Below are 115,343 nucleotides of genomic sequence, written 5' to 3' on the forward strand. Positions count from 1 at the left end.
AAGGTGGAATTGCTGTATGAAGACGAAGAAGCCAATCCCCAAGTCGCGGTGCAGAAGGCCGAAAAACTGTTCCAGCAATCCAAGGTGGATTTCCTGACCGGCACGGTCAATTCCGGATCGACCCTGGCCGTGGGACAGGTTGCGGAACGCAACGATAAATTGATTGCGACCACCGTGTCGTTTTCGGATGCGATCACCGGCGACAAGTGCTCGCCGAATGTGTTCCGGGTCAATGCCAAGGCGGGCCAGCAATCCGTGGCGCTGGCCGAATGGCTGGCCAAGGACAAGCCGGGCGCGTCGCTGTTCCTGCTGGGGCCGGACTACGAGATGGGACGAAGCACGGTGGCGGCGTTCAAGGATGCCGCGACGCAGCGCGGGATCAAGGCCAATGGCGAGTTGTTCGCGCCGCTGGACAGCAAGGATTACTCGAGCTATTTCGGCCAGATCCGGGCGGCGCGTCCGCAGGTGTTTTACACCTCGACAGCCGGCAATGACACGGTTCGCCTGTTCAGTCAGCTGGCCGAATATGGCATCAACAAGAACATCACCCTGATCGGCGTGTCGGGCGCGATCACGGCGCAGAACATCAAGGCCATTGGCAAGAATGCCGAAGGCTTTGTGACCGGTGTGGGCTACACCCCCAGATCGACAACCCGCAGAACAAACGTTTCGTGGCGGACTTCATCAAGGCCAACAAGATCGCGCCGGACCTGTACGGCGCCGATTCGTATGGCGTCCTGTACTTCTACAAGGCCGCCGTGGAAAAGGCCAAGTCCACCGAAACCGCCAAGGTGCGCACGGCCATGGAAGGCCTGACGTGGAATACCCCGCAGGGCGAAAAGACCATGCGCGCGGCGGACCACCAGGCCATCCAGGACATGTACGCCGTCCGGATCGCCAACGGCGACTTCACCATCATCAGCAAGGTGCAGGGCGACAAGGCCATTGGCCCCAGCACCTGCAAACGCTGGTGAGCCGTCACGCCGCCTTGATCAAGGAGTCCCCATGAGCGCCTGGCTCGAAAGTCTGCAATTCGTCTACGCCCCGCAGGTCGTCAATGGCCTGTCGCTGGGCGTGGCCGTGATCCTGATGGCGCTGGGCCTGACCATCATCTTTGGTTTGCTCGACGTCATCAACATGGCGCACGGCGAGTTCTATGCGCTGGGCGCCTATCTTGGCACGTCCTTGTTGCTGACTGGCCTGAGCTTCTGGCTCGTGCTGGTCCTGGTGCCACTGGTGATGCTGCCCTTGGGCTACGCCACCGAGCGCCTGCTGATCCAGCGGGTCTTTCACCACAAGGACCGGCACATCCTGACGCTGCTGCTGACCTTTGGCATGGCAATCGTGCTCGAAGACGTGTTCAAGCTGATCTATGGCCCGAACTCGCTCAAGCCCGAGTCGCCCATCCAGGGCGCCACCGAATTGCTGGGCATGATGTTTCCGACCTATCGCCTGTTCCTGATGGCGGTTGGCCTGGTGATCCTGGCCGGCGTCTGGTGGGTGGTGTATCGCACGCGTCTGGGCGCGATCGTACGCGCCGCGGCGTACGACCGGCACATGTCGGCATCACTGGGCGTGCCGGTGCTGCGGGTCTATGCCGGCACGTTTGCGTTCGGCGTGGCGCTGGCCGGACTGGCGGGGGTGCTGCTCGCGCCTGTGTATTCGGTCTTCCCGACCATGGGCAAGGACTTCATCCTGATGGCGTTTTCGGTGGTGATCGTGGGCGGGCTCGGCAGCATCAAGGGCGCCATCGTGGCCGGTCTGCTGCTGACGCAGGTGCAGGCCCTGTCCAGCCTGTACATCTCGCCGGTGTGGTCGGATCCACTGGTGTTCGGGATCATGGTGCTGGTGCTGATGTTCCGTCCGCAGGGATTGTTCGGGAGGCTTGGTCATGGTTGAAGAACAGAAGGTTGAGAAACGCAACGTTGACGACCGCAACGTTGCTGGCCGCAACGGTTCCGGCCGGCTTGCCACGGCGGCTGCCCTGGGGGAGCGCCCCGGCGCCGCGCCGGCCTGGCCACCGCCTTCGTCGTGCTCGCCCTGCTGGCCGCGTTGGCGGCCTGGTGGACTGGCGACACGTTCTACCTGCGGCTGGCCACCGAAGCCCTGATCTTTGGCGGACTGGCCATGGCGGTGGACCTGCTGTTGGGCATTGCCGGTCTGCTGTCTCTTGGCCAGGCCCTGTTCTTCGGGTTTGGCGCTTACCTGTCGGGCATCCTGCTGCGGGATGCGGGGCTGTCGTTCTGGAGCGTGATGGCCATCGCCACGGTGGCGGGCGCGGCCGTGGGCGGGGTGTCGGGCGTGATCGCGATCCGCGCCCGCGGCGTGTACTTTGCGTTGATCATGTTCGGGCTGGCGCAGATCGCCGCCAAGGCGGTCTACAACGTGCAGGCCCTGGGGGCGTCCGACGGGCTCATGGGGGTGCCAGTGGTGCGCATTGGCGTGGGGCCATATTCGGTATCGGCGTCCGATCCGCTCAGTTTCTTCCTGGTGGTGCTGGCCGTGATCATGGCGATGTACGCCTTGCTGGCCTACCTGCTCGACACCCCCTTTGGCCGCAACATGCAGGCGCTGCGGGCGAACCCCTTGCGGCTGTCTTTCCTGGGCTTTGACCCCTGGCGCTACAAGCTGGCCGCCTTCGTGCTCGCGGCCACCATTGCGTCGGTTGCCGGTGCGCTGTACCCCATGCTGCGCGGTTTCGCGTCCCCCGAACTGCTGTACTTCCAGACCTCGGGCAACGCCGTCATCACGGTGGTGCTGGGCGGCGTGGGCACACTGATCGGCGCGTTGTATGGCAGCGTGATTCTGTTCGGCCTGAAGTCGGTGGTCGGCACGTATACCGAACATCATTTGATTGTGATCGGTCTGTTGTTCATGGCCGCGGTCATCTTCTTCCCATCCGGGCTGGTGGGCGCGCTAAGGAAAAACCATGACCCTGAGCCCAACGGCGGCGGCGTCCGAACCCTTGCTGGACGTGCGGGGACTGAGCGTGCGATTCGGCGCCTTGAAAGCCGTGGACGACGTCAGCATGCAAGTGGTGCGCGGCAGCATCACGTCCTTGATCGGCCCGAACGGCGCGGGCAAGAGCACGCTGTTCAACCTGATCAGCGGCGCACTGCGGCCGACGGCCGGCACGGTGCGCTTCGACGGCGTCGACGTGACAGGCTGGAGTCCGCACAGGCTGCTGCGCGCCGGCCTGGCGCGGTCGTTCCAGATCACCAATCTGTTCGTGGACCTCACGGTGCGCGAAAACCTGAGGCTGGCCGCACAGGTACTGGAAAACGGATGGCTGGCCTTGCGTCCGCTGGCGTCGTCCCATGTCGCATCGGCACGGGCCGATGAACTGCTGGAAGAATTTGCGTTGCAGCCCAGGGCCAATGACCTGGCCGGGGCGCTGTCGCATGGCGAACAGCGGCGGCTGGAGATCGCCGTGGCGCTGGCATGCCGACCTCGGCTGTTGCTGCTGGACGAGCCCACGCAAGGCATGTCGCACGCCGACACGGCGGATACCGCCGCCCTGATCAAACGGCTGGCCGGCGGCGTGTCCATCGTGCTGGTCGAACACGACGTCGGCCTGGTCATGGACGTGTCCGACCATGTGGTGGTGCTGACGCAAGGCCGGAAGCTTGCCGAGGGTCCGCCGCGCACGGTGCGCGCCGATCCCCGCGTCCAGGCCGCCTATTTCGGCGAAGCCGCCACGACCCCTGCCGCGGAGGCCGTCCATGCTTGAACTGAACGACGTGCACGTGCATTACGGTCTGGGCCACGTCCTGCAGGGGCTCAGCATCCGCGTCGAGCCAGGCGAAGTCGTCGGCCTGTTCGGCCGCAACGGAGTGGGCAAGACCACCACCATCAAGGCGGTGGCCGGATGGCTGCCGCTGACCGGCGGCGACATCCAGTTCCAGGGCCAGCGCCTGTCAGGCCTGTCGGCCGACAAGGTATGTCGGCTGGGCGTGGGCCTCGTTCCCGAGGACAGGCGGATCTTTCCCGGGCTCAGCACTCAGGAAAACCTGGAGATGGGCTTCATGCAGGGTCCCCGGCTCACACGCGCCGAGGAGCAGTCGCGGCTGACGGACATCTACACCCGCTTTCCCCGGCTGGCCGAACGCCGCGCGCAGGCAGGTACCACGCTGTCGGGCGGCGAGCAGCAGATGCTGGCGGTGGCGCGCGTCTTGTTGGGCAAGCCGCGCCTGCTACTGATCGATGAGCCTACCGAAGGCCTGGCGCCGATGGTGGTGGACGAACTGTTTTCGGTCATGCGCCAGGTCAAGGAACAGGGCCAGGCCATCCTGCTGGTCGAGCAGAACGTATCCCGGGCGCTGACGCTGTGCGACCGGTTCTACGCGCTGGAACGGGGCAGGGTGGTTGCCGAGGGCAGCACGTCGAATCCGGCCGACCGGGATGCGCTGATGAAGGCGATTGCCGTCTAGGCGCCGGCGCCCGGGTGTCATCCCAAGGCGTAGACCGTGGCGGCGTGCCTACAACGGGACGCCCCGGGGGCGGTTTTCTCACGCCGGCGCGGTTATGATCCCGTACTGTTCCGGATGCGGCTACGTCTAGCGGCGGCGGTTTCGAGAAGGTGAATGACCCAGCAGCCCCCCAGGAAGTGGCCACCGCCGCGCTCAGCGTGTCCAGCGCACGGTTGAAGCGGCAACATGAACTTGCAGTGGAATTTGCGATAAGGGCGCTCAAGAGCCGCGACGTGGCCTGGGTCATAGACGGCGCCTGCCAGGTCGTTGCACAGGGCTTGAACGCCCGTTTCGTCAAAGTCCTGCGCTACCAGCCCGAATCGGGCACCTTGTTGCTCGAGGCGGGCACGGGCTGGGCGAAGGCCGAAATCGGCACGACCACCCTGTCGGCCGACGACGCCAGCCCGGCAGGCCACGCCTACCGCAGCGTGCGGCCGGTCATTTCCAACCATTTGGGTGCCGAACATCGGTTCCGCACGCCTGACCTGCTGCTTCGCTACGGCATCAAGCGGGCGGTCAACGTGCCCATCCGCGGTGTCCCCGAACCGTACGGGATCCTGGAAGCCGACAGTCCGGACGACGAGGATTTCTCCGAAACCGACCTGGTCTTTCTCGAGGCCGTCGCCAACGTCATTTCGATGACGCGCGAGCGCGTCGCCGCGGAGGTCGACGAGCATCGGCAGGTGCATTTTTCCGAGACCGTGCTGAACGCGAGCATGGATTGCATCAAGGTCATGACGGTCGACGGCCGCCTCGAGTTCATGAATGAACACGGCCTGGCGCAGATGGAAATCGACGCGTTCGAATCGGTCAGGGGGCGCAGCTACGCATCGTTCTGGCCCGACGATGAACTGGAAAAAGTGCACCTGGGCCTTGCGCAGGCGGCCGATGGCGTCGCCAACCGCTTCGAAGGCATGTGCCGGACCGACAAGGGCGCCAGCCGCTGGTGGGACGTGTCCCTGTCACCGATCCGGGGCGTGTCCGGTGAAGTCGAGCGCATCGTTTCCGTCGCCCGGGACATCAGTGAGCGGCATGCCCACGAAGAGCAGCTGAACGCCCTGGTCTCGATGCAGGAAACCAAGCTCTACAGCTCTGAACTGATGATGAAGGAAGTGCACCATCGGGTGCGCAACAGCCTGCAGCTGGTGCAGACGCTGCTGGCGCTGCAGGGGGACCTGAGCGGGGACACCACCGTCTCGGCACACCTGCAGGTCGCCGCGACGCGCGTCATGACGGTCGGCTCGGTGCACCAGCGCCTGTACGAAGAAAGCGGCGTCGAGGCGACTGATGCAGGCGCCTATCTGAGCGGGCTGATCGGCGACCTGCAAGTGCTGTCGTCCGATCGCCGGATCGTCTTTGCATCCCCCGGATCACGGTGCCCGCGCGGCGCCTGGCGCCGTTGGGGCTGGTGACGGCCGAACTCGTCACCAACGCCCTGAAATACGGCAAGGGCGAGGTGCGCGTGTTCCTGGAAGAAAGCGGCGACGGCCTGAAGCTGACGGTCGAAGACGACGGTCCGGGCTTTCCGGACGCCTTTCCGAAGCCGCAGGGCACGGGGTTGGGGATGCGGCTGGTCAACACCTACGCGGGACGCGGCAAAAGTGCGATCACCGTGGACCGGACGGTGCCGTTCAGCCGGATCGTGGTGTTGTTCAAGACGAGCTGAACCGGGGCTGGCGGATGCGTGCGCGACTGCCGCAGCGTCCGCCATTCGCCTGCCGGTCAGGTGCCCGTGAACGCCGGCTTGCGCTTTTGCGCAAACGCGGTGATGCCCTCTAGGTAGTCCGCCGAGTAGCCCAGCTCCCGTTGCAGGTCCCGTTCAAGATCGAATTGCTGGTCCAGCGTCTGGCCGGACGACGCCAGCAAGGCGCGCTTGGCCGCGGCATGGGCACGCGTCGGGCCCGCAGCCAGCCGCGCGGCAGTGGACGACAGGATGTCTTCCAATTGGGAGTCGGGAACGCACTGCCAGATCAGGCCCCAGTCCTCGGCCTTTTTGGCAGACAGCGCCTCGCCCGACAGGGTCCATCCCATGGCCCGGCCCTGGCCGATCAGCCGGGGCAGGAACCAGGTCGCGCCCGCATCGGGCAGCAGTCCGATCTTGTCGAAGGCCTGGATGAAGCGAGCCGATTCCACGGCGATCACGACGTCGCACGCCAGGGCCAGGCTCAGGCCCGCACCCGCCGCCACGCCGTTCACTCCACACACCACGGGGACGGGCAATGCCCGCAGCCGCAAGATCAGCGGCCGATAATTTTGATCCAGACCCATGCCCAGGTCGCGGCGCTGGCCATCGGGCAAAGGCGGGCGTTCCTGCTGGTCCTGCCCGGCGCAGAAACCTCGGCCGGCGCCTGTCAGGAGCACGCCGCGCAAATCCGCTTGCGCTTCCAGGAACGACAGCACCGCAGCCAGATCGGCGAACATTTGCGTGGTCAGGCTGTTGAGGCGATCCGGCCGGTTCAGCGTGATGCGAGCCACGCCGGCGGTGTAAGTGACGAGCAGCGTGTCGACGTCTGGGGGAATCGCGGCCGAGGAGGCGACCGACGGCATGCCCTGGGATGCCGTTTGCGTGGATGCCGTCGTCATGCCGTGCGCTCCTGGGCCGCCATCTGCGCGTAGTGGTAAGCCGTATCGCCCAGCAGCAGGTCCACCGCCGTCAGCCGCTTGAAATAATCGCCTAGCTCCAGTTCGTCCGTCATGCCCATGCCGCCATGCAGTTGCACGGCCAGCTGTCCCACCTGCCGGCCCGCGCGCGCCGCCTCGATCTTGGCGGCGGATATGCGGCGGCGGCGCTCAGCGGCGTCGGGTTCAGTCAGGGCGGCCACCGACACATAGGCCATGGACAGCGCCAGTTCCTTCGCGATCGCCATGTCGGCCAGTTTGTGTTGCAGGGCCTGGAAAGCGGCCAGGGGTTGGTTGAACTGCTTGCGGGTGCGCAGGTAGTCCACGGTCAGGGCCAGCAGGCGCTCCATGGCGCCGGCAGCCTGCGCGCAGAGGGCGGCAATGCCCCATTGCAGGCCGGCTTCGATCGCCGCATCGGCGGCATGGCCCTGGGCGAGCAGGGCGCTGTCGTCCAGCTGCACGCCGGTAAAGGTCAGGCGCGCCGCGCGGGTTGCGTCCATGGTCGGCGTATCGAGCACCGCCACCCCGGGAACGTCGCGCGGCACCATCAGCAATACCGTGGCGCCCGCTTCGTCGGCGGCCGACACGATCCAGGCCGTGGCCGCGCCCCCATGCCAGACGGCCGACTTCTCGCCATCGAGTATCCAGCCCGAGGCGCCGCGCGTCGCATGGGTATTGGCCGGCCGGGCGGCGTAGCGGCGCCCAGGTTCCAGGTAAGCCAGCGTCAGGATGGCGGCGCCGCTGGCGATCGCCGGGAGCCAGCGGGCCTCGGCGTCGTCGTTGCCCGCCCGCGCCAGCACCGTGGCGGCAATGACGGCGCTGGGAATGACCGGCTCGGCCACCAGGCCACGGCCCAGTTCCCCATGCACCGGCAACAGGCTGGCGGGGTCTTCGCCAAAGCCTTCGTGATCCGATGAAATGGTCAGGCCCAGCACGCCCAGTTCCGCCAGCGCCGACCAGGCGGTGGCATCCAGGGCAGCGTTTGTGCGGGCCTGCCGGCGGCGCGACAGCGTCCACAGCTCGCCCACGCGGCGGCGCAGGCTGTCGGCCAGCATGCGTTGTTCTTCGCTCAGTACAAAGTCCATGAGGGATATGTCCGGTTCGTCGACAGGGATCAGCCGCCCAGCAGCATGCGGGCGATGATGTTCTTCTGCACCTCGGTCGTGCCGCCGTAGATGGTCGTCTTGCGCATGTCCACATAGGCCGCGCTGGTGCGGGCGGCGCCATCGGGGCCGGGCACGTCGGCCTCGGTGTCCGCTTCCAGCCATGCCGGGTCGTAGGGCCAGGCGTCAGGGCCTGCCAGTTCCATGCGCAGCTGGGCCAGGTCCTGCTGGATCTCGGATCCCCGGATCTTGAGCATGGACGTTTCCGGGCCGGGCATGCCGTCGTGTTCGGCGGCCACGCGCAGCAACAGCATTTCCAGGGCCAGGACGTCGATCTCCAGGCGCGAGACACGATCGCGCCAGCGCGGGTCCTGCGCCAGGGGCTCGCCGTCGTCGGTGCTGCCTGCCAGCAGCGCCTTGATCGCATCGAGTTCGCGGCGGCAGTGGCCAAGGCCTGCAATGCCGGTGCGCTCGTGGCCCAGCAGATACTTGGCGTAGGTCCAGCCAGCGTTCTCTTCGCCCACCAGATTGCCGACGGGCACCCGCACGTTGTCCAGCCAGACCTCATTCACGTCATGCCCGCCGTCCAGCGTGCGGATCGGACGCACCGTGACACCAGGGGATCGCAGGTCGATCAGCAGCACCGAAATGCCGCGCTGCGGCTTGGCATCGGGATCGGTACGCACCAGGCAGAAAATCCAGTCGGCATAGTGGGCCAGCGTGGTCCAGGTCTTCTGCCCATTGACGACATAGTGATCGCCGTCCCGCACGGCCCTGGTAGTGAGCGACGCAAGGTCCGACCCCGAACCCGGTTCGGAGTAGCCCTGGCACCACCAGTCATCAAGCCGGATGATGCGGGGCAGCAGCCGGGCCTGCTGCTCCGCGCTGCCGAACTTCATCAATACCGGGCCGAGCATGGTCAAGCCGAAAGGCAGCAGGCGCGGCGCGCCGGCCCGGAAGGATTCGACTTCGAAGATCAGGCGCTGCAGCGGATTCCAGCCGGTGCCGCCGTATTCCTTGGGCCAGGTGGGGGCGCCCCAGCCGTGCTCGTCAAGGATGCGATGCCAGCGCAGGTAATCGTCCTTTTCGAGCCGCTGCTGACGCAGCGATTTATCGCGAATGTCGGTTGGCAGGTGGGTCTGTACGAAGGTGCGCACCTCGTCGCGGAAGCGCCTTTCGTCATCGGTCCAGGTCAGGTTCATGGTCGTGTCTCCTCACCGCTAACCATACCTCGCCTTGGACCGCGTGCGCGCTTCATGGCATTGGAACCCCTTGTTCGGGAATGAAGAATGGTCAGCCGTGCAGGCGCGCGGCCACACTGCATCCCAACGTAAGCCACACACAACGATAAGCGACACAAGGAGACAGCATGGCGCCCCCTTTGCCTGACGAGTCCGGCTCGTCGTCCGCCGACGCGGTCGGTGCGGACCTGCACTATCGCCGTGCGCTGGACCAAGGACGGTTCCTGATCCAGCGCTGCGGCGCGTGCGATCGATCGGTGTTCTATCCGCGCATGGTCTGCCCGCATTGCGGCAGCGACCGCCTGGACTGGTTTGCGCCATCGGGCGCGGCCACGGTGTATTCGACGACGGTGGTGCGCGGCCGCCCGCAAGACGGGGGCGATCGCAACGTGGCCTTGCTGGACCTGGCCGAGGGTGTGCGCATGATGTCGCGGGTCGATGGCATTGCGCCAGCCGATGTGAAGATAGGCATGGCGGTGCAGGCCAGGGTGCTGATGTCGGAAGACGGCGGCACGGTGGTGTTCGTGCCGGCGCGAACGCAGGCTTTGGTGGCAGCGTCGTCGGCATCGGCCAGCGCCCAGGCTGGCAACGGAGCGGCGGCATGACGATGCAGGCAACGACATGGAGCCTGGAGGCTCTGCGCGGCGCGGTCGCCGTGGTGGGTGTGGGGCATGCGGGCCTCGGCCAGGCCACCGGTTCTACCGAAATGGAAATCCTGGTGCAGGCGGCGCACCGCGCGGTCCGCGATGCGGGGCTGACGCTGCGGGACATCGATGGCATCTGCACCGCCAGCGTGACCGCGCCGATGTGGGCCATGCCGGTGATCGAACATCTGGGGATCCGGCCCACTTTCATCGACAGCACCATGCTGGGCGGATCGAGCTTCGTTGCCCACCTGCTGCCGGCCATGCACGCCTTGGCCACCGGCCAGTGCAACGCCGTGCTGGTGTGCTATGGCAGCACGCAGCGCACGTCCAGCCTGAACCGCGCCGAAATCGCCCGCGTGCGCAAGTCGTTCGATCCGCAGCCGTATGAGGCGCCGTACGAGCCGCTCAATCCGCTCAGTTCCTACGCCCTGGCGGCCGCGCGCCACATGCATCAGTACGGCACGCGCCGCGAAGACCTGGCCGAAGTCGCCCTGGCCGCCAGCCAGTGGGCGCAACTCAATCCCGAAGCCCAGCAGCGCGCGCCGACCACGCTTGACGAGATTTTGTCGGCACGCATGATCTCTGATCCGCTTACCGTCCGCGACTGCTGCCTGGTGACCGATGGCGCGGGCGCTTTCGTCCTGACGCGGGCTGACCGCGCGCGGGATCTGGCCCGCCCGCCGGTCTACGTGCTGGGCAACGCCACCGCCGTGTGGAACCGGCAGATCTCGTCCATGGAAGACCTGACCGTGACCGCGGCGACACAGTCCGGGGCGGCCGCATTCCGGATGGCCGGCGTGTCGGCCGCTGACGTCGACGTGGCCGAGATGTATGACGCCTTCACGATCAATACGCTGCTGTTCCTGGAAGACCTGGGGTTCTGCAGGAAAGGCGAGGCGGGTGATTTCGTTCGCGGCGCCGCCATTGCGCCGGGCGGGCGCCTGCCGGTCAACACGAACGGCGGCGGCCTGTGCTGCATCCACCCGGGCATGTATGGCGTGTTCATCATGATCGAGGCAGTCCGGCAACTGCGCGGCGAGTGCGGCGCGCGGCAGGTGGACGGCGCCGAGGTGGCGCTGGTGCATGGCAACGGCGGAACGCTGTCCAGCCAGTCCACGGCCATTCTTGGAACGGCGGCGACGCTGTAGCGGCTGGCAGCCCGCCTCGTGAAGGCGTGTCGCGATGCATGCGCTGCGCTTCCCTGCTCATTTTTGACGACGCTCGATTTTGAACAATGCGCACGTCTCATCTCTTTTCGGTTGTTTGCCCATGTCTTCTCCGTTGACCTTTCACTGCGTTCACGACGTGCTGTCGCACCAGGCCCATGAACGCCCCGAGGCGATCGCGCTGTATGAGGAGGGGGCGGTGCGCTGACCTATGGCGGCCTGTGGCAGCGCGCGCGGGCGGCCGCGACGTGGCTTCAACAGCAGGGCGTCAGCGCGGGCGATCGCATCATGGTGGTTGGCGAAAACTGCAGCGACATGGTGGTCGCGTTGTTTGCGTCCAGCATCATCCACGCATGGCCGGTCAGCGTGAACGCGCGGCTCAGTCCGCGTGAACTGGCCGCAATCCGCGCGCATGCCGAGCCGGTGTTGGTGCTGTATACGACGCACGTGTCGACGGCGGCAGCGGACCACGCCGATGCGGATCAGGCCGCGACCGCCGATCCTGCCGTGTGGTCCGCGGGGTGCCGTGTCAGTCTGGCCGCAGTGCAAGCGGCGACGGACGGGCAGGCTGTGGCGGCTGACCCGGCTTGCACGAGCCCGCCCGGCGGGGACGATCACGTGGCCGATGCCCGCATTCCCGCCGACCGCGTCGCCTGCATCATCTACACGTCCGGGACCACCGGCGCCCCCAAGGGCGTCATGGTGCCGCATCAAGGCCTCATCCACTTCGGCCGCATCTCCAGCGCCTCGCGCCGGTTGACGCCCGGCGACATCGGCTACGCGGCGCTGCCGTTCTCCCATATCTTCGGCATTGCCACGGTGCTGATGGCCTCGGTTTATGCCGGCGCGAGTCTGGTCGTCCGCAGCCGCTTCGACGCCGCCGACGTGTTCGAGGCACTGAAACATCCTGGCATTTCCATCCTGCAGGGCGTGCCCACCATGTTCTCGCGCTTGATGGCGGTTGCGCCGGAGGGCAAGGTTACCGCACCCAAGCTGCGCTACCTGTACACGGGCGGCGCGGCGCTGGATCCAACGCTGAAGGCCAAGGTGCAGGATTACTTCGGGCTGCCCATGCATCATGGCTATGGCATCACCGAATACGCCGGGTCGATGTGCATTACGGATATCGACGCGCCGCGTAACGATGCGTCCGCCGGCCATCCGGTGGACGGCGTGACCGTGCATATCGGGCCGCTGAACGAAGCGTCGCGCACCGGCGGCGTGACCGGCGACATCTTCATTCATGGTCCTGGCGTCATGCTGGGCTACTACCGCAATCCCGAGCTGACCGCGGCCACGCTGCACCCCGGCGGGTGGCTCGATACCGGCGACGTCGGCTACATCGATGACAGCGGGGCGCTGTTCATCGCGGGCCGGACCAAGGATCTGATCATCCGGTCGGGCTTCAACGTCTATCCGCTGGAAGTCGAGAGCGTCATCAATGCCTATCCCGGCGTGCGCGCTTCGGCCGTGATCGGCGTCGAGGAAGCCGACCGCAATGAAGAAGTGGTGGCCTTCATCGAAGCGCTGCCGGGTGCGGACGTCGATCTCACCCGCCTGCGCGCTTTCCTGCGCGAGCGGCTGGCGCCTTACAAACGGCCCGCGCGCCTGATCGCCATCGACACATTGCCCACGACGGTCAGCGGCAAGATCCTGAAGCAGCCGCTGCGCGAACGTTTGACCGTGTGACAGCGCCGGCCTTCCTGCGACGGCATGCCGACAACCGACAAGACGACCGACACAACGACCATAACAACCACGGAGACTCCCCCATGACCCCACTGTTCCGGACCCGCTTCGGCCTGGCCGCAGCCGTGCTGCTGGCAGCCCTGCCTGCCGCGCACGCCAACTCCTATCCCGACCGCCCGATCCGGCTCCTGGTGGGTTACGCCCCGGGCGGCCCCGTCGATACCACCGCGCGGGTTTTCGCCAAATACCTGGGCGAACGGCTGGGCCAGACGGTCGTGGTGGAAAATCGCGCCGGGGCCAGTGGGATGATCGCGTCGGACGCCACGGCCAAGACCGCGCCCGACGGCTACGTGCTCGGCTTTGCCGCCAGCCCGACGCTGACGATGTCGCCGCAGGTTCAGCGCAGCAAGCTGTTCGACCCCCGCACCGATTTTTCCTTGCTCGGCCTGGTGGTCGACTACACCAATGTGCTGATGGTCGGGCCGGACGTGCCGGTCCAGAGCGTGCAGGAACTGGTCGGCTACGCCAGGCAGCATCCCGACAAGGTGTCTTTCGGATCGGCAGGGGTGGGCGCGTCCAATCATCTGTCGGCCGAACTGCTCAAGAAAGAAACGCGCGCGCCGATGCTGCACGTGCCCTATCGCGGCAATTCCCCGGCCATGCTGGACCTGGTGGGGGCAAGATCAGTTTCATGTTTGACATCACCAGCACCGCCATTCCCTACATTCAAAGCGGCAAGGCGCGGCCCTTGGCGGTCACGTCACGCACCCGCAATGCGGGCATGCCGGACGTGCCCACCATGATCGAAGCTGGGGTGCCCGACTACGAAGTGACGGGCTGGTATGCGCTGGTCGGGCCCACCAAATTGCCGGCAGCGGTGGAAGACCGGTTGAAGACAGCCCTCAAGGAAGTCGGACAGGACCCGCAGTTCCGCAAGTCGATGATCGACGGCGGCTACACCCTCAACGTCGGTGATTCGGCGGAACTCAAACGGCGCATCGACCGCGAATATGCCTTGTGGGGTGACGTGATCAAGGCGGCCAACATCCAGGCGGAATGAGCATGACGGCGACCCTTTCCGGCGCGGCGGCTTCCGCCACAGAAGATCTTGCCGCGGCGGCGGCGTCGGCCCGCGCCAAGCTAGGTTTGTCCCCCTTTCCCGGCCGCTTGCGCCTGCCGGTGATTGCCGCGCCGATGTTCCTGGTGTCCGGCCCCGACCTGGTGATTGCTCAGTGCACTGCGGGCATTGTCGGCACGTTTCCTTCCTTGAACGCCCGCCCGCAGCCGGTGCTGGAAGACTGGCTGACACGGATCGAAGCCGGGTTGGCCGCCTATCGCAACGCGCATCCGGATGCGGTGGTGGCGCCCTATGGTGTGAACCTGATCGTGCATCCGTCCAACCCGCGATGGGAAGGGGACCTGGACATCCTGGCCCGCCGTCAGGTGCCGCTGGTGATCACGTCATTGCATGCGCCCGATGCGGTCGTCAAGGCGGTGCATGCGTACGGCGGTAAGGTCTTTCATGACGTTACGCAGGTGCGCCATGCGCGCCGCGCGCTGGCGGCCGGCGTCGATGGGTTGATCCTGGTGGCGGCAGGGGCCGGCGGTCACGCGGGACGCTTGAATCCGGTTGCGTTCGTCAACGAAGTGCGGGCCTTCCACGACGGGCCGATCGCGTTGTCGGGGTGTCTGAGCCACGGCAAGGATGTGCTGGCCGCGCAGGTACTGGGCTGCGACTATGCCTACATCGGCACGCCCTTCATTGCGACGAACGAGTCGCTGGCGTCCGATGCGTATCGTGACATGGTGCTGGGCGCGCAGGCGGCCGACGTGGTCAACACGGCGTACTTTTCAGGCGTGCCGGCCAACTATCTGTTGCCGAGCATCGTGGCGGCAGGCATCGATCCGGCGGCGCTGGAAGCGGGCGCGGCCGCGCCCGTCAATCTCGACAAGGACACACGGCCCAAGGCCTGGCGCGACGTGTGGAGCGCGGGACAGGGCGTGGGCGCGGCGCAGGAAGTGCTGGCTGTGGAAGCGCTGGTTGCGCAGTGGCGCCGGGAATATGACGAGGCCAGGGAGCGCGTGCTCGGCACGTAGTGGGACCGTGCAAACGCTCGAGCGCGGGCCGCGCGGCTGCGGTGCCGCCCGCGCAGCCGCCGGCGTTGTCAATCCAGCGTGATGTTGGCTTCCCGGATCACCTTCTGCCACTTGGTGATCTCGGCCTGAATGAAACCCCTGAACGCCTCGGGCGACCCGGGTTTGGGTTCCGCGCCCGCCGCAAGCATGGCCTTGGCGGTGGCGGGATCCGTCAGCACACTGACCAGATCGGCGTTGGCCCGGGCAACGATGGCTGCAGGTGTGCGCGCCGGCGCCACCAGTCCGCTCCACGAGTATGCCTCGTAGCCGGGCAGGCCGGATTCGGCAATGGCCGGTACATCGGGCGCCAGCGCCGATCGTTCGGGGTTGCCCACGCCCAGCGCGCGGATCTTGCCGGCCTTGATGTGGGGCACGGCCGAAGGACCATCGGCAAACATGATCTGCACCTGTCCGCCCAGCAGGTCCTGCATGGCGGGCGCACTGCCGCGATAGGGAATGTGCTGCAGCTTGGCGCCCGTCATGCTGTTGAACAGTTCGCCGGCCAGATGCGTGCCGCCGCCGTTGCCCGACGATCCGTAGGACAGCTTGCCGGGATGGGCTTTCGTGTAGGCGATCAGCTCGGCCACGGTCTTGACCGGCAATGACGGATGCACGACCAGCACGATGGGAAACACCGCCGCCATGCCCACCGGCACGAAGTCCTTGACGAAGTCGTAGCCCGGTGTGTTGGCGGACGTCGGCCGGACGGCGTGATGGATGGACGAAAAAAGAAGGTGTGACCATCGGGTTCGGCCCGCGCCGCCAGTTGCGCGCCTACGATGCCGCCCGCGCCTGCGCGGTTATCCACGATGGCCGGCACGTTCCACTTGATGCCCAGGGGCTGCGCGGTAAAGCGCGCGGTCACATCCACCGGGCCTCCTGGCGGGAAGGGGACGATGAACGTGACGGGGCGGCCGGGCCACGCGTCGCTGGCTGCCCGGGCGGTGCCGGGCAGCATGCCGGCGACCGCGCCCAGGCCCGATCCCACGCCCCATCCCGCTGCCATGCCGCTTCCCACGATCGCGCCTAGCGATGTGCCCAGCCCCGCGACGAAACGGCGCCGTTCCCGATGGACCATGTCATGTCTCCTGATGTCGTTGTTATGAGGGCCATTATTTACGAATCAGGAGCCGGGGCGGATTCACATCTGCCGAAGCCCCTCGTCGCTTGCGGCCAACCCCGCGTCATCCCGCAGCGGGAAGACCCTGGGTCCTGCAGCGGCTTGCGTCAGGGCTTTCAGCTAGATGGGGGATGGGTCGCTCTCGGTCGCCCGCATGATGTGCTGAATGAAATCCTCGGCAAAGCGGGGCAGGTCGCGGCCGCGCTGGCGGCACAGCAGGCGGTCGCGCAGGGCCCATTCGTCGGCGAGCGGCACCACCTTCAGGGCCTGCGGGCGGCTGTAACGCGCGGCGCAGGCGCGCGGCACCACGGCAATGCCGGCGCCGGCCTCGACCATCCGGCAGACGGCCTCGAAGCTGCCCACGTGCACCCTCTGGTTCACCCGTTTGCCCAGCCCCGACGCAATGTCTTCCAGGAAGGTCTGGATCGCGCTGTCCGGATGGATGCCGACGAACTGATACTGATCGAGCAGATCGGCAAATTGCACGCGGGGCTCCGACGCCAGGGGATGCGTGAGCGAGGTCACCACCGCCAGCTCATCGCGAAACAGCGGGTAGACATCCAGCCCGTCGCTGCTGATGGTGCCCGATACGATCCCCAGGTCACCCGCGCCCGCGCGCAGTGCCAGCACGATGTCCACGGACGATTTTTCGGTCAGCTCGATATCCACGTCGGGATGTTCCGGCAGGAAGGTGGACAGCGCGTCGGCCAGGAAGGAATTGGTCGCGGTGGTGTTGGCCAGCAGGCGCAGCCGGCCCTTGACGCCCCGGGTGAAGGGCTGCAGATCGGCATTCAGGCATTCGAGCTGGGTGAAGATGGCGCGCGCATGATGCAGCAGCACTTCGCCCGCGGGCGTCAGCGAAACCCCTGTGGCAAGACGCACCAGCAGACGCGCCTTGAAGCCTTCTTCCATGTTCTTGATCCGGGCGCTGGCGGCGGGCAGCGACAGGAAGGTGCGCTCGGCGGCGCGGGTCAGATTCCGGGTCTCGCCCACGTTCACAAACAGCCGCAGGTCGGTCAGGTCATGTCTCATGTTCCACCACGCAAAAGGGGGCATTCTTATTCTTGAATGCTTGAATGCCGGCCGTTGAATCTACCATGCGTCAAAACGCGGTCAGACAGGAGACGCAGTTCATGGGCGATATCGTTGCGGGAAAGGTGGTGGTGGTGACGGGGGCGGGCGGCGGCATCGGCCGGAGCGTGGCGCTGGCGATGGCGGCATCGGGCGCGCGTGTCATCGTCAACGACATTGGCGTATCGCTGACAGGCGAAGGCGGCGGGGACGGCCCCGCGCAGCAGGTCGTGGCCGAGATCCGCGCGGCCGGCGGCGAGGCTGTCGCCAATATTGACAGCGTGGCGACATCTCAAGGCGCCAACCGGATCGTGCAGACCGCCATCGATCATTACGGGCGGATAGATGCGATCGTCAACAATGCCGGCAACCTGCGGGATCGTGTCTTTCACAAGATGAACGAAGAAGAATGGCGCCAGGTCATCGACGTGCATCTGCATGGCGCGTTCTTCGTCAGCCGCGCCGCTGCGCCGTTCTTTCGCGAGCAGGAGTCCGGCGCCTTCGTGCACATGACGTCCACGTCGGGCCTGATCGGCAACCTGGGCCAGGCCAATTACGCGGCCGCCAAACTCGGCGTCGTGGCGCTGTCGAAATCGATCGCACTGGACATGTCCCGCTACAACGTGCGGTCCAACTGCATCGCGCCGTTCGCATGGAGCCGCATGACCAGCTCGATCCCGTCGGATACGCCCGACGCCCAGGCACGGGTCGAAAAGCTCAAGAAGATGGAGCCCGCCAAGGTCGCCCCGCTGGCGGTCTTCCTGGCCAGCGACGCCGCCAGGGACGTGACGGCGCAGCTGTTCGCGGTGCGTGCCAACGAAATCATGCTGTTCAGCCAGCCGCGTCCGATCCGGTCCGTGCACCTGAGCGATGGCTGGACGCCCGAGTCGATTGCCGATATGGCGATTCCGTCCATGCGCAAACAATTCTTTGCCCTTGAACGATCGCCCGACGTCATCGACTGGGACCCGATCTGAATCCATCATGCCTCTCGATTACGCGACCCTGAAACACTGGGAATTTCCCGACGTGCCGCAGCGCTATACGGCCAAAGACACCATGCTGTACGCCCTGGGCATCGGCCTGGGCGAGGATCCGTCCGACACGCGGCAGCTGCACTATGTGTACGAGGACGGCCTGGCGGCGTTCCCGACCATGAGCGTGGTGCTGGGCTATCCTGGCTTCTGGATGCGCGATCCGCGCGCCGGCATCGACTGGGTTCGGCTGGTGCACGGCGAACAGCGCCTGCGCATCCATGCGCCCTTGCCACCCGAAGGCGAGGTGGTGGGCCGAAGCCGCATCACCCATGTCATTGACAAGGGTGCCGACAAGGGAGCCATTGTGGTTGTCGAACGCAACGTGTTGAGCCATGACGGCGTCTGCCTGGCGACGCTGACGCAGTCCACCTTCTGCCGTGGCGATGGCGGCTTTGGCCAAGGGGATGCCCCGCCGCCGCCGCTTCCCGCAACGCCGGATCGTCCGGCCGATGCCTCGGCCAGCCTGCCGGTCTCGCCCCGGGCCGCGCTGATCTACCGCCTGAGCGCCGATCCCAATCCCTTGCATGTGGACCCGGCGGTGGCGCAGGCCGCGGGCTATCCGCGCCCCATCCTGCATGGGCTGGCATCGTTCGGCATGGCCGCGCATGCGATCGTGCGTGAACGTTGTGACTACGACGCAAGCCGGCTGCGCCAACTGGACGCGCGTTTTTCGTCGCCCGTGTATCCCGGCGAAACGCTGGTGTTCGATCTGTGGGATGACGGGCCGGGTGTCGTGCGCTTCCGTGCGCGCGTGGCGGAACGCGACGTGGTCGCGCTCAGCCATGGCACGGCGGCGTATGAATGCGCGACGCGGGATCGGGCGGCGCATGATGATTCCGCGCGTGACGCAAGCGCGCAGGATCGATCCGCAAGGGATCCGGCCACGCCTGCATCGACGCGCCGGGAGGCCGCATGACCGCCCGCCGTGCGCCGCTCGATGGCATTCGTGTGCTGGACCTAAGCCGCATCCTGGCCGGCCCCTGGTGCACGCAGAATCTGGCTGACCTGGGCGCCGATGTGATCAAGGTCGAACGGCCAGGCGCAGGGGATGACACGCGCGGCTGGGGCCCGCCGTACATGAAGGATGCCGACGGCAAGGACACGACCGAGGCCGCCTATTACCTGAGCACCAACCGCAACAAGCGGTCGATCGAAATCGACATGGCCACGCCAGCGGGTGCGCAAGTCCTGCGTGAACTGGCCTGCCATTGCGATGTGGTGGTCGAAAATTTCAAGGTGGGCGGGCTGGCCCGATACGGCCTTGACTACGCAAGTCTGAACGCGCTCAATCCTGCGCTGGTGTATTGCTCGATCACCGGCTTCGGGCAGGATGGCCCGTACGCAACGCGCCCGGGATACGACTTCATGATCCAGGGGATGGGCGGGTTGATGAGCATCACCGGCGAGCGGGATGGCCTGCCGGGCGCCGGTCCCCAGAAGGCCGGCGTGGCCGTGACCGATATCGTCACTGGCATGTATGCCAGCGTGGCGATTCTTGCCGCCCTGACCGAGCGCAGCCGCAGCGGCCTGGGGCAGCATCTGGACATCTCGCTGCTCGATTGCCACGTGGCCTTGCTGGCCAATCAGAACTCCAATTTCTTTACCAGTGGCGTGGCGCCGCAGCGGGCAGGCAACGCGCATCAGAACGTGGTGCCATACCAGGTATTCGCGGCATCCGACGGGCACCTGATCGTTGCGACCGGCAACGACAGTCAGTACCGCGCCTATTGTCGCGCGATCGGCGCGCCGCAACTGGCGGAAGACGAGCGATTCATCGACAACCGGCGGCGCGTGATCAATCGTGATGTGCTGGTCGGCCTGCTGACCGACATCATGAAGCAGGGCCGGCGGGACGACTGGCTGGCGCGGCTCGAAGCGGTCGGCGTGCCGTGCGGACCCATCAACGACATCGGGCAGGTGTTCGACGACCCCCAGGTCAAGGCGCGCGGGTTGCGAGTCGACATGCCGCATCCCGCCGGCACCACCGCGCCGGTGACGGCTAGCCCCTTGCGGTTTTCCGAAACGCCGGTGGCGTACCGCCACGCGCCGCCCAGGCTGGGCGAGCACACCGCGCAGGTGCTGGAAGAAGTGCTGGGGATGGATGATGCGGAGCGGCGCCGGCGGCTGGGCCGATGACAGCCCTGGCGCTGCTGGCCGCGGTTCCTTCCGCGGGGTGGGCAACGCCGCGGCCGCACCCTTGGTCCTCGCCTAGCCCTGCCGGAACGGTTTTCCGATGGCGGCCGGCAGCCGGGCCGACCGCCCCAGGCCCGCCAGCACGGCCAGCGCCGCCAGGTACGGCAGCATCTGGATCACATACGACGACACCGGGAGGCTGAAGGCCTGTACCCGCAGCGACAGCGCCTCGGCCCCGCCAAACACCAGGCAGGCCGCCAGGGTCCCGAGCGGCATCCACCGGCCCACGATGATCGCCGCCAGCACCAGGTAGCCGCGGCCGCTGGTCATGCCATCGGTAAAGGTGCCTACCTGCTGCAAGGACAGGACAGCGCCGGCGAGTCCGGCAAAGGCGCCCCCCGCCACGATTGCCGCCATCCTTACCCGGTCGGGCCGCGCGCCTGCTGCAAAGGCGGCTTGCGGATTCTCGCCCACGGCGCGCAAGGTCAGACCGGCGCGCGTGCGGAACAGGAACAGCGACACCGGCACGATGGCCAGCACGGTCAGGTAAGTGAGCGGCGGCTGGGTGAAGAGCAAAGGGCCGATGACCGGCAGATCGGACAGATAGGGCACGGACCAGGCGTCCAGCGTCGGGATGCGGATCACCGGCGCCTGACCCTGGCCGACCAGGGCGCGCAACATGAAGCTGGTCAGGCCCAGCGCCAGGATGTTCGACGCAATGCCTGTCACCATGTGTTCCGTGTGAAAGCGCACGGTGGCCGTGGCGACCAGCAGGGCCAGGCCCATGCCGCCCAGCGCCGCCGCCGCCAGGCCCCAGCCGATGTGACCCAGCAGGAAGGTGGCGATCACGCCAAAGAACGCGCCGGTCAGCATCTGTCCTTCCAGCCCGACGGCAAACGTGCCGCCGCGTTCGGACAGGATGCCGCCCAAGGCAGCGAGCGCGAGCGGCGTCGCGATACGAATGCTGGCTGCCAAAAAGTCCGTCACGAACAGCGCGTCCATCAGATTTTCTCCGCGTCGGACCGGCCAATGGCGCACAACACGAACACCATCGTGAGGCCCTGGATGACCAGCACCAGTGAAGAGGGCACGCCGATCTGGCGTTGCATGGCCAATGCACCGGTTTCAAGGAAGCCGAAGAACAGTGCGGCCGGCAGGACGTACAAGGGGTTGAGCGCACCCATGAGCGCGATGGCCACGGCGTTGAAACCGAAGCCGGCCGAAAAGCCTTCGATCAGCCGGTAGTGCACACCCAGGCATTCGATCGCGCCTGCAAGCCCGGCGAGTGCGCCAGCCGATGCCATCAGCCCGAACATCACGCGGCCTGCCGACACGCCGGCGTAACGCGCGGCCGACGGGCTTGCGCCCGCCAGCCGCCAGCGAAAACCAAGCGTGGTTCGCCAAAGCACGAAGCTGGCTGTCAGGGCCGCCACCACGGCCAGCACAATGCCGATGTGCAGGTCGGTGCCGGGAATCAGTTTGGGCAGCCAGGCCGCGCTTTCGAACAAGGGCGTTTGCGGAAAGCCCGCGCCGACTTCGCCCATTTCTCCATGCAGCACTTCGGCCACGATCAGCAAGGCCACGAAATTCATCAGCAGGGTGACCAGCACTTCGTGCACGCCTCGCGTGACGCGTATCGTGGCCGCGATGCCGGCCCAACCCGCGCCGCCCAGCGCGCCGGCCGCCAGACACAGCGGAATCATTGCCCAGGCGGGCAGGGTGCTCCAGGTCAGCGCCACCACCGCGGCACCGATGCCGCCCATGGCCAGTTGCCCTTCCGCGCCAATATTGATGACCTGTCCGCGAAAACACAGGGCGATGCCCACCGCGCACAACAGATAGGGCGTGGTTTTGTTGAGACCGACAATTACCCGGTCCCACGAGCCGAACGCGCCCATGACCATATGGCCATAGGCTTCGATGGGATTCTTGCCGGCCATCAGGATCAGCATGGAAGTGATGACCAGCGCCAGCGCAACCGACGCCACCGCGCGCAGCAAAGGCTGGGCGCGGCGCGCCACACCCGGAAACCGGGCTCCTAATGTATTCATGCCACCTTCTTGCTGGCGCTGCCGGCAAGCGCCAGGCCCAGTCGTTCGATATCCGCGTCCTTGCGGTCCACGATGTCCACCAGCGTGCCTTCGGACAGCACCGCGATGCGGTCGCCCACGGCCAGCACTTCTTCAAGCTCGGACGACAAGTAGATGACGGCCCCGCCCGCATCGCGCAGCGCCAGCACGCGCTGGATTACGAAGCGCGTCGAGTCCGGGTCCAGGCCCCAGGTGGGCTGGAAGGCGATCAGGATGTCGGGCGCGCGGCCGATTTCCCGGGCCAGCGCGACCTTCTGCTGATTGCCGCCCGACAGCGTGCGGGCCGGCACCCTTGCCGACGCCGCGCGCACATTGAATTGCGCCAGACGTTCCCTGGCGATCCGCCGCGCCGCGCCGCGATCGATGACGCCGGCGCGCGAGTAGGGCGCCTGCCCGGCGTCGCGCAGCATGAGATTGTCTTCCAGGCTCATGGCCTGGACCAGGCTGGTGCCTGACCGGTCGGCCGGCAGATACGCGATGCCGGCGGCCAGCCGCGATCGCGCGCTGCCCCGGGTGATGTCCACGCCGTCCAGGAACACGGCGCCGCCGCTTGCGCGGGTCATGCCGGCCAACGTATCCGCCAGTTCACCCTGGCCGTTGCCATCGATACCGGCGATAGCCAGGACTTCGCCGGCCCGGAGCGTAAAGCTGACGTCTTTCAGCCGTTGCACGCCGCTGGCATCACGCGCCGACAGTCCTTCAACGCGCAGGCGTTCGCGTCCTGGCGGTGTATCGACACGCGCCGCGGCAGGCGCCGGATCGCGGCCCACCATCAGGCGTGCGAGCGATTCCCGTGTGGCGCCTTGCGTGGATTGCGCGCCCACCACCTGGCCATCACGCAGGACCACCACCTGGTCGGCCACTTCCAGCACCTCACCCAGTTTGTGGGTAATGAAGATGACGGACCGGCCTTCGGCGCGAAAGCGTTTGAGAAAGTCCAATAGTTGCGCGATCTCGGGGGGCGACAGGATGGACGTCGGTTCATCCAGAATCAGCAGATCCGCGCCCCGCAACATTGCCTTCAGGATCTCGACACGCTGCTTCTCGCCCAATGCCAGCGACTCGACCCGTGCGTCGGGATCGATGGTCAGGCCGTACCGCTCCCCTGCGTCGCGAATGCGCTCGGCCATCGCGGCTGGGGCAAGCCACGCGCCTCCGCCTTGCATGCCGAGCATCAGGTTGTCGGTCACGGTCATTGCTTCCACCAGCGTGAAGTGCTGGTGGATCATGGCGATGCCGGCATCCAGCGCGCCCTTGGGCGAGCCCGCGGCCAGTTCGCGGCCCTGGTACACGATGCCGCCTGTGTCGGGCCGCACCATGCCGAACAGGATCTTCATCAAGGTGCTTTTGCCCGACCCGTTTTCACCGAGCAGGCCGACGATCTCGCCCCGCTGGACCGTCAGGTCGATGTCGCGATTGGCGCGCACCGCGCCGTAGGTCTTGGAAATGCCGCGCATTTCCAGCATGGTCGACATGGTTGGCGTGCTCGTGAAAGGAAAGGAAGGGAAACGGGCCGGACAGCGATCAGACGCCGCCGCGCGCGTCTTCTTTTTTCACATCAAGCTTGAGCGCGCCCGACGCAAATTTTTTCTTGATGGCTTCCAGTTCGGCCACCACGTCTTTGGGCACGGCCTTGCCGTAGGGCATGTCCTTGGCAAACATCAGGTCCGCGCCTGGTCCGCCCGGCGCTTCGTACCCGTACATGGTCAGGCCAGGCTTCAGCTTGCCGGCCGACGCGTCGCGCGTGGCCGCCAGGTACATGTCGGGCCACTTTTCGACAATGGTGGTGACGACCTGCTCGGGCGCCATGTCGGCATGGGCGAACGACCGGCCGCTGGTGTACACCTTCTTTTCCTTTGCGGCCTGCACGATGCCGTTCTGGCCGGCATTCAACTTGCCGAACACGAAGTCGGCGCCGCCCGAGATCAGGGCCAGCGCGGCTTCTTTCGCCATCGCGGCGTCTTCCATGTCCTTGATGTAGATGACCTTGACTTCGGCCGTGGGCTTGACGCTCTTGACGCCCTGGCGAAAGCCGCCGACCTGCTGGACCACGTTGGGCAGACCTTCCAGCCCGTTGACCGAGCCTACCTTGTTGCTCTTGGACAGACGCGCCGCCAGCACGCCCATCAGGTAGCCCATCTGCGCATTGTCGTAGTCGACCGAGACCACGTTCTTGCCTGCGCCCGCACCGCCCGACCCGATGATGAACGTGACCTTGTCGAATTCCGGACCGACGCGTTGTGCGGCCGACAGGAAGCTGCCCGAGTGCCCGATGATGGACGTGTAGCCACGGCGCGCATAGTCCTTCATGGCCTCGATGCGATCGGCGGGCGCCACGTTTTCGGAAAACGCCACCTCGTCACCCGCGGCTTTGAGCTTGCCCACCGCGCCAAACCCTGCGGCGTTCCAGCTCTGGTCATTGATCGACCCCGGCAACAGCATCGCGACCTTGTCGGCAGCGTGCGCCTGCGGCGCAAACGCCGTGGCGGCGGCAGCCGCGACGATCACGGCGGCGAACAGGCGCTGCGCGGTAAACAGAGAAGGAAGCGCTTGGGCAACGGGGCGGGAAGCAGGCGAACGGGACATGGTGGTTCCTTGAAGGGACGGAGGAAGTGCCTGAAGTCGGGGCGGACAGGGTCGTGGGTAGTTGACGTTGTCAACGATCGCCGACCTAATTCGCGTGAATTAGATTAAGCAGAATCCATGCCACTGGCCGCGCCTGGACGGCGACTGAGCCAACGCTTCGACAGCGAGCCCGGCGGTGCACCGCGATGGCGCGGCCAGGCACGCTCATGCACCACGATTGCCCTCATTGCCTGCCGGATCGGGATGCCGGCGCAGGTCGTCGGCGCGCTTTGACAGCCAGGGATGCTGGCCCTGATTTTGCTCTGTAGGGTCCACGACATGTGCTGGGTCACGCGGCCGCAAGACTAAGACGGGTGAATTAGCTGCAGGGTCCGCGGCTGTGTTCCCTGTGTCTTCCTTCCGCGTTGGCCATCATGGGGCCCGGCTTTTCTCCGACCTGATCGCCGGTCACGACGCCGCCCGCCATGCCTGGCTTGCTGCCCGCACTGACTCATTCTGGATGCCACGTCGCCTTGATCCCTGACGCCCCGCCTGATACCCCCACCCTGCTGATGGACGCGGCGGAGGCGCTGTTCGCCGAACGCGGTATCGACCACGTGTCGATGCGGGAAATCGTGCGAGCGAGCGGCCAGAAAAATCTGTCGGCGGCGCACTATCACTTCGGGTCGCGCGAAAGCCTGGTGGTGGCGGTGCTGGAGCGGCGTCTGCGCCAGATCGATCAGGGGCGGCATGCGCGGCTGGACCGACTGGAAGCGTCAGGCCTTGCCCATGACCTCCATGAGTTGACGCACGCTTGCATCGCCGAGCTGTGCGACCACGTGGCCAGCGCACCGTGGGGGGCGCACCATGTGATCGTTGCCAGCCAGGCCATGCTCAATCCGAAGTGGAGGTATGAAGCGGTCATCGATCCGGCCTGCTTTTCCGCCATGACGCGGCTTGAACGGATGGCGCGCGCGCTTGCGCCCGTCATGCCCGACAGCTGCTATGTGCTGCGTATGCGGATGCTGCGGGATCAGATCCTGCATGTCGTGGCCCGTTGGGTGCATCAGCATGGCGCGGTCACCGACGCCAATGCCGTCCAGTACAGGTATATGGTCAAGCACCTGACGGCGTTCGTGACGGCGGGGCTGGGCGCGCAGTTCGGGTAAGCGGTTCGGGTGGGCGGGGCCCCGCCTGCCGCGAGTGACGGCGGGCCTGGGGGCGCGGTTCGGTTGAGCGGTGCCGCCGCCTCGCGCATGCTGCCTACCGCCGCCTACTGCCGCCGGTGCCGCCGGTGCCGCATGGCTGCCTTGCGGATTGCAGGGGTGGGGCCGTTCAGTCCAGCGCCGGCTCGCCCGCCAGTGGCCGCTGCAAGGACCGCTCCGGTATTTCCCACACAACAAGTTTGGGCGGCGTCTGTGTGAAGGCGGGGCTGGCGAAGTAGGCCGCCGCCGCACCCGCGAATTCACCGCCATCGCGCGCGGCGTTGGCGACCTGGGCCTGCAGGCCCATCTGCAGGTAACCCACGAAATTCGACGTGCGCGAAAACGATGTGCCGATCAGCGCCAGGGTAGGCAGCGCGTCATCGCCGAACAAGGCGGCCTCATCAAGCGCGGCGGGGTCCGCCTCGACAACGAAGGTCGATTCGGCCACGGTGTCCTGCGGGGGCTGCCAGGCCATCGGCAAGCCGTCGATGCCGGCCAGGCGCACGAGGTCGCCCGGGCGCGGCAAGGGGCTTGCCACGGTCCGCGTGACCTGCGCACGCGATCCCAGCCGGACCGGCGCATCGTGCCACGCAAGCAGACGCGCCGCCACAGCGGCGGCTGCGGCTTGCGCGCCGGCTTCATTCCAGTGCGTGTCGGTACGCAGGAAAGTGTCCGTAGGTGGCGCCTCCATCGCGTCGGTCAGGTCCATGGCGGGCACGCCTGCCGCGTTGAGCTGCGCGACCCACTGGCGTACGCGCCCGGCCAGTTCAGGCGCGCGCAGCAACCCGCACAGATGCCGCTCGCCGATCCGGCTCTTGTCGGGCACGACTGCGACCATCAGGTCGATGTCCTGCGACCGCAGCCGGTGCGCGACCCGGGCGACCGTCTGCGCGCGCGCGGAGGCGTTGGATGCGCCATCGGTCTGCACGGCCATTTCGTCGGACAGAAAGAGCCAGCCCGGGCAGCCCTCGCGCACGCGGGGGCCCAGGTCGCCGATCGCCAGCCAGCTGGCGGCGCGCTCGATACGCGCCGCGATTGCCGGCAGGGGCGCTTCCGCAAGCTGCCCCGCAATGTCCTTGGTGACGCGCCCATCCAGAAACGCGGGCAGGGTGACCGGCTGCCGCGTGATCGGGACATCGTTGACGATGACACCAATTGCGTTCGACACCGCCGCGCCTGCCAGGAACAGTACGAAGCAGACGCCGGCCAACGGGGACACGACATGGCGGGGACGAGAAACAGGCATTAGCGCAACGACATCAGAATTGGAAGTACAGGAAGGGAACGGCGCCGCGGCTGGTGATCAGTCCGAAGGACAGCACGAAGCCGGACACCGGCCAGGCGGCGTCAAGAAAGGCCAGGACGCGCGGTGGCACGCGATGACGGAGCCGCGTCTGCGCTGGAGCGATCACGCATAGGATGCCAAGCGCAATGGCCAGCACATGCGCGGGCCGTGTGGCAAAGGCCAGGCCGCTGGTCAGCCCGACGCCGTTCATCCCGAATTGGCCGCGATACATGGCCAGCGCCGCATCGAAGTCGTGCGCGCGGAACAATGTCCACGCCAGCATCACGAAAGCCAGGGTCAACGCTCGGGACAGCAGGGCCGGCACCGCGGGCAGGTGGGCATCCTTCCAGAGCCGTGCACCCGCCAGCGCCAGGCCGTGCGCAATGCCCCACAAAAGAAAATTCCAGTTGTCGCCGCCATGCCAGAGGCCCGCGATCGACATGGTCAGCAGCAGGTTCACATATGTGCGCAGGGCGCCAAGCCGGTTGCCGCCCAGCGGGATGTAGAGGTAGTCACGCAGCCAGGTCGACAAGGACAGATGCCAGCGGCGCCAGAAGTCCTGGATGCTGCGCGCAAGGTAAGGACGGTTAAAGTTTTCGGGGAAGTGAAAGCCCAGCATCAGGCCCAGCCCGATGGCCATGGCGCTGTAGCCTGCAAAGTCGAAGAACAGTTGCAGACCGTAGGCCAGGCAGCCCAGCCACGCGTCGGCCAAGGACGGCGTGGGCAACGCAAACGCCAGGTCGACCAGCGGCGCCAGGGTGTCGGCCACGAGTACTTTCATGCTCATTCCGATCATGAAGCGGCGCGCGCCTGTCCCGAATTGCGCCCAGTCCACCGTGCGGGAACGCAGTTCCTTGCGCACCCATGCATAGCGGATGATGGGCCCGGCGATCAGGTGCACGAACATGGCCTGATAGGCGCCGAACTGGATGAAGCTGCGGTCGGCGTCGACGTCACGGCGCTGCACGTCGATCAGGTAGGACAGGGACTGCAGCACGATGAATGAGAGCCCGATCGGCAGCACCACGCGTTCCCATTCAGGCGGCAGGGCGCCATATCCGAGTCGTAGCGAATGGAAGGTCTCGACCACGATGTTGGCGTACTTGAACCAGCACAGTATGCCCAGGTTGAGGGCAACAAATACGATAAGCGTACCCATGCGCTGCCTGTCGTTGCGGGTATGCGCGATCGCCAGGCCTCCCACCCATCCCACCAGGGTCAACGCGATGAACAGCACCAGCAGCATCGGGCTCCACCAGCCATAGAACCACCAACTGGCCACGAGCAGCACGGCATTGCGCCATCGCGCCGGCGAGAGTGCATAGACGACCAGGAACGCGGGCAGAAACAGCGTCAGGAATTCGAGCGAAGCAAAGACCATGCGGACGACCGGCAGGAACTGACGACTATCGCGCGACGATGTCGGTGGCGGCGATCAGGCGTGCGCCGGTGCCTGCCGCGGGCGCGGCGGGCACGGCGGGCACCGCGAACACGCTGTACCGCTGCCCGGCGGCGAGCGCGCCCAGGGATACCGGCGCGCCGCTTGGCTTGCCGTTGCAGACCAATTGCACCGACAGGGCGACCGGGTTGATCAGGCGGCGCGCGGTGGAGGCGAGCGCGACGTCGCGAAACAGGTCCACGGCCCTGCCGGCGACCTGCAGGCCGGCTTTGGCGCATGCAGGGGCGGCGCTGTAGAAGGTCAGGGCGGACTTGAGCGCATTGAAGTCGTCCGGCGCATCGCGCAGGATCTGGAGCGTGAGTGCGTTGGCCGCCGGCACGCCGATCACCGTCACAAATTCTCCGGGCGCAATCGTCACGTCGATGGCTGCGGAATGCGCGCCAGTTCCTATGGCGCCCTTGACCGCGCTGCCTCCCCGCACCGGCAGGTAATCGGACGCGGGCTTGGCAAGGTTCAGCGCCAGCTTTGCCTTGCCACCCGCTGCAGTGACTTCTACCGGCAGGGCTCCCGCGTTGACGAACCGTACGAATGCCGCATCTTGCGCAGGGCCGGTGTCGTAGAGCGCGATCTCTGCCGCGTGGGCGGACGTCGATGCGCCCACGAGCATGGCATGCACCAGGACAGCGTTTAGCAGGCCCGCCTTGAGCAGGCCAGCCTTCAGCAGCACAGCCTTCAGCAGGCCAGCTTGGCGCCGTGCTGCGCCCGCCCGCGGCGCCGCATTCAGCAGGCTCCGCAGCCGCGCGGCAGACGCCAACAGCCAGGCTACCCCTGACATCATTTGGCCGCCGGCAGATTGGCAATGGCCTTGCCGATCGCGGCGCCCCAGTGCTGGTACCCCATCGTGGTCAGATGCTGGCCATCGATCGTGGTCCACTGACCCTTCGTGGACAGCTTGAGCGAATCGACATAGCTGCACGGCGCGGCATTGGCGGCCAGGAAGGCAGACATGAGTTCGGCACGCGCATAGGTCTTGCCGTATTTGCCGCCTTCGCTGCCCCAGGCCGGGCCGACCCATACACACTTGGCGCCGGTTGCCGCGATGGCGCCCGTCAGCCCCGTCACCTGTTGCCAGGCCCACGTCTTTGGAAAGGTCGGCTTGTCATAGGCAGCCATGGTGTCCCCCATCACGACCACCACCAGACCGGGCTTTTCCTGCTCGATCAGTTGAGCGATCGGACGGGTGGCTGCATTGCTGCCCAGCAGCGTCACCTTGCCGGCGCCGATCCGTTCCGCGCCGCCGCAGGTGCCTGGCGTCGCCTTGAGCCAGTCGCCCGCATTCGTGCCGCAGATGCCTAGGGTATGCACGACCGCGCCCCGCCTGGACAAGTCGTCGTGCAGTGTGCTGATCAGGTAGTTGGGGGTGGCAAGGTGGCTGTCGCCGATGATGAGGACCGACAGTCCGGCAAGAAGTAGACCCATGATGGCTCCTGGTGCAAATCACAAAGATGTCTGATGAATTCAATCGCCGTACGGCGAACGGAAGGGCGCCACGGGCAGTGGCAGCGGGCCGGCCAGGGGATGCATGCGATAGCGCAGGTAGAGCTTGCCGACGAACTGCCGGTAATCCGACGCGTTGTCCAGACCCAGGTTGCCGCCGGCGACCAGATGCGGAGTCAGACGGTATTCGAGGGCGGCGGCCAGGTGGTAGCCCAGGCCCGTCTTGCTCTGGCCGGTGTAGGTGGCGTTGCCGGATCCCGCAGCGGTGGCCGCGCCGGCGGCCGCCGACTGGGCGGCGGCATCGCCGGGAAAATAGTCGGCGCCGTCTTCCCGGAAGTGCTGAAGGCCCAGCGATCCGCCCACCTGGTAGGTCAGGCGGTCCTGCGTCCGTGCCCAGGTCAGCGGCACGCTCAAGGACACGAATCGCTGGGGGCTGAAATAGCCGCCGTGGCCATGGGTGAAGTAGCGCAGATTCTTGTCGAAGGCCAGGGCGGTCAGGTTCAGGCCGGTGGTCAGGCGTTGTCCCGGCGCGTCGATGACACGGGTGTAGACGCCCACGCCGCCTTCCAGCCGCGAGTTGGACACCACGTTCGTGCCATTCAAGCTGGCGTAGCCAACGGCGCCGTACACCCCTGTGCCGCCGCGGTCGGCCCCGATCAGGTAGCGCGCGCCCGTGGCGGTGACGCCGCCCCAGCTCTTTCCGGTGCGGTCGTCGCGCGTGCCGGCAAACGACAGCACGCTGTCCGTCACGGCGCGGCGCGACACGTCCAGCTGGTTGGACACCCGGTCCGATAACGCGCCCTGCAGCTTGATGCCGCCGATCAGCCGGCTGTGTTCGAATCCCAAGGGGGTGGTGCCAATGTCGGCATCGACCCTGCCTTGGGTGTAGCCAAACGCCAGGCCGGTGCCCTGCTGCCGTTGTGAGCCGGCCGTGCCCACGGTGCCCGCGGCCTGCGCCGCCGCGGCGACCGGCCCGCCGCCAAAGCGGCTGGATGACGCATGGTCGGTGCCAACCGCGCCGGCGGACACGCTGACCGGCGTGACGCGAAGGGCTGCCTTGCCGTCACCGACCGGAAAGGTGATCTCCACCGGCGTTTTCACGTCCGACAGCCGGCTCATGCCGTCTTCGCCTTTGCGGGTGCGCACGCCTGCACCCAGGTCGGCGCCCGGACTGCGGAGCTGCTGGATCTCGGACAGCTGATCCTGCAAGCTGCGGTTGCCGGCCCGCGCGTCGACCGGCAAAGGAGCGACGGGCGGGAGGATGCGTTCATGCTGCAGGACGCCAGCCGGCGCGCCCGAGGGGGTGTAGACGCCTCGTCCATCAGCGGCGCGGACAGAGCGGCACCCACATAGTCGGCCACCGGGCGGCCTGCTGCCTGACCCGGAAGACGACCGGCCACCGCGGGGCCGGCGGAAAGCGTGACCGCGGACAGCGGCTGGCTCGGGCCCAGCGGGCGTACCGCGCCCGGCCTGGCGAACGGGTTGTCGTCGATCTCGGCCATGGGCACAGCCATCTCCGCCAGGGCAGGTTGCGTTGGCACAGCGGGTAGCGTCTGCAGCGCAATGGCCGCCTTCAACATCTGTTCTGCCCGGGCCGTGCGGCCCTGGGACGTGTAGATGCGCGCAGCCGTGGCCAGCACATCCTGGTCAGCGGGCGCGACTTTCAGGGCCCGTTCCAGCATCGTGTCCGCAAGCGCCGTGTCCTTTGCCATCGCCGCCGCCGACGCGGCTCCCAGCAGCGCTTCGACGCGGTCGGGCGCGTCGCGAAGCACGCGGGTATAGAGTTCCTGCGCCTTGGCCCCGTTGCCCGAGTCGGCGTACATGCGCGCCAGCGCGGCCAGCGCGGCGGCATCATCGGGCCGGTACGCCAGCACGGGCTTGATGACGTCATAGGCGCCTACCAGATCGCCGCGTCCGCGCAACACGTCGGCCTGACGGATCGTGTAGACGTTGCGGATGTCCTGGAACGATTGCATCTGGGCGCTGGTCATCGTTTGCGGCTGCAACTGACGCAGTATCCCGGCCAGCTCGACGTCCTGCCGGGTCCGCAACAGCAGGCCGGCGTAGGCCAGTTGCACGTCGACATTCCGGTTGTTGACACTGCGCGCCATCAGCTGGCGCATGACGCCGACAGCGCGCGGCGCATCGCCCAGATCGGCATACGACGACGCCACGGCGCCTATCAATTCGCTGTCGTTGCCTGCGATCGATTCGGCCTGGGCCAGCTGTGTATAGGCTTCCTGCGCGCGCCGTTGCCTGCCCAGCGCCGACGCATTGCCGGTCAGCAGGTGGACCGTCACGCGGCGCTGCAGGGCAGTGATCGCGGCGTTGCGGCGGGCCGCTGGAATGCGTTCCAGGCTGGCCGATGCGCGCTGCCATTCCCGGGTGTCGGCATCGATCAGGGCACTGGCATGCAGGGCGTCGGGCATGTCGGGGTGCGAGACCAGCAGGCCGTCGACCAGGCCCCGCGCGTCGTCGATCGCGCCGGTCTTCAGGTACAGACGGGCCAGCGTCAGGCGCAGCCAGGGGTCGCTCGGGTCGAACAGAAGCGCCTCCTGCAATGCCGTGCGCGCGGCGTTGTCATCCCCCGTTCGGCGGCCGTCCTGGCCGCGTCCAGCGCCTTGCGCGCGCGCAACTGGCCCAGGTTGCCCAGCTGGTTCTGTTGTTCGGGCGGCAGGCGTTCGGCCAGGCGCAGTGCTTCGTCTGCCTTGCCGTTCTGGCTCAGCACGTGGATGAGGCCGCGCGTCGCCTCGGCATCGTTCTCGCGGCGGGCTAGCACCGACCGGAAGGTCGATTCGGCCGCGGTCCACAGTCCTTGCCGCGCCTGCACGTGGCCGAGCAAGGTATCGGCCGTCGTTTCCCGGGTGTCGAGCTGGATCGCCTGGGTCAGCAGTCGGGATGCTTCCGTGGTGTTGCCGGCGTTGTCAGCGGCGTCGCCTTGCTGCACCAGCGCCCAGTACGTGGCGGTGTCCAGCACTTGCGTCCAACGCGCGCCTCGTGCCCGGCGCTGCGCCTTCTGCAGCAGGTCGCGCGCTTCGACAAACCGTTCCTGGCGCAGGCGAATGACGCCCATGCCGCCCAAGGCGTCGGCGTTATCGGGTTGCGCGGATAGCACGGCTTGCAGGTGGCTTTCGGCCAGCGTCAGGTCATTGCCTTCGATGGCGCGAAAGCCTGCCGTCACGCGGTCGCGTGCCGCGTCCCTTGCCGTTGTACGGTCGCGGGCTGCGTCCTTTGGAGGCCGTGCCGGCGTGCCCATCCAGCTCAAGGCCTGCCGCCAGCTTTCGGTCGCGACCCCGCCCACATCCGCCCGCGTCGACAGCGACTGCAACTGACGGATGCCCGCGGCACGAGTGGCTTCGCGGTGGGTCAACAACTGGCCCAGCGCCAGCTTGACCTGGTAATCGCCGGGGGACTGCCTGGCAAACTGCTCCAGGCCGCGGCGCGCTTCTTCCCAGCCGGTCGCGGTATGGCCCAGCGTCTGGTAGTACTCGAGCGCCATCGGACCTTGCGGCGCCTTGCCAGCCAGCGCGGACCGGTACTGGGCCACCGCGCCATCCAGGTCGCCGGCCTGCGCCAGCTCCCGCGCCTTGTCGATCTGCCGTGGCGCATCGCCGCTGCGCAGGGTGATCTCCTGTTCCAGCCGGGCCGCCAGCGGACTGTCGGGATGCATGCGTTTGAGTTGGTCCAGGATCTTCTGGCCCTCGGCCATGCGTTTGTGGCCAAGCTCGATGATCGCCAAGCCATACAATGCGTCCGGCTGATCCGGGTCGCTGCGCAGCACGCGGCCCCATGCCTCGGCGGCGCGCTCGTCATCGCCCCGCGACGCCCAGTACTGCCCCTGCTCGATCAATTGCCTGATCGGCTGTGACTGCGCGGTCGCCGGCTGCTGCGCCAGGGCCGCCAGCAGACTGACTACCAGGGTGGTGTGGCGTGACCGCATATCAGTTTCCGCCAAGGCGGCGGCGCGCCACGGAACGCAAGGCAAGATAGGCGACGCCTGCGAGCAAACCGATGCCCACGAAGGCAAACAGGCCCAGCATCAACGGGTTCTGGCTCAGGTACCACTGCAGCCCCATCAGGGGCGGTAGCCGGCCTACGTGGTAGGTTGGCTGATCGACCAGGCTGTCCACCTTCGTACCGCGCACGATGGCCAGGCCGCCCCGGATCTGATTCTGTGGATCGGCATCCTGCGTCATCAACGCGTTGACGGCATCGAGCAGGCCATCGGCTCGGTTGCTCGACATCACCACGACGCTGCGGCCGTTGCTGACCGGAGATTCGAATCCCGCGAATACGGCGTCGGTGCTGTCGCTCGCCACCGCCATGTCGATACGTGCGTCGCGCTCGGCCGGGCGCATGCCACTGCCCAACCATCCCATCACGCGGTAGACCAGGTCGGACAGGGTGTAGCGCTTGCTGCCCTCCAGACCGAAGGGCAAGGAAGACGACCAGGTCTTGAGCAGGGCTTGGTCACGGCCCGCGCTGATGACCAGCAGGTCTTTGTTCGACACGCTGTCGACCTGATCCGCGCGAACCACCGTCACATCGGTGGCGGGATAGCCGGTGGATGCGCCCATGCGGCCCAGCAGGGTCAGGTACGCGCCGATCTCTGGCTGGCCGGCATTGCCCGCCAGTACCACGCCCGTTTGCGACAGATCGGCCAGCCGTGTGAACGGAAACCCGCTGTTGCGGAATGCGTTCAGGTCAGGCATGGCAATGAAATGCGGAGAGCCTGTGAGATCGATCGTGGAGTCTTCGGCGATCGCGCCGCGCATGTTGTCGATCAACACGTCTTCGCATTCGTTCTTTTTTGTGTAGTCGTAGAAGTAATTGAGCTGCAGTTGCGATTGCGGCGTGATCATCGCCAGCGGGACATTCACCTTGCCGGTGGCGACCAGGGTGCCATCGGTCACCGCGGTCCCGGTCGCGGGATTGTCGGTCACCGCAGCCGTCAGGATGGGCAGCGCGCTGACGAACGCGCCATCGACGGCCACGTTCAGGGTCGACTTGTCGCGTGCGGGGCGCGGTGTGTACCGATAGTTCAAGCGCACGGGCACCGCGCGTTCGCGCCATGCGAACAGATCGGGCGGCGCGGCCAGGGGGATGCGGATCGCATCGGGCGTATAGCCGCTCACGTTCAGGTTCTGGGCGCGGGCCAGCTCGCCCAGCTTGACTGGGCGATCGGTGCGAAGCCAGCGCGGCGCGTCGTAGGGCTCGCGCGGCGCCAGCGCCTTGAAGTCGGTAATCGTGGCCATGGCACCCGACAACGCCTGGTTGCCGACTGCAACCGCTTTGGCCGCTGTCTTGAGCTGGCTGCTGTCGCGGCCCATGATCAGCAGCAGCTTGCTGGCCGGATCGTTGGGATTCGCAACGATCGCCACGGTCGGGCCGGACAGCGGCGGCACGTCGATGCCGGGCAGGCTGCCCCCGTTCATCAGCACAATCGCGTTTCCTTGCCGCGGAATCTGGCCCAGGCTGGCCGGGAACACCGCGCCCCGATAGCCCGCCATCGCGCCGAACCACGACGACAGCGTGCCGGCCGCTTCCAGGCTGGCGTTGTCGGGCGCGGCGGGCAGCACGATGGGCAGCGTCAGGCGGCGCGCATCACGCGGGTCGAAGAAGGGCACGGGCAGCAAGCCCAGGTCGTTCTTCAGCGGCAGCGGGGCAACGGTCAATTCCAGCGTGCTGTCAGTGCTGATGGTTGCCCACAGACTCGAATGCAGCGGGTTTTCGCACTGCATCGTGTAGTGGCCGATCAATTGAAAAGTCAGCCGATTGAATTCGGTGATCAGGCGCGCGGGAATGTCGATGACACGTTCCTGGCGCGTGCCTGCCGCTTCCTTCGGGACCGGCAGGCTGGCCGCGACTTCGCCATTGACCAGTACATTGATATGCGACAGGTCGGCCAGCAGAGCCGGCGAATACGCATAGGTCAGGCGCAGGCGCGCGGCCGACACGACCTCGTCCGTCCGCACGCTGAAGGGCACCGTGTTGCTGCCTTCCACGCCGCGCAACGCCAGCGTGCCAGCCGCGCCCAGCTGCTTGAGGCTGAGCTGGTAGCGGCGCGATCCATCGGGCAGGCGGTCGTCGCCTGCGGCCCACGCCGGCGCCATGGCGGTCGCCAGCCACACGCCGCACATCACGGTCCGCAACGCGCTGCGCACCCCTTGCACAGCAAGGCGGCCCTGGGCCGCACGCTTCGAGCCAGGGCGGGGCGTTGCCCGAAATAGTGCCGGTCAATCATCGGTGCCTCGAGGGGTAAACGTGAAATCGGAGGTGACGGGGCGCAGGCGGTGACGGATCACGCCGGCCACGTCGCGCAGCAACTGGGAAATGCCGACCATGCCGATGCGCGTGACGGACTTGAAGGCGAACCATGGCGTATCCGGCGTGGCCTGACCCCACACGCGAGCCCAGGTATCGGCACGCGCAAAGGTCATCTCGGCCAGTTCGATCTGTTCCTGGATGGTCAGATCATCGAAGCGGACGCCGAGCCGACTGCCTTGTGAAAACACGGCGGTCGCCGGAAAGTCGCGTTCTTCCTGGCCGCGGAACAGCGAGATGCGCAGCGCCGTCCCATGCGCGACCGGCGGAAAGTTGTCGGGCATCGTCATGCCCAGCCCATTGGCGGAATAGTCGCTGGTGCTGCATGCAATGGTCTTGCCGCTTGGGAAGCGGATCATGGCGGGCAAGCGCGCGGCCACGCGCGGCTGGGTGCGGATCTGCTTGGTTTCCTTTGCGACCGCCACGCTCGCGCTCGTGATGATGATGTTGTAGAGCGTCCAGAGCAGGTTGATGCAAATGGTGAAGATGCCGTCCAGGTCATTGCTGCCGAAGATCAGCAGGCCCAAGCCCGCCAGCATGCCCGCCACGTTCAGGCACAGCAGCACGATGTAGGGCCGCGCCATGTCCCAGTCGAAATAGGTGCCCGCTATCGTCCCTCCCTTGGCGGTCACGTTGAACGCGCCGAGCTTGGGATTGAGCACCGCCAGCATCGCCGGGCGAAAGATGTACCAGGCCAGCACCGACTCGTACACCTCGTTCCAGAATGAGTGGCGAAAGCGCCCCTGCATGCGCGAGTTGGTGATGTTGGCGTGGAAGAGGTGGGGCAGGCCGTAGGCCGAGATCATCAACGCAGTGGCCTGGAACACGTGTGCATCAAAGAACAGGAAAGCCAGCGGCGCGGTCAGGAATACCAGCCGTGGCAGCCCGTAGAAAAAATGCAGCATCGCGTTCAGGTAGCACAAGCGCTGGGCCAGTGTCAGCCCTTTGCCGCGCAGCGGGTTGTCGACCCGGCAGATTTGCGCCATGCCACGCGCCCAGCGAATGCGCTGGCCGATGTGCCGCGACAGGTTTTCGGTGGCCAGCCCCGCCGCCTGCGGCACGGCCAGGTACGCGGTGTTGTAGCCGCGGCGGTTCAGCTTGAGCGCCGTGTGCGCGTCTTCCGTCACGGTTTCGGTCGCAATGCCTCCGACTTCCATCAGCGGCGCACGGCGCAGGACCGCGCACGATCCGCAAAAGAATGCCGCGTTCCACAGGTCGTTGCCGTCCTGCACCAGGCCATAGAACAGCTCGCCTTCGTTGGGCACGGTGCGGAAGGTATTCAGGTTCTTTTCGAAGGGATCGGGCGAAAAGAAAGTGCGGCGTCTGCAGCATGGCCAGCTTGGCGTCCTTCAGGAACCAGCCCATGCAGATCTGCAGGAAGGATCGCGTCGGGATGTGATCGCAATCGAAGATCGCCACGTATTCGCCGCTAGTCTGGGCAAGTGCGTGGTTCAGGTTGCCGGCCTTGGCATGGCGGTTGTTGTCGCGGGTGATGTACCCCACGCCAACCTGCTCGCAAAAATCGCGGAATTCCACGCGTCGGCCGTCGTCGAGCACAAAGATGCGGATCCGGTCGCGTGGCCAGTCGATCGACAGCGAGGTCAGAACCGATTGTTTGACCACTTCCAGCGGTTCATTGAAGGTCGGGATCAGCACGTCGATGGCGGGCCAGGTTGACGTGTCGGCCGGCAGGGCCACCGGCTCGCGGTGCAAGGGCCAGATCGTTTGCATGTATCCCAGCACCAGCACTGCCAGCGCATAACTCTCGGCCAGCAGCAGGCCATAGCCGAACAGCATGTCCACGGTCTCGGTAAAGCCGATCGTGGCGGTGAGCCGCCAATACAGGTAGCGCAGCGATATCGTGATCGACAGCAGCACCATGGCGATCGTGACGCCGCGCCCTGGCATGCGGCGCAGCACCAGCGCCACGACGATCGCAAAGCCGGAAAACACCCACTGCGAAACGAGGTCCAGTGGCGTAATGACCGCGATGGTGAACATGGCGGCGCCGAGCAGTGCGACAGTTGTCCGCACTGGCCGCGGCTGCCAGAGGCGTGTGATAAGCGCGCCATGGATCGTCTTGCCGGCGCGCGCCGCCGCCCGCGAAAGGCGGGGCGCCATCATGAACGCCCCTCGTTGTGGAAGGTGCGCCATGCCGTGGCCAGCCGGGCCAGCAACGACGTCCGCCGGGATGATGTCAGCCGGGATGATGTCAGCCAGGATGAAGCGCGCACGAGGTCTTGGCCGGGCGTCGGGCCTGCGACCCCGATGCTGGCGCAAGGTGCGGTGGCCGTGTGTCCCGCAGCCTCGGGCACTGCCGCTATCGCCATGTTCTGGCGCGCGTCATCCTCCACGGCCTCGACGCCGATCACGCTGGGCGGCATGACGACACGCGCCGACGCCATGGCCGCCACCAGCGGCCAGCGCTGCTGCGCGTCGGCCGCCAGGTCGCCGCGCCGCACTTCCTGGTAGTCGCCTGCATTGCCGTCGAAGCGTCTGTACAGTTCGGGAATGTCGTTCATGTGGCTCATCGAGCGCGTCGTCCAGTGCCGGGTGGGAGGGTCATGCGTCGCGCACCCACGGCCATCGGCAGGGGGTGGTCAAGCCGCAGCGAGAGGAATCAGCTGTTCAGGCGCGGCGCCGCGTGCCGGAAGTACAGGGCAGACAGGGCGCGCGGGGTGACGGCCAGACTGAAGCAGGACCGACCAGGCAAAGCGGGGGAGGGACGAAACGTTGGGGCGGACCGCGCAGGCGGAAGCGCGACGGGAAGAGCGGAAGAGACGACCATATGACAGGATTACCGTCTGGCAAAGGCGGAGCTACGTGCTTCCGGCACGTATTCTTGGAGCATGACCTTGCGTCTAAATACGCCCGCTGTCAGATGGGTGAGTCGGGCATCAAGCAAATGTAACGGAAATGCTTATCTTTAGCAACATCTGGTTGCAAAGGGAGTCAAAAAGTCTCGGCTCGAGTCAGCTCTGGCCTTGGCGGCAGCTTTGTCAATCAAGAGAACAGCACCACTTATTTTTACCGTGCTGCCGCTTCGAAGTGGGCATACGTCGACGCAAGCGGCCCCGGCCTGCCCACGTAGAAGCCCTGGATCTCGTCGCATCCGGCCGCCTTCAGACGGTTCCACTGAGCCAGTGTTTCGACGCCTTCCGCCGTGGTTGACATCCCCAGGCTGCGCGCCAGGTCGACCACGGCGCGCACGATGCGGGCGGACTCTTCGTTCTCGCAGATGTCGGTAACGAAGGAAATGTCGATCTTGATCCGGTCGGCCGGAAAGCGCCTCAGGTAACTGAGCGATGAATAGCCGGTGCCAAAATCGTCGAGCGCAATGCTGACGCCGAGCAGATGAAGCTGGTCGAGCGTAGTGCGCACCTGGGCGTCTTCGCGCAGCAGCACGGTCTCGGTCATTTCCAGTTCGAGCCGATGGGCGGGCAGCTTCGAGGCCGTCAGGGCGTTGCGAACATGTTGCACCAGGTCGCCGCTCAGGAACTGGCAGGCCGACACATTGACGGCGACCCGGACCGGATCGGGCCAGGTGGCGGCGGCCCGGCAGGCCTGTTCGAGCACCCAGCGGCCCATGGGAACGATCAGCCCCGTTTCTTCGGCGATCGGAATGAATTCGGAGGGGGCGGGGCGCCGGTGCCCGGGTGTTTCCACCGCAACAGGGCTTCGAAGCCGCACAACGTACCGCTCTGGTTGGCCAGAACGGGCTGATAGAACACTTCGAACCCTTCGGCCGACAAGGCGTCACGCAGCGCCATTTCGACATTGCGCCGCGCCTGCACGGCCTGCTGCATCGACCATTCGAACACGCGCCAACTGCCGCGGCCGTCCGCCTTGGCGCGGTACAGCGCCAGGTCGGCATTCTTGAGCAACTGATCGGCATCGGTGCCATGTTCGGGCGCCAGCGTGATGCCAATGCTTGCCGACGTGACGACCTGGTTGCCATCGAGCTTGCAAGGCTGCGCAATCGCGTCGACCACGGCCTGTGCCATGCGTTCGGCCGCGCCGGGGGCGCTGGCGTCCATCAGGACGACGGCGAATTCATCGCCGCCCAGACGGGTGACCAGGTTGTTGGGCCCGGCGCAGTCGACCAGACGGGCCGCGATCAGCTTGAGCAGGGCGTCTCCGGCCGGGTGACCCAGTGTGTCGTTGACCGACTTGAAGTAATCCAGATCGATCAGGAGCAGTGCGACCGGCGTGGGCAGCGGTGCGCCTACGAGCCCGCGCAGCCTTTCGGTGAACAGCACCCGGTTGGGCAAGCCGGTCAGCGCGTCATGCCGGGCAATGTGGTTGGCGGCGCTGGTCAGCGCATGGTGGGCGTCGAGTTGCCGCCGCCCGAGCATCACGCAGGCGGCCAGGATCAGACACAGCAGAATGGCGGCGATCCCGATCACCAGGGCTTCGGGCCGCCATGCCGCGTCAACGGACGCAAGCGTGGTGCTGACGGCGACGGTGACGGGATAGCGATCCAGCGCGCGGATGGCCGTCAGCCGCTGCTCGCCGTCGATGGGGCTGATCAGATTTGTCGCGGTGGGAGCGCCCGGCTGGGCTGCCGCCAGGGCCATCGCCTGACCTCTGGCCCTGGGTCCGGTGCGGGTGCCGATGGTCCCGGATACGGAAGGATGGCGCACCAGCAGGGTGCCATCGGCGCGGAACAGGCTGATCGCGCCGCCCTTGCCCACGTTGATGGTGCTGTAGAAGCGGGCAAAGTAATCCAGCCGCATGGCGCCCAGGATCAGGCCCAGCGCTTCGCCGTCGCGCGACGAGAATTTGCGCGCAAGGTAGATCGTCCAGGTGCCGGTGCCCCGGTTTTCGACCGGTGCGCTCAGGTAGCTTTCCATGTCCGGATCGGCCATGAGCGTCTTGTAGTAATCGCGGTCCGCCACATTGACCGGCGGCGTGGGCTGATAGCGGCTGAAGTTGCCCAGGTCGCCCTGCTGGTTGATCAGCGTCAGGGCATCGACATAGGGCAGGTTGTCCAGCCGGTCGCGCAGCAAGCCGTAGACGTCCCGTTCGCGGATCCGGAAATCGAACGCTTCGGGTGTATTGATACCTTCATTGCGCAGGCGTTCCACCAGGCTGGTCTGGACGGTTTCGAGCGCCTGGAAAGCCCGCTCGGTATCCTGCGCCAGCACCAGCGCCAGGTTGGCCAGTTCCTGCGACTTGCCGGCAACGACCCGGTGCTGCAGGTTCACCACCAGCGACAGGGCCGCAATCAGGATGGCGGCAATCAGCGCGCCACCCGCGATGGTCAGCCACCTGCCCGGATGCGCGCGCCGGCCGGGCAGGCCCGTCAAGGCGCGTTCAACGTGGGGCGGAGTGGCGCTCATGCAGGGGGCTTGGTCGAATCCGGATCATCTATTGTGTCCTGATTCGGCCATCCTGCGTTTGGCCTGTGTAAATAAAACTATGGGGACAAGCCCGGGGTTGTGGCCCGCTTTGCCCTGGCTACCGGGGCAAGGCGGAGAGCCGGATCAGCAGGGACGACACGTCGTCGATGGTGAACGGCTTCTGCAGCCACGGTGCGTCGGCGATCGGTGTTTCCCGCGCCGGGTAGCCGCTGGCGAACACGACCCGCACGCCGTACTGCTCCCGCGCGCGCATCGCCAGGTCCACACCCGACGTTCCCGCCAGCTCCACATCGGCCAGCAGCACGTCGAAGCGTTGCGCGGCCATCAGGTCCATCGCGGCTTCGGCCGTGGCGGCGCCCTCGGCCGGGTAGCCCAGGTAGTCCAGGATTTCAAGGGTAGCTGCCAGTGCGTCGGCGTTGTCTTCCACCACGAGCACCCGGACCGGCGTGCCGGGCAGGATCTGCACGGCGGGCATGTTGTTCAATGCCACCTGGGCCTGCTCGACGTGCTCGCGTCCCGCCAGCACGTGCCGCAGTTTGCGCGCCAGATCATCGCGGCGGTAGGGCTTGCTGAGCAGCGCCACGCCAGGATCCAGACGGCCACCGTGGACGATGGCGTTTTCGGTATAGCCCGACGTGAACAGCACTTCGATCCGCGGCTGCATGGCCTTGGCTCGCCGCGCCAGTTCCGGGCTGCGGATCGGCCCGGGCATGACCACGTCGGTGAACAGCACGTCGATCGGAACGCCGCTGTCGATGACCGCCAACGCGCTTTGCGCATCGTGCGCCTTCAGGACGTGGTAGCCCAGTTCGACCAGCAGGTCGACGGCCGTCGCGCGCACGGCCGGATCGTCTTCCACGACGAGCACGGTTTCGGTGCCCCCGTCGCGGCGCCTTCGAAGGCAGGCCGCGAGACATCTTCCATCGCGTGTACCCGGGGCAGGTACATCTTGATCGTGGATCCGTGGCCGATCTCGGAATAGATCTTGAGATGCCCGCCGCTCTGCTTGACGAAGCCGTAGACCATGCTCAGGCCCAGGCCCGAGCCCTTGCCGTCGGGTTTGGTCGTGAAAAAGGGTTCGAAGGCGCGCGCCATGACGTCGTCGCTCATGCCGGTGCCGGTGTCCGACACGGCAATCATCACGTACTGCCCCGGCGTCACTTCCTCGTGCACGGTCGCGTAGGCATCGTCCAGGCTTGCGTTGTTGGTCTCGAGCGTGATGCGGCCGTCGCCGTCCATGGCGTCGCGCGCATTGATCGCCAGATTCAGCAGCGCGTTTTCCAGCTGATTGCGATCGACATGGACATTCCACAATCCGCCGGCGATCACGGTTTCGAGTTCGATCGTTTCGCCCAGCGCGCGGCGCAGGATGTCGTCCATGCTGTTCAACAGCACGCCGGCGTTCAGCACCACCGGTTCCAGCGGCTGCTTGCGCGCGAACGACAGCAGTTGCGAGGCCAGCTTGGCCCCCGGTCGACGCCGCTCATGGCCGACGCCAGGCGGCGCGACGCGCGGTCATCGGTGTCCACGAACTGCCGCAGCAGTTGCAGGTTTCCTCCGATCACTTGCAGGACGTTGTTGAAGTCATGCGCAATGCCGCCCGTCAGCCGGCCGACCGCTTCCATTTTCAGCGCCTGGCGCCGCTGGGCTTCGCTGGCTTCGAGTTCCGCCGTGCGCTCTTCCACCAGCAGTTCCAGATGCTCGCGATGCCGCACCAATTCTTCCTGCGCCAGCTTGCGCTGGGTCACGTCGCTGCCCTGGACGAAGATGCCCGATACGCTGCCATCCGGCTCGATCACGGGCTGGCACACCACGTCGACGTAGCGCTGCGTCAGCGCATCGCCGCCGTTGCGGTGGAATCGTACGGGCAGGTCGATGCCCACGAACGCCTGGCCATCGGCAAAGGCCTTGTCCAGCATTTCGAACATGCCCTGGCCCGCCAGGTCGGGCAAAGCGACACGGATGGGCTTGCCCAGCACGTCATCGCGTCCGATCAGCTCGAAATAGGCGGTGTTGGCGATCTGGTAGACGTGGTTGGGGCCTTGCAGGAAGCACATGAACCCGGGCGCTTCTTCGAACAGCCGGCGCAGATGCGACGCTTCGGCCTGCAGGATCTGGTTCGCCTCCTGCACCACCCTGGCTCGGCGAAGTACCCGGCTTTCCACCGAGCCCGGCGCACGGGGTTCGGCGTCTTCCTGGTCCATGCGGGTGGCGCGCAGTTCCTTGCGCATCACCTGGATCTCGGTGATGTCCTCGGTATGCTGCAGCACGTATTCGACTTCGCCTTCGATGTCGAACAGCGGGGTATGCGTGGCGCTCCAGTAGCGGTCTTCAACGATATCGCCCGCATCCGTGCTGCGCGCGATCGCGTAGTGGATGTAAGGCAGTTCGTCGCGCTTGCGCAGGTCGACGGCGCGGCGCAGCGAATCCTGCAACGCCAGCCCGTTGGCGTCGAGCTGGCCGGTGGCATCGTGGCTGGGGAAGGCATCGAAAATGCGGAGGCCGACCAGGTCTTCGAGCGTTCGGCCTGTCACGCGCAGATAAGTCTGGTTGGCCCCTACGATGACGAACTGGCGGTTCATCAACAGGTAGGCATTGGGCGACGCATTGAAAAGCGCTTGGAAATTGACGCCGTGCATAGAAAGTAGGGGACCTCGAGCAGATGCCAGGACAGGAACGCGGCGGGGCAATTCTAAAGGCAAACCCGGGATTGCCGGGCGGCTGTTGTAACCGCCGCGCCAGACGATGCCCGGGCGGCGCGCAGCGCGTCTGGCGGGACGTTCAGTAAACGCTTCATGAGCGCGTCCTATAATCGGGCCGTACCGCGGCTCGCGGTCATTCTCGCGGTAATTCATGAGGGAGCTTGCCCGCCTTGCCTTTGACGCCCGACCTTGCTGCGGACGCCGCCGCTGCCTCCGGCGATACCTGTCTGAGCGCCGAACTGGTGGCCGTGCTGGTTGCAGTCACCGATGGCCAACCGCGGGTATTGACCACGCGCGATGGCGGCGCTTTGCCGTCCGGGCCGTTCCAGATGATGCATCGGTCCTTGCAATCGGGCTTGCGCGCATGGGTCGAAGCGCAGACCCATCATCCGCTGGGATACGTCGAACAGCTCTATACCTTTGCCGACCGGGACCGTACCGAGGCAGCGGAGTCGGGCGCGGCGGGCGACGCCGCGGATGCCTTGTGCCGGGCGGCCGTCATTTCCATCAGCTATCTGGGACTCACGCGCGAGGCCGAAGGCGACCGCGTCGATCAAGTCGGCTGGCATGACTGGTACCGCTACTTTCCTTGGGAAGACCGGCGCACCGGCGAGCCCGCCGTGGTGGCGGAAGCGATCGTGCCAGGCCTGACCGCCTGGGCCCGGCGCGGCGGCGATCGCGCGGCCACGGAACGCCGCGCGTTGCGCGCCGCGTTGGCGTTCGGGCTGGACGGGCAGCCGTGGAACGAGGAAGCGGTGCTGCAGCGCTACGAATTGTTGTTTGAAGCGGGTCTGGTGCCCGAAGCTGTCCGGCACGGCGTGCCACATGCGACCGGCACCGTGCCGGGCGATGCCATGATGCACGATCACCGCCGGATCCTGGCGACGGGGGTGGCGCGGCTGCGGGCCAAGATCAAATACCGGCCCGTGGTGTTCGAGCTGATGCCACCGGAATTCACGCTGCTGCACTTGCAGCAGACGGTGGAGGCCCTGGCCGGGCGTGCGCTGCACAAGCAGAATTTCCGCCGGCTGATCGAGCAGCAGGACCTGGTCGAAGAGACGGGCCACCTGGCGGTAGGGACGGCAGGCCGGCCGGCCAAGCTGTTCCGGTTCCGAGGCAATGTCGTGCAGGAACGGGTGGTGATGGGAAGCAGGTTGCCGCTGACGCGCGGGGGGTAGGGGCCTGGCAGTGGAAGCGCCGCGATGCGGAGCAGCGGTGTGGAAACTGCAATGCGGAACCGGGGTGCTGAACTGCAATCCGGAAACACTGGCGCATCGCAGCAAGCTCTACAGCACGACTTGACGCAGCAATATGCTCACGTTTAGCATAATCGCCTGGCCTATTTTTGAACACTAAATACTCACCATGAGCATTAAACCCGCGGTTGCAGCGACACCCGATCCACTTGCTGGGAACCGCCAGGTACCCGGCCTGCCTTCGATCCTGCTCGAACCGACGGTCCGGGCGGCGCTGTTGGAAGACCTGGGACATGCCGGTGATCTGACCACCGATGCGATCGTGCCATCCCACGCGCAGTCGCAGACGCGACTGGTGGCGCGGCAGGACGGCGTGCTGGCCGGGTTGGATCTTGCACGCCTGGCCTTCCAGCTGATCGACCCGTCAATGCGGTTTGAGGCGCACCTGCGGGATGGAGCACGATTGTCCCAAGGATCGGCCATCGCCACGGTGCGGGGATCGGCGCGCGCCATGTTGACGGCGGAACGCACGGCACTCAACTTCCTGTGTCATTTGAGCGGCGTCGCCACCGCCACCGCATCGATCGCCGATTCCATTCGCGACTATCGCGCGCGGGTGACGTGCACCCGCAAGACGCTGCCAGGTTTGCGCGCCTTGCAAAAGTACGCGGTGCGGGTGGGAGGCGGCAGCAACCATCGGTTCGGCCTGGATGACGCCGTGCTGATCAAGGACAACCACGTGGCGATGGCGGGCAGCGTGCGCGAGGCCGTCGCGCGGGCGCGCGCCGGCATCGGTCACATGGTCAAGATCGAACTGGAAGTGGACACCCTGGCGCAACTGGACGAGGCGCTGGCCCTGGGTGTGGATGTTGTTCTGCTGGACAACATGTCGATCGACGATCTGCGCACCGCGGTCGGCATGGCGCAGGGCCGGGCGATCCTCGAAGCGTCCGGGCGGGTTACGCCAGAGACGGCGCCGTCCGTGGCCGCGACAGGCGTGGACCTGATCGCGATCGGGTGGATCACGCACAGCGCGCGCACTCTCGATATCGGGCTCGACGCATAACGGCCATCGGCCGCAAAGGTCAGGGATTCTTCCCGCGTTCATCGACCACCGACTGGCCTTCGGGCTTGTCATGCTGGTCGCGGTCGGGAGAGATCGCAATCGGATCGCTGGCCGGAAAGGTTTCTTCCAGCGCTTCGTCCAGCGCGTCCTCGTCATGCGGATCCGGCGGGGTGGAGTGAGGGGAGGGGGCGGGGCGGATTCGCGGGGCATGGAGATCTCCTGCGGCGTCTTGGGGCCTGGCGAGACATTACACCGCCGATTGCCGGATAATCGCGTTACAAAGCATGTCTTCGAGAAGCGCGTGATCGTTCGTCCCAAACTCAACTGGTTCAAGATGCTGTTCGTATGGAACGGCTCCGTGCTCAAGGCCGTGATGCTGCCGCTGAGCGTCATCCTGGCGATATCGCTGGCGGTGCTCTGGGCGCACTCGTCAGACGGGACGTCCTGGCTGCACCTGAATCCGACGCCGTTCAGCCTGATCGGCGTCGCACTGGCCATCTTCGTCAGCTTCCGGAACAACGCCAGCTATGACCGCTACTGGGAAGCGCGCAAGCTGTGGGGCGAACTGCTGATCCGCACGCGCAACCTGACCCGGCAAGCGGTTGGCGTGCTCGATCATGCGCCGGGCGACCCTGACGCGCAGCGGCTGGTATCGCTGCTTTGCGCCTTTACCTACTCGCTCAAACATCAGCTGCGCAGCACGGATCCGACCGGAGTGCTGCATCGCCTGCTGCCCGCCGGCGACGTCGAGCGCGTGCTGGCGCGACAGTATCGGCCCGTGCATCTGCTGAATGAAGTGTCAGGGCTGCTGGCTGCCTGGCGCCGGACCGGCCGGCTCAGCGACATTCTGTTCGATGGTTGCCAACGTCAACTGGATGGCCTGGGCGCGGTGGTGGGCGGTTGCGAGCGCATTGCGTCCACGCCGCTGCCCTATGCGTACAACGTGCTGTTGCACCGGACCGTGTATTTCTTTTGCGCCTTGCTGCCCTTGGGACTGGTCGACAGCATCGGCGCGGCCACGCCGGTCATCAGCGTTTTCATTGCCTATGCATTCATGGCGCTAGATGCCATCGCCAGCGAACTGGAAAATCCGTTTGGCGAAGAACCCAATGACCTGCCGCTGACCGCGCTGGCGGTCAACATCGAACGCACGCTGCGCGAGATGATCGGCGAGACGGTGCTGCCCGACGCGCCGTTGCCCGACGCATTCTTCCGGCTGCGGTAGGAAGCTCAGTTCGGCACTACCTCGAACGCCAGGAACTGCGTGACTTGCGTGGCCGAGAAGTTGTCATCGGAAACGATCACCAGGGAGTCGCGGCCGTTGGGCAGACGCGGACCCCAGGTCATTCCTTCCAGGTTGTCCACCTTGGACAAACCAAGACGGTTGAAGTCCGCAACCAATGTCTTGCGTACCGGTGTGTACTGCGCGTTCCTGAGCGTGCTCAAGGATTGCACGTCGGTCGCGCCGGTCACGTCGATGCGGTAGAGCCGCAGGTACATGCTGTAGACGCCGTCGGCGCCTTCGATGCCCGCGCGTTCCAGCACCAGGAACTGCGTATCGGTGATGGCCAGGATCTCCGAGATGCCGTTGTCGGCGTTCTTGCCCGCCGCCGGCGCGACCGGGAAGGCGTCGAGCGGATAGGCAAACTGCGACAGCACCTTGCCCGCGCGGTCCTGGCGCGTGATGCGGGACACGGCGCCAGCGGTGGCGGACGGCAACGGACCATCCTGGTACACCGGACCTTCCATGGCGATCCACAAGGATTGCCCGTCGGGCGCGAAGGTCAGTCCTTCATAGGTGGCGTTGTTGCGGCTGCCCAGTTCCTGTGACGGCGACATCCTGAACAGGGCCGGGGTGGTCAGTTGGCCGATGGCCGCGCCTGTGTTCGCCACATGCAGCGCCACCGGGTCCAGGCCCAGCGAGCGGTTGCCTTCGCTGGTCACCCACAGGCTGGAGTCGCTGGGGTCGAACCGGATGGCTTCCGGATCGGGCACCGTGCCGCCGCGTTGGGCGAACTGCGTGGCACTCGGGTAGACGCTGCCATCGGGCTGTCTGAGCGTGACGGCATGGGTCAGCGCGACACGCGTGAAGGCCTTGTCGTCGTAGTTCAACTGCGCTTCATACAGCCGCGCGGGGGCAAGGTCGGACCGGTCATCGCTGACGACGATCCAGCGCTGGGTGCGCGGGTCGTAGTCGATCCCCGACAGGCCGCCCGCAGGCGTGTCCTGCACGGTCTGTTTGAAGGCAATGCGCTGTTCGCCGATCAGCCGCAGGGATGCCACCGACCGCGGCGATGCGGAGGGGCCGGCGTCATCGTCATCACTGCCGCCGCAGGCAGAAAGCGCGGCGACGAGCGCGATGGACAGGGTGGCGCGCAACAGCGCGGCAGGCAGCAAGCGGAAGGGGGCAGGGCGCATGGCGGGCAGTCCGGAGTCGGGAAAGGTGGCGCGCAGTATGGGCCGGACACATGACAGCGGCATGGCGGCAGGTGTTGCGTGACGGGGTCTCTTCGTTAGCAGCGCCGCGATGGCCGGACCCGGCGGCCCCGCTTCCGGATGCCGGTGACGTCAGGCCGAGTTGGAAGGCGCGGCCACCGGACGGGAGACATCACCTCGGCAGGCCAGTGCGGCAACCGCCAGCGTGACGGCGGCCGCGCCATACAGCGCCAGTGCTGGCACGCGCGCCAGCAGCAGGCCGGCGATCAGGGGCCCGGTGCCCGCGCCGATATCCCGCCAGACCGCCTGCGAGGCCAGTGCCGGGACGCGGGCGGGGCCCGGGTAGCGCGCCAGCACCAGGGGCGCGACCAGCGGCAGTTGCAAGGCGCGCAGCACCACGATCACCGCCGCCGCGCTCCACAGCCATCCGGCGCCGAAGGCAATGAGGGCGCCCGACGTGGCCAACGACATTGCCACCAGCAGGCGCAGCGGGCCATGCCGGTCGGCCAGGCGCCCGCCGACCGGGCCCAGCAACATTTCCGACAGATACCGCAGCGCCAGCAGCAGCCCCGCGACGAGCACGGCCTGCCCGGGCAGCAGATCCTTGCCCAGAAACCCCAGTCCCAGGATGAACAGGCCATCCAGCGTCAGGCCTTCCACGAAACTCCACAGGTTCAGACGGTCGGGCCAGCGGATGCGCCGGCCGGTGGAAGGCGTGGTGGCGTGTGCGCCCGTCGGCAGGGCGCGCGTGGCCAGCAGCCCCAGCAGCGCCACACCGGCCAGGACGACGAAGATCACGCGCGGGCCGTAGTGCAGCGTCATCAGGGCGCCGGCAGGCAAAGCCATGACCGGCCCCAGCGCGATCCATGCACGGGACGCGCCGGTGCGACGGGCGGCGCCCTGGGCGTCGGCCGTCGCCAGGGCCTGCGTCGACAGGTTCAGCGCCGCGTAGCACAGGCCCCATCCGAGCCGAAGCACCAGCAAGGCCCAGAAACCGGACAGGACACTATTGCCCAACGCGCAACCCGCTGCCGCGACCACGGCGATCGAGCAGGTCACGCGGTCCCCGTGCCTTGCGTAGAAACGCGCCACCGCGCCATATCCGGCAATCCGCACCAGGCGGTTGGCGGCCAGTAGGCCACCTGCTTGCGCCAGCGAAATGCCGAAGTCGTCGGCATACATGGGAAGCAGCAGGTACAGCAGTACGTCGGCGGGCAGGGCCAGCGCCAGCGCCAGCGCGGCATAGCGTGAATGGCGGTCGGCGGGAAGGGGGACAGGCGAATCATCCGAAACATGGTGCACGCGCGACACTGGTGCTGACAAACGACATTGCCGCGCCCGACCCGTGAGAATATTGCACACATGCCTGCGCGCCTGCCCCCTCTCAACGCCATTCGTGCCTTCGTCGTCGCGGCCCGTCACCTCAGCTTCACGCGCGCGGCCGACGAACTGTGCGTGACCCACAGCGCGGTCAGCCGGCAGATCAAGACGCTGGAAGACTATCTGGGTGTCGCGCTGTTCGAACGCCTGACGCGGCAAGTGGCGCTGACCGCGGCCGGACAGCGTTTCTATGCCGAAGTGGGCGGCGCGCTGGACCGGATCGGCGCCGCGGCGCAGTCCTTTACCGCCCGCCCACCCGAACGCGCCGTGCGGATCAATGTGCGGCCGTCGTTTGCGGTGCGCTGGCTGATCCCGCGTCTGCCGTCCTTTGTCGAGCGATGTCCGGCTATCGAGCCGCAGGTCATCACCAGCACGCTGTCACCCGACAAGGCGGCCGACACCTTCGACGTCGCCATTCGCCGTGGCCTGAAAGGCTGGCCAGGCGACCTGACGCTGCAGCCCTTCCTGGAAGACGACGTGCACGTGGTGGCCGCGCCGGCCTTGCTGCGCACCCAGCCCATTGCCGACATCCATGCCATCCGCCGTCACGTGCTGCTGTCAGCCAAAACCCGGAAGGAAGACTGGCCCGACTGGCAGCGTTTCGTGGGTCTGGCCCGCATCAAACCGGCTGGCACGCTGCAGTTCGACCACTTGCATTTCGTGTTGCAGGCGGCGGTCGACGGACTGGGCATCGCCTTGTGTCCGGCGTCGCTGGTGGGCAATGACCTGGCTACCGGCAGACTGGTGTCACCGTTGCCCGCATTCAGGATGCCGTTGCAGCGCTACTACTACTGCGTGGCGCCGTCCGCCGGACCGGAAGCGCGGCAGTTCGTGGCGTGGCTCGAAAGCGAACTGGCGGCGCAAGGCGGGGCGGCATGACATCGCGTGACACTGCCTTGCCTTGCTCTGCCCCGGAGCGTCCGCACGCATGCCGCCGCGCTTCACCGCCGTTGGTCGGGTTCGTGCGTTTATATGATCTTCCGATTTGTCTGCGTTGCCTGGATCTTGTCGGATCTGTCTCAACGAGCGTTGCCTCACCGGGCTCTGCCCCCAATGCGTTTCTTGCCATAAGGCTCAAGCATGTCCTGGATAACCGCTCTGCTCGTCGCCCTGGTTCTTGGCGTCTGTCTGATCAAGGCTGCAAACGCCATCGCATGGGCCATCGCGGAAAGATCGCGAGGCGCGCCGGACGGCGATCACGCGGCGCGCTCTGATGCAGTGGCGGGGCACGCCGCCGGCGTGCCGGGGGCCGACGGCCGGTCGAGCGGCGGCCCCGCCGGCGCCCATTCCGCGGCAGTGACCGATCCGGCTGCGGCCTCGCCCCTGTCCGGTTCCGCTGCCGACGAGATGTCGCGTGCCGAGCACGAGCGCTGGTTGACCGCGATGACCGCCGACAGCGTGCTGGGCGCCACCACGCGTCGTACCCTGGACCAGCTGGGTGAACTGATCCTGCAGGCACGCAGCCTGTCGGCCATGACACAAAGTGCGGTGGCCGAGGGCGCCGCGCTCGACGTCGATGCCGAGCCGTTTCACCTGTTGTTCGAACGATCCAAGGACCTGGGCCAACGCATGGGTGCGCTCAGAATGTCGGTGTCAGCCGCGCCGTACTTTGCGGACAAGGGCCAGTCCGACGACTGCGTTACCACGTTGTTTGCATTCAACCGCGCATTGACGGCGTCGTTCACGGACTATGCGGGGTCGGGCGGGTCATCGCGTCTGCCCGATGAACTGCGTCCCATCCTGTTCCCGCAAGACCTGCTTGCCGTGGCGGACGAAGCGCAGCGGGTATTCGATCGGTGGACGCGCGTGGGCGGCATGCATCAGGCGGTGTGCGAGCCGAGCGAGTATGTCGCGGCGGGTGACTGGCTCGACCGCCAACGCGTCGTGAGCGAAGCCGCCGAGACCGGCTGGCTGGCCGCCATGTTGCAGTCGCTGGACGATCCGTCGCGCAAGCGCGCGCATCTCGATCAACTGATCGAAATCATCCTCCAGCCCTACCATTTCGTGACCGCGGGCTGCCCTGACCGGCTTACCCACGCCGTCAACACCGTGGGCATCGACATGGCCGCCAGGGTCGCCATGGCACGGATGCGCGATCCGGCGATGCTCGCATGGCGCTTTGCGGATCGGCTGGAAGAGGCATGGAACGAAAGCCAGCAGTGCATTCGCGCGTCGCAGGACGATGAAGCGTGGAGCCCCTGGGGGCATTTCGTAGAGCGTATGGAGCGCCGCACGTCGGGGGATTCCCGGCAGCGCCGGCATTTGCTGCCGGCGGGGCCGCAGCGGATAGAACGGCGGTCTAGCCGCCCGTGGCCAGGCTGCGGCATGGCTTCCCGCCGCATGCCGCCGCGTGACCCCGCATGCCGCCGTATGCATGTCACGTGGCGCCGTATGCTGCCGCTCGACGCCGCGCGCCCGCCGCCTGTGGCCTGATGCCGCCGCGTGCTGCCGCGCACCGCACGAACGCCGGATGCTACATCCCTGGCAGATCGCCTTCCCGTACCAGGTATTTCGGCCCAAGTCCGGCCACGTCAGGACAGCCCAACAGCGCCAGGTCCACGTCGATCTCCTTGCGCAGCAGTTCCAGCGCCCGCACGGCGCCGGCTTCCCCGCCTGCCGCCAGGCCGTACATGGCCGGCCGGCCGACGAACACACAGGCCGCCCCCAGCGCCATGGCCTTGAGCACATCGGTGCCACGGCGTATCCCGCCATCCAGCATCACCGTCAGCCCGGGCGCCGCCGCCACCATCGCCGGCAAGGCATCGAGGCTGGCCACCGCGCCATCCAGCTGACGCCCGCCGTGATTCGACACGATCACGCCATCGCACCCCAAGGCATGCGCTTGCCGCGCATCGTCCCTGCGCAGCAGCCCCTTGATCACCAGCTTCCCGGCCCACTGTTCGCGGATCCACGCGATGGTCTCCCATCGCATGGATGCGCGTCCGGCCCGATGGTCCTTCGTTGGCGCATCGATAATGCGGGCCCCGCGCGTCGCGGTGAAGTTCTCGAAACGCGGCACGCCGCCCCGCAGCAAGGTCTGCGCAAACGTCTGCAACAACCACCGCGGCCGCATGGCGCCGCCCGCCATCAGTCGCGGCGTCAGCTTCAGCGGCAGGCGAAAATCGTTGCGCAATTCATTCTCGCGCGTCGATGCGATCGGGACGTCCACGGTCACCACCAGCACATCCACCTGCGCTGCCCGCAACCGGTCCAGCAAGGGACTGATCACCTCTTTCTGCGCCGGAATATAGGCCTGATACCACGTTCCCGGCGCCGCCTGCATCACGCGTTCCAGCGCCACCGTCGATGCGCCGCTCAACACGAAAGGCGCCTTCATGCGCGCCGCCGCCCGCGCCAGCGCCAGATCGCCTTCGAACGCGCACAGGCCCGTCACGCCCATCGGCGCGATGCCCAGCGGCATGTCGTAGCGTTTTCCAAAAATGTCCACCGCCTGCGACCGCTGCGACACGTCCACCAGCGCGTGCGTGACGAACCGCCAGCGATCGTAGGCCAGCCGGTTGGACAGCAGCGACGACTGATCTTCACTGCCGCCGCTCACATAGCCATACAGGCTGGGCGGCAAGCGGTCGCGGGCGATGTCAGCCAGGTCGGCAATGCTGAGGGCACGGGTGTAATGCATGGGGGCCGGGTTCCTTAGGAGGCGCCGAGAGCAATCATCTCAACGTGACCGTTCTGGGGTATCGGGTGTCTCAAATGGATTCAGCAGTTCAACGCCAAAGTCCTGGAAGTCCTTGACGTTTCGCGTGACGACGACCAATCGATACCTGATCGCCGTTGCTGCGATCATGGCGTCCTCAAATAGCGTGTTCGACTTCCTATGCATCAAGCGTCCCCAGACACGGAACGTTCCGGCGTCCATGGCGAGCACGTTATAGGCAGCAGCCACGTTATCAGCCCACCGCTCGATGGCTGCTGCCTTATCGGGATCCTGCTCGCGTGTCATCTCGATGCCCGCCTGGATTTCTCCCAAACTGACAGCGGAGATCCGCAAGTCTTCGTCCTGGACGGCTGCGAGCCAGGCCAGCACACCACCGTGGGGGCGCGGGCGGCGCAACTCCGAAATGACGTTCGTGTCGAGGAGATACATTGCTTGGAACCGGTCCTTGCATCAATCCAGGGCGTTGACTTGTCGGCGGCGGGCGTTGCCTCGTGCAGGCAGCCGCGGCGCAAGATCTTCGGCACGCGCGTCGTCTGATAGCAAGAGATCCTTGAGCGACAGACGCGACATGGCCTGCATGTGTCGCCACTGGGCGGCCGGAACCAGCACCGCTGCCTCGGCGCCCCGTCGCGTCACGAGTTGCGGACCTTCCGACAGGCAAGCATCGATAAATTCACTGAAACGCGCCTTAGCGTCTTGAACGGCCCACACCTTCATATCGCGCCCCTAACTAGTCATATGACTAGTTATCTTAACGCGTTCCGGTCTTCACCGCTACGCATGATTTCGTGCGCCGTGCTGCGCCCGCCACGAACGGATTTTTTCAGTACAGGCGGTAAAAGCGCTGATCAGAGCCATCTACCCGCGCGAGGAACAGGTCGCCCACGGCGCGCACAATCCGCCCGTCGCCGTCATCGAAAGGGTGCAATGTCACAAACAATAGGTGGGCCAGAGCAGCCCATAAGCGTGTCGGTTCGCCGGTCGTGGCCAGGATACGGGGAGCTCCGCTGGAAGGCGGTACGCGGGCGGGGCTTCTAAGCGCACCACGCTTCGGCTGACGGGGCCTGAGACGACTTGCAAGGGCCGCGGGGCGTCGTCGCGCCAGCGGCCGACGGCTATGGGAGACAGACCCGAATAATCCGTGGGAAACAGCGCGGCGTCCCAGCCGAAGAGCCGGTCAGCGGTCAGCGGAACGGCACTGGATGACGTGGCATCGAGCACGCTGCCGGCCAGTTGGGAGCTTGCCAGCTAAAAAGATAATCACCGCGTTCCATGCGGTGATTAGCTCGCCTATTCACCGCATGCGGAATACGCGCCGAGCCGTCCCGCCGATAACCCATCACTCGATATTCTGCGCCTGCTCCCGCATCTGTTCGATCAGCAGCTTCAGATCCATTGCCGCTCGCGTGACTTCCAGGCCGCCTGCTTTCGACCCCAGGGTGTTCGCCTCGCGATTCATTTCCTGGAAGAGGAAGTCCAGCCGTTTACCGGCGCTGCCCTTGTCCGTTTTTCCACCGGCCTTGCCGCCGACCAGCTGGCGCAATTCCGCCAGATGCGAATGCAGCCTGGACAGTTCCTCGGCCACGTCGATACGAAGTCCGAACAACGTGGCTTCGTGCGCCAGACGTTCCGACAGCTCCGCCCCAGTGATCGCCTGGAAGCCGGACGGAAACGCCGTCTCGACGCTGTCGCGCAGCTTGCGGGCGAGTTTGTCGCGGTAGTCGGCCACAAGTTGCGGCATGCGCAGGTCGACCTGTTTGACGATGGCTTCGACTTGCGCCGCGCGGTCCAGGATCATGCCGGCCAGGCGTTCGCCTTCGCGTTCCCGGGCGGCATGCAGCTGGGCGAGGGCGTCGCGCGCGGCGGTCATTGCGGCGTCGCGCCAGGTGTCTTCGGATTCTTCGGTTCCTTGCACGCCGGGCCAGGCCAGCAATTCGGACAGGCGGGGCGGGGCGGCGTCGGGCACGACGGCCTGGACCTTGCGGAAGAGGGCGGCGGCCTGTTCGAGCGCGGCCATATTCAGCGCGTCGGGATCGTTGCGGACGCGGCGCTGGATGCCCGCGCGCACTTCGATCTTGCCGCGGGCGATGGACCGGGTCAGCAGGTCGCGCAGCGGCGCTTCGATGTGCCTGAGCTCGTCCGGCATGCGAAAGTGCAGGTCCAGAAAACGGCTGTTGACGCCGCGAAGTTCCAGCGACAGGGAACCCTGTTCGGTGTCGGCGCGCGCGGCGCCGAATGCGGTCATGCTGCGTATCATCAAAGTCTGCCTTGGGAGAGAGTCATGGCCGACCAGCGGTGCCGGCCATGCGGCAGCTGGGTGGTCGGGGCCAACCGCCATGATACGGCGGACACTCCGTAAGCGCGACGGAGGACGCGGCACACCCAGCGCGGCTTGGCCAAGCACGGCACGGCCCGCCATCTCACCCCGCCTTCCTGCGCCCCGTACAATGGCGGATTGCCGACGCTTCGCGTCCGCCGCCTTTGCCTATCTGGAGTTTTCTTCGATGACCGACCTGCCCATCCTGACCTGGAGCCGTCCTTCCGACCGCGCCGCCAACGCGCTGCGCGCCGTGGAAATCCGCCGTGGCTTTACCCGTTATGCGGAAGGTTCGGTGCTCGTCACGTTCGGGAATACGCAGGTCATCTGCACGGCCAGCATCGAAGAAAAAGTGCCGCCATTCCTGAAAGGCAAGGGCGAAGGCTGGGTCACCGCCGAGTACGGCATGCTGCCGCGCGCCACGCACACCCGGGGTTCGCGGGAAGCGGCCAAGGGCAAACAGACGGGCCGCACGCAGGAAATCCAGCGCCTGATCGGCCGCAGCGTGCGCGCCGTGTTCGACATGAAGAAACTGGGAGAACGCACCCTGCATCTGGATTGCGACGTGATCCAGGCCGACGGCGGCACGCGCTGCGCCAGCATCACGGGGTCCTTCGTGGCCGCGCAGGATGCCGTCAATGTGCTGATCGCGCAGGGCCTGCTGACCGAATCGCCGATCATCGATCACGTGGCCGCCGTGTCGGTGGGCATGTACAAGGGCGAGCCGGTGCTGGACCTGGATTACGACGAGGACTCGCAGTGCGAGACCGACATGAACGTGGTCATGACGGGCAGTGGCGATTTCGTGGAAGTGCAGGGCACGGCCGAAGGGGCGCCGTTCACGCGCAGCGACATGAACGCGCTGCTGGATCTGGCGCAGGCCGGCATTGCCGAGATCGTTGCGCTGCAGCGGCAGGCGCTGGCATCGGCCAAGCCGGCGGCCTGAACTGGGACGCAGGAAGCAGCACGCAGCAGGACGAAGTAACCAGCACCCCGCACCCAACACCCCGCACCCAACCAACACGACGCACCACGCACCACGCTTCAGGAACTCCCAATGACAAAACTGGTTCTGGCCTCCAACAACGCCGGCAAGCTCCGCGAATTTTCCCGGCTGCTGTCGCAAAAGGGCTTCGACGTCGTCAATCAGGGCAGCCTGGGCGTGCCCGAAGCCGACGAGCCGCACGTGACTTTCATCGAAAACGCGCTGGCCAAGGCGCGGCACGCCAGCCGCATCACCGGGCTGCCGGCGCTGGCCGATGATTCGGGGGTGTGCGTCGTCGCGCTGGGGGGCGCGCCCGGCGTGTATTCGGCGCGCTTTGCCGCCATGGCCAGCGGGGGCGACAAGTCCGATGCCGCGAACAACGCACTGTTGATCGAGCGGCTGAAAGACGCCAGCGACCGCCGCGCCTACTACTACGCCGCGCTGGTTCTGGTGCGCAGCGCCGACGATCCCCAGCCCCTGATCGGCGAAGGCCTGTGGTGGGGCGAGATCGTTGCGGAACCGCGCGGCGAAGGCGGCTTTGGGTACGACGCGCACTTTCTGTTGCCCGAGCTGGGCAAGACCGCGGCGGAACTCACGTCCGAAGAAAAGAACCGTGTCAGCCATCGCGCGCAGGCATTGGCAGTGCTGATGGACAAGCTGGACGCCTTCTGATGATGCAAGCCGGGACCACCTGCTCACCGCTCCAATCCCGACCCCGACCCCAGCTTCGACCGAGACGCCTTCCTGAAAACCTCCCGGTGTCACGCCTATCCCTGTCGTAACCCATGCCTATCTCCATCCCGATCCGCGTCGCCAACCAGGCGGCGCCCAAACCAAGCTGGCGATGCCCTTCGCCGTGCCCGGGCAGACCATCCTGACCAGCCTGCCGCCGCTGGCGCTGTATGTGCACGTGCCCTGGTGTGTGCGCAAATGCCCGTATTGCGATTTCAATTCGCATGCGGCGCCGGACACGCTGCCCGAAGCCCGCTACCTGGACGCGCTTGCCGCCGACCTGGACCAAAGCCTGCCGCTGGTGTGGGGCCGGAAGGTGGTGTCGATCTTTATCGGCGGCGGCACGCCCAGCATGCTGTCGGCCGAAACGGTCGATGCCATGCTGGCCATGATCCGATCGCGCCTGCCGCTGCTGCCCGATGCCGAGATCACGATGGAAGCGAATCCGGGCACGGTGGAAGCAGGGCGCTTCCAGGCCTATGCGGCCAGTGGCGTCAACCGGATCTCTTTGGGTATCCAGAGCTTTGACGACGCCAGCCTGAAGGCGCTTGGGCGCATCCATGACGGCAACGAGGCGCGCGCGGCCATCGAGATCGCGCAGCGCTTCATTCCGCGCGTCAACCTGGACTTGATGTTCGCGTTGCCCGGCCAGACGGTGGACGCCTGTCGCCAGGATCTGGAGACCGCCCTGTCGTTCGGGACGACGCATCTGTCGGTCTATCACCTGACGATGGAACCGAACACCGTGTTTGCCAAATATCCTCCCATCCTGCCTGACGACGATGTGGCGTTCGACATGCAGGACGTGATCGAAGACCGCATGACCGCGGCGGGCTTCGAGCATTACGAAGTGTCGGCGTATGCCAAGCCCGGCGCGCGATGTCTCCACAACCAGAACTACTGGGAATTTGGCGATTACCTGGGCATCGGACCTGGAGCGCACGGCAAGCTGTCATTCCACGATCGCATCGTTCGTGAAGCCCGAGTGCGCAGCCCGGACACCTGGATGGCGCAGCTGCTTGCGCCGACTGAGGGCGCGACGCACCTTGCCGAGTCACGCATCGTTGCGCCCGCCGACCTGCCGTTCGAATTCATGCTGAACGCGCTGCGTCTGTCCAACGGCGTGCCGACCGCAAGCTTTGCCGAGCGAACCGGGCTGGGCCTGCAGGTCATCGCCCGTCCCCTGGAGGAAGCCGTGCGCAGGGGGCTGCTGGATCCTGACCCGGCACGCATCAAGGCCACGCCGCTGGGCGCGCGCTTTCTGAACGACCTTCAGGAACTGTTTCTGGGCGACTCGGATAGCTGACAAAAACCTTGCACGAAAACGGGCAGATCGTCACGCGCACTGACTCGGTGCATTTTTGGGTTGGTCACAAAAACGCACCGACTGTGTGCCAAGAATTCTCTGGAATGTCCTATATTGGTGCGCTGCGCTGGCGTGTCCGCCGCGCCGCAATGTGCGAGAATTCGGCGCGGCCCTGCATCTTGCCGGGGCGCGATTTACCAGCGGTTACTGGCATGTAATGTGCTTACGTAAGACCGCAACTGTCCAGTATCGAGTCGCCGGCTCGGTCTGCATGCACGACCAATTACGCTTGATCGACCGCGGAATGTTTCCCGGGCGGCAAGCCCTACGAGACTATCAGGAGCCCTAATGGCAACGCCCAAAGACGTCCTCAAACTGATCGCGGATAACGAGGTCAAGTTCGTTGATTACCGCTTCACCGACACCCGCGGCAAAGAGCAGCACGTTTCGGTGCCGGCCCACCAAGTGGACGAAGACAAGTTCGAGACTGGGCACGCCTTTGACGGTTCGTCGATCGCTGGTTGGAAGGGCATCGAAGCCTCCGACATGCTGCTGATCCCGGAACCGGGCACTGCCCGCCTGGACCCGTTCCGCGAAGAAACCACCCTGATCCTGACCTGCGACGTGATCGAACCGTCGGACATGAAGGGTTATGACCGCGACCCGCGCTCGATCGCCAAGCGCGCCGAAGCCTATCTGAAGTCCTCGGGTGTGGGCGACGCTGCCTTCTTCGGCCCGGAACCTGAATTCTTCGTATTCGACGGTGTGACCTGGAACGTGGACATGTCTGGCTGCTTCGTCAAGGTCAAGTCGGAAGAGGCCTCGTGGTCCACCGGCATCGACTACGAAGGCGGCAACATGGGCCATCGTCCGGCCGTCAAGGGTGGCTACTTCCCCGTGCCCCCGGTCGATTCCTTCCAGGACCTGCGTTCGGAAATGTGCCTGCTGCTCGAACAGCAAGGCGTGCCGGTCGAAGTGCACCACCACGAAGTGGCCGGTCCCGGCCAGCTCGAAATCGGCACCAAGTTCAGCACGCTGGTCCAGCGCGCCGACTGGAACCAGATCATGAAGTACACCATCTGGAACGTCGCCGCCGCCTACGGCAAGACCGCCACGTTCATGCCCAAGCCCATCGTTGGCGACAACGGTTCCGGCATGCACGTTCACCAGTCGATCTGGAAAGACGGCCAGAACCTGTTCGCGGGCAACGGCTATGCCGGCCTGTCCGAATTCGCCCTGTACTACATCGGCGGCATCATCAAGCACGCTCGTGCGCTGAATGCCATCACCAACCCGGGTACGAACTCGTACAAGCGTCTGGTTCCGCACTACGAAGCTCCGGTCAAGCTGGCTTACTCGGCTCGCAACCGCTCGGCGTCGATCCGTATTCCTTACGTTGCGAACCCGAAGGGCCGCCGTATCGAAACGCGCTTCCCGGATCCCCTGGCGAACCCGTACCTGGCTTTCTCGGCACTGATGATGGCCGGCCTGGACGGCGTGCAGAACAAGATCCATCCTGGCGATCCGGCCGACAAGAACCTGTACGACCTGCCGCCGGAAGAAGACAAGAAGATCCCGACCGTCTGCTCGTCGCTGGAACAAGCCCTCGAAGCCCTGGAAAACGACAACGAATTCCTGCTCCGTGGCGGCGTGTTCAGCAAGGAAATGATCGACGCGTACATCGCGCTGAAGATGGAAGACGTCACGCGCATGCGCACCACGACGCACCCCGTCGAGTTCGACATGTACTACGCCTACTAAGCAGGCGTTGAGTCACTAGGGAGAAACGGGGCGGGCAATCGCCCCGTTTTCAATTGTATGAACAGCCTCGATCCTTCCGCTCCCTCGGGCCATTCCGGTCCCGACTTTTCCGCGTTCGAAATGCTCGGCAGCGCCGTGCTGATCCTCGATGAGGATGGTCTGATACGGCATGCCAATGCGCCCGCCGAAGACCTGTTCGAGGTATCGGTGCGCCAGCTGTACGCGATGCCGCTGTGCGATTTCTTTCGCGACGGCGACGAGCTCTACAAGTCATTCCAGGAAGCGATCTCGCAGCGATTTGCCGACAAGCGGCAGATGCTGACGATCGATCGTATCGGCCGCGAACCGGTGCAGGTCACCGCCACCGTCGTCGCGCTGCAAGGCCACCCGTGGCCTGTGCTGGTCGAACTGCGCGAGGTCGAACAGCAGCTCAAGGTCGATCGCGAAGAGCGCCTGCTCGAACAGGCGCAAGCCAACCGCGAACTGCTACGCAACCTTGCCCACGAAATCAAGAATCCCCTTGGCGGGCTGCGCGGCGCCGCGCAACTGCTTGAAGCCGAGCTGGCCGACGCGTCATTGACCGAATACACCCAGGTCATCATCCAGGAGGCCGACCGGCTGCAGACGCTGGTGGACCGGCTGCTGGTGCCACATCGCGCGCCGCGTATCGTCAGCGACGTGAACATCCACGAGGTCTGCGAACGGGTGCGGTCGCTGGTGCTGGCCGAGTACCCGCGCGGCCTGCGCATCGTGCGGGACTACGACACGTCGGTGCCCGAATTTCGCGGCGACAAATCGCAGCTGATCCAGGTGGTGCTTAACGTGGTCCGCAACGCCGCCGAGGCGCTGCATGAACGCATTTCGGAAGGCGATGCCGAAATCGTTTTGCGCACGCGGGTGGCACGCCAGGTCATTCTGGCCAAGCAACGTTTCAAGCTGGCATTGGAATTGCATGTGGTGGATAACGGTCCGGGAATTCCTCCGGAATTGCAGGACCGGATCTTTCACCCGCTGGTCTCCGGACGCGAAGGAGGCAGCGGTCTTGGACTGACGTTGGCACAGACCTTCGTGCAGCAGCACGAAGGCCTGCTCGAATGCGACACCCGGCCTGGCATGACCGATTTCCGGATGTTGTTGCCGTTGCCCTGAATTGAGAGCCAGATGCACTATCCCTGGAAGCGTTCCCCGGAAGCAAGCGATGAAACCAATCTGGATCGTAGATGATGACCGTTCGATCCGCTGGGTGCTTGAAAAGGCCTTGGCGCGCGAAAACCTTCCGACCCGCAGCTTTGGCACGGCCCGTGAAGCCCTCGAGGCCCTGAACGACGACGTGCCCCAGGTGCTCGTTACCGATATCCGCATGCCCGGCGCCAGCGGTATCGAATTGCTCCAGGCCGTCAAGCGTCGTTTCCCGGCGCTGCCGGTGATCGTGATGACGGCGTACTCCGACCTGGAAAGCGCCGTGTCGGCGTTCCAGGGCGGCGCCTTTGAATACCTTCCCAAACCGTTCGATGTGGACACCGCCACCGAACTGATCCGGCGCGCGGTGGAAGAAAGCCTGCGCGAAGAAGCGTCGGCCGACGAATCGCTGGTGGGCACCCCCGAGATCCTCGGGCAGGCGCCGGCCATGCAGGAAGTCTTTCGCGCCATCGGCCGCCTGTCGCAATCGCAGGTCACGGTCATGATCACGGGCGAGTCGGGCAGCGGCAAGGAACTGGTGGCCCGGGCCCTGCATCGCCACAGCGCGCGCGCCGCCGGTCCGTTCGTGGCGATCAACACCGCGGCCATTCCGCGCGACCTGCTCGAATCCGAACTGTTCGGCCATGAGCGCGGCGCGTTCACCGGCGCGCAAAGCATGCGGCGCGGCCGCTTCGAACAGGCGGACGGCGGCACGCTCTTCCTCGATGAAATCGGCGACATGCCGGCCGAACTGCAGACGCGGCTGCTGCGCGTGTTGTCCGATGGCAGCTTCTATCGGGTGGGCGGCCACAGTCCCGTGCATGCCAATGTGCGTGTCATTGCCGCGACCCACCAGCATCTGGAAGAACGCGTCAAACAGGGCCTGTTCCGCGAAGACCTGTTCCATCGTCTGAATGTGATCCGCCTGCGCCTGCCGCCGCTGCGCGAGCGGTCCGAAGACATTCCGCTGCTGGCCAAGCACTTCCTGGCTCGCAGCGCCCGCGACCTGGGGGTCGATACCAAGCGCTTCACGCCGGCCGCCCTGGCTGCACTGGCCCGGTTTCCATTCCCCGGCAACGTCCGCCAACTGGAAAACGTTTGCCACTGGCTGACCGTGATGGCGCCGGCGCAGACCGTGGACGTGCAGGACCTGCCGCCGGAATTGATGGATCAGGTGAGCCGTGACGCCGTCTTGGCCGACGGCGGCGCCTTGCGTACCGACAAGTCCGCGTTCGATCACGGCGGCTCGTCCGCGTTCAGCCCGGTCATGGCCGATCGTGGCGCCGGCCCCGCGCCGGGTACGGCCAGCTACCTGCCTGGTACCGCGCCCGCCGATGCCGCTGCGGCTATGGGCCTGCCCACCGGCGACCGAGGGACGGCGCAATGGCTCAACGGCTTGCAGGCCGACGTCGAGCAACGCCTGTCGCGCGGCGACCCCGACATCATGCAGGCGCTCACGCGCCAATTCGAAAGCATGCTGATCACCACCGCGCTGCGCGCCACACGCGGGCGGCGGATCGAAGCGGCGCTCAAGCTGGGCATCGGCCGCAACACGATCACGCGCAAGATCCAGGACCTGGGGTTGGACGAAGGGGAATGACTGCCGCGCGGACCAGCCTGGGTTGAACCACGACAAGGGGCCTTCGGGCCCCTTGTTCGTTGTCAGGGCTCGGCGACCTTGTCGAGCAAGGCGATCAGCGTGCGCCGTTCAACGGCCGACAGATTCTTTGCGATCGCTTCTTCGTAGCGCGCCGCGTTGTCCCGCAGGGCCTTCAGCTCGGCAACGCCGTGTTCAGTCAGGAACAGCGATCGCGTGCGCCGATCGCCTTCGGTCAGCCGCCGGTCGATCAGCCCAAGGCGTTCCAGCGCGTCCACGACTTTCACCACGCTGGGTCCGGTGATGCCCAGCCGCGCGGCCAGCGCCGACTGGTTGATGCCCGGATCGGTATCGATGATGTTCAACGCCGTCATGCGCGCGGGCGTCATCTCGCCGCCCATGACCATCTCGAACAGCATGGCGTAGGTGCGTACTTGCGCGCGCTTGATGCAATAGCCCAGCGAATCCCACATCTGGCTCAGATCTTCGGGGACGAGGGAAGGGGCGGCCGGGTCGAGGCCAGGGGCCCCGGCCGCGTCGTCGCTGCTGCGGCGGGCACGCTGGGTGGACCGTTTACGGGCGGTTGCGCTGGCTTTCTGCATGGACTCGGCGGTGGAAGGAAGGAAACATGGACGGAGGGTGGCTACGGGATGCCCGAAACAGGCAAAACCCCTAGCGGCGACTTTACCATTGACTAATGATTAGCCAGGCTAATAAGATCCCTGGCAAATGATTCGTGAAAAGCCGTTCAGCGGTCTCACACCGCCGGTCACCAAGGAGACACCATGAAAGCACACACCAAGGCAGCGTTCGCGCTCGCTTTATCCCTTGCCTTCACCACCGCGCATGCCGACCTGACAGTGGGCGTCAGCCTGGCGTTGACGGGTCCGGGAGCGTCCCTGGGCCTGCCGGCGCGCAATGCGCTTGCGCTATGGCCCGAGACCATTGCCGGTGAAAAGGTGCGGTTCGTGGTGCTGGACGACGCGGCGGACCCCACCATCGCCATGAAGAACGCACGCCGCTTCATCGAAGAAAAGGTCGACGTCATTGTGGGTGCGTCCAACACGCCCGCGGCGATTGCGATTGCTCAGGTGGCCGACGAAGGGCAGACGGTACAGATCGCGCCATCGCCTGCCGAACTGCAGCCCGGCCGCGATAAATGGGTGTTCCGCGACGTCATGCATGCCGACTACTACACCGAAGGTGTCCTGCTGGCGATGAAGGCCGCGGGCGTGAAGACCCTGGGTTTCCTTGGGCTGTCGGACGCCTACGGCGAAAGCCATCTGGTGGCGCTCGACAGGCAGGCCGCCGGCCTGGGCATCAAGGTGGTGGCGGTTGAACGCTTCACCCGCGCCGACACCAGCGTGGCAGGGCAGGCCTTGAAGATCTCGGCGGCACGGCCCGACGCGGTGTTCGTGGTTGCCGTGGGCGGCGGCGCGGCCTTGCCGCAAAAGGCGCTGAAGGACCGCGGCTATCGCGGCAAGATCTATCACACGGCGGCGTCGCTGACGCCCGATTTCATCCGGCTGGCCGGCAAAGACGCCGACGGGGCGTTCGTCATGTCCGGGCCCGAGCAGGTGGCCGAACAACTGCCCGACAGCCATCCGGGCCGCAAGCTGGCTCTCGAATTCGTACAGGCGTACGAAGGCAAGTATGGCGCCAAGACGCGCACCCAGTTCAGCGCCCACATCTACGACATTGGCATCATGCTGCAGCAGGTCGTGCCGCTTGCGCTCAAGCACGGCAAGACGGGCACGGCCGAATTCCGTTCGGCCCTGCGCGATGCGCTCGAAAACTCCGGCGCTGCCGGTGGCATTGCCACCACCAAGGGCGTGTTGCGCTACACCCCGTCCGACCATTGGGGCTACGGCCCGGACGCGCGGGTCATGGTCACCTGGCGCGCCGGCGACTGGCACATCGCCCAGCCCTGAGCCGCCGCCATGGAATCGTTTGCTATTGGCGCTGCCCTGTTGCAGGACGGCGTGACCACCGGCGCCGTCTATGCGCTGCTGGGCATGGCGACTGTCCTGCTGTTCGTGGTCACCCGTGTCATTTTCCTGCCGCAGGGCGAATGGGTGGTGTTTGGGGGCCTGAGCCTCGCCATGCTCCAGGACGGCAAGGTGCCCGCCACCATCTGGCTGCTCGCGGCCTTGTCCGTCGTTGCGACCGCGCTCGAGCTGGCGGCGGCGGTGCGTGACCGGGAACCCAGGCGCTTCGGCCGCATCGCGCTGACCTGTCTGGGCATTCCCCTGGCCATCGTCGCGCTGACGGTCTGGGCGGCGCAGGCGTCCTTGCCGCTGGTCGCGCAAGGACTGGTCGCAACGGCGCTGGTGACCGCCATGGGACCGCTGCTCTACCGCGTGGTGTACCGGCCCCTGGTCGATGCCAGCGTGCTCGTGCTGATGATCGTGTCCGTGGGCGTGCACTTCGTGCTCAATGGTCTTGCCCTGCTGTTCTTCGGGGTGGACGGTTTCCGCACGCTGCCGTTCTGGGATGTGCAGGTGCCGCTGGGTGACCTGTCCTTGAGCGGGCAAAGCATTGTCGTCGTGGTCGCCACCGCGATCCTGATCGCGGCGCTCTGGCTGCTGTTCGAGCGCACCTTGTATGGCAAGGCGCTCTGGGCGTCGGCATCCAATACGCTGGGCGCGCGCCTGGTAGGCATTTCGGTGCCGTTTTCCGGCAGCGTCTCGTTCGCCATCGCCGCCTTCCTTGGCGCGCTGTGCGGAATCCTGATCGCTCCGGTGGTGACGCTCTATTACGACTCGGGCCTGCTGATCGGGCTGAAAGGCTTCGTCGCCGCGATCTTCGGCGGATTGGCAAGCTATCCCTTGACCCTGGCCGGCGCGTTGTTGCTCGGCATCTTCGAGTCCGGCGTGTCCTACGCCGCCAGCGCCTTCAAGGAAGCCATCGTGTTCCTGTCGGTCATCCCGGTCTTGCTGTGGCTGTCGATGCGCGGCGGTGCGCACAACGCAGAGGAATGAACATGAAATCTGTCGATATTCCCGCGAGCGGCGCTGGTGTCGCTGCGTCCCCGGGCCGTAGCGCGCACTGGCGCCGGGCGTGCCAGATCGCCTTGGTGCTGCTGGTCGCGGCAGTGCCCTGGTCAACAGCCGTGCCGGAGTTCTGGATCTCGCAAGCCAACTACATCGGTCTCTATGCACTCGTCGTGTTCGGACTCGTGTTGCTGACCGGTGTGGCCGGACTGACGTCCTTCGGGCAGGCCGCCTTTGTCGGCATTGGCGCCTATGCCGGTGCGTATTTGAGCAGCACGCTGGATGCGCCGGCGTGGGCCACGCTGCTGTTCGGCCTGCTGGTCACGGGGGTGTGCGCATACGTGATTGGTGCCGTCACCATACGCATGTCGGGGCACTATCTTGCCCTGGCCACCATCGCATGGAGCCTGGCCCTGTACTACCTGTTCGGCAGCGTGGCGGCGCTGGGCAAGTACGACGGACTGGCCAACCTCGCCCCGCTGTCGCTGTTCGGACTCGAACTGCGCAGCGGCCGCGCCATGTACGCGCTCATCTGGACCTGTGTCGGCCTGTGCGGATGGGGCCTCCGCAACCTGCTGGACTCTCAGCCAGGCCGAGTCCTGCGCGCACTCAAGCATGGACGTCTGCTCAGCGAGTCCTTCGGTGTGGACACGGTAGCCAGCAAACGCCTGATCTTCGTGCTTGCCGCCATGCTCGCGTCGGTCGCCGGCTGGCTGTACATGTATCTGCAACGCGCCGTGAATCCGACGCCGTTCGGACTGAACGCCAGTCTGGAGTACGTGATCATGCTGATCGCGGGCGGAATGGCCAACGTCTGGGGCGCCGTGGTGGGCGCGGGGCTCGTGAAGCTGCTGCAGGACCAGTTGCAGACCGTGCTGCCGTCCTTGCTGGGCACGGCCGGCAACGTCGAATTGATCGTGTTCGGCGCCGTGCTGGTCGTGCTGCTGCGCTTCGCGCCCCATGGTGCGTGGCCCCATCTGCGGCGCCTGGTCCCCGACCGCGCGCCCCGGGCCGTGTTGCCGTCCCCGCCGTTGCCACGTCGCGCCAACCCACGGCACGATGGCGCGCTGCTGACCCTGACAGAGGTAGGCAAGCGCTTTGGCGGACTGCAGGCGGTCGATGGCGTCAGCTTCCAGGTCGCGCCTGCCAGCATCGTTGCGTTGATCGGCCCCAACGGCGCGGGCAAGTCCACCACCTTCAACCTGATTACCGGCGCGCTGTCGGCCAGCGCGGGGCGGATCGCCTTTGGGCCGACCCGCATCGACGGCTTGCCCGCGCGTGACATTGCGCGCCTGGGCATGGCCCGGACCTTCCAGCACGTCAAGCTGATTCCGGACATGACCGTCCTCGAAAACGTCGCGCTCGGCACGCATCTGCGCGCCCCGGCCAGCGTCTGGCGGTCGGTGCTGCGATTCGATCGCCCGGTGGAGCGGCAACGTTTGTACGAGGCGGCCGAAGCTTTGAAGCGGGTGGGACTCGACGGCCTGATGCATGCGGAAGCAGGCAGTCTGGCCCTCGGTCAACAGCGTCTGGTCGAAATCGCGCGGGCGCTGGCAAGCGACCCCACCATGCTTCTGCTGGACGAGCCCGCCGCCGGATTGCGGCATCTGGAAAAACAGGCGCTGGCGTCGCTTCTTGCCGCACTCCGCGCCGAAGGCATGACCCTCTTGCTCGTCGAACACGACATGGACTTCGTGATGGGACTCGCCGACCGCATCGTCGTCATGGTGTACGGCAAGAAGATCGCCGACGGCACGCCGGCCGAGATCCAGCAGCATCCGGCCGTCCGCGAAGCCTACCTCGGGAGCGATGCATGAACGCCATCCCGGTCCGTGTGGACCGCCCCGTCGTTACCCCCATGGACCGCCCCGACGTGGGACCTGCCGAACAGCCTGCACGTGCTTCGCAAGCGCCCGCTCTGCCTGCGCCACCCTTGCTCGACGTGGCCGGCCTGAGCGCCAGCTATGGCAAGGTCGACGCCTTGCTCGGCGCGTCGCTGCAAGTGCGCGCGGGCAGCATCGTGACCGTCATCGGCCCGAACGGCGCGGGCAAGTCGACCCTGCTCAATGCCTTGATGGGCGTGCTCAAGGCCCGCGGCGACATCCGCCTGGACGGCGAATCGCTGACGCGGCGCGATGTGGTGGGCCGCGTCATGCGCGGCATGGCGCTGGTGCCCGAAAAGCGGGAGCTGTTTGCCGACATGACCGTAGCCGACAACCTTCGTCTTGGCGGCTTCCGGCGCTATCGCGCAGGCGAAGCGCAGCCCCTGGATCAGCTCGACTGGGTCTATCACCTGTTCCCGCGTCTGAAAGAGCGCGCGCGGCAACTGGCCGGCACCCTGTCCGGCGGCGAGCGGCAGATGCTGGCCGTTGGCCGCGCCCTGATGGGCAAACCGCGTCTGCTGATGCTTGACGAACCCAGCCTGGGTCTTGCGCCACGCATCGTGCAAGAGGTGTTGGACGTGGTGGCCAGCTTGCGCGGACACGACGTGTCCACGCTGCTGGTCGAGCAGAACGCGCGCGCCGCACTGCGCGTGGCCGACTACGGCTATGTCCTGGAAAACGGCTGCATGGTGCTCCAAGGCGCCGCCAGCGATCTCGAAAGCCACCCGAAGGTGGTCGACGCTTACCTGGGACTGGCCCGGCCTGCGCCGGCGCCTGTCCCTCCTTCTCCTTCTGTTCTAGAGGCGGCACGATGAACGACACCACTTCCCACGCACTGTTGCGCCAGCAGATCGACGACGACATTGCGGTCTTCACCTTGAACCGGCCCGCCAAACGCAACGCCATCAGCCTGCCGGTCGTCGGCGCGCTGCGTTCGGCGTTCGACAACCTGCCGGCATCGGTTCGCGTGGTCATCCTGAACGGGGAGGGCGACCACTTCAGTGCCGGTCTGGACCTGTCCGAGCTGAACGCGTCGACGCCGGCGGAAAGCATGATGCATTCGCACCAATGGTACGCAGCGTTCCGCCAGATCCAGTTCGGCAGGGTGCCAGTGATCTCGGTGTTGCATGGCGCGGTCGTGGGGGGCGGGCTGGAACTTGCCGCGGCCACCCATGTGCGCGTGGTGGAAGAGAGCGGCTATTTCGGCTTGCCTGAAGGGCAGCGCGGCATCTTCGTGGGCGGCGGCGGATCGGTGCGGATTTCCAAGCTGATCGGCTTCTCACGCGTCGCGGAAATGATGCTGACCGGCCGGGTGTACGGCGCCGCCGAAGGCGTGCAGCTGGGCCTGGCCCACTACCTGACGCCCGCCGGCGAAGGCATGCGCAAGGCGCGCGAACTGGCCCGGCGCATTGCCGGCAACGCGCCCTTGTCCAACTTCGCGATCACGAATGCGTTGCCGTTGATTGCGGAGCAGCCGATGGAACACGGCTTGATGACCGAGTCGTTGATGGCTGCCATCACCCAAGGCGACGACGAAGCCAAGCAGCGCGTCGCGGCCTTTCTCGACAAACGTGCCGCGAAAGTGGTGCCGAGCTGAGGCAAGTCCATCAGTCTTGCCTTTTTCGGCGGCCTGGCTTGCCAGGCGCTTGCTCGTACAGACGCGGACGTTCGACGATCCGCGCGACATTCAGGAGACACACCATGACGACATCCTTGCCCGGCGAACCGCTGCCTCTGCCTTTGCGGCCCATGCGCTTCGGGCCTTATGCAGCGGACGTGACCCAACGACCGGACGGTGTCTGGCTGCTGCGGTCGACCGACCCCTTGCAACCCAGTCCGGCACGGGTCACCGACCTACTGGTGCACTGGGCGCAGCGCACGCCCACCGCCACCTTTCTGGCAAAACGCGACGCCGCCGGGCAGTGGCGGCACCTCAGTTATGGCGATGCGCTCGCGCGCGTGCGCCAGCTTTCCGAAGCGCTGCTGCAACGCGGGTTGAGCGAAGACCGGCCCTTATTGATCCTGTCGGGCAACGATCTCGAACACGCCTTGCTGGGATTGGCGGCCATGCATGTGGGCCTGCCCTACGTTCCGTTGTCGCCTGCCTATTCGCTGCTGGCGACCGATGGCGCCAAGGTGCGTCATGCCGTCGAACTGCTGACGCCTGGAATGGTGTTTGCCGCCGACGGCGGCGCCTTCTCGCGCGCGATCCTGAACGCGGTGCCCGAAGACGTTGAGATCGTGGTCACCCATGGCGAGGTCCCGGGACGGGCCTGCACATCCTTCGCGGACCTGCAGGCGACGGTGACCACCGCACGGGTCGATGCCGCGCATGCCGCGGTCACCGAGTCGACGATCGCGAAATTCCTCTTCACTTCTGGATCGACGCGGATGCCCAAGGCGGTGATCAACACGCACGGCATGATCTGCTCGAATCTGCAGATGTACACGCAGTGCTACCCCTTCATGGGCGAGGACACGCCCGTGCTGGTTGATTGGCTGCCGTGGCACCATACGGCAGGCGGCAACCACAACTTCGGGCTGGTGCTCTATCACGGCGGCAGTCTCTTCATTGATGACGGCAAACCCACCGACGACGGGTTTGCCGAGACCTTGCGCAATCTCAGGGATGTCTCTCCGACCGTGTACTACTCCGTGCCCAAGGGCATGGAGTTGCTGACGCGCGCGATGCGCGGCGATTCCGCGCTGCGGACGTCGTTCTTCTCTCGTCTTCGGCTGATCTTTCCGGTCGGCGCGGCGCTGTCGCGCGCCTTGCAAGTGGCCATCGACGACCATGCTGTCGCAGCGTGCGGCTACCGCATTCCCATGACGATGGGACTGGGCATGACCGAGACCGCGCCCTTTGCGATCTCGGCGCACCTGCCGGACTGGGTCGCCGGCAAGATCGGCCTGCCGGCGCCTGGCGTGACCGTAAAACTCGCCCCCCACGGCAACAAGCTGGAAGTCCGTTACCAGGGTCCGAACGTCACGCCCGGCTATTGGCGGCAACCGGATCTGACGGCCGACGCCTTTGACGACGAAGGCTTCTTTTGCAGTGGCGACGCAGCCCGCTTCGAGCATCCGGCACAGCCCGCGCAGGGCCTGGTATTCGACGGCCGCATTGCCGAAGACTTCAAGCTGAGCAGCGGCACGTGGGTGAACGTTGGCGATGTCCGCGCCTCGCTGATTGCGGCGGGCGCTCCGCACCTGATGGACGCGGTGATCACCGGCCAGGACCGCCACGAACTGGGCGCCTTGCTGTTCCTGCACGCCCCCAGCCTTGCGCATTGGACCGCGCCGGGTAACGAAAGCGGGTTGTCGGACTGGGTGCAGGGCGTCCTCGACACCTGCGCGGCACGCGCGCAGGGCAGCTCGTTCCGCGTCTGCCGGGCCATGGTCATGACGCAGCCGCCATCCCTTGCGCTTGGCGAGATGACCGACAAAGGGTCGATCAATCAACGCATGGTGCTGGCCCGCCGCGCCGACCTGGTCGAACAGCTGTATCAGGACCCGGCTGGCGCGTGTGTATTTCGCCCCGGCGCGCGGGTGGCGTCGCCTGGCAGCGGCGTGTCCGCATAGTGCATCAGGAGAGTCCCCATGCAACTCGTTGATATCCCTGTCCTTGTCACGGGCGGTGCGTCCGGACTGGGCGCGGCCACCGCACGCCGCCTGGCGCAGGCTGGCGCACGGGTGGCCGTACTCGACATCCAGCTCGACGCCGCGCAATCCTTGGCCCAGGCCATTGGCGGCCTGGCGGTTCATTGCGATGTGACCCGCACCGAATCCCTCGAAGCCGCGCTGCTCCATGCGGAAGCCGCGCACGGACCCGCGCGCCTGCTGGTCAATTGCGCGGGCGGCGGTGCGCCGGCCCGCATCGTGGGGAAAGACGGCCCCATGCCGATGGAAGCCTTCCGGCGCATCCTGGAACTGAACCTGATCGGCGCCTTCAATGCGACGCGCCTGGCTGCCGCAAAGATGATGACGCTGGATCCGCTGGCCGATGGCGAGCGCGGCGCGATCGTCTTCACGACGTCCGCGGCTGCCTACGAAGCCCAGGTCGGTCAGGCCGCGTATGCGGCGGCCAAAGGCGGACTGACGTCGCTTACCTTGCAAATGGCGCGCGAGTTCGCGCCGTTCGGCATTCGCGCCATGGCTATTGCCCCCGGGATCTTCGATACGCCGCTGTTGCAGACGGCGTCCGAAGCGGTTCGCGCGTCTCTAGCGGCGGCGATTCCGTTTCCGTCGCGCCTGGGACAGCCGGATGAATTCGCCGAGCAGGTCGTCAACATCGCAAGGTGTGCCTATCTGAACGGCGAAACCATCCGGCTCGATGGCGCCATCCGGCTCGCACCCCGATAGGACACTGGCGCGGCCGGTATGACACGCACCGTCGCTGCGCTTTGCGCCTTCCACGAACACGACGGCCGGTCCCGCGGGATCCGGCCGTTGTGTCATCCGCGAGCGGTGATCAGAACAGGTGGCGCATGCCTGCCATGACACCTGCCTGGTTGACACCGTAAGGCAGGCCGCTCAACGCCTGCCCGCCGCTGACCGACAGGTTGGCGCCGGCGTTGTTGTCGATAAAGCCGGCCAACCCGTACACCGCCGTGCGCTTGCTGACGGCGTACGTCGCACGCGCCGCGGCAAGCGTGGACTTGCCGTTGTCGATCGACGTCCGCAGCCGGGCGACTTCGGCGTCTATCGTCCAGGCGGTCGTCAGCGGATAGCTGGCGCCAAGGAAGTACAGGTCGCTATCCGATTTGCTGGCGGCACGCGTGCTGCGGGCGATCCAACCCGCGCCCAGTTTCAGTTGGCCCAGCTTGAGGTACCCGGTCAGCAATTGCCGGGTGTCCGTGCGGTCGCTGGCCGACAGGCCGGACGCATTGGGACCCCCGCGCAATTGATCGTAGCCAATGGCGAGACCGCCGCCGCGGGTGTCGTACTTGAGCGTGCCGGCAACCTGACGGCAGGCCTTGCGGTCGTCGGCGCGTTCGCCTGCGCAGTTGGTAGCGGCGGGCCCGCCTGCCGCGGAAACGTCGCGGCCCAGACTGTAGGTCAGCACCGTCGTAAAGGCATCGTAGGTCCCGCGATAGCCGATGGCATTATCGGACCGCGTGTTGGGAATGTAGCTGTCGAGACTGCCCAGACCGTACACGGCCGGCCCCATGACATCGGCGTCGCCAATGGCATACAAGGTGGCGTTGTACTGGCGCCCGAAGGTCAGCTGACCAAGGCGTGAGCCCAGCGCAACCCAGGCCTGCCGCCCGAACAGCCGCCCACCTTGCCCTTGCACACCGTTGTCTGTTCCAAAGCCGCTTTCCAGCGCGAACGACGCCTTCAGTCCGTCGCCGAGGTCTTCCTGACCGCGCAGGCCCCAGCGCGACGCCATGAGGCCGCCCGTGACAGTCGGCATGCGTAGCACGCCGTTGCCCGCGGCGTTGGCGTGCGTGACGTACTCGAGCCCGGTATCGATGGCGCCATAGAGCTGTACGCTTTGTGCGGAGGCCGCGCCGCTTGCCAGCGCCAGGACGGCGAATCCCAGGCCCGCCGCCCCGAACCTGGCGACACGCCGCCCGGCGACCGCTTTCGCCGACGTGCCCGCCGGACCCGACCTGTCCGGCATGCGGCGAATGTCCGCGTTGCGGCGGGTCGCCAGAGTTTTCTTTCTTGTAGTTGCCATGCTGTCCCTCCTCCGGGAAAAGATTCACCAGGTGAAAGAATAGCCAGGCTAACAAAATGGGGATATCGCTGCATTCCCTGTTCGGAGAAGCGCTTACCCGTCTGATTGGATCTGCTGGGGAATCAGCCCAGCGCCGTGTCGAGCAGCATCATGATCACGAATCCCATCATCAACCCCACCGTGGCATAGACCTCGTGCCCCTTGCGATGGGATTCGGGAATGATTTCATGGCTGATCACGAACAGCATGGCGCCCGCGGCGAGCCCCAGGCCCCATGGCAGCAGGGCCGCGGAATAGCTGAGCAAGGACGCGCCCAACACGGCCGCGATCGGTTCCACGAGCCCAGACAGCACAGCCAGCACGACCGCCGTCACGCGGCGGTAGCCGATCGACGCCAGCGCGATCGCCACCACCAGCCCTTCGGGCACGTCCTGGATGGAAATGCCGGTCGACAGCGCAGCCGCGCGCAGCGGGTCGGTACTGGCAAACGCCACGCCGATGGCGAGGCCTTCCGGAATATTGTGCAAGGCGATCGCGAACACGAACATCCACGTCCGCTTGATGGACTGAGGCGTCGCGTCGCCTTGCCTGCCTTCGACGCCCTTGATGAAATGTTCGTGCGGCAGCCATCGCTCCATCAGCAACAGCAGCAGCGCGCCCAGCAAAATGGCGCCGCCAACGATCAGGCCGGCTTCCCACGGGCCGGCGCCCTGGTCCTTCGCGGCCGCGATCCCCGGCACCACCAGGGAAAAGGCGCTGGCCGCGAGCATGACGCCTGCGCCAAAGCCAAACAGGCTGTCCTGCACGCGGTCGCTCATGCGTTGCGAGAACAGGACCGGCAGCGCGCCCAACGCGGTGGCTCCAGCCGCCATGAGGCCGCCCAGCAAAGCGTTCATCACCCTCGGGTCCTGCATCGCGGTGGTGGTCCACGCGCGATGCAGCAGGATGACCAGGCCGGCAAGGGCAATGACCGCCCCGATGCGCTTGCGCATCAGGTGCAGGCCGTTGGGAGCAGGGCGGCTGCTGGTAGCCACGCGATCAGCCTTTGGCGGCGTCGAAGCGGCGGGACACTTCCTGCCAATCCACCACGTTGTAGAACGCCGAAATATATTCCGGGCGGCGGTTCTGGTACTTCAGGTAGTAGGCGTGTTCCCAGACGTCCAGGCCCAAAATCGGCGTGTTGCCGGTCATGAGCGGGCTGTCCTGGTTGCCCGTGCTTTCGACTACGAGCTTGCCCGCCGGCGTGACGCTCAGCCAGGCCCAGCCGCTGCCGAAACGGGTCAATGCGGCCTTGGTGAACGCGTCCTTGAACGCGTCGAAACCGCCCAGGTCCGAGTCGATGGCCGCCGCCACGCTACCGGTCGGCGCGCCGCCCCCGAGGGCGAGATCACCGTCCAGAACAGGCTGTGGTTTGCGTGGCCGCCGCCGTTGTTGCGGACGACAGCCTTCAAGTTGTCGGGCAGCGAGTCGATCGACTTGACCAGTTGTTCGACGGGCTGGTCGCCAAGCGGATTGTTTTCCAGCGCCGCATTGACGTTGTTGATGTAGGTCTGGTGGTGTTTGGTGTGATGGATTTCCATGGTCTGGGCGTCGATATGCGGCTCCAGAGCATCGTAGGCATACGGCAGTGCTGGAAGGGTATAAGGCATGGTGTGATCTCCGTGGACAGAATGGAACAACGTGACGTCGTGCGGGTGTCGTGATGACAGGAGCGGGGGTGGCTCGGCAGGCTGCGCCGCAACGTTCGTGCCGGGGGCGCGAACCGTGGCGCGGCAGGCCAGTCAATGGGTAGGAAATTCCGCGGCCGCAACGACCGTCAGACCTTGCCTGTCGTGCGCAAGGCTGGCTCGCAGTCGCGCGTGCGTCGGCGCGGTGCGGGCGCATCGCAACAGTTCATGCAGGGTCTGGCGGGCATGCCGCAGGGCTGCCTGCCGCAGCGCCAGGTCGGTAAGCGGATCAGCAATCAGGCCTTGCAGCGCGTCGTGTGCGTCGCACACCTGGGTGATCGCCGCTTCGTGCGCGTTGCTCAGCCGGTGCAGATCCGCCAGGTTGTGGTGGGACACCACCAGCGCCGCCAGCGCGGCGTCATGGTCGGGCCAGTCGCCCACCAGGGTCTGCGCCAGCCTGAGCGCCAGCCGGTAGTGCCCCAGCGCGGTGGCCGGCTCAGGCCCGGTGAAGGCCTCGTTGCCAGCCTCGATCGCCTGTTTCCATTGCTCCATCGGGGTGCCGGGCCGCAGCGGCAGCACGGCGCAGGGAAGGGTAGGAGGATGCACGGTGGACTCCGTAGATGACGGTTGCTCGCCGCGTGGTGAACGAGACACCCCCTAATTTAGCAGAAATGAGAAGCGTTCCTGTTTCGAAATGGAATTGCGCGTGAATGTCCGTCCTGCGCGTCGCGCGTTCGCGCCAGCAGGGTGCACGCGGGGCGGCAGGGCCGCCCGCAACCATCAGAGGTCCAGCGTTGCCACCACCGGCGTGTGATCCGAGGGTTGTTCGTTGCGGCGAGGCCCTTTGTCGATGATGCAGGCGCTGCACACCGTCTTGAGCGGTTCGCTCAGCAGGATGTGGTCGATCCGCAGACCCGCGTTGCGGCGAAAGCCCATCATCCGGTAATCCCACCAGCTGAACATTTTGGGTTCCTGCTCGAACAGCCGGAAGGCGTCCGACAGCCCCAGGCCCAGCAGCGTACGGAACGCGCTGCGTTCGGGCTCGGACACCAGCACGCTGCCTTCCCACTTGGCCGGGTCGTGCACGTCGCGATCCTCGGGCGCAATGTTGTAGTCGCCCAGCACGGCCAGTCGTGGGTACCTGGCCATCTCGGCCTGCACAAAGGCGGTAAAGGCGCGGTACCAGTTGAGCTTGTACTCGTACTTGTCGCTACCCACGGCCTGACCGTTGGGGCAGTACGCACAGATGATCCGAACATCGCCCTGAGGCGAGTCCAGCGTGACGGCGATGACGCGTTGCTGGTCGTCGTCGAAGCCCGGAATGTTGCGCTGGATGTCGCGCGGCTCGGCCTTCGAAATGACGGCGACGCCGTTGTAGGTTTTCTGCCCGATGAACGCGACGTGATACCCCGCTTCGCGGAACGCGTCGACCGGCACCTTCTCGTTGACCTGTTTCAGCTCCTGCAGACACAGTGCGTCCATGGGGTTGTCCTGCAGCCAGGCGAGGACTTGCGGCAGCCGCACGGTCAGGGAGTTGATGTTCCAGGTGGCAATGCGCATGGGAAGGACTCGAGCAGAAGGGATGACGGGCATCGATTCTACCGCCGCGGAATGGCGCGCCAGGGTCGGGAAGGATGCGCCGTGGCCACGCGAAAGTGTGTTGATCAAACAACTTTAAGCACTACAGCGTTCAGCTTCGCGTCAAATGCGTAGAGAAACACAAGTGAGTATTGTTATCATTAGCGCCGATACGTACGTAGTTTCTCTCTCATTGCTGCATGGCTACATGTGCCGTGCTTCCGGACCCATCAATGCCTCACTCGCACCTTTCCCGCCCCGCGTCGCCGCGCGGCGCTGTCCCTGTCCTGCGTCCGATCGTTCGCCACCTGGCGGGGATCGGCTTTGTGATGATCGCCGGCAATGCGCTGGCGCAGACGGCCACGACAACTCCTTCCACGACCGCCCAGCCGGCGGCGCTGGGTGAAGTGACGGTCGTCGGAACGTCGGGTAACGGTCTGCAGCCGCCTGCGCCCGGCGGGCAGGTGGCACGAGGCGGCAGCCTTGGTCTGCTGGGCTCGGACGACGTGATGAATCAACCGTTCAGCACGATCAATTTCACCTCGCAGGCGCTGGAAGATGCGCAAGCGCGTACGCTCGCGGACATCGTGATCAATGATCCGTCGGTGCGTCTGACGACCGGTACCGGAGGGTTCGACGACACCTTCACGATCCGTGGTCTGGCCGTCGGCGCAGGCGACGTGGCCATCAACGGGTTGTATGGTCTGACCGCCAGCAGGGTGCCCGCACAGCTGGTGGAACGCGTTGAAGTCCTGAAAGGGCCTGCCACGCTGATCAATGGTATTGCTCCGGGCGGCAGCGTCGGCGGCAGCATCAATGCGGTAACGAAGCGCGCTGGCGACGTCCCGCTGACCCGATTGACCACGACGTTCACGAGCAAGTCGAATCTGGCCGTGGGCGCCGACATCGGCCGCCGCTTCGGTGTCGACAATGCCTGGGGCATCCGCTTCAACGGCTTGGTGCGGGGCGGTGAAGGCACCGTCAACGGCGGTGATCAGAAGACGCAATTCGGTGCGCTTGGACTGGATTACCAGGGATCGCGCCTGAAGTGGTCGTTGGACGCCTACGTGCAACGCGACGATACGGACAACTTCCGTCCGCAGATCAGCTTGAACGCGCTGACGGCGATTCCTTCGCCCCCGGACGCGCGCGCGAACTGGTATCCCGGTACGGCGCTGGTGCAACGGGAAAATGTGATTGCCACGCGTCTGGACTATGACGTGACGGACACGCTGTCCGTATACGGGGGCATCGGCTATCGCGATGGCATGGCCGACCAAGTGTTCCCGCAGTCGACGGTGGCTGTGAGCAGCAATGGCGACTTCCGCGTGCGCAACAACTTCTACGATTCGATTTCAAAGACTGTCAGCGCCAACGTCGGCGCGCGCTGGCGCATCAACACGGGTCCGGTCAAGCACACGGTCAACGTCGGATTCTCGCAACTGGTGCAAAAGGCCGGCAACACGTTTACCGTGGGCACCAATGAAACCGGGACTACCACGGGCTTTCCGTCCAACATCTACAACCCGAGCCCGCTCGTTCCGGTCACAGCAGCCCGTCTCGACCCGCAAATGTTGACTGAAACCACGCTGCACAGCCTGGCCATCAGCGACACCATGTCGTTCGCCGATGACCGTCTGCTGATCACGCTTGGGCTGCGCGATCAGACGGCACGGGTGGACAGCATCGCCAACCCACCAACCACTGCGCCTTACAAGGCAAGCGCGGTCTCACCGCTGGCTGGCATTGTGTTCAAGCCGATCCAGAACGTGTCGGTTTACGGTAACTACACAGCAGGTCTGACCCGCGGCCAGATTGTTGGCGCTCAATACGCGAACCGGGGCGAGGTCCTGCCACCGTACAAGTCCAAGCAACTGGAAGCTGGGGTGAAGGTGGACTTTGGCCGTCTGACGACCAGCGCCGCGCTGTATCAGATCACGCGTCCGCTGTCGCAGGCCATTGGCCCCTTGCCGATCGCCAATCAGACGTTGGGCTATACCGGCGAAACCCGCTACCGCGGGCTGGAATTGTCGGCGTACGGCGAGATCCAGCCGGGTCTGCGTGGCATCGCCGGTGTGGCATTCACCGAACCCGAAGTCACCAGTTCGATCACCGCCGCCAACGTTGGCAACACGGTGCAAGGCGTGCCCGCGGTCACCGCCAGCGCGGGTCTGGACTGGGATACCCCCTGGGTCCAGGGGCTGGCGTTGAATGGTCGCGCCGTCTATACCAGCGGCTCGAATCTGAACGTGACCAACACGCAGCGTTTCGACAGTTGGACGCGGTTCGACATCGGCGCGCGTTACCGCACCAACATCTCGGGCAAGTCCGTCGTATTCCGCGCGAACATCGAAAACCTGTTCGACAAGAACTACTGGCTGACGACGGGGACGTACGTGGCTGTCGGCTCGCCGCGCACGTTCGTGCTTTCGGCATCGATCGACTTCTGATCACGGTGTCGCCAGGCCCGTCCGGCTGGCGACGAACCGCTTAATGCAAGACCTCAAGCGCTTCCTGGTGCCCGTGCATCAGGAAGCGCTTTGCCATTGGCTGAGCAGATCCTGGCGGGCTCGGCGCCCCCTTCAAAGGAAGCACCCACCGTGGCAGAGGACTGGAGCAGCGCTATAGTGTGCCTCGAAGCGCTCCAGTCACCGAGAGCGCACATTGACAAGCGAGACACCGATGCACCCGCGGAGCCATGACCTTGGCCGCCATTGATCTACGTCACACCCATTGGCTTGCCGTCTCCGCCATCGTCGCCAGTGGCATCGTGGCCGCGTTCCAGGTCGGCAAGGTGGTCATCACGATTCCCGCATTGCGGGCGGATCTTGGCCTGGACCTGACCGATGCCGGCTGGATCATGGCCATCTTCTCCTTGCTGGGCGTCGCCTGCGGCATACCGGTGGGTTCACTGGTGGGCCGGTTCGGCGCGCGGCGTTTGCTGGTGGCGGGGTTGACGGCCATTACTGTCGGCAGCGCGATGGCGGCGGCGTCGCACGGCTATCCGCTGCTGCTGGCGATGCGGACGCTGGAAGGTCTCGGCTTCGTGTTCATCACGATTGCCGGGCCATCCATGCTGCGTGAGGTCATTGCCACCAAGGACCGCGACTTGGCGTTCAGCCTGTGGTCCTCGTACATGCCGACGGGCATGGCCCTGGTGCTGGCTGCCGGCGGCTTTGTGCAAGGATGGCGGGGCGTGTGGTGGGCGACGGCCGCGCTTGCGGCGCTGGCCGCCATGTTCGTGCTGATGGTGGTGCCGGGCGGCGCGTCAGGGAATGGGGCGGCGGGCGGGAAGGTGCCTCTGCGCGACGTGCTGGGCGGCGCGGGACGCACGATCCGGAATGCCGGCTCGGCGCTGCTCGCGCTCTGCTTTGCCACCTACACGCTACAGTACTTTGCGTTGTTCAGTTTCCTGCCGGTGCTGTTGATCGACCGGCTCGGTATGACGGTGACGACAGCGGGCGCATTCACCGCGTTCGCAGCCGCCACCAATGCAATCGGCACGCTGATCGCCGGGCAACTGCTGTCGCGCGGCGTAATGGCGCGGTGGGCATTGATCACGCTCAGCAGCGCGGTGATGGGCCTCTGTTCCGTGGCGATTTTTGCAGCGGACCTGTCGCAGGCGGCAGTGCTGGTGTTGTGCGTGGTGTTCTCGTGCGTGGGCGGCATGTTGCCGTCGACCGTGGTCGCCAGCGCGCCGATGCTCTCCCCAGCGCGGCGCTGGTGCCGGTGGCGATTGGTCTGGCGATGCAGGGCAGCTATGTGGGGCAGGTGCTGGGACCGCTGGCCGTGGGCGTGGTGGTCGACCGGTTTGGATGGTCAGCGGCGGCGGGAGTGCCGGCCATGGCGGCGGCAATCGGCATGGCGGGCGCCTATGCCTTGCGGCCCATCTTCCGCCGCGTTCCTTAGTGGCGGTGGATCCCCGCAGCGGCGGATCGCCGTGGCAGTGGATCCTCGTCATTACTCTGCCGTCACCTTCGCGTTCTGCACCACGGTCTTCCATTGCTGGAATTCTTTCTCTTGTCGCCTGGCCAGTTCCGCCGGGCCGTCGTGCAGCGCGGTCACGCCCAGCTTCTCGAAACGCTGCCCAAGTTCCGGTGATCCCATCGCATGCTGTACGGCTTCATGCAGTTTCTGAACGATCGCGGGCGGCGTCCCCTTGGGCGCGTAGACCGCCACCCACAGATCGCCACTGAAGCCGGGCAGGGCCTCGCTGATGGCAGGCACGTCGGGCAGCAGCGGCACGCGCGACGCACTGCTGACGCCGATCGCACGCAGACGGCCTGACTTCACGGCCTCGACGGCGGACGGCAGGCTGGCGAACAGCATGGGCACCTGGTTGCCCATGACATCGCTCATGGCCGGGCCGACGCCCTTGTAGGGGATGTGCTGCAGGCGCAGTCCCCTTGCGCATTCATCATTTCGCCAAGCAGATGGTTCAGCGTACCGGCGCCCGCCGATGCGTACGGGTAACGGTCGGGATGTGCTTTGACTTCCTTCAGGAACGAAGTCAGGTCTTTGGCCGGAAAGCTCGGGTGGACGCACAACACGTTTGGAACTTCGCCCACCGCCGCGATTGGCACGAAGTCGCGGATCGGATCGAAGCGCGCGCTCTTGACCACCCACGGCACGATCAGCTGATTGCTGTTGGCGGTAACCAGCAGGTTGTAGCCATCCGGCGCCTCGCGCAACATGGCCTGCGTGCCCACGACACCGCCTGCGCCGGCTTTGTTGTTGACGACAACCGGTTGACCCAGGCTTTTTGCGAATTGCTCGGCAAGCACCCGCGCCACGATGTCCACGGTGCCGCCCGGCGCCGTCGGTACGGTAATGGTAATGGGGCGTTCCGGGTAGGCGGCGTGAACCGCAACAGGGCTCAGCCATGGCAAGACGGCCAGGCTGGTCATTGCCATGGTGCGCGCGGCGGTGGCGGTCGGCAACAGGCCGCGCAGGTCGAGACCGAAGGTCAGGCCGAGCAGGGCGCGGCGCGCGGCGGTTCGAAGGCAGGGGGATCTCATGCAAGCTGCTCCAGAAGGGGATCAAGGCGGGGCGACAAGGGCGCAGGCCGGGTGTCGATAAGGGGATGCAGCAGAGCTGCGTGGGCGAGCAAGGCGTGGTCAGCACGCGGTCGGCCGACCAGCGTCACGCCCAGTGGAAGGCCATCGCGCGACGTGCCGGTGGGAAGATGGATGCATGGCCAGCCCAGCACGGACCACCCCTTGTTGAAACCGGACTCGCCGGTGTGCGCCAGGCCTTTCGGCGCCGGCCCCGGCACGCTCGATGTCAGGATCAGGTCGGCATCGCCGAACCAGGCGTCCCAGCTGGCGCGGGCATGGGCCTGGAAGCGTTGTGCCGTGGTCCACGCGTCGCCGTTCAGCGCCAGGCCGTGCGCGACGGCGTCGAGCAGGCGGCGGCTCAGGCGCGCTCGATGGCGAGACACCACAGGCAACAGGCTGCGCGCGAATTCGTAGTGCATCAGGGTGTGATGCGTATCCAGCAAGGACTGGATCGGGAAGCGGCCATCGGACTCGCCGCGAACCTGCACGCCGTGTTCGAGCAGGCTGGCGCGGGCTGCGAGCAATGCCTTGTTCGCGTCATCGTCCAGGACGTGACCCGGGTGGCCGGGTAGCCAGGCGACCCGGCACTGGCCGAGCAAGTGGCCGCCCTGCGCGATCCTGTTCCGTGCGTGCGCGATGGCCATCACGGCGTCGTCAGGCATCGCATTGCGCCCATGGGGCATCTGCGGATCGCCCGCGAATGATGCGCGCTGAAGAGCTACGTCATTGCCGGATGGCAATAGCACGTTGGCGGCCGCGATCGCATCGTCTACATCGCGCGTATACCAGCCGATCACGTCGAGCGATTCGCACGCCACCACCATGCCCCCGCGCGCCACCACGCCATGCGTGGGCTTGTATCCAACAACCCCACAAAAGGCCGCGGGACGGATCATCGATCCGCCGGTCTGCGTGCCGAGGGCCAAGCGCAACTGGCCGGCTGCGACCGCCGCAGCCGAACCGCTGGACGAGCCGCCCGGCGTATGGGCAAGGTTGACGGGATTGCGTGTCGGCCCGGGCGTGACGTAGGCAAATTCTGTGGTCACGGTCTTGCCGATCGGGACGCCGCCCGTGGCGCGCAGCAAGGCCACACACGTGGCGTCGAAGCGCGCGGGTGCGTTGTCGTCGCATGCCGCGGATCCGCAACGCGTCGGCATGCCGGCAACGTCGATGATGTCCTTGACTCCGATTGCCCAGCCGGACAGCGGTCCCGTCGTGGTTGCCGGAACCGCACCGCCGTCGGCCGCCTCGGCCACGCCGGCGGCCGCCACGCTTTCGGGCGTTGCAAGGCAGGCCCACGCGCGCAGCGCGGATTCCTGCGCCACGGCCTGCGCAAGCGCTTGGGGCACGGATGGAACGTCAGGCACGGACACAGACAAAGAAGACATCGGCAGACTCGGATCCAATAGGGCGCAATGGATTGATCTTAGGCAGCGGCTTCTTTATCGTCTATGTCTTAATCAATGGTGCTTTATGACGAATTCCGACATAGTGTCGCTGGATGGAAAGTTGCTGGCGGCATTTCTGGCGGCCGCCGAGGAATTGCACTTTGGACGCGCGGCGGCGCGCTTGTTCATGACGCAGCCGCCCTTCAGCCAGCTGATCCGCCGCGTCGAAGACGTGGTTGGGGCGCCGCTATTCGTTCGCACGACACGCAGCGTCCGCCTGACTCCGGCAGGGCAGGTCATGCTGGATCATGTACGCGGTATGGCCGACGCGTCGGCGCGGATGCTGCGGGACGTGCGGCAGGCGGCGCGGGGCGAAGGCGGCGCGTTGACCGTAGGGCTAACGCCCACCGCGGCATGCTCGCCGCTGGCGGAACGGCTGTATCAATTCCGCAAGCGGTATCCGTCGGTCGATCTTGAGCTACGGGAAATGAACTCGAATCAGATGGAAGCAGCACTCAGATTGCGCAGTATCGACGTGGCCTTGATGCGGCCGATGGCCCTGGATGCCGACATCGACGTCATCGAGGTGTTCGATGAACCCTTGCTCCTGGCGCTGCGTGCGGACCACGCACTGGCAAGCCGCAAGCGCATCGGACTCGCGCAGGTGGCCGACTTGCCGCTGATCGGCTACTCGCCAGCCGTGTCGCCGTATTTCCGGCGGATGCTGCACGGCCTGTTTTCGTGCATCGGCCGGCGCCCGCGCTATGTGCAGGACAGTGTGCTTCCAACGGTGCTCACGTTGGTGGAAGCGGGCGCCGGGGCCGCGATCGTGCCGTGGACCATGACACGCAGCCGCGGGGATGCGCTGGTGTTCCTGCCAATCAGCGGCGTGGGCAAGGCGCGCGCAACCATTGTCATGGCCAGCCTGGCGGATTCCGCCAATGCGGTCGTGCCCAAGGCACAGGAGTTGCTGCGCAGTCATCGTTCTTAACCCAAGGAGACACCATGTCCGATGACAAAAACGCCACTGGGCAAGCTGACCGTTTGCGTATCAACGTCCATGAGGACTACGAATTGCATGACTGGTCCAAGAAGTTTGGCGTGACCCCGGACGAGTTGCGCGCGGCCGTCAGTGCGGTCGGGCCAATGGCCGCGGATGTAGAAAAGCACCTCAAGCAGCGGAAGTAAGAGTTCGGCGGCGACGGGCGATGGGACTTCCAGGAGGCCCTATCGCCCGTGCCGTCCTTGGCAGTTTTTACAGCAGTGGATACCGGGATGTATGCACCGGCATATACCGCATCACGGCCCAAGAGCGATGGCTTCGTCCGCGAATCCCTTGGTCAGTTCCAGCGCCTGCCGCTCGAACAGCCGGCGATACAGCCCGCCTTCGCGGCGGATGAGCTGATCGTGGCTCCCTTCCTCGATCACCTTTCCACGGTCCAGCACCAGCAGGCGATCCAGGGCCCGCACGGTCGACAAGCGGTGGGCGACGACCAGCGTGGTGCGGCCTTCCATCAGTCTTTCCATGGCTTGCTGGATCAGCACTTCGCTTTCGCTATCGAGGCTGGATGTGGCTTCGTCAAAAATCAGGATCGGCGCATCGGCCAGAAAGGCCCGGGCGATGGCCACGCGCTGGCGTTCCCCGCCGGATAGCTTCACCCCGCGTTCACCCACCAGCGTGTCATAGCCCTTGGGCAGCGCCGAAATGAAGTCGTGCGCACTGGCCTGCCGCGCCGCGGCTTCGATCTGGGCCTGCGTCGCGCCGGGGCGTGCATACGCGATGTTCTCGGACAGGGACCGATGGAACAGCACCGGTTCCTGCTGCACGATGGCGATCTGGCTGCGCAGAGACATCTGGCGGACCTCCGCAATGTCCTGGCCATCAATGGTAATGCTGCCGGCATTGATGTCGTACAGGCGCTGGATCAGCTTGATGAAGGTCGTTTTGCCCGAGCCCGAATGGCCTACCAGGCCGACCCGTTCACCAGGGGCGATGCGCATGGAAAAGTGGTCGTACAGCGGCGTGGAGTGGGGGCCGTAGCGAAACGTGACGTCGTTGAACCGGATCTCGCCTTCACGAATCCTGATGTCGCCCGCGCCCGGGCGATCCTCGACCCCCAGCGGCTGGCTTTCCAGCGACACCAGTTCTTCCATGTCGTTGACCGACCGCTGCAAGTTACGGATGTGCATGCCGACATCGCGCAGGTAGCCTTTCAGCACAAAGAACATCGTGAGCGCGAAGGTGATGTCGCCAACGCTGGCCTGGTTGCGCGACCACATCAGCAACGCGGTGCCCAGCATGGCTGCCTGCATCAGTACCAGCAAGGCGCCTTGCAGGCCGCCGTTGAGGGTGCCGCGGATCCAGGTGCGGCGTGTGCGCAGCCGCCACTTGGCCACGACGCGCGCCAGCCGCGCCTCTTCGCGGGCTTCGGCGCCGAAGGCCTTGACGACCGGATTGCAGCTGATGGCGTCGGCCAGCGCGCCGCCCATGCGCGTATCCCACGCGTTGGCCAGGCGGGCTGCGGGCGCGACAAAGCCCAGCGACATGGCGACGATGATGCCGACGAAACAGACCGAGCCGATTCCAACCACGAGTCCCATCAGCGGCCAATGCCAACCCAGCATGATGGTTGCGCCGATCAACATGATGATCGATGGGAACAGGGCCACCAGCAGCGTGTCATTGAGCAGATCCAGCGCCCACATGCCCCGCGTGATCTTGCGCACGGTCGATCCGGCAAAGCTGTTGGCATGCCAATTGGTCGAAAAGCGCTGGATGCGGTGGAAACTGTTCGCGGCGATGTCGCTCATCATTTTCAACGTGAGCTTGATGATGTTGAAGAACACCACTTGCCGGAACAGCGTGCCGCCCAGACCCAGCGCCGCAAGGATCCAGAACGCGGTCACGGCGGCGGTCCAGGCAGTGTGGTCGCTGGCGGCGCCGGACGCGACCGCGTCGACCAGGCGGCCGGCGTACAGCGGCGTCATCACGTCCGCCAGTGCGGACAGCAGCACCAGCCCGGCGATCAGGGCAATGCGCCACGGCTGCCTCCGCCAGTGCAGCAGCGTAAAGCCCAGAACATTCTTGAAGACCCGGCTGCCGGCATAGCGGGTGCCGACTGGAGGCGAAGGGGAAATGCGTCGTTTGCGGATCATTGCGAAGTGAAGAAGGACTTGCGGGTCGAGAAAACGCGTTGCGCTACGGATGGGAATAGGAGAAGGGAGCAAGACGGGTGACCGCCGGCCCTCCATCGTAGCGCGCCGGCCGCCTCGGAAGGCCATCGTATGGACGTTTTACGATGTACGCGCCCGCCGCGTCGCGCGACAGTAGAGCGCAACGAACCTGGATCCAATGAACCAACGAGGGCATGCCATGTGGCAACTTGACGTCGATACCCAACTTGAAACCGACGAACTGGCAAGCCTCCGGGTGCTGGTCGTCCAGAGCCAGACTGTTCATCGCGAGCGCATCAAACTGGAACTGCGCCACGCGGGCGTCGGCCGTATCGATGACGCCGCCAATGGCTCGCAGGCGCTCGCTCTGCTGCGCACCCGGGCGTTCGATCTGTTGATCGTCGATCTGGTCATGCCGCAGCTCGACGGCATCCAGCTGCTCGATCAGGCCGCGGCTTTCTGCGCCGACGTCCGCATTCTGGTGGTCGGCGACGCCGATCACGCGTTGCTGCGGACCGCCCGAAAGTTTGCCGTCACGCATGACCTGTGCATTCACGATTGCGTGCCGCATCCCCTGCGGGATGGCTTGCTTGCCGAAGTGCTGCGCGCGTCGCTTGACGACATGGCCGCGCGGCGCAGGGCGCCGGCGCACACCCCGCCTGCGGCGCCGGGACTGCCGTGTCTTCCCGCCTCCGGACCGTTGGACCTCGCCACCTTGCTGTCCACGGATTGCCTGCGCGTCGCCTACCAGCCCAAGATGTCCTTGTCGACGAATCGGATGACAGGCGTCGAAGCGCTAGCCCGCTTGCATCATCCCGAGCAAGGGATCCTGGCGCCCGATGCCTTCATGGCGGCGGTTGCTGCGCAGGGCCTGATGACCGATCTGACCCATCGCATGCTGGGCCTGGCTGCGGCCGAACAATCCTTGTGGGCGCGCAATGGTGCGTGCACGCCCGTGTCGGTCAATATGCCGGTCACGGTGGTCGAAGCGCCCCGCGCGGTCGAACGCCTTGTCGAAGTCGTTCTGCGCTCGGGCAGCCAGCCCGAGGCCATCACGCTCGAGATCATCGAGACAGCGCCGATCCACGACAAGCGCGCGTTCTACCGCGCCGTGGCGGGCTTGCGGCTGGCCGGCTTCGGCCTGGCGATCGACGACGTGGGAACGGGCCATAACTCGCTTGACCTGCTGGTGAATGGTCCCTTTACCGAACTGAAGGTGGACCGCAGTTTCGTGGCCCGCGCCGATGCGTGCGCCGCATCCCGAGCGGTTCTCGAGGCCTGCGCGCGCCTGGGCGCTGAACTGGGCATGACGGTAACGGCCGAGGGCGTCGAGTGCACGGCCCACCTGGCGCAGGCGGCGTTGGCCGGGTGCAATGAGGTGCAGGGGCACCTGATCAGCACGGCGTTGCCCGCGGCTGCGATTCCGCAATGGATCGGACGGCGGCTGTGGTGAGTGGGCGTGGCCGTGCGGGGTCCGCCGCCAGATCGCGTTGCGCGCGAAGGGCCGCCCGGTCGAAGGCGTAGAATGCGGCCGGCTACCGTCCCGTTCCGGATGCCCTTGCCATGCCGTCATCTGCCGTGCCGCTTTCTCTTCCGACGCCCGCCGCATCTGGCTGCATGCGCAGCGGCTGGACGTGCCCGCACCCTTCACCGTCCGGGGCGAATCCGGCGCGGACGCCGTGCGCCGCGCCGTCGAACATCTGGGCTATGTCCAGATCGACACCATCCAGGTCATCGAACGGTGCCACCATCACATCCTGTGGTCGCGCATTCCGGAGTACTGCCGCGCCGATCTGCATCATGCGCAATCGGTCGCCAAGACCGTGTTCGAATATTGGACGCACGCACTGGCCTATGTGCCGAGCCGCGACATGCCCTTCTTTCTGGCGGAGATGAAGCGGCACCGGCTGTCACCCCGCGACGGCTACCGTTCGGCGCCGGCCGACGACGTGCGCAGGATCGTTCGCCGCGTGCGTGATGACGGCGCGCTGTCGCTGCGGGATATCGATGATGATGTCGAGCAGGAAAAGGACCACCCGTGGGGCAGCCGCAAGCCGTCGCGCCGGGCGCTGCAGGCCGCGTTCTTCGACGGCGCACTGACGATCAGTGAGCGCACGGGCATGGTCAAGCGCTATGAGCTGACCGCGCGGCATTTCGGATGGGCACACGCGCCCAAGACCGCGACGCCGGCACAGTGCACGGCGTATGTGCTAGACCGGGCACTGCGCGCGCAAGGTCTGGTCAGCGTGGATTCGGTGTGCCATCTGGATGCGCCACGCAAACCCGCCGTGCGCGCCCTGATCGACACCCGCGTGCGCCGAGGCGAATTGCTTCCGGTCCTGCTGGAAAACGATCGCGCCGCCACGCACTGGGTGCGGCCCGAGGACCTGGAGCCGCTGCCGCCCATCGATCCCGGCACCACGCATATCCTGTCGCCGTTCGACCCCTTGATCATCCAGCGCAAGCGGCTGGACCGGTTGTTCGGCTACCTGCACCGCTTCGAAGCCTATGTGCCGAAGGCCAGGCGCGTGTTCGGCTATTTCACGTTGCCGGTCCTGGCTGGAGATCAGGTGGTGGCGGCCATCGACATCAAGGCGGACAGGCCGCGGCAGCGCTTGCAGATCCAGCAGTGGACCTGGGTGGGCGAGGGCTGCGCGGCGCGGCACCAGCCGCAGATCGACGAGGCCTTGCACCGTTTCGAGGCCTTCCAATTCCGGGGCTGAGCCTGCGGACCTGTCACGGCGCCGCGATATTGAGGCGCGCGATCGGCGCCTCGGCGATGGGCAACGCGACGGAGTGGTTTGATTACGGCATCTACGCCTATGGGGTGACCTACCTGTCGGCAGCGCTGTTTCCGGGGTCGACCGATGAAGCGACGTTGTTTGCGCTGGCGACCTTCGCAATCTCCTTCCTGGTGCGGCCGCTCGGCGGATTGTTCTGGGGTCCCCTGGGTGACCGGCTGGGGCGCAAGTCGGTCCTGGCCTTGACCATCCTGATGATGTCCGGCGCCACCTTATGCGTGGGCCTCATCCCCTCCTATGACCGCATCGGTTTCTGGGCGCCGACCTTGCTGGTGGTGCTGCGCATGATCCAGGGATTTTCGACCGGCGGCGAGTACGGCGGTGCGGCCACCTTCATGGCCGAATACGCGCCTGACAGCAAGCGCGGTTGGTGCGGCAGCTTTCTGGAGTTCGGGACGCTGGCGGGATTCTCGGCGGGCGCTTTGCTGATGCTCGGATTTTCACTGGCGCTTGGAGACGAGGCGATGCATGCCTGGGGCTGGCGCATTCCGTTCCTGGTGGCCGCGCCAATGGGGCTGATCGGACTGTATCTTCGGTCCAGGATGGAAGACACGCCCGTCTTTCGCGAAGCCAGCGCGCAAGCCGCCGCGCATGCCGCGCCGACCTCGCCGTCAGGCGGACTGAAGGAACTGGTCACCGGCTACTGGCGTGAACTGCTGGTGATGAGCGGACTCGTCATTGCACTGAATGTTGTGAACTACACCTTGTTGAGCTACATGCCCACCTATCTGCAGCGGCGGCTCGGGCTTTCGCATAACGAGGCCCTGGTGGTGCCGATTGTTGGCATGTTGTTCATGATGGTGCTGCTGCCGTTCGCCGGCGCGCTATCCGATCGGCTTGGGCGCAAGCCGCTGTGGTGGGCATCCCTGATCGGACTGTTCGTGCTTGTCGTGCCCTTGTACCAGTTGATGGCGACCGGCATGACCGGGGCGGTCATCGGCTTTGCGTTGCTGGGCGCGCTATACGTGCCGCAACTGGCCACCATCTCCGCCACCTTTCCGGCCATGTTCCCCACGCGTGTGCGATTCGCCGGCTTTGCACTGGCCTATAACGTGTCGACGTCCGTGTTCGGCGGCACGGCACCTGCGCTGAATAGCGGACTGATCCGCGCAACAGGCGATGAACTGTTTCCGGCCTATTACATGATGGGCGCTTGCGTGATCGGTGCGATCGCGCTGGTGTTCCTGGTCGAGACAGCAGGCATGTCGCTGCGCGACGCTGGCCGGCGCCGGCCATCTCGACCTGCAGTACGCTGACGATCCGAACGTTCGGCGCATCGTTGTGATGGATGCTGCGGCGCAAATCCCCTAGAATCAGCGATCGCAAAGGAGGGCGGGGCGGCCTGTGTGTCTGGTCCCGCACAGTGATCCAACCGTCGCCACGATCGGAAACCATGAAGGCTAACGCGCAGAACGGTCTGGGGGTACGCGCACAGCAGGCCCAGCAGACACGTCAGAAAATCCTGAAAGCGGCCATCAAGGTCTTTGCGAAAAGCGGCTTTGCCGGTGGCCGCGTCGACAGCATCTCGAAGCTCGCCAAGTCGCATGACCGGATGATCTATTACTACTTCGGCAGCAAGGAAAAGCTGTTCGTCGAAGTGCTGGAAACGCTGTACGAGCAGTTCAATGAGGCAGAGCGCCGGCTGCAACTGGACACGTCGGACCCCGTCGCCGCGCTCAGCCGCATCGTTGATTTCACCTGGCGCTACTACCTGACCCATCCGGAATTCGTGGCGCTGCTGGGGTCCGAAAACCTGCACCGCGGCATCCACGTCAAAAAGTCGGTCAATGTCAAAAGCATGTCGGACGCAACCCTGTCCATGCTGCAGCCCGTCCTGGAAGCTGGCCAACAGCAGGGTTTGTTCCGTGAAGACATCAGCGTGCGCAATCTCTATCTGATGATCGCGTCGCTGGGCTACTTCTACAACTCGAATCGCTACACGCTCAGTTCCTTCCTGGGCGAGAACCTGATGACAGCTGACGCTCTGGTGGACTGGCAGGCATTCATCACGGACGCCGTGCTGCGCAAGGTGTGTGTTGAATTACCCGCATGAGGGATGCCGGTCGCTGCATCCTGTAAAACGCACCAGAATGCAGCGTTGACGCTCGATTCCGTGCAAAAATCAGATGCGCTCAAGTGTTGGTTCGGGGGCCGCAACGTCAGGCCGGGCTTGTGGCGCTGAACCATCCGCCTGCTTGCCTTGTGTCTGGTCATGGCGTGCCGATATAATGTGTACACGCGTTTTCCTTGCCTGCCGGCATTCCGCCGCAGGCGGCACGTCGCGCTTTCGTTGCCGCCCCGATGCCCCCTTCCTCCCGCAAGCGCGCGGCCATCGCCGCGCCGCCGACCCAACCGGCCTATGTGTTTTCAGACCAGGTCGGGCATCTGCTGCGCCGCGCGTATCAGCGGCACATGGCGCTGTTCCAGCACATCATTCCGGACTCGCAACTGACCGCGGCGCAGTTCGTCACGCTATGCGCGGTGCGCGACAAGGGCGGCTGTTCCCTGAGTGACATCGTCAAGATCACGGCGATCGACCAGGCCACGATACGCGGCGTGATCGAGCGGCTCAAGACCCGGGGGCTGCTTTCGGTCGACCACGATCCCAGTGATCGGCGCAAAGTCGTGGTGTCGTTGACCACCGACGGCGCGGGACTGGTGCAGGGAATGGAACCCTTTGCGGATCAGATCACGGAACTGACGTTCGGCGATCTGAATCCGGCCGAGCGGGTCGCCATTGTCTACCTGCTGCGCAAGATGGGACTGGATACGGCGGACTGATCCGCCAGCCTGGGCCGGCGTCAGTGTTTGCGCAGGGACGTCAGTCTGTCCTGGACGTTGGTCCAGGCCGGGCGATCCGGCGCAAAGCGGTCGCGCAAGTAGTGGACGACGTCCACGATCTGGCGGTCGTTCAGTGTGCTGCCGAATGCGGGCATGTCGCCCAGCGCATCATTGGCGGGACTGTCGATGCCTTGCAGAATGGATTGCAGGACGTTGTCGGGTTGATCGCTGTGCAGGTTCGTGTTCAAGGCCAGCGACAGCTTGATGCCTGCCAGGGCCGGTCCGGCCTGGGGTTCGTGGCAGACCGCGCAGGCGCCTTCAAAGATGCGTTCACCGGTTGCGTCGAACACCCTGGCGCGTGGCGCCGTGGCGGCTTCGATGCGCGCCAGTTCCGCCGCGTGCGCCGCAGGGTCGATGACGGGCAGGGCGCTGCCGCCGGATGCCGCGCCGCCGTCGGCCCTGTTCGATGGTCTGGCAGGGTGGGGCGGTGCGCCGTCCAGGTTGGCCAGGTAGTGCGCCATGGCCGCCACATCGGCCGACGGCAGTTGCTGCAAGCCGTGGATCACCGGTCCCATCGGTCCGGCAGCGGACCCGTGGCGTGGCGAAAAGCCGGTGCTCAAGTACTGGAAGAAGTCGCCTTCCGTCCATGGGATGGGTGCGCGCGACAGGCGGTTCAAGGCGGGCGCTTCCCACCCTTCGGCTTCGCCTCCCGCCAGAAAAGCCTGCTTGCCGCGTTGTTCGGCGCCCAGGGCGTTGCGCGGCGTGTGGCACGCGCCGCAATGGCCGGCACCCTGCACCAGATACGCGCCGCGATTCCATCGCAGGCTTTGCGTCGGGTCGGGCTTGTAGGGCTGATCGTCATGGAACAGCGTGTTCCAGCCCGCCATCAGCGGACGGATGCTGTACGGAAAGGCCAATGAGGTCGGCGCAGGGGTAGCCCTTACCGCGGGCTGCGACATCATGTAGGCGTACAGGGCCGTCATGTCGGCCTCTGAAAATTTCGCGAACGATGTGTAGGGAAACGCGGGGTACAGATGCCGGCCATCGCGATGGATGCCCTGGCGCATTGCGCGTTCAAAGGCGGCATACGACCAGTTGCCGATGCCGGTTTCGGCATCCGGCGTGATGTTGGTGGTGACGATCTGCCCGAATGGGGTGTCCAGATGCAACCCACCCGCGTTCGGCGCGCCGCCCGGCGCGGTGTGGCACACCACGCAGTCGCTGGCCGCTGCGACCTTCCGCCCGCGTTCGATGGCATCGGCCGAGTACACCGACAGGTCGGGCGCCTGAATCGGTGCGATCGCCGGCCGCCAGGGCAGGGCGGCGACGGTCAGGCCGACGGCCGCCGCGGCGATGCCGCCCAGCCATGCGTAGGCAATACGCCGCTCTGGCGCGGCGGTGGCGCCCCGCAGTTGCTGGCGTACCGCGTCGCTATTGAAGGGCGGCTGACGCAGGCGGACGCCAGTGGCATCGTAAATCGCGTTGGCCACGGCGGCCCCGGCCGGCAAGGCCGCGGCGGCGGTCCACGCCAACGGGCGGGCCGTCGCGACATCGCCCGCAGGCGCGACCCAGGAGATGTCAGTGGCGCGCGGGGCCGAGGCCGTAGCGGTCGTGGATGCAAGGCCGCCCCAGTCATCGAAGCCGGCAGGCGGCGCAAGCAGCGCGCGTGTCACGCTGTCGATCTGCCGTTCGATAAACGCTTGGGCGTCGCGCACCGGCCCGGGGGCAAGCTGCTCAATGTCGTGGCCGACCACGACGCGCGTGACCGCGACGTTGCCGCTGGCGGCATCGACGGCCACCTCGGCCACCCAGGCCGACCACGTGCGGCTGGGTGGGGTCGTGCTGTCATCGATCACGCTGCTGTACGCAAAGCCACGGCCCGCACCACGAGATGCGTCTTGCCAGCCTGCCCGCTCGGCCACGCTGCGTACCAGCGCCTGGCCGCGCGGATCGTGCGCGAGCTGGGTCAGTCTCAATGCAACGGGGTCGTCATCCCGGGTCGCAGCCAGCTCGTCGATGAACGATTCGAGCGCAAAGACTTGCGCCGCGGGCAGGCCTTCGGGTGTCGTTCCGGTGCTCAGGTTGTGCAGGCTGGCGTCGGGGTGCCACGCGGTGGCGGCAGCGGCGTCGTAAGGGATAAGCGGATGTGCTGGCTTTTCGGATGCAGTGTGTGCCGATGCGTTGCCGGCCGCATTGGCACCCGATGCACTGCCGCCTGCCGCACCGCTAGTCAGCAGACGCGCCAGGCTGGGCCTGCGCATCACCGGCGAACCGGTTGACATCTGCAACGTTGTCAAAGTTGACGTTAGCAACGATGCTGTCGGCAACGATGTGGTTGGCGACCCGGTTGCGGCGTCGCGGGGAGCGCCAGTCGGCAGCCCGCTCGTTGCCGGTCCGGTTGCTTGCAACGTTGCCGTCAATTGTGTGGGCATCAGGGTCGCCGCGGCCATACCGGACCGTACCCGCACCGGGCGGCTGACCGCGCGCGACAGCAACACGGCATCGGCCGCGGCATCGAACGCACCGGCATGCGCCGGCTGGCCGGTAGCGAGCACCGTGACCTGCTCCATGGCGAGCGACAGCAAGACGGCGACTTCCGCCTTTAATGCGGCCACATCCACGGCCGGCGCCCATACCGACACGCCTTGCGGATGAACCCACGCAACGACCCAGCACGTGTCGGCCACCTGCGGCTGCGGCCAGGCATAGTCCCGCAAGAATGTCTCGGACGCCGGCGACCCTGCAGCGGCAGTCACACCCGGATCCGCACCGGCATCACCCGTCGGGGCCTTGTTCTGCCCCGCGCTGTGACCCCGTTCCCGCAGCGGCGCATTCCACTCCAGCACGAGCCGGCTCGCGCCCTGGTCGGCCAGCGCCGCGCTGACGGCGACCACGCCCGCGAAGTGCCGATCGATCACGGCCGAAAAGACGCCCGGGATGGCGCGCATCAGGCGGTCGTCGGCATGACGCAGGGTGGCGCCGGTGTACCGCTGGCCATCCCAGTCCACGCGGGGCGGACGCAGCACGACGCCGTGCAAGGTCGTGCCCGGATCGGGAGGCGTCAGGTCGTGGGAATCGGCGGAGGGGGAAGGGCGGGCGAGCCTTGGGCCATGGTCACTCCGCCCGGGCGGCGAGTGCCACGGCCGCAAGAATCTCGATGTGGGTGCCACAGCGGCACAGGTTGTAGTGCAATTCGTCGCGAATGGTCTGCTCGGAAGGATGCGGATCGCGGCGCAGCAGCGCTTCGGTCGTCATGATCATGCCATTCAGGCAGTAGCCGCACTGGGCGGCCTGCGCATCGATGAACGCTTGCTGAGTCCTGCCAGGCTGGCCGTTGCGGCACAGGCCCTCAAGCGTCGTGACCTGCCGCGCACCCAGCCGTTTGACCGGGATCACGCAGGACCGGGCCGCAACGCCGTCCACCAGCACGGTGCAGGCGCCGCATTGACCCAGGCCGCAACCGAACTTCGGGCCGTTCAGTTCCAGGTCATTGCGCAACACGTACAGCAGCGGCGTTTCCGGGTCCGCATGGACGACGACACCTGCGCCGTTCACGTTCAACACGAAGTTTCGGTACCCGTTATCCATAAGCCCAGCACTATACGTCAGAGACGAGATTGACGATCACACCGTTGTCGACCACAACGTTGCGGACCGCAACGTTGCCGGGGACAACCATCGATCAGGGCTGGACGAGCGGCACGTTGAAGACGTCGTAGCCAAAGCACCAGTCGGGGTTTTCATTCGTGCGCAGCCAGGTGTTGTCATGCGACACCTTCTGCACGCGGCTGGCGCGTTCGGTGCGGTTCTTTTCATACAGCTTGAACGCCAGCGTATGGTTTTCGGCGCCGACTTCCTGGAAGCAGCGGACCAGCATGGCCGCATCTTCGATGGCCATGGCCGCGCCCTGCGCCATATGCGGCTTCATGGGGTGGCAGGCATCGCCCAGCAACACGATGCGGCCGCGGCTCCACAAAGGAAGCGGATCGCGTTCCAGCAGCGGCCACTTGGAAATTTCCTTGGTGCCGTTGATCAGCGATTGCACGGTCGGGTGCCAGCCTTCAAAGGCTTCACGCATCTCTTCCTGGCTGCTCGGCACCCAGCTTTTCGTCATGTCCCATTCGGCTTCCGGCACGCCGGTCACGTAATAGATCTCGTCGCGCTTTTCCGTGACGTAATACACCATCATGTGACGGTCGTCGGACCACCACTTGACGCACATGTCGTAGGGCAGCGGGCCGCTGTCGATCGGCGTGGGGAATACGGCGCGATGGCCCACGTAGCCGCTGTACTTGGGCAGTTCGGGGCCCAGCAGCGCGTCGCGCAGCTTGGAGTTGACGCCATCGGCGCCAATCACGATGTCGCAGTCTTCCGTCGTGCCATCGGTAAAGTGGAGCTTGACCACGTCGCCCAGGTCTTCCACGTCGGTCAGCTTCTTGTTGAAGGCAAGCAGGCCGGGGGGCAGGGCGGCCGTCATCATGGCGTGGAAGTCGCCGCGGTGTACCGTCAGATAGCTGGCGCCGTAATGCGACAGTGCATAGTCGCCCAGCGGAATCGCCGCCAGTTCGTCGCCGGTCTGCCAATGACGGCTGTACCAGAAGTCGGGATGCGAGCCCATGCGGTTCAGGTCGTCTTCGATCCCGATGCGGCGCATGATCTTCATGACGTTGGGGCCGAGGTGGATGCCGGCGCCGATCCGGGCAAAGGCTGGCGCCTGTTCGTACAGCTTGACGTCGAAGCCGGCCTTGGCCAGCAGCGCCGCGCCGGCGGTGCCGCCCAAACCGGCACCGATGATTGCGATTCTTGGTTTGCTCTTCACGTCTGGATCTCCTGGCCCGCGGGCGGTCATGCGACATCATCGCGTTGATGATTTGAATGGAGTGTACACACTCAAAATGACGCAGTAAACAGGGTTTTTACGCACGCTTCCGGGCGTCGAGCGGTGCATCGGGCACCAACATGAAGCGTATAAAAATCAGTAAAGATGCGGGTATTCCATGAGCTGGGGCCGCGGGACATTCCCTTGTTGTCAGTTCCTTGTTCCGGTGCCAGAATGCAGCGTACACATCAAGAATTGGCCGAACGGTCTGGCCGCGTCCCCGGGCGTCGCGAGGCTGGAAGGCAGCCGGATCGGCGCGATCCCTCAACGTAGAAAGGTCAGGGCAATGGCAGTTAGCGATCATCAGATGGTTGAAGCGTGGCGCCAGGTGCTCACGCTGTCGAAACTGGAGGCCGGACAGGTCGTCACGATCCTGACGGGCGCATCGACCCATCCGCAAACGCTGCGATGCGCGATCGCCGCCGTCTCTTCATTGGGTGCGATCGTCAACTGCCTGGATCTGCCACCGGTCAACGGAGAAAAAGCCTTGAGCCGCGATGCGCTTTCCTACCTGGGTACGACACCCCTGACAGGCAATCGCGCGGCCATCGCGGCGCTGAAGGAAAGCGACCTGGTGCTCGATCTGATGACCCTGCTGTTCTCCCCTGAACAGCACGAGATCCTGAAGGGCGGCACCAAGATCCTGCTGGCGGTGGAACCGCCCGAGGTGCTGTGCCGCATCCTGCCCAGCCTGACCGACCGCGAACGGGTCATGGCCGCGGCCGCCCGTATCGAAGGCGCCAGGGAGATGCATGTCACGTCGCCGGCGGGCACGGACCTGCGCTGTGCACTGGGTCAATTCCCGGCGATCCGCGAATACGGTTTCGTCGATGAACCCGGGCGTTGGGATCATTGGCCCAGCGGCTTTGCGCTCACCTTCCCGAACGAAGGCGGCACGCAAGGCCGCATCGTTCTGGATCGCGGCGATATCCTTCTGCCCATGAAAAGCTACATCAGCGACCCCATCGAACTGATCGTCAAGGACGGTTATGTGCGGTCAATCAGCGGCGGGATGCATGCCGACCTGCTCAAGGAATACATGTCGTCGTTCAAGGACCCCGAAGCCTATGCCATGTCGCATATCGGCTGGGGGCTGCAGCCCCTGGCATATTGGTCCACGCTGGCGCAGTACGACCGCGAAGCGACGATAGGCATGGACGCCCGCGCGTTCGAAGGCAACTTCCTGTTTTCAATGGGTCCGAACAACGAAGGCGGCGGCGAACGCAGCACGACCTGCCATATCGACATCCCGATGCGTCGCTGCACGGTTGCCCTCGACGGCGACACGGTCGTGCGGGACGGCCGTGTACTCGACGCCTGGGCCAAAGTGGAGGCCGCGTGATGCCTGCCGTGCCGCACGCGGCCCGCACCGCCGTCCGCGACTCGATCGTCAAGGACGCCTTTCGTGGCTGACCTGCCGCAGCGCCGCGCCGACCACCTAGCGTTGCTGGCCGCGCGGCCGGCGCTGCGTGTCGTGCGAAACCCTTTGCCCGGCGTCAAGCCGGCGCCCGGCCAGCCCGGCGCCGCGTCGGACTATGTTCCGGCCTATCCCGATGTGTTCATCGCGATCCTGCCGGGTGGGCGTGTGCTGGCCTTCAACGGCCACGTCGATCTCGGCACGGGCATCCGCACCTCGCTTGCGCAGATCGTGGCTGAAGAACTGGACGTGGCGGTGCAGCGGGTCGAGATGGTGCTGGGGCACACCGAGGCTGCGCCCAACCAGGGCCCGACGATTGCCAGCGCCACCATTCAGATCGCGTCGATTCCGCTGCGCCGCGCCGCCGCCCAGGCGCGGGCCTTCCTGCTGGCGCGGGCTGCGGCGCGGTTCCATGTCGACGTCCATGCGCTGCGGGTCGACGACGGCGTCGTCCACGTCTCGGGTCAGCCAGCGGCGCAAGGCGCGCCGACCACCACGGATTACTGGACATTGCTGGGCGACGACGCCATTGACCTGACACTGGCGGACGAACTGCCGCTCAAGCCGCCGTCCGCCTATCGGATCGTGGGCAAGGACACCCCCGCACCGATATCCCCGGCAAGGCTGTCGGCACGCATGTGTATGTGCACGATGTCCGACTGCAGGGCATGGTGCATGGCCGCGTGGTGCGCCCGCCCTATCCGGGCCGGGACGTCGGCGACTTCATCGGCCACAGCCTGCTGCGGGTGGACGACGCGCCGGTGCGGCGCATGCCCGGTGTCATCGACGTTGTCACGCAGGGCGATTTCGTGGGCGTCGTGGCCAAGACCGAATGGCAGGCCATCCAGGCGGCAAGCCGCCTTGTCGTTCACTGGAACCCCATTCCCGCCGCCCCCCAGCTGGACGACCTGGAGCGGGCCTTGCGCGCCAATGCGTCCAGCGACCGCGTGCTGAAAGATTCCGGCGACACCGATGCCCGTTTTGCCGAGGCCGCGGCGACGGTGTCGGCCACCTACGTCTGGCCCTATCAGCTGCATGCGTCGATCGGGCCATCATGCGCCGTGGCCGACGTGCGTGAAGACGGTCTGACGGTATGGTCGGGCACGCAAAATCCGCACATGCTGCGTACCGATCTGCATCGCCTGCTGGGCGTGACCGAAGACCGTATTGAAGTGATCCGCCATGAAGCGGCGGGCTGCTACGGCCGCAATTGCGCGGATGACGTGGCTGCCGACGCCGCGCTGCTGTCGCGGGCCGTGGGCCGGCCCGTGCGCGTGCAATTGAGCCGCGAACAGGAACACGCTTGGGAACCCAAGGGGGCCGCGCAACTGGTGGACGTGAAGGGCGCAATCGATGCGCAGGGCAACCTGTCGGCCTATGCGCTGGCGACCAGCTATCCGTCCAATGACGCGCCGTTGCTGGCGCTGCTGCTGACGCGCGCCGAGCCGGCTGGCCCGCGCGCCTTGCAGATGGGAGACCGCACCGCCGTTCCACCGTATCGCTACCCATCGCAACGCATCGTGTGCCGTGACATGCCGGCGATCGTGCGGGCGTCGTGGTTGCGCGGCGTGTCCGCTTTGCCAAACTCGTTCGCGCACGATGCCTTTCTCGACGAGCTTGCCGAAGCCGCGGGCCGGGATCCGGTGGAATTTCGTGTCGCGCATCTCGATGACCCGCGCGCAGCGGACCTGGTGCGTGCCGTGGCCGCCAAGGCGCAGTGGACCACCCGCCGCACCGGCAGCCGCGGTGAGCCCGATGCCGACGGCCTGTTGCGGGGCTGGGGCTTTGCCTATGCGCGGTACATCCATAGCCGCTTTCCGGGTTTTGGCGCGGCATGGTCCGCGTGGGCCATCGCGATCGCCGTGGATCCAGTCCATGGGCGGGTGAAGGTCGAACGCCTGATCGTCGGGCAGGACACCGGCATGATGGTCAACCCGGCGGGCGTCCGGCATCAGCTGCAAGGCAACGCCATTCAGTCGCTCAGCCGCGTGCTGCTTGAACACGTCGAGTTCGATGAGGCGGGCGTCGCGAGCCGGGAGTGGGGCGCCTATCCTATTCTGGGTTTCAAAGACGTGCCGGAGATTGAGGTGCTGCTGATGCCTCGGCAGGACGAACCCCCCATGGGCGCGGGCGAATCGGCGTCGGTGCCCAGCGCCGCCGCGATAGCCAATGCGTTGTTCGATGCCACGGGCGTGCGAATGCGCCGGCCGCCCTTTACGCCCGACCGGATACGCGCGGCGCTGCGTGAACGACACGCCGCCGCCGTTCCCGCCTGATTTCCCCGGACCCTGTTTTCATGTTGGTTTCATGTAGTGGACGCCGAATGAACCGGCGCCGCGCGATGTTGCCCTGGCACTATCCTTGCATTGTTTCTTATCAGTGATTTCCATGTAGTGCGTACTACATGAAATGTGGGATATTGCGGTGCATGAGATGTGGGGCCGCACCCGAATGATGCGCGTGGCGCATGCGTTTGCACATGGGTGGTGCTGCTCGGCAATGGCCGGTCCCGCGACCCGTTTCTTTGACTTACAGGACGATGCATGATCGAGATCCGCGAAGTCTTCACCCACGTGGAAACGATCTTCCACGAGTACGGCCCGCCCGCGGCGACGCCCCTGGTGCGCGGTGCGGTCATGGCAGTACTGAGCAATCCGTTTGCCGGTCGTTATGAACCGGATCTGCTGCCGATGATGGATGCGCTGAAGCCGGTCGGGCTGGACATGGCGCGGCGGCTGTTGACCGCCATGCAGGTGGACGCGAAGGCGATTGAAAGCTACGGCAAAGGCGCCATCGTGGGTGCCGCCGGCGAACTGGAACATGGCGCCGTGTGGCACGTGCCCGGCGGTTACGCGATGCGGGAACTGCTGGAGGGTGAGGGGTGCCTACCAAGGCCATCGTGATCTCGGCCAAGAAGGTCGGAGCGCCATCGACCCGGCTCGACGTGCCGCTCGCCCACGTCAACGCAAGCTATGTGCGCAGTCATTTCGATGCGATGGAAGTATCGGTGCCTGGCGCGCCCGCCGCGGACGAAGTGGTATTCGTGTTGGCCATGACGACGGGGGCCCGTGTGCACGCCCGGGTGGGCGGCCTGGCGGTATCGCAGATCGTGGGCAAGGACGGGCTGCGCTGAAGGCGCGTCATGCAACCGGAATGAGCAAGGACAGGACGATGAATCTTCGCAAACTGGTCGTGCAGGTCGACGAGATCCGGGTAGAGATGGGACAGCCCGTCAGCCCGCCAACCCGCCGCGCGCTGGCGATGGCGGTCATCGCCAATCCCTATGCGGGCCGCTACAGCGCCCATCTGGATGAGCTGGTGGAAATCGGCGCGGAACTGGGCCGCCTGCTGGGCGAAAAATGCATTGCGGCGCTGGGCATCCCGCCGGAGCAGGCCGAAAGCTATGGCAAGGCGGCGATCGTGGGCGAAGCGGGCGAGATCGAACATGCCGCGGCGATCCTGCATCCCAAGCTCGGCGCGCCGCTGCGCGAGGTGTTGGGCAAGGGCGCCGCGCTGGTGCCGTCCGCCAAGAAGATGGGCACGTTGGGCACCGCCATCGATGTGCCGCTGGGCCACAAGGACGCGGCGTACGTGCGCAGCCACTTCGACGCCATGGAAGCCCGCGTGGCCGATGCTCCAAGGGCGAATGAAATCGTGGTGGCCGTGGTGGTGACAGAGAGCGGACGCCCCCTGGCTCGTGTCGGAGGGCTGGAAAAAGATGCCATCCAGGGCGTGGACGGATTACGCTAGCCGGTGCCTTCACCCAAGGTTCGAACTTGGGCGCCGATGCGGTCGGCCGGCGCCTTGCAATTTGCAGTACACCCCGTAGATTTTGTGATGCTTCACACTTCGTTAGGAAAAGCCATGACAGCACCCACTCGTTTCCTGCGCCACACGGCCGCGCTGGTGTCCGTGTTCGCAGCAACCGGCGCGTATGCCCAAAGCACCATCAAGATCGGCGAAATCAACAGCTACAAGGCGCAGCCCGCGTTCCTCGAGCCCTACAAGCGCGGTTACGAGTTGGCGATCGAAGAGATCAATGCTGCCGGCGGCGTCAATGGCAAGAAGCTGGAAATCATTGCGCGTGACGACAACGGCAACCCGGGCGACTCCGTGCGCGTGGCCGAAGAACTGATCACGCGGGAAAAGGTGGACGTGCTGTTCGGTGGTTTCCTGTCGAACACGGGACTGGCCATCACCGACTTCGCGAAACAGCGCAAGGTGTTTTTTCTGGCGTCGGAACCCCTGACGGACAAGATCGTCTGGGAAAACGGCAACCGCTATACCTACCGCCTGCGTCCGTCGCTGTACATGCAGGTCGCCATGCTGGTGCCGGAAGCGCTCAAGCTCAAGAAAAAACGCTGGGCCATCGTGTACCCCAACTACGAATACGGCCAGTCGTCGGTCGCCACGTTCAAGAAACTGATGACCGCGGCCCAGCCCGACATCGAGTGGGTGGCCGAACAGGCGACGCCGCTGGGCAAGGTGGATGCCGGCGCCGTCACGCAGGCGCTGGCCGACGCCAAGCCCGACGCGATCTTCAACACGTTGTTCGGCGCCGACCTGGGCCGCTTCGTGCGCGAAGGCAACACGCGTGGTCTGTTCGAAGGCCGCCAGGTGGTGTCGCTGCTGACCGGCGAACCGGAATACCTGGACCCCTTGAAAGACGAGGCGCCCAAGAACTGGATCGTGACAGGCTACCCCTGGTATTCGATCACCACGCCTGAGAACAAGAAGTTCGTGGACGCCTTCCGCAAGAAATTCAACGACTATCCGCGTCTGGGTTCGGTGGTGGGCTACAGCTCGGTCATGTCGCTGGCCGCGGGCCTGAAAAAGCCGGCAGCAGCGATACCGAAAAGATGGTCCAGGCATTCAAGGGTCTGGTCGTGCCAACGCCGATGGGCAACATCACCTACCGCGCGCAGGACAACCAGTCGACGATGGGCGCCTATGTGGGCCGCACCGACGTCAAGGACGGCAAGGGCATCATGGTCGACTACAAGTACGTCGACGGCGCATCGGTGCAACTGAGCGATGCCGAAGTGAAGAAACTGCGTCCTGCGGACTGAAGTCAGGGCGGTTCCGTTGTAAATGGGGCGCCCGGTCCGATTGGTTCGTGACCGCGGCGCGCCCCCGCTTCTTGCTGGATGGCACGCGCATGACTTTCTCAAGCTTATTTGTCCAAATGCTGAACGGCCTGGCCGACGCATCGGCCATGTTCATGGTCGCCGCGGGCCTGTCGCTGATTTTCGGCGTAACGCGTATTGTCAATTTCGCGCATGGTTCGTTCTACATGTTCGGGATCTATATCGCGTACACCATCGTCGGCATGATGGGCGGCACCGGCCTGGGTTTCTGGGCGTCGGTGGTCCTTGCCGCACTGGCCGTCGCGTTGATCGGCGCGCTGATCGAAATTCTGGTGTTGCGGCGCATCTACCATGCGCCCGAACTGTTCCAGCTCCTTGCCACCTTTGCCGTCGTGCTGGTGCTCAAGGACGTGGCTCTTTATATCTGGGGCGCCGAGGACCTGTTCGGTCCGCGCGCGCCCGGCCTGACCGGCTCGGTCGAAATCCTCGGCCGGCGCGTTCCTCAATACGATCTGGCGCTGATCTGCATTGGTCCGCTGGTCCTGGGCCTGCTGTGGCTGGCCTTGACGCGCACGCGCTGGGGCAAGCTGATCCGCGCGGCAACGCAGGATCGTGAAATGGTCGGCGCGCTGGGTATCAATCAAGCGTGGCTGTTCACAGGCGTGTTCGCACTGGGGTCGTTCCTGGCCGGCCTGGGTGGCGCCCTGCAGGGTCCGCGCATGCCCGCCAACCTGGCCATGGACCTGGAAGCCATCGGCAGCGCATTCGTGGTGGTGGTCGTGGGCGGCATGGGATCGATCCCGGGCGCTTTCCTGGCCGCGCTGCTGATCGCCGAGATCAAGGCGCTGTGTATCGCCATCGGCCAGGTCGAGCTTTTCGGCATGGTGTTCTCGCTGTCGAAGCTGACGCTGGTGGCCGAATTCCTGGTCATGGCCTTCATTCTGGTGGTACGTCCGTGGGGGCTGCTGGGCAAGCCGCTGGCGCTGTCGCGCAATGTGTCGGGCGTGGAAGATCCGCTGCGTCCAACCAGCAAGGCGGTGCGTGCGTTGTTCATCGTGGTCATCGCGGCTCTGGTCGCCGTGCCCCTGCTGGCCGCCGCCTTCCCCTACCTGACGGTGCTGCTGGTCGAAATCCTGGTAGCCGTGCTGTTCGCCGCCAGCCTGCACTTCATCATGGGCCCGGGCGGCATGCATTCCTTCGGGCATGCGGCGTACTTTGGCCTGGGCGCCTACGGCGCGGCGCTGCTGTTCAAGTCGGTGGGCCTGCCGATGGAAGCGGCGCTGATGCTGGCGCCGCTGGTGGCCGCCATCGGGGCCTTGGTCTTCGGCTGGTTCTGCGTGCGCCTGTCGGGGGTGTACCTGGCGATGCTGACGCTGGCCTTTGCACAGATCGTCTGGTCGATCATCTACCAGTGGGATGCGTTCACCGGGGGCAGTAACGGCCTGGTGGGCATCTGGCCCGCGGCCTGGCTGTCGTCTCCGGTGGCCTACTACTACCTGACGCTGGTGATGTGCGTGGCTGGCGTGTGGCTGCTGCGCCGCGCTTTGTTCTCGCCCTTCGGGTATGCGATGCGGGCGGGCCGGGATTCGCCGCTGCGAGCCGATTCGATCGGTATCGACGTCAAGCAGGTGCAGTGGATGGCCTTCGTGGTGGCCGGCATGTTCTGCGGGCTGGCGGGTTCGCTGTTCGCGTTCTCGAAGGGCAGCATCTCGCCCGAAGCCATCAGCGTCAGCCGGTCCATCGACGGCCTGGTTATGGTGCTGCTGGGCGGTGTGCAGACGCTGGCCGGTCCGATCGTGGGCGCCTCGGTCTTTACCTGGCTGCACGACACGATTGCCCGCGAGACTGAATACTGGCGCGCCATCCTGGGCCTGGCCGTGCTGGCCCTGGTCCTGGCGTTCCCGCTCGGCATCGTCGGCTTCCTTCGTACCGTGTTCCAGCGCGGCGACAAACACGACGGCGGCACGCCCGGCACCAAGCCGGTCACGGTCACCGTCACCGATCCAGCCGCGCTGCGGGAGGCGGTATGAGCTTGCTCCAAGTCAAGAACCTGACCAAATCCTTCGGCGGTGTGAAGGCCGCCGACAACGTGTCGTTCGATCTGCCGCGCGGCCAGCTGCTTGCGCTGCTCGGACCCAACGGCGCCGGCAAGTCGACCTGCTTCAATATGGTCAACGGGCAGTTGAAGCCCAACAGCGGATCGATCCTGCTGGACGGGCAGGAATTGATCGGCATGAAGCCGCGCAACATCTGGCGGCTGGGCGTGGGCCGGACCTTCCAGATCGCCGCCACCTTCAGTTCCATGACGGTGGTCGAAAACGTGCAGATGGCCTTGATGTCGTTCGAGCGCAAGCTGTCGCATCTGTGGCGCCCGGCGGCGTCGTTCTACCGGGATGAAGCCATGGCGCTGCTGGCCCAGGTCGACATGGCCAGCCAGGCGGAGCGGTCGTGCGGCGTGCTGGCCTATGGCGACGTGAAGCGGGTCGAGCTCGCTATCGCGCTGGCCAACCAGCCCAAGCTGTTGCTGATGGACGAACCGACAGCGGGCATGGCGCCCAATGAACGCAATGCGCTGATGGCCCTGACCAAGAAGCTGGTGGTGGAACGCAACCTGTCGGTGCTGTTCACCGAGCACAGCATGGACGTGGTGTTTGCCTACGCCGACCGCATGATCGTGCTGGCCCGCGGTCAACTGATCGCGGAAGGCGATGGCGAAACGATCCGCAACCACCCCAAAGTGCGCGAAGTCTATTTCGGCACCGGAAAAACCTTCGAGGCCAAGGCGCCCGACCTGACGACCGCCGGAGCACACGCATGAGCGACGTACTGCTGAAGGTACAGAACCTGAACGCCTTCTACGGCCGCGCGCACATCCTGTTCGATGTGGGCCTGGAAGTGCGGCGAGGCGAAGTGGTGGCCCTGATGGGACGCAACGGGGCCGGCAAGTCCACCACCATGAAAGCGGTGATGGGCCTGCTGGATCGCAGCCGTGGCGACGTCGAATTCCTGGGCCAGTCGGTAGCCAGGAGCAAGCCCTATCAGATCGCCCGATTGGGCATGGGCTTCGTGCCGGAAGACCGCCGCGTGTTCACCGAATTGAGCGTGCTCGAAAATCTGGAGATCGGCAAGCAACCGGCGCGTGCCGACGCGGTTGAATGGACGCCCGAAAAGCTGTTCAAGCTGTTTCCGAACCTGGGCGAAATGCCTCACCGTCCAGGCGGCCAGATGAGCGGCGGCGAGCAGCAGATGCTGACGGTGTCGCGCACGCTGATGGGCAATCCGTATCTGGTGCTGCTGGATGAACCGTCCGAAGGCGTTGCGCCGGTGATCGTGGAGCAGATGGCAAACATGATCATCGCGCTGAAACGCGAAGGCATGTCCATTCTGCTGTCCGAGCAGAACATGCACTTTGCGGAACTGGTCAGCGACCGTGCCTATGTGCTTGAAAACGGGCATATCCGCTATCAGGGCACGATGGCGGAACTGGCGGCGAACGACGCAGTACGGCGCGCGTATCTGTCGGTCTGAGGTCACTGGAGCAGGAGCAGGGCTGGCGGCGCGGACGGATCCGTCCGCGTGATCCGATCGGCCCGGCCGACAGCAAGGAGAGCGGTTCATGGCAGTGGAAAGCGTGTCGGGCAAGTCCGGCAGGGTAGTGATCCGGAACATCGGACTGCTGCTGTCGGGCGACATCGATCAACCGATCCTGGATGCCTCCACGGTAGTCGTGGACGACGGCATCATCGTTGCGATCGGCAACGATAGCGATGGCGACGCCGATGGCGTCGGGACCGTGATCGACTGCCGCGGCACCACGCTGGCGCCGGGCCTGATCGACTCGCATGTGCATCCGGTCTTTGGCGACTGGACGCCGCGCCAGGGCCAGCTGGGCTGGATCGAGTCGAGCCTGCACGGTGGCGTCACCACCATGATCTCGGCAGGCGAAGTGCACCTGCCAGGCCGGCCCAAGGATATCGTCGGGCTCAAGGCATTGGCGATCACCGCGCAGCGTTCGTTCGAAGGGATGCGCGGCGCGGGGGTGGGCGGAGGCGTGAAGGTCCTGGCCGGCGCCCCCATTCTTGAACAGGGCATGGTCGAACAGGACTTCAAGGACCTGGCGGACGCGGGCGTTACCTTGCTGGGTGAGGTGGGTCTGGGAACGGTCAAGGCGGGGTACGAGGCCGGACCCATGGTCGCCTGGGCGCGCAAATACGGCATCCAGAGCACCATCCACACGGGTGGTCCGTCCATCCCCGGCTCAGGGCTGATCGACTCCGACGTGGTACTTGAGGCCGATGCCGACGTGATCGGCCACGTGAACGGCGGCCACACGGCGCTGCCTTACAAACATGTCTGTGAATTGTGCGAACGGTCGACCCGCGCGCTGGAGATCGTTCACAACGGCAACGAACGGATCGCGATCCTGACCGCGCGGCATGCCATGGAACTCAAGTGCCCGCACCGCATCATTCTCGGTACCGATGGCCCGGCCGGGTCGGGCGTGCAGCCGCTGGGCATTCTGCGGATGGTGGCGCTGATCTCCAGCATGGCCGATATCCCGGCGGAAATCGCCTTTGGCTTCGCAACCGGCAATACGGCGCGCATGCGCAATCTGCGCCAGGGCCTGATCGAAGTGGGCCGACCGGCGGACTTCGTATTCATGGACCGAGCGCAACATTCGGCGGGCAAGACGCTGCTGGAAAGCGTCGAGCTGGGCGACATTCCGGGGGTGGGCATGGTCATGATCGACGGGATCGTGCGTTGTGGCCGCAGCCGCAATACGCCACCGGCCGAGCAGGTGGCGATCGTAGTGCCGCGCTAGGAGGCTGCTGCATCGGCGGCCCGGCATTCAACGGCACGCCGCTGTTGTGCAAGAGGCCTTTGCGCGTCTTCACGAGCCGGCGTGGGTCCCCAATCCACTCTTCCGTCCTGAAGCCGCGAGCACTTGCGGCGATCCGCCCTCGGGCGCCTGGTCCGCTCCCACCGCCGCCGCGACCAGCCAATCCTTGAACCGGGTCAGCGTCGCCTGGTTCGCGCGGGCTTCGGGATAGCAGAACCAGTACCCCGCGTTGCTGCGATAGCTCATGCCGTTCGGCGCACAGACCAGGCCAGCCGTGATCTCGTCCTGCACAAGGCAGCGCGGCACCAGCGCCAACCCCATCCCGACCATGACCGCGCGGATCAAAGTGTGGAACTGGTCGAACTGCGGGCCGGCCAGGGGGTCGATCGTGTGGACGGCGTGCGTCTCGCTCCATTGCAGCCAGGCCTGCGGCACGCTGACATGCTGCAGCAGCGTGTGCCGGCTGACATCGTCGGGCGACTCCACCGCCGGCAGTCCCGACCCCGCGGGTGGGGCGATCAGCACCACGTCGCTGCCCGCCAGGTAGTGCGCATGGGCGTCGGGCCAGTGGCCTTCCCCGAACAGGATGGAGCAGTCCAGGTCCGGCCGGGTGAAGTCGTAGCCGTGCACATATGGCACGAAGTGCAGCGCCACCTGCGGGTGCCGGTGCTGGAAGTCGGGCAGGCGCGGAATCAGCCATTTGGCGCCAAAGGTGGGCAGCGTGGACAGGTGCAGCGCGCCGCCGCCATCGCCGCTGGTGATCAGATCCAGCGTGGCCGCTTCCAGCTGCGCCAGCAGCGGCCGGATGACGGTGTGATAGCGCGCGCCTGCCGGGGTCAGGGACAGCCGCTTGCGCGCGCGTTCGAACAGCGGCACGTCGATCCACCGTTCCAGCTCCTGGATCTGTTTGCTGACCGCGCCTTGCGTGACGTGCAGCGCTTCGGCCGCCCGCGAAATGCTGCCGAAGCGGGCTACGGTGGAAAACGTACGCAGCAAGTGCAGGGGAGGGCGCAGCCGGCGCATGGTCATTCCATCAAAACATTCCGGATGGGAATATTATCAGAATGTCCTTTCGCGTAAACTGGGTATTGTCCGGACTAGTTGAGTCCAAGCAAGATGCCCTTAATCGTCAAGGAGAAGTCCATGGATCGCCGCACCTTCATTGCCACGGCCGCTGCCGTATCTTTCCTTCCTGGAATGGTCAAGGCTCAGGGTAAGCCGATACGGCTGGTCGTGCCTTTCCCGCCGGCCGGCGCCACCGACATTACCGGCCGCATCATCGGCGAAGCCGTGGGCCGCGTCCTGCAGCAGACGGTGGTCGTGGAGAACCGCGCCGGAGCGGGCGGCTCGATCGGCATGGCCGAAGTTGCGCGTTCGCCGGCCGACGGCTCGACCTTCGGTGTCGCCACCCTGTCGACCCATGGCGTCAACCCGGCTGTCTACAAGACGCTGCCGTATGACCCGGTCAAGGACTTTGCACCTGTCACGGAACTGGTGCGCGCGCCGGGCGTGCTGGTCGTTCACCCAAGCGTGCCCGCGCAGACCCTGGAACAATTCGTCGCCTACCTGAAGGCCAACCCGGGCAAGGTCACCTATGCCACGCCGGGCAACGGCACCATCAGCCACATGTGGGCCGAGCTGTTCAAGAGCACCACGGGAACCGACATGGTCCATATCCCGTACCGCGGCGCGGGCCCGGCCATCAACGATCTGCTGGGCGGCCAGGTGCTGGCCTATTTCGACCAGGTGGCCGCATCGTTGCCGCACATCAAGGCGGGGAAGCTGCGCGCACTGGCCGTCTCGTGGGATACGCGTCTTGATGTCCTGCCCGACGTTCCCACCTATGGCGAGCGCGGCATGCAATCCAACAACGATCCGTCGTGGTTCGGTCTGGTGGCGCCCGCCGGCACGCCCGCCGCGGCGATCAACCGCATGCAGCAGGCGGTGGTGACGGCATTGAAAGAAGCGCCCGTGCGCGAACGCCTGGCCGGCCTGGGACTCTACGCGTCCGGCACCACGCCCGCCGAATTCACCCGCCAGATCCACGATGAAATGGCCAAGATGCAGAAGATCAGCCAGTTCGCGAAAATCCAGCTGGACTGACACAGAGGTGACCCATGAGTACCGTTCTCCGTATCATCAATAGCCGATATCCGTCCACGACGTCGGCGCCGGGCGAAGCGCTGCTGTCGTCATTCGAAGGCAGCACGCCCGTCGTGCTGGATTCGCCGCACAGCGGCACCTTCTATCCCGATGACTTCCGTTTCGTGTGCGATGCCGCGATCCTGCGCCGGGCCGAAGACACGCACGTCGAAAAGCTGTACGACTTTGCCGCCGACCTGGGCGTGGCCTGGGTCGAGGCGCACTTTCCGCGCAGCTACCTGGATGCCAACCGCAACACGACGGAACTGGATGTGGGCCTGCTCGACGGCGCCTGGCCCGAGCCGGTCGAAACCGACCCGGAAGTCCTGTCCAAGGTACGTCTGGGCAAGGGCTTGATCTGGAAGTACACCGACGAAGGCATTCCCATCTATGACAGGCTGCTAGGCGTGCAGGAGATCCAGCAGCGGATCGCGCTGTGCTGGAAGCCCTATCACGAGGCCGTGTCGTCGGCCATCGATGCGGCGCATTCGCGGCATGGCTACAGCATTCACCTGAACTGCCATTCGATGCCCGCGGTCGCCGGCAGTCATGCCACCGACCTGCCGGGGTTGGTTCATGCCGACTTCGTTGTGGGCGATCGCGACGGCAGCACCGCGTCGCCGGAACTCTCGCAAAAGGTGGCGGCCTTCCTGCGCGAGCGCGGCTACAGCGTGGAATACAACTATCCGTACAAAGGCGTGGAACTGGTACGGCGCTACGGCAAGCCCGCGGAGCACCGCCACAGCATCCAGCTCGAGGTCAATCGCAAGCGCTACATGAACGAAGAGACGCTGGAACTGCATGACGGCGCCGACGACCTGCGCCGCGACTTGAAGGACCTGGTGCAGATGCTGGTCGACACCGATCCGCGTTGATCGCCGGAACCTCCTGGCTCCCCCTTGTCCACCAGGGGGGCGGTACCGGTTCCTCCTTATGTCTTATATAAGATATAAGACGTTTGATCATTCCCGCGCAGGGGTCTACAATTCCCGGGTTCGTTCCTATTCCCTCACACTACGGGACCCGGTCATGCTTGAATCCTATCGCCAACACGTTGCCGAGCGCGCTGCACTCGGTATTCCACCGCTGCCTCTGTCGGCACAACAAACCGCCGACCTGATCGAGCTGCTCAAGCAGCCGCCCGCAGGCGAGGGTGAATACCTGGTCGACCTGCTCACGCACCGTGTGCCGGCCGGCGTCGATGATGCCGCCAAGGTCAAGGCATCGTACCTGGCCGCCGTGGCCCTGGGTTCGGAAGCTTGTCCGCTCATCGACCGCGCCAAAGCCACGGAATTGCTCGGCACCATGCTGGGCGGCTACAACATTGGCCCGCTGGTCGAACTGCTGGACGATTCCTCGGTGGGCGCCATCGCCGCCAACGGCCTGAAAAAACCCTGTTGATGTTCGACGCCTTCCACGACGTGAAGGAAAAGGCCGACCAGGGCAACGCCAACGCCAAGGCCGTGCTGCAAAGCTGGGCCGACGGCGAATGGTTCACTAGCCGCCCCGAAGTCCCCGAAAGCCTGACCGTCACCGTGTTCAAGGTCACGGGCGAAACCAACACCGACGATCTGTCGCCCGCGCCTGACGCGTGGAGCCGTCCGGACATCCCGCTGCACGCGCTGGCGATGCTGAAGAACCCGCGTCCGGGCATCGAGCCGCAAGAAGCCGGCAAGACCGGCCCCATCAAGTTCCTGCAAGACCTGCGCGCCCGCGGCAACCTGGTGGCCTACGTGGGTGACGTGGTCGGCACGGGCTCGTCGCGCAAGTCGGCAACCAACTCGGTGCTGTGGTTCACCGGCGAAGACATTCCTTTCGTCCCGAACAAGCGTTTTGGCGGCGTCTGTCTGGGCAGCAAGATTGCCCCGATCTTTTACAACACGATGGAAGACGCCGGCGCGCTGCCGATCGAGCTCGACGTGTCCAAGATGGACATGGGCGACGTGGTCGAATTGCGTCCGTACGAAGGCAAGGCGCTCAAGAACGGCGAAGTCATTGCCGAATTCTCGATGAAGTCCGACGTGCTGTTCGACGAAGTGCGCGCCGGTGGCCGCATTCCGCTGATCGTCGGCCGTGGCCTGACCGCCAAGGCACGCGACGCGCTTGGCCTGCCGCCCTCGACGCTGTTCCGTCTGCCTACCGAGCCTGCCGACACCGGCAAGGGCTACACGCTGGCCCAGAAGATGGTCGGCCGCGCCGTCGGCCTGCCGGAAGGCAAGGGCGTGCGTCCGGGCACCTACTGCGAACCGCTGATGACGTCGGTCGGCAGCCAGGACACCACCGGCCCTATGACCCGCGACGAACTGAAGGACCTGGCTTGCCTGGGCTTCTCGTCCGACCTCGTCATGCAGTCGTTCTGCCACACCTCGGCCTATCCCAAGCCCGTGGACGTCAAGACGCATCACAGCCTGCCCGCTTTCATGAGCAACCGCGGCGGCATCTCGCTGCGTCCGGGCGACGGCGTGATCCACTCGTGGCTGAACCGCATGCTGCTGCCCGATACCGTGGGCACCGGCGGCGACTCGCACACCCGTTTCCCGATCGGCATCAGCTTCCCCGCAGGGTCGGGCCTGGTGGCTTTCGCGGCCGCGACCGGCGTCATGCCGCTCGACATGCCGGAATCGGTCCTGGTGCGTTTCAAGGGCAAGCTGCAGCCTGGCGTCACCCTGCGTGACCTGGTCAGCGCGATTCCCTACTACGCCATCAAGGCCGGTCTGCTGACCGTCGACAAGTCGAACAAGAAGAACATCTTCTCGGGCCGCATCCTGGAAATCGAAGGCTTGCCCGACCTGAAGGTCGAACAGGCATTCGAACTGTCGGACGCGTCGGCGGAACGTTCGGCCGCCGGTTGCACGGTGCACCTGAACAAGGAACCGATCATCGAGTACATCAACAGCAACATCACGCTGCTGAAGTGGATGATCGCCAACGGCTATGACGACAAGCGTTCCATCGCCCGCCGCATCGCCGCCATGGAAGCCTGGCTGGCCGATCCCAAGCTGATGAAGGCCGACCCCGACGCCGAATACGCCGCCGTGATCGAAATCGATCTGGCCGACGTGCACGAGCCGCTGGTCGCTTGCCCGAACGACCCTGACGACGTGAAGACGCTGTCGGAAGTCGCCGGCGCCGCCATCGACGAAGTGTTCATCGGCAGCTGCATGACCAACATCGGGCACTTCCGCGCGGCGTCCAAGCTGCTCGAAGGCAAGCGCGACATTCCGGTCAAGCTGTGGGTGGCCCCGCCCACCAAGATGGACCAGAAGCAACTGACCGAAGAAGGCCACTACGGCACCCTGGGCGCCGCCGGCGCACGGATGGAACCGCCGGGCTGCTCGCTGTGCATGGGCAACCAGGCACAGGTGCGTGAAGGGGCGACCGTCATGTCGACCAGCACGCGCAACTTCCCGAACCGCCTGGGCAAGAACACCTTCGTGTACCTGGGTTCGGCGGAACTGGCCGCCATCTGCTCGCGTCTGGG

The 115,343-nt window shown here is 65.8% G+C and carries 84 protein-coding genes and 14 pseudogenes (2 of these 98 only partly in view); 55 read left to right on the top strand and 43 right to left on the bottom strand.

The features are described 5' to 3' along the window. From ACNANG_RS22860 to ACNANG_RS22890, 7 genes and pseudogenes are all read left to right on the top strand, one after another. Window positions 1-974: pseudogene (locus tag ACNANG_RS22860) on the top strand (ABC transporter substrate-binding protein) (it extends 213 nt beyond the left edge of the window). A 31-nt stretch (window positions 975-1,005) separates the two neighbouring features. Continuing rightward, window positions 1,006-1,899: a branched-chain amino acid ABC transporter permease gene (locus ACNANG_RS22865; protein ID WP_420224931.1), complete on the top strand. Its 894-nt coding sequence runs from the start codon at window positions 1,006-1,008 to the stop codon at window positions 1,897-1,899. Window positions 1,900-2,127: 228 nt separating this feature from the next. Continuing rightward, a pseudogene (locus tag ACNANG_RS22870) lies at window positions 2,128-2,823 on the top strand (branched-chain amino acid ABC transporter permease); the annotation flags it as partial. A gap of 205 nt (window positions 2,824-3,028) precedes the next feature. Beyond that, window positions 3,029-3,730: an ABC transporter ATP-binding protein gene (locus tag ACNANG_RS22875; protein WP_420224932.1), complete on the top strand. Its 702-nt coding sequence runs from the start codon at window positions 3,029-3,031 to the stop codon at window positions 3,728-3,730. Beyond that, a complete protein-coding gene (locus ACNANG_RS22880; RefSeq protein ID WP_420224933.1) occupies window positions 3,723-4,430 on the top strand; it encodes an ABC transporter ATP-binding protein in 708 nt (235 codons plus the stop codon). The genes ACNANG_RS22875 and ACNANG_RS22880 overlap by 8 nt, the downstream gene beginning before the upstream one ends. Window positions 4,431-4,579: 149 nt before the next feature. After that, entirely contained in the window at window positions 4,580-5,881 is a 1,302-nt protein-coding gene (locus ACNANG_RS22885) for a histidine kinase dimerization/phosphoacceptor domain -containing protein (RefSeq protein ID WP_420224934.1), read from the top strand. Further along, complete coding sequence (locus tag ACNANG_RS22890; protein ID WP_420224935.1) at window positions 5,845-6,135, top strand: ATP-binding protein; 291 nt, start codon at window positions 5,845-5,847, stop codon at window positions 6,133-6,135. The genes ACNANG_RS22885 and ACNANG_RS22890 overlap by 37 nt, the downstream gene beginning before the upstream one ends. Before the next feature lie 56 nt (window positions 6,136-6,191). Here ACNANG_RS22890 and paaG read toward each other — a convergent pair whose 3' ends face one another. Genes paaG through ACNANG_RS22905 form a run of 3 tightly spaced genes read right to left on the bottom strand, consistent with a single transcriptional unit; the run spans window position 6,192 to window position 9,393 of the window. Beyond that, window positions 6,192-7,016: a 2-(1,2-epoxy-1,2-dihydrophenyl)acetyl-CoA isomerase PaaG gene (gene paaG / locus ACNANG_RS22895; protein ID WP_420227640.1), complete on the bottom strand. Its 825-nt coding sequence runs from the start codon at window positions 7,014-7,016 to the stop codon at window positions 6,192-6,194. Window positions 7,017-7,048: 32 nt separating this feature from the next. After that, entirely contained in the window at window positions 7,049-8,173 is a 1,125-nt protein-coding gene (locus ACNANG_RS22900) for an acyl-CoA dehydrogenase family protein (RefSeq protein WP_420224936.1), read from the bottom strand. A gap of 29 nt (window positions 8,174-8,202) precedes the next feature. Beyond that, on the bottom strand, window positions 8,203-9,393 hold the full coding sequence (locus tag ACNANG_RS22905; protein ID WP_420224937.1) for an acyl-CoA dehydrogenase family protein: 1,191 nt from the start codon (window positions 9,391-9,393) through the stop codon (window positions 8,203-8,205). A 167-nt stretch (window positions 9,394-9,560) separates the two neighbouring features. On the opposite strand from ACNANG_RS22905, the gene ACNANG_RS22910 reads away from it, so the two are divergent. The 5 genes and pseudogenes from ACNANG_RS22910 (at window position 9,561) to ACNANG_RS22930 (ending at window position 15,031) form a co-directional block, all read left to right on the top strand. Next, window positions 9,561-10,037, top strand: a complete 477-nt coding sequence (locus ACNANG_RS22910) for a Zn-ribbon domain-containing OB-fold protein (RefSeq protein WP_420224938.1) — start codon at window positions 9,561-9,563, stop codon at window positions 10,035-10,037. Continuing rightward, entirely contained in the window at window positions 10,034-11,227 is a 1,194-nt protein-coding gene (locus ACNANG_RS22915) for a thiolase (RefSeq protein WP_420224939.1), read from the top strand. The genes ACNANG_RS22910 and ACNANG_RS22915 overlap by 4 nt, the downstream gene beginning before the upstream one ends. Before the next feature lie 121 nt (window positions 11,228-11,348). Then, window positions 11,349-12,934: pseudogene (locus ACNANG_RS22920) on the top strand (class I adenylate-forming enzyme family protein). An 83-nt stretch (window positions 12,935-13,017) separates the two neighbouring features. After that, window positions 13,018-13,994 (top strand): annotated as a pseudogene (locus tag ACNANG_RS22925) (Bug family tripartite tricarboxylate transporter substrate binding protein). Window positions 13,995-14,128: 134 nt separating this feature from the next. Further along, window positions 14,129-15,031 carry an NAD(P)H-dependent flavin oxidoreductase gene (locus ACNANG_RS22930; protein WP_420227641.1) on the top strand — a complete coding sequence of 301 codons (903 nt, stop codon included), beginning with the start codon at window positions 14,129-14,131 and terminating at the stop codon, window positions 15,029-15,031. 68 nt (window positions 15,032-15,099) lie between these two features. On the opposite strand, the pseudogene ACNANG_RS22935 reads toward ACNANG_RS22930, so the two are convergent. Together ACNANG_RS22935 and ACNANG_RS22940 are read right to left on the bottom strand one after the other, a co-directional pair. Continuing rightward, window positions 15,100-16,076: pseudogene (locus tag ACNANG_RS22935) on the bottom strand (Bug family tripartite tricarboxylate transporter substrate binding protein). Between the two features lie 234 nt (window positions 16,077-16,310). Beyond that, on the bottom strand, window positions 16,311-17,222 hold the full coding sequence (locus ACNANG_RS22940) for a LysR family transcriptional regulator (protein ID WP_420224940.1): 912 nt from the start codon (window positions 17,220-17,222) through the stop codon (window positions 16,311-16,313). A gap of 101 nt (window positions 17,223-17,323) precedes the next feature. Between ACNANG_RS22940 and ACNANG_RS22945 the strand changes: the two genes are divergently transcribed. The 3 genes from ACNANG_RS22945 to ACNANG_RS22955 are packed head-to-tail and all read left to right on the top strand — an operon-like array spanning window position 17,324 to window position 20,434. After that, window positions 17,324-18,238 carry an SDR family NAD(P)-dependent oxidoreductase gene (locus ACNANG_RS22945; protein ID WP_420224941.1) on the top strand — a complete coding sequence of 305 codons (915 nt, stop codon included), beginning with the start codon at window positions 17,324-17,326 and terminating at the stop codon, window positions 18,236-18,238. A gap of 7 nt (window positions 18,239-18,245) precedes the next feature. Next, window positions 18,246-19,214 (top strand): MaoC/PaaZ C-terminal domain-containing protein, encoded by a 969-nt coding sequence (locus tag ACNANG_RS22950; RefSeq protein ID WP_420224942.1) that lies wholly within the window; start codon window positions 18,246-18,248, stop codon window positions 19,212-19,214. Further along, a complete protein-coding gene (locus tag ACNANG_RS22955) occupies window positions 19,211-20,434 on the top strand; it encodes a CaiB/BaiF CoA transferase family protein (RefSeq protein WP_420224943.1) in 1,224 nt (407 codons plus the stop codon). The genes ACNANG_RS22950 and ACNANG_RS22955 overlap by 4 nt, the downstream gene beginning before the upstream one ends. A 72-nt stretch (window positions 20,435-20,506) precedes the next feature. Here ACNANG_RS22955 and ACNANG_RS22960 read toward each other — a convergent pair whose 3' ends face one another. The 4 genes from ACNANG_RS22960 to ACNANG_RS22975 are packed head-to-tail and all read right to left on the bottom strand — an operon-like array spanning window position 20,507 to window position 25,107. Then, window positions 20,507-21,433, bottom strand: coding sequence for an ABC transporter permease (locus tag ACNANG_RS22960; protein WP_420224944.1), 927 nt, complete (start codon window positions 21,431-21,433; stop codon window positions 20,507-20,509). Next, window positions 21,433-22,482 (bottom strand): ABC transporter permease, encoded by a 1,050-nt coding sequence (locus ACNANG_RS22965; RefSeq protein WP_420224945.1) that lies wholly within the window; start codon window positions 22,480-22,482, stop codon window positions 21,433-21,435. Before ACNANG_RS22965 ends, ACNANG_RS22960 begins: the two co-directional genes overlap by 1 nt. Next, on the bottom strand, window positions 22,479-23,996 hold the full coding sequence (locus ACNANG_RS22970) for an ABC transporter ATP-binding protein (RefSeq protein WP_420224946.1): 1,518 nt from the start codon (window positions 23,994-23,996) through the stop codon (window positions 22,479-22,481). The genes ACNANG_RS22965 and ACNANG_RS22970 overlap by 4 nt, the downstream gene beginning before the upstream one ends. A gap of 49 nt (window positions 23,997-24,045) precedes the next feature. After that, window positions 24,046-25,107: a BMP family protein gene (locus ACNANG_RS22975; protein ID WP_420224947.1), complete on the bottom strand. Its 1,062-nt coding sequence runs from the start codon at window positions 25,105-25,107 to the stop codon at window positions 24,046-24,048. 512 nt (window positions 25,108-25,619) lie between these two features. Between ACNANG_RS22975 and ACNANG_RS22980 the strand changes: the two genes are divergently transcribed. Then, the gene (locus tag ACNANG_RS22980; RefSeq protein ID WP_420224948.1) at window positions 25,620-26,255 is read left to right on the top strand and encodes a TetR/AcrR family transcriptional regulator; all 636 of its coding nucleotides are present in this window, start codon (window positions 25,620-25,622) and stop codon (window positions 26,253-26,255) included. Window positions 26,256-26,421: 166 nt separating this feature from the next. Here the strand turns inward: ACNANG_RS22980 and ACNANG_RS22985 are convergent, their stop codons facing one another. From ACNANG_RS22985 to ACNANG_RS23050, 14 genes and pseudogenes are all read right to left on the bottom strand, one after another. After that, window positions 26,422-27,510, bottom strand: a complete 1,089-nt coding sequence (locus ACNANG_RS22985; RefSeq protein ID WP_420224949.1) for an alginate O-acetyltransferase AlgX-related protein — start codon at window positions 27,508-27,510, stop codon at window positions 26,422-26,424. Between the two features lie 40 nt (window positions 27,511-27,550). After that, entirely contained in the window at window positions 27,551-28,957 is a 1,407-nt protein-coding gene (locus tag ACNANG_RS22990; RefSeq protein WP_420224950.1) for an MBOAT family O-acyltransferase, read from the bottom strand. A gap of 25 nt (window positions 28,958-28,982) precedes the next feature. Continuing rightward, a complete protein-coding gene (locus ACNANG_RS22995; RefSeq protein ID WP_420224951.1) occupies window positions 28,983-29,813 on the bottom strand; it encodes an alginate O-acetyltransferase AlgF in 831 nt (276 codons plus the stop codon). Beyond that, complete coding sequence (locus ACNANG_RS23000; RefSeq protein ID WP_420224952.1) at window positions 29,810-30,454, bottom strand: SGNH/GDSL hydrolase family protein; 645 nt, start codon at window positions 30,452-30,454, stop codon at window positions 29,810-29,812. Before ACNANG_RS23000 ends, ACNANG_RS22995 begins: the two co-directional genes overlap by 4 nt. Window positions 30,455-30,493: 39 nt before the next feature. After that, window positions 30,494-31,618, bottom strand: a complete 1,125-nt coding sequence (locus ACNANG_RS23005) for a cellulose synthase subunit BcsC-related outer membrane protein (RefSeq protein WP_420224953.1) — start codon at window positions 31,616-31,618, stop codon at window positions 30,494-30,496. Further along, a complete protein-coding gene (locus ACNANG_RS23010; protein WP_420224954.1) occupies window positions 31,588-33,033 on the bottom strand; it encodes a tetratricopeptide repeat protein in 1,446 nt (481 codons plus the stop codon). Before ACNANG_RS23010 ends, ACNANG_RS23005 begins: the two co-directional genes overlap by 31 nt. Then, the gene (locus tag ACNANG_RS23015; RefSeq protein WP_420224955.1) at window positions 32,985-34,412 is read right to left on the bottom strand and encodes a tetratricopeptide repeat protein; all 1,428 of its coding nucleotides are present in this window, start codon (window positions 34,410-34,412) and stop codon (window positions 32,985-32,987) included. The genes ACNANG_RS23010 and ACNANG_RS23015 overlap by 49 nt, the downstream gene beginning before the upstream one ends. A gap of 1 nt (window position 34,413) precedes the next feature. Beyond that, window positions 34,414-36,636 (bottom strand): cellulose biosynthesis cyclic di-GMP-binding regulatory protein BcsB, encoded by a 2,223-nt coding sequence (gene bcsB, locus ACNANG_RS23020; protein WP_420224956.1) that lies wholly within the window; start codon window positions 36,634-36,636, stop codon window positions 34,414-34,416. 72 nt (window positions 36,637-36,708) lie between these two features. Beyond that, a pseudogene (gene bcsA / locus ACNANG_RS23025) lies at window positions 36,709-38,920 on the bottom strand (UDP-forming cellulose synthase catalytic subunit). Beyond that, window positions 38,917-39,318 carry a cellulose biosynthesis protein BcsP gene (bcsP, locus tag ACNANG_RS23030; RefSeq protein ID WP_420224957.1) on the bottom strand — a complete coding sequence of 134 codons (402 nt, stop codon included), beginning with the start codon at window positions 39,316-39,318 and terminating at the stop codon, window positions 38,917-38,919. The pseudogene bcsA and the gene bcsP overlap by 4 nt, the downstream one beginning before the upstream one ends. A 505-nt stretch (window positions 39,319-39,823) precedes the next feature. Beyond that, a pseudogene (locus ACNANG_RS23035) lies at window positions 39,824-42,138 on the bottom strand (bifunctional diguanylate cyclase/phosphodiesterase). Between the two features lie 118 nt (window positions 42,139-42,256). After that, window positions 42,257-43,018, bottom strand: a complete 762-nt coding sequence (locus tag ACNANG_RS23040) for a response regulator (protein WP_420224958.1) — start codon at window positions 43,016-43,018, stop codon at window positions 42,257-42,259. Next, window positions 42,949-43,569, bottom strand: a complete 621-nt coding sequence (locus ACNANG_RS23045) for an ATP-binding protein (RefSeq protein WP_420224959.1) — start codon at window positions 43,567-43,569, stop codon at window positions 42,949-42,951. Before ACNANG_RS23045 ends, ACNANG_RS23040 begins: the two co-directional genes overlap by 70 nt. After that, window positions 43,563-44,798 carry a PAS domain-containing protein gene (locus ACNANG_RS23050; RefSeq protein WP_420224960.1) on the bottom strand — a complete coding sequence of 412 codons (1,236 nt, stop codon included), beginning with the start codon at window positions 44,796-44,798 and terminating at the stop codon, window positions 43,563-43,565. The genes ACNANG_RS23045 and ACNANG_RS23050 overlap by 7 nt, the downstream gene beginning before the upstream one ends. A gap of 233 nt (window positions 44,799-45,031) precedes the next feature. Here ACNANG_RS23050 and ACNANG_RS23055 point away from each other — a divergent pair, with 233 nt between their 5' ends. The 3 genes from ACNANG_RS23055 to ACNANG_RS23065 all read left to right on the top strand — a co-directional run bounded on the left by ACNANG_RS23055 (window position 45,032) and on the right by ACNANG_RS23065 (window position 48,348). Then, on the top strand, window positions 45,032-46,039 hold the full coding sequence (locus ACNANG_RS23055; RefSeq protein WP_420227642.1) for an NUDIX hydrolase: 1,008 nt from the start codon (window positions 45,032-45,034) through the stop codon (window positions 46,037-46,039). A 187-nt stretch (window positions 46,040-46,226) separates the two neighbouring features. Next, window positions 46,227-47,123: a carboxylating nicotinate-nucleotide diphosphorylase gene (gene nadC, locus ACNANG_RS23060; protein ID WP_420224961.1), complete on the top strand. Its 897-nt coding sequence runs from the start codon at window positions 46,227-46,229 to the stop codon at window positions 47,121-47,123. A gap of 301 nt (window positions 47,124-47,424) precedes the next feature. Continuing rightward, window positions 47,425-48,348 (top strand): bestrophin family protein, encoded by a 924-nt coding sequence (locus ACNANG_RS23065; protein WP_420224962.1) that lies wholly within the window; start codon window positions 47,425-47,427, stop codon window positions 48,346-48,348. Window positions 48,349-48,353: 5 nt separating this feature from the next. On the opposite strand, the gene ACNANG_RS23070 is transcribed toward ACNANG_RS23065, so the two are convergent. Together ACNANG_RS23070 and ACNANG_RS23075 are read right to left on the bottom strand one after the other, a co-directional pair. Continuing rightward, window positions 48,354-49,541, bottom strand: a complete 1,188-nt coding sequence (locus ACNANG_RS23070; RefSeq protein WP_420224963.1) for an esterase-like activity of phytase family protein — start codon at window positions 49,539-49,541, stop codon at window positions 48,354-48,356. 150 nt (window positions 49,542-49,691) lie between these two features. Then, on the bottom strand, window positions 49,692-50,861 hold the full coding sequence (locus ACNANG_RS23075; protein WP_420224964.1) for an MFS transporter: 1,170 nt from the start codon (window positions 50,859-50,861) through the stop codon (window positions 49,692-49,694). A 60-nt stretch (window positions 50,862-50,921) separates the two neighbouring features. Here ACNANG_RS23075 and gcvA point away from each other — a divergent pair, with 60 nt between their 5' ends. Both gcvA and ACNANG_RS23085 read left to right on the top strand, forming a co-directional pair. Then, a complete protein-coding gene (gene gcvA, locus ACNANG_RS23080) occupies window positions 50,922-51,818 on the top strand; it encodes a transcriptional regulator GcvA (protein ID WP_420224965.1) in 897 nt (298 codons plus the stop codon). A gap of 201 nt (window positions 51,819-52,019) precedes the next feature. Beyond that, window positions 52,020-53,372, top strand: a complete 1,353-nt coding sequence (locus tag ACNANG_RS23085; protein WP_420224966.1) for a hypothetical protein — start codon at window positions 52,020-52,022, stop codon at window positions 53,370-53,372. Between the two features lie 40 nt (window positions 53,373-53,412). Here the strand turns inward: ACNANG_RS23085 and ACNANG_RS23090 are convergent, their stop codons facing one another. From ACNANG_RS23090 to ACNANG_RS23110, 5 genes and pseudogenes are all read right to left on the bottom strand, one after another. Further along, window positions 53,413-54,579 (bottom strand): alpha-hydroxy acid oxidase, encoded by a 1,167-nt coding sequence (locus tag ACNANG_RS23090; RefSeq protein WP_420224967.1) that lies wholly within the window; start codon window positions 54,577-54,579, stop codon window positions 53,413-53,415. A gap of 39 nt (window positions 54,580-54,618) precedes the next feature. Further along, a complete protein-coding gene (locus ACNANG_RS23095; protein ID WP_420224968.1) occupies window positions 54,619-55,047 on the bottom strand; it encodes a type II toxin-antitoxin system VapC family toxin in 429 nt (142 codons plus the stop codon). A 21-nt stretch (window positions 55,048-55,068) separates the two neighbouring features. Further along, window positions 55,069-55,335, bottom strand: a complete 267-nt coding sequence (locus tag ACNANG_RS23100; protein WP_420224969.1) for a type II toxin-antitoxin system Phd/YefM family antitoxin — start codon at window positions 55,333-55,335, stop codon at window positions 55,069-55,071. 112 nt (window positions 55,336-55,447) lie between these two features. Further along, window positions 55,448-55,839 (bottom strand): annotated as a pseudogene (locus ACNANG_RS23105) (Fic family protein); the annotation flags it as partial. Between the two features lie 118 nt (window positions 55,840-55,957). Continuing rightward, window positions 55,958-56,875 (bottom strand): YicC/YloC family endoribonuclease, encoded by a 918-nt coding sequence (locus ACNANG_RS23110; protein ID WP_420224970.1) that lies wholly within the window; start codon window positions 56,873-56,875, stop codon window positions 55,958-55,960. Window positions 56,876-57,122: 247 nt separating this feature from the next. On the opposite strand from ACNANG_RS23110, the gene rph reads away from it, so the two are divergent. The 6 genes from rph to ntrC all read left to right on the top strand — a co-directional run bounded on the left by rph (window position 57,123) and on the right by ntrC (window position 64,498). Continuing rightward, complete coding sequence (gene rph / locus ACNANG_RS23115; RefSeq protein ID WP_420224971.1) at window positions 57,123-57,881, top strand: ribonuclease PH; 759 nt, start codon at window positions 57,123-57,125, stop codon at window positions 57,879-57,881. A 111-nt stretch (window positions 57,882-57,992) separates the two neighbouring features. Continuing rightward, a complete protein-coding gene (gene rdgB, locus ACNANG_RS23120; protein ID WP_420224972.1) occupies window positions 57,993-58,592 on the top strand; it encodes an RdgB/HAM1 family non-canonical purine NTP pyrophosphatase in 600 nt (199 codons plus the stop codon). Window positions 58,593-58,764: 172 nt separating this feature from the next. Further along, entirely contained in the window at window positions 58,765-59,958 is a 1,194-nt protein-coding gene (gene hemW, locus ACNANG_RS23125) for a radical SAM family heme chaperone HemW (protein ID WP_420224973.1), read from the top strand. 348 nt (window positions 59,959-60,306) lie between these two features. Beyond that, window positions 60,307-61,719, top strand: a complete 1,413-nt coding sequence (gene glnA, locus ACNANG_RS23130) for a type I glutamate--ammonia ligase (protein ID WP_420224974.1) — start codon at window positions 60,307-60,309, stop codon at window positions 61,717-61,719. A 57-nt stretch (window positions 61,720-61,776) separates the two neighbouring features. Next, window positions 61,777-62,868, top strand: a complete 1,092-nt coding sequence (gene glnL / locus ACNANG_RS23135) for a nitrogen regulation protein NR(II) (protein ID WP_420224975.1) — start codon at window positions 61,777-61,779, stop codon at window positions 62,866-62,868. A gap of 49 nt (window positions 62,869-62,917) precedes the next feature. Next, a complete protein-coding gene (ntrC, locus tag ACNANG_RS23140; protein ID WP_420224976.1) occupies window positions 62,918-64,498 on the top strand; it encodes a nitrogen regulation protein NR(I) in 1,581 nt (526 codons plus the stop codon). Between the two features lie 62 nt (window positions 64,499-64,560). Here the strand turns inward: ntrC and ACNANG_RS23145 are convergent, their stop codons facing one another. Next, entirely contained in the window at window positions 64,561-65,097 is a 537-nt protein-coding gene (locus tag ACNANG_RS23145) for a MarR family winged helix-turn-helix transcriptional regulator (RefSeq protein WP_420224977.1), read from the bottom strand. 183 nt (window positions 65,098-65,280) lie between these two features. Here ACNANG_RS23145 and ACNANG_RS23150 point away from each other — a divergent pair, with 183 nt between their 5' ends. The 7 genes from ACNANG_RS23150 to ACNANG_RS23180 all read left to right on the top strand — a co-directional run bounded on the left by ACNANG_RS23150 (window position 65,281) and on the right by ACNANG_RS23180 (window position 73,730). Next, window positions 65,281-66,426, top strand: a complete 1,146-nt coding sequence (locus tag ACNANG_RS23150) for an ABC transporter substrate-binding protein (RefSeq protein ID WP_420224978.1) — start codon at window positions 65,281-65,283, stop codon at window positions 66,424-66,426. A gap of 9 nt (window positions 66,427-66,435) precedes the next feature. Further along, window positions 66,436-67,476, top strand: coding sequence for a branched-chain amino acid ABC transporter permease (locus tag ACNANG_RS23155; RefSeq protein ID WP_420224979.1), 1,041 nt, complete (start codon window positions 66,436-66,438; stop codon window positions 67,474-67,476). After that, entirely contained in the window at window positions 67,473-69,305 is a 1,833-nt protein-coding gene (locus ACNANG_RS23160) for an ATP-binding cassette domain-containing protein (RefSeq protein ID WP_420224980.1), read from the top strand. Before ACNANG_RS23155 ends, ACNANG_RS23160 begins: the two co-directional genes overlap by 4 nt. Further along, on the top strand, window positions 69,302-70,186 hold the full coding sequence (locus ACNANG_RS23165; protein ID WP_420224981.1) for an ABC transporter ATP-binding protein: 885 nt from the start codon (window positions 69,302-69,304) through the stop codon (window positions 70,184-70,186). Before ACNANG_RS23160 ends, ACNANG_RS23165 begins: the two co-directional genes overlap by 4 nt. Continuing rightward, the gene (locus tag ACNANG_RS23170) at window positions 70,183-70,968 is read left to right on the top strand and encodes a crotonase/enoyl-CoA hydratase family protein (protein WP_420224982.1); all 786 of its coding nucleotides are present in this window, start codon (window positions 70,183-70,185) and stop codon (window positions 70,966-70,968) included. The genes ACNANG_RS23165 and ACNANG_RS23170 overlap by 4 nt, the downstream gene beginning before the upstream one ends. Window positions 70,969-71,072: 104 nt before the next feature. Next, window positions 71,073-72,950, top strand: coding sequence for a feruloyl-CoA synthase (locus tag ACNANG_RS23175; protein WP_420224983.1), 1,878 nt, complete (start codon window positions 71,073-71,075; stop codon window positions 72,948-72,950). An 18-nt stretch (window positions 72,951-72,968) separates the two neighbouring features. Beyond that, window positions 72,969-73,730 carry an SDR family NAD(P)-dependent oxidoreductase gene (locus tag ACNANG_RS23180; RefSeq protein WP_420224984.1) on the top strand — a complete coding sequence of 254 codons (762 nt, stop codon included), beginning with the start codon at window positions 72,969-72,971 and terminating at the stop codon, window positions 73,728-73,730. Between the two features lie 109 nt (window positions 73,731-73,839). Here the strand turns inward: ACNANG_RS23180 and ACNANG_RS23185 are convergent, their stop codons facing one another. From ACNANG_RS23185 to xth, 5 genes and pseudogenes are all read right to left on the bottom strand, one after another. After that, window positions 73,840-75,051, bottom strand: coding sequence for a porin (locus ACNANG_RS23185; protein ID WP_420224985.1), 1,212 nt, complete (start codon window positions 75,049-75,051; stop codon window positions 73,840-73,842). 122 nt (window positions 75,052-75,173) lie between these two features. Beyond that, on the bottom strand, window positions 75,174-76,043 hold the full coding sequence (locus ACNANG_RS23190; RefSeq protein ID WP_420227643.1) for a ZIP family metal transporter: 870 nt from the start codon (window positions 76,041-76,043) through the stop codon (window positions 75,174-75,176). A gap of 46 nt (window positions 76,044-76,089) precedes the next feature. Continuing rightward, window positions 76,090-76,700 (bottom strand): annotated as a pseudogene (locus tag ACNANG_RS23195) (superoxide dismutase). A gap of 132 nt (window positions 76,701-76,832) precedes the next feature. Next, window positions 76,833-77,324 (bottom strand): hypothetical protein, encoded by a 492-nt coding sequence (locus tag ACNANG_RS23200; RefSeq protein WP_420224986.1) that lies wholly within the window; start codon window positions 77,322-77,324, stop codon window positions 76,833-76,835. Window positions 77,325-77,498: 174 nt separating this feature from the next. After that, the gene (gene xth, locus ACNANG_RS23205) at window positions 77,499-78,278 is read right to left on the bottom strand and encodes an exodeoxyribonuclease III (RefSeq protein ID WP_420224987.1); all 780 of its coding nucleotides are present in this window, start codon (window positions 78,276-78,278) and stop codon (window positions 77,499-77,501) included. Between the two features lie 251 nt (window positions 78,279-78,529). Here xth and ACNANG_RS23210 point away from each other — a divergent pair, with 251 nt between their 5' ends. Both ACNANG_RS23210 and ACNANG_RS23215 read left to right on the top strand, forming a co-directional pair. Further along, window positions 78,530-80,746: a TonB-dependent receptor gene (locus ACNANG_RS23210; RefSeq protein WP_420224988.1), complete on the top strand. Its 2,217-nt coding sequence runs from the start codon at window positions 78,530-78,532 to the stop codon at window positions 80,744-80,746. A 248-nt stretch (window positions 80,747-80,994) separates the two neighbouring features. Then, window positions 80,995-82,434, top strand: a complete 1,440-nt coding sequence (locus tag ACNANG_RS23215; RefSeq protein ID WP_420224989.1) for an MFS transporter — start codon at window positions 80,995-80,997, stop codon at window positions 82,432-82,434. On the opposite strand, the pseudogene ACNANG_RS23220 reads toward ACNANG_RS23215, so the two are convergent. Together ACNANG_RS23220 and ACNANG_RS23225 are read right to left on the bottom strand one after the other, a co-directional pair. Continuing rightward, window positions 82,338-83,314: pseudogene (locus tag ACNANG_RS23220) on the bottom strand (Bug family tripartite tricarboxylate transporter substrate binding protein); the annotation flags it as partial. The gene ACNANG_RS23215 and the pseudogene ACNANG_RS23220 overlap by 97 nt on opposite strands. Then, complete coding sequence (locus ACNANG_RS23225) at window positions 83,311-84,741, bottom strand: amidase (RefSeq protein ID WP_420224990.1); 1,431 nt, start codon at window positions 84,739-84,741, stop codon at window positions 83,311-83,313. The gene ACNANG_RS23225 and the pseudogene ACNANG_RS23220, both read right to left, overlap by 4 nt. 85 nt (window positions 84,742-84,826) lie before the next feature. Here ACNANG_RS23225 and ACNANG_RS23230 point away from each other — a divergent pair, with 85 nt between their 5' ends. Then, window positions 84,827-85,732, top strand: coding sequence for a LysR substrate-binding domain-containing protein (locus ACNANG_RS23230; RefSeq protein WP_420224991.1), 906 nt, complete (start codon window positions 84,827-84,829; stop codon window positions 85,730-85,732). Window positions 85,733-85,746: 14 nt separating this feature from the next. Further along, entirely contained in the window at window positions 85,747-85,929 is a 183-nt protein-coding gene (locus ACNANG_RS23235; protein ID WP_420224992.1) for a DUF3606 domain-containing protein, read from the top strand. Window positions 85,930-86,040: 111 nt separating this feature from the next. On the opposite strand, the gene ACNANG_RS23240 is transcribed toward ACNANG_RS23235, so the two are convergent. Beyond that, on the bottom strand, window positions 86,041-87,897 hold the full coding sequence (locus ACNANG_RS23240) for an ABC transporter ATP-binding protein (RefSeq protein ID WP_420224993.1): 1,857 nt from the start codon (window positions 87,895-87,897) through the stop codon (window positions 86,041-86,043). A gap of 217 nt (window positions 87,898-88,114) precedes the next feature. Between ACNANG_RS23240 and ACNANG_RS23245 the strand changes: the two genes are divergently transcribed. From ACNANG_RS23245 to ACNANG_RS23265, 5 genes are all read left to right on the top strand, one after another. Beyond that, window positions 88,115-89,368: an EAL domain-containing protein gene (locus tag ACNANG_RS23245; RefSeq protein ID WP_420224994.1), complete on the top strand. Its 1,254-nt coding sequence runs from the start codon at window positions 88,115-88,117 to the stop codon at window positions 89,366-89,368. Between the two features lie 181 nt (window positions 89,369-89,549). After that, window positions 89,550-90,638, top strand: coding sequence for a DNA glycosylase AlkZ-like family protein (locus tag ACNANG_RS23250; RefSeq protein WP_420224995.1), 1,089 nt, complete (start codon window positions 89,550-89,552; stop codon window positions 90,636-90,638). Beyond that, window positions 90,626-91,972, top strand: a complete 1,347-nt coding sequence (locus tag ACNANG_RS23255) for an MFS transporter (protein WP_420227644.1) — start codon at window positions 90,626-90,628, stop codon at window positions 91,970-91,972. Before ACNANG_RS23250 ends, ACNANG_RS23255 begins: the two co-directional genes overlap by 13 nt. A gap of 137 nt (window positions 91,973-92,109) precedes the next feature. Continuing rightward, window positions 92,110-92,769, top strand: coding sequence for a TetR/AcrR family transcriptional regulator (locus ACNANG_RS23260; protein ID WP_420224996.1), 660 nt, complete (start codon window positions 92,110-92,112; stop codon window positions 92,767-92,769). A 248-nt stretch (window positions 92,770-93,017) separates the two neighbouring features. Then, window positions 93,018-93,497, top strand: coding sequence for a MarR family winged helix-turn-helix transcriptional regulator (locus ACNANG_RS23265; protein WP_420224997.1), 480 nt, complete (start codon window positions 93,018-93,020; stop codon window positions 93,495-93,497). Between the two features lie 20 nt (window positions 93,498-93,517). Here the strand turns inward: ACNANG_RS23265 and ACNANG_RS23270 are convergent, their stop codons facing one another. The 3 genes from ACNANG_RS23270 to ACNANG_RS23280 form a co-directional block, all read right to left on the bottom strand. Then, complete coding sequence (locus tag ACNANG_RS23270) at window positions 93,518-96,523, bottom strand: c-type cytochrome (protein WP_420224998.1); 3,006 nt, start codon at window positions 96,521-96,523, stop codon at window positions 93,518-93,520. An 88-nt stretch (window positions 96,524-96,611) separates the two neighbouring features. Beyond that, complete coding sequence (locus tag ACNANG_RS23275; protein ID WP_420224999.1) at window positions 96,612-97,085, bottom strand: (2Fe-2S)-binding protein; 474 nt, start codon at window positions 97,083-97,085, stop codon at window positions 96,612-96,614. 94 nt (window positions 97,086-97,179) lie between these two features. Further along, window positions 97,180-98,316 (bottom strand): FAD-dependent monooxygenase, encoded by a 1,137-nt coding sequence (locus ACNANG_RS23280; protein WP_420225000.1) that lies wholly within the window; start codon window positions 98,314-98,316, stop codon window positions 97,180-97,182. Window positions 98,317-98,662: 346 nt separating this feature from the next. Here ACNANG_RS23280 and ACNANG_RS23285 point away from each other — a divergent pair, with 346 nt between their 5' ends. The 9 genes and pseudogenes from ACNANG_RS23285 (at window position 98,663) to ACNANG_RS23325 (ending at window position 109,702) form a co-directional block, all read left to right on the top strand. After that, on the top strand, window positions 98,663-99,718 hold the full coding sequence (locus ACNANG_RS23285; RefSeq protein ID WP_420225001.1) for a 2,5-dihydroxypyridine 5,6-dioxygenase: 1,056 nt from the start codon (window positions 98,663-98,665) through the stop codon (window positions 99,716-99,718). A 63-nt stretch (window positions 99,719-99,781) separates the two neighbouring features. Further along, window positions 99,782-102,069 (top strand): annotated as a pseudogene (locus ACNANG_RS23290) (molybdopterin cofactor-binding domain-containing protein). Window positions 102,070-102,336: 267 nt separating this feature from the next. After that, window positions 102,337-102,926 (top strand): annotated as a pseudogene (locus ACNANG_RS23295) (amino acid synthesis family protein). A gap of 38 nt (window positions 102,927-102,964) precedes the next feature. After that, window positions 102,965-103,543 (top strand): amino acid synthesis family protein, encoded by a 579-nt coding sequence (locus ACNANG_RS23300; protein ID WP_420225002.1) that lies wholly within the window; start codon window positions 102,965-102,967, stop codon window positions 103,541-103,543. A 114-nt stretch (window positions 103,544-103,657) separates the two neighbouring features. Beyond that, a pseudogene (locus ACNANG_RS23305) lies at window positions 103,658-104,862 on the top strand (ABC transporter substrate-binding protein). An 89-nt stretch (window positions 104,863-104,951) separates the two neighbouring features. Next, entirely contained in the window at window positions 104,952-106,910 is a 1,959-nt protein-coding gene (locus ACNANG_RS23310; RefSeq protein WP_420225003.1) for an ABC transporter permease, read from the top strand. Then, a complete protein-coding gene (locus ACNANG_RS23315) occupies window positions 106,907-107,698 on the top strand; it encodes an ABC transporter ATP-binding protein (RefSeq protein ID WP_179587281.1) in 792 nt (263 codons plus the stop codon). The genes ACNANG_RS23310 and ACNANG_RS23315 overlap by 4 nt, the downstream gene beginning before the upstream one ends. After that, window positions 107,695-108,408 carry an ABC transporter ATP-binding protein gene (locus ACNANG_RS23320; RefSeq protein ID WP_420225004.1) on the top strand — a complete coding sequence of 238 codons (714 nt, stop codon included), beginning with the start codon at window positions 107,695-107,697 and terminating at the stop codon, window positions 108,406-108,408. Before ACNANG_RS23315 ends, ACNANG_RS23320 begins: the two co-directional genes overlap by 4 nt. Window positions 108,409-108,496: 88 nt before the next feature. Further along, a complete protein-coding gene (locus tag ACNANG_RS23325) occupies window positions 108,497-109,702 on the top strand; it encodes an amidohydrolase family protein (protein ID WP_420225005.1) in 1,206 nt (401 codons plus the stop codon). A gap of 69 nt (window positions 109,703-109,771) precedes the next feature. Here ACNANG_RS23325 and ACNANG_RS23330 read toward each other — a convergent pair whose 3' ends face one another. Continuing rightward, window positions 109,772-110,749, bottom strand: a complete 978-nt coding sequence (locus ACNANG_RS23330; protein ID WP_420225006.1) for a LysR substrate-binding domain-containing protein — start codon at window positions 110,747-110,749, stop codon at window positions 109,772-109,774. 114 nt (window positions 110,750-110,863) lie between these two features. Between ACNANG_RS23330 and ACNANG_RS23335 the strand changes: the two genes are divergently transcribed. The 3 genes and pseudogenes from ACNANG_RS23335 to ACNANG_RS23345 form a co-directional block, all read left to right on the top strand. Beyond that, on the top strand, window positions 110,864-111,823 hold the full coding sequence (locus tag ACNANG_RS23335) for a tripartite tricarboxylate transporter substrate binding protein BugE (protein WP_420225007.1): 960 nt from the start codon (window positions 110,864-110,866) through the stop codon (window positions 111,821-111,823). 14 nt (window positions 111,824-111,837) lie between these two features. Further along, a complete protein-coding gene (locus ACNANG_RS23340) occupies window positions 111,838-112,737 on the top strand; it encodes an N-formylglutamate amidohydrolase (RefSeq protein WP_420225008.1) in 900 nt (299 codons plus the stop codon). Between the two features lie 154 nt (window positions 112,738-112,891). Beyond that, a pseudogene (locus tag ACNANG_RS23345) lies at window positions 112,892-115,343 on the top strand (bifunctional aconitate hydratase 2/2-methylisocitrate dehydratase) (it continues 133 nt past the right edge of the window).

It is taken from the genome of Pigmentiphaga litoralis (assembly GCF_048632615.1).
In the GTDB taxonomy this organism is placed as follows: domain Bacteria; phylum Pseudomonadota; class Gammaproteobacteria; order Burkholderiales; family Burkholderiaceae_B; genus Pigmentiphaga; species Pigmentiphaga litoralis_B.

What these genes read in the sequence shown, in the direction of transcription:
- ACNANG_RS22865 (WP_420224931.1), top strand. Translation starts at nt 1,006, where the DNA reads ATGAGCGCCTGGCTCGAAAGTCTGCAATTCGTCTACGCCCCGCAGGTC.
- rdgB (WP_420224972.1), top strand. Translation starts at nt 57,993, where the DNA reads ATGACAAAACTGGTTCTGGCCTCCAACAACGCCGGCAAGCTCCGCGAA.
- ACNANG_RS23165 (WP_420224981.1), top strand. Translation starts at nt 69,302, where the DNA reads ATGAACGCCATCCCGGTCCGTGTGGACCGCCCCGTCGTTACCCCCATG.
- ACNANG_RS23000 (WP_420224952.1), bottom strand. Translation starts at nt 30,454, where the DNA reads ATGGGTCTACTTCTTGCCGGACTGTCGGTCCTCATCATCGGCGACAGC.
- ACNANG_RS23260 (WP_420224996.1), top strand. Translation starts at nt 92,110, where the DNA reads ATGAAGGCTAACGCGCAGAACGGTCTGGGGGTACGCGCACAGCAGGCC.
- ACNANG_RS23240 (WP_420224993.1), bottom strand. Translation starts at nt 87,897, where the DNA reads ATGATCCGCAAACGACGCATTTCCCCTTCGCCTCCAGTCGGCACCCGC.
- xth (WP_420224987.1), bottom strand. Translation starts at nt 78,278, where the DNA reads ATGCGCATTGCCACCTGGAACATCAACTCCCTGACCGTGCGGCTGCCG.
- ACNANG_RS23110 (WP_420224970.1), bottom strand. Translation starts at nt 56,875, where the DNA reads ATGATACGCAGCATGACCGCATTCGGCGCCGCGCGCGCCGACACCGAA.
- ACNANG_RS23285 (WP_420225001.1), top strand. Translation starts at nt 98,663, where the DNA reads ATGGCAGTTAGCGATCATCAGATGGTTGAAGCGTGGCGCCAGGTGCTC.
- ACNANG_RS23175 (WP_420224983.1), top strand. Translation starts at nt 71,073, where the DNA reads ATGACGACATCCTTGCCCGGCGAACCGCTGCCTCTGCCTTTGCGGCCC.
- ACNANG_RS23235 (WP_420224992.1), top strand. Translation starts at nt 85,747, where the DNA reads ATGTCCGATGACAAAAACGCCACTGGGCAAGCTGACCGTTTGCGTATC.
- ACNANG_RS22915 (WP_420224939.1), top strand. Translation starts at nt 10,034, where the DNA reads ATGACGATGCAGGCAACGACATGGAGCCTGGAGGCTCTGCGCGGCGCG.
- bcsP (WP_420224957.1), bottom strand. Translation starts at nt 39,318, where the DNA reads ATGAACGACATTCCCGAACTGTACAGACGCTTCGACGGCAATGCAGGC.
- ACNANG_RS23090 (WP_420224967.1), bottom strand. Translation starts at nt 54,579, where the DNA reads ATGCATTACACCCGTGCCCTCAGCATTGCCGACCTGGCTGACATCGCC.
- glnA (WP_420224974.1), top strand. Translation starts at nt 60,307, where the DNA reads ATGGCAACGCCCAAAGACGTCCTCAAACTGATCGCGGATAACGAGGTC.
- gcvA (WP_420224965.1), top strand. Translation starts at nt 50,922, where the DNA reads ATGCCTGCGCGCCTGCCCCCTCTCAACGCCATTCGTGCCTTCGTCGTC.
- ACNANG_RS22990 (WP_420224950.1), bottom strand. Translation starts at nt 28,957, where the DNA reads ATGGTCTTTGCTTCGCTCGAATTCCTGACGCTGTTTCTGCCCGCGTTC.
- ACNANG_RS23155 (WP_420224979.1), top strand. Translation starts at nt 66,436, where the DNA reads ATGGAATCGTTTGCTATTGGCGCTGCCCTGTTGCAGGACGGCGTGACC.
- ACNANG_RS23190 (WP_420227643.1), bottom strand. Translation starts at nt 76,043, where the DNA reads ATGCGCAAGCGCATCGGGGCGGTCATTGCCCTTGCCGGCCTGGTCATC.
- ACNANG_RS23340 (WP_420225008.1), top strand. Translation starts at nt 111,838, where the DNA reads ATGAGTACCGTTCTCCGTATCATCAATAGCCGATATCCGTCCACGACG.
- ACNANG_RS23310 (WP_420225003.1), top strand. Translation starts at nt 104,952, where the DNA reads ATGACTTTCTCAAGCTTATTTGTCCAAATGCTGAACGGCCTGGCCGAC.
- glnL (WP_420224975.1), top strand. Translation starts at nt 61,777, where the DNA reads ATGAACAGCCTCGATCCTTCCGCTCCCTCGGGCCATTCCGGTCCCGAC.
- ACNANG_RS23160 (WP_420224980.1), top strand. Translation starts at nt 67,473, where the DNA reads ATGAACATGAAATCTGTCGATATTCCCGCGAGCGGCGCTGGTGTCGCT.
- ACNANG_RS23095 (WP_420224968.1), bottom strand. Translation starts at nt 55,047, where the DNA reads ATGTATCTCCTCGACACGAACGTCATTTCGGAGTTGCGCCGCCCGCGC.
- nadC (WP_420224961.1), top strand. Translation starts at nt 46,227, where the DNA reads ATGAGCATTAAACCCGCGGTTGCAGCGACACCCGATCCACTTGCTGGG.
- ACNANG_RS23085 (WP_420224966.1), top strand. Translation starts at nt 52,020, where the DNA reads ATGTCCTGGATAACCGCTCTGCTCGTCGCCCTGGTTCTTGGCGTCTGT.
- ACNANG_RS23230 (WP_420224991.1), top strand. Translation starts at nt 84,827, where the DNA reads ATGACGAATTCCGACATAGTGTCGCTGGATGGAAAGTTGCTGGCGGCA.
- ACNANG_RS23185 (WP_420224985.1), bottom strand. Translation starts at nt 75,051, where the DNA reads ATGGCAACTACAAGAAAGAAAACTCTGGCGACCCGCCGCAACGCGGAC.
- ACNANG_RS22945 (WP_420224941.1), top strand. Translation starts at nt 17,324, where the DNA reads ATGGGCGATATCGTTGCGGGAAAGGTGGTGGTGGTGACGGGGGCGGGC.
- hemW (WP_420224973.1), top strand. Translation starts at nt 58,765, where the DNA reads ATGCCCTTCGCCGTGCCCGGGCAGACCATCCTGACCAGCCTGCCGCCG.
- ACNANG_RS23015 (WP_420224955.1), bottom strand. Translation starts at nt 34,412, where the DNA reads ATGCGGTCACGCCACACCACCCTGGTAGTCAGTCTGCTGGCGGCCCTG.
- ACNANG_RS22955 (WP_420224943.1), top strand. Translation starts at nt 19,211, where the DNA reads ATGACCGCCCGCCGTGCGCCGCTCGATGGCATTCGTGTGCTGGACCTA.
- ACNANG_RS22965 (WP_420224945.1), bottom strand. Translation starts at nt 22,482, where the DNA reads ATGAATACATTAGGAGCCCGGTTTCCGGGTGTGGCGCGCCGCGCCCAG.
- ACNANG_RS23145 (WP_420224977.1), bottom strand. Translation starts at nt 65,097, where the DNA reads ATGCAGAAAGCCAGCGCAACCGCCCGTAAACGGTCCACCCAGCGTGCC.
- ACNANG_RS22900 (WP_420224936.1), bottom strand. Translation starts at nt 8,173, where the DNA reads ATGGACTTTGTACTGAGCGAAGAACAACGCATGCTGGCCGACAGCCTG.
- ACNANG_RS22930 (WP_420227641.1), top strand. Translation starts at nt 14,129, where the DNA reads ATGTTCCTGGTGTCCGGCCCCGACCTGGTGATTGCTCAGTGCACTGCG.
- ACNANG_RS23180 (WP_420224984.1), top strand. Translation starts at nt 72,969, where the DNA reads ATGCAACTCGTTGATATCCCTGTCCTTGTCACGGGCGGTGCGTCCGGA.
- rph (WP_420224971.1), top strand. Translation starts at nt 57,123, where the DNA reads ATGACCGACCTGCCCATCCTGACCTGGAGCCGTCCTTCCGACCGCGCC.
- ACNANG_RS23210 (WP_420224988.1), top strand. Translation starts at nt 78,530, where the DNA reads ATGCCTCACTCGCACCTTTCCCGCCCCGCGTCGCCGCGCGGCGCTGTC.
- ACNANG_RS23070 (WP_420224963.1), bottom strand. Translation starts at nt 49,541, where the DNA reads ATGCGCCCTGCCCCCTTCCGCTTGCTGCCTGCCGCGCTGTTGCGCGCC.
- ACNANG_RS23150 (WP_420224978.1), top strand. Translation starts at nt 65,281, where the DNA reads ATGAAAGCACACACCAAGGCAGCGTTCGCGCTCGCTTTATCCCTTGCC.
- ACNANG_RS22970 (WP_420224946.1), bottom strand. Translation starts at nt 23,996, where the DNA reads ATGTCGACCATGCTGGAAATGCGCGGCATTTCCAAGACCTACGGCGCG.
- ACNANG_RS23050 (WP_420224960.1), bottom strand. Translation starts at nt 44,798, where the DNA reads ATGCACGGCGTCAATTTCCAAGCGCTTTTCAATGCGTCGCCCAATGCC.
- ACNANG_RS23100 (WP_420224969.1), bottom strand. Translation starts at nt 55,335, where the DNA reads ATGAAGGTGTGGGCCGTTCAAGACGCTAAGGCGCGTTTCAGTGAATTT.
- ACNANG_RS22995 (WP_420224951.1), bottom strand. Translation starts at nt 29,813, where the DNA reads ATGATGTCAGGGGTAGCCTGGCTGTTGGCGTCTGCCGCGCGGCTGCGG.
- ACNANG_RS22940 (WP_420224940.1), bottom strand. Translation starts at nt 17,222, where the DNA reads ATGAGACATGACCTGACCGACCTGCGGCTGTTTGTGAACGTGGGCGAG.
- ntrC (WP_420224976.1), top strand. Translation starts at nt 62,918, where the DNA reads ATGAAACCAATCTGGATCGTAGATGATGACCGTTCGATCCGCTGGGTG.
- ACNANG_RS23275 (WP_420224999.1), bottom strand. Translation starts at nt 97,085, where the DNA reads ATGGATAACGGGTACCGAAACTTCGTGTTGAACGTGAACGGCGCAGGT.
- ACNANG_RS23170 (WP_420224982.1), top strand. Translation starts at nt 70,183, where the DNA reads ATGAACGACACCACTTCCCACGCACTGTTGCGCCAGCAGATCGACGAC.
- ACNANG_RS22960 (WP_420224944.1), bottom strand. Translation starts at nt 21,433, where the DNA reads ATGGACGCGCTGTTCGTGACGGACTTTTTGGCAGCCAGCATTCGTATC.
- paaG (WP_420227640.1), bottom strand. Translation starts at nt 7,016, where the DNA reads ATGCCGTCGGTCGCCTCCTCGGCCGCGATTCCCCCAGACGTCGACACG.
- ACNANG_RS22950 (WP_420224942.1), top strand. Translation starts at nt 18,246, where the DNA reads ATGCCTCTCGATTACGCGACCCTGAAACACTGGGAATTTCCCGACGTG.
- ACNANG_RS22880 (WP_420224933.1), top strand. Translation starts at nt 3,723, where the DNA reads ATGCTTGAACTGAACGACGTGCACGTGCATTACGGTCTGGGCCACGTC.
- ACNANG_RS22875 (WP_420224932.1), top strand. Translation starts at nt 3,029, where the DNA reads ATGCAAGTGGTGCGCGGCAGCATCACGTCCTTGATCGGCCCGAACGGC.
- ACNANG_RS22910 (WP_420224938.1), top strand. Translation starts at nt 9,561, where the DNA reads ATGGCGCCCCCTTTGCCTGACGAGTCCGGCTCGTCGTCCGCCGACGCG.
- ACNANG_RS23245 (WP_420224994.1), top strand. Translation starts at nt 88,115, where the DNA reads ATGTGGCAACTTGACGTCGATACCCAACTTGAAACCGACGAACTGGCA.
- ACNANG_RS23300 (WP_420225002.1), top strand. Translation starts at nt 102,965, where the DNA reads ATGAATCTTCGCAAACTGGTCGTGCAGGTCGACGAGATCCGGGTAGAG.
- ACNANG_RS22905 (WP_420224937.1), bottom strand. Translation starts at nt 9,393, where the DNA reads ATGAACCTGACCTGGACCGATGACGAAAGGCGCTTCCGCGACGAGGTG.
- ACNANG_RS23265 (WP_420224997.1), top strand. Translation starts at nt 93,018, where the DNA reads ATGCCCCCTTCCTCCCGCAAGCGCGCGGCCATCGCCGCGCCGCCGACC.
- ACNANG_RS23330 (WP_420225006.1), bottom strand. Translation starts at nt 110,749, where the DNA reads ATGACCATGCGCCGGCTGCGCCCTCCCCTGCACTTGCTGCGTACGTTT.
- ACNANG_RS23335 (WP_420225007.1), top strand. Translation starts at nt 110,864, where the DNA reads ATGGATCGCCGCACCTTCATTGCCACGGCCGCTGCCGTATCTTTCCTT.
- ACNANG_RS23215 (WP_420224989.1), top strand. Translation starts at nt 80,995, where the DNA reads ATGACCTTGGCCGCCATTGATCTACGTCACACCCATTGGCTTGCCGTC.
- ACNANG_RS23315 (WP_179587281.1), top strand. Translation starts at nt 106,907, where the DNA reads ATGAGCTTGCTCCAAGTCAAGAACCTGACCAAATCCTTCGGCGGTGTG.
- ACNANG_RS23225 (WP_420224990.1), bottom strand. Translation starts at nt 84,741, where the DNA reads ATGTCTTCTTTGTCTGTGTCCGTGCCTGACGTTCCATCCGTGCCCCAA.
- ACNANG_RS23320 (WP_420225004.1), top strand. Translation starts at nt 107,695, where the DNA reads ATGAGCGACGTACTGCTGAAGGTACAGAACCTGAACGCCTTCTACGGC.
- ACNANG_RS23325 (WP_420225005.1), top strand. Translation starts at nt 108,497, where the DNA reads ATGGCAGTGGAAAGCGTGTCGGGCAAGTCCGGCAGGGTAGTGATCCGG.
- ACNANG_RS22975 (WP_420224947.1), bottom strand. Translation starts at nt 25,107, where the DNA reads ATGTCCCGTTCGCCTGCTTCCCGCCCCGTTGCCCAAGCGCTTCCTTCT.